This is a genomic window from Streptomyces sp. NPDC088197 (genome assembly GCF_044741185.1).
Classification (GTDB): domain Bacteria; phylum Actinomycetota; class Actinomycetes; order Streptomycetales; family Streptomycetaceae; genus Actinacidiphila.
Map to the genome: position 1 here is coordinate 171,865 of NZ_JBIUSD010000011.1, position 88,923 is coordinate 260,787.

Annotated in this window: 78 protein-coding genes and 6 pseudogenes (1 of these 84 only partly in view); 44 read left to right on the forward strand and 40 right to left on the reverse strand. The window is 69.8% G+C overall.

What is annotated here, in order from left to right:
• The 4 genes from ACIOC1_RS25230 to ACIOC1_RS25245 all read left to right on the forward strand — a co-directional run.
• On the forward strand, positions 1-117 hold the end of the coding sequence (locus ACIOC1_RS25230; RefSeq protein ID WP_401856429.1) for a hypothetical protein. 462 nt of this gene lie to the left of the window's left edge; 117 of the gene's 579 nt are visible here — the last part of the coding sequence; the start codon falls outside the window, past its left edge; the stop codon is at positions 115-117.
• A 117-nt stretch (positions 118-234) separates the two neighbouring features.
• Positions 235-597: a hypothetical protein gene (locus ACIOC1_RS25235; RefSeq protein WP_401856430.1), complete on the forward strand. Its 363-nt coding sequence runs from the start codon at positions 235-237 to the stop codon at positions 595-597.
• 93 nt (positions 598-690) lie between these two features.
• Positions 691-3,633 (forward strand): BTAD domain-containing putative transcriptional regulator, encoded by a 2,943-nt coding sequence (locus ACIOC1_RS25240; RefSeq protein WP_401856431.1) that lies wholly within the window; start codon positions 691-693, stop codon positions 3,631-3,633.
• 221 nt (positions 3,634-3,854) lie between these two features.
• Complete coding sequence (locus ACIOC1_RS25245) at positions 3,855-5,120, forward strand: chloride channel protein (RefSeq protein WP_401856432.1); 1,266 nt, start codon at positions 3,855-3,857, stop codon at positions 5,118-5,120.
• Between the two features lie 60 nt (positions 5,121-5,180).
• Here the strand turns inward: ACIOC1_RS25245 and ACIOC1_RS25250 are convergent, their stop codons facing one another.
• Both ACIOC1_RS25250 and ACIOC1_RS25255 read right to left on the reverse strand, forming a co-directional pair.
• Complete coding sequence (locus tag ACIOC1_RS25250; RefSeq protein WP_401308727.1) at positions 5,181-5,495, reverse strand: hypothetical protein; 315 nt, start codon at positions 5,493-5,495, stop codon at positions 5,181-5,183.
• Positions 5,496-5,743: 248 nt separating this feature from the next.
• On the reverse strand, positions 5,744-6,403 hold the full coding sequence (locus ACIOC1_RS25255; RefSeq protein ID WP_401856433.1) for a ScbR family autoregulator-binding transcription factor: 660 nt from the start codon (positions 6,401-6,403) through the stop codon (positions 5,744-5,746).
• Positions 6,404-6,514: 111 nt separating this feature from the next.
• On the opposite strand from ACIOC1_RS25255, the gene ACIOC1_RS25260 reads away from it, so the two are divergent.
• Both ACIOC1_RS25260 and ACIOC1_RS25265 read left to right on the forward strand, forming a co-directional pair.
• Positions 6,515-7,480, forward strand: coding sequence for a ScbA/BarX family gamma-butyrolactone biosynthesis protein (locus ACIOC1_RS25260; RefSeq protein ID WP_401308730.1), 966 nt, complete (start codon positions 6,515-6,517; stop codon positions 7,478-7,480).
• A gap of 161 nt (positions 7,481-7,641) precedes the next feature.
• The gene (locus tag ACIOC1_RS25265) at positions 7,642-8,334 is read left to right on the forward strand and encodes an HAD family hydrolase (protein WP_401856434.1); all 693 of its coding nucleotides are present in this window, start codon (positions 7,642-7,644) and stop codon (positions 8,332-8,334) included.
• A 130-nt stretch (positions 8,335-8,464) separates the two neighbouring features.
• Here the strand turns inward: ACIOC1_RS25265 and ACIOC1_RS25270 are convergent, their stop codons facing one another.
• Positions 8,465-9,211, reverse strand: a complete 747-nt coding sequence (locus ACIOC1_RS25270; RefSeq protein ID WP_355342596.1) for a DAK2 domain-containing protein — start codon at positions 9,209-9,211, stop codon at positions 8,465-8,467.
• Between the two features lie 35 nt (positions 9,212-9,246).
• Positions 9,247-10,260: a dihydroxyacetone kinase subunit DhaK gene (locus ACIOC1_RS25275; RefSeq protein WP_355342599.1), complete on the reverse strand. Its 1,014-nt coding sequence runs from the start codon at positions 10,258-10,260 to the stop codon at positions 9,247-9,249.
• Positions 10,261-10,977: 717 nt separating this feature from the next.
• Between ACIOC1_RS25275 and ACIOC1_RS25280 the strand changes: the two genes are divergently transcribed.
• Both ACIOC1_RS25280 and ACIOC1_RS25285 read left to right on the forward strand, forming a co-directional pair.
• Positions 10,978-11,310, forward strand: coding sequence for a MerR family transcriptional regulator (locus ACIOC1_RS25280; RefSeq protein WP_391046130.1), 333 nt, complete (start codon positions 10,978-10,980; stop codon positions 11,308-11,310).
• A gap of 367 nt (positions 11,311-11,677) precedes the next feature.
• Positions 11,678-12,922: a SpoIIE family protein phosphatase gene (locus ACIOC1_RS25285; protein WP_391046133.1), complete on the forward strand. Its 1,245-nt coding sequence runs from the start codon at positions 11,678-11,680 to the stop codon at positions 12,920-12,922.
• Here ACIOC1_RS25285 and ACIOC1_RS25290 read toward each other — a convergent pair.
• Both ACIOC1_RS25290 and ACIOC1_RS25295 read right to left on the reverse strand, forming a co-directional pair.
• Positions 12,877-13,311 (reverse strand): DUF2267 domain-containing protein, encoded by a 435-nt coding sequence (locus ACIOC1_RS25290; protein WP_401856435.1) that lies wholly within the window; start codon positions 13,309-13,311, stop codon positions 12,877-12,879. The two genes, ACIOC1_RS25285 and ACIOC1_RS25290, sit on opposite strands and share 46 nt — an antisense overlap.
• A 153-nt stretch (positions 13,312-13,464) precedes the next feature.
• Positions 13,465-13,896, reverse strand: a complete 432-nt coding sequence (locus tag ACIOC1_RS25295; RefSeq protein WP_355342611.1) for an Hsp20/alpha crystallin family protein — start codon at positions 13,894-13,896, stop codon at positions 13,465-13,467.
• Between the two features lie 141 nt (positions 13,897-14,037).
• On the opposite strand from ACIOC1_RS25295, the gene ACIOC1_RS25300 reads away from it, so the two are divergent.
• A complete protein-coding gene (locus tag ACIOC1_RS25300) occupies positions 14,038-14,712 on the forward strand; it encodes an HSP18 transcriptional regulator (RefSeq protein ID WP_401856436.1) in 675 nt (224 codons plus the stop codon).
• 371 nt (positions 14,713-15,083) lie between these two features.
• Positions 15,084-16,706: a transaldolase gene (tal, locus tag ACIOC1_RS25305; protein WP_401856437.1), complete on the forward strand. Its 1,623-nt coding sequence runs from the start codon at positions 15,084-15,086 to the stop codon at positions 16,704-16,706.
• A gap of 124 nt (positions 16,707-16,830) precedes the next feature.
• Here tal and ACIOC1_RS25310 read toward each other — a convergent pair whose 3' ends face one another.
• From ACIOC1_RS25310 to ACIOC1_RS25330, 5 genes are all read right to left on the reverse strand, one after another.
• Positions 16,831-17,109 (reverse strand): DUF6479 family protein, encoded by a 279-nt coding sequence (locus tag ACIOC1_RS25310; protein WP_401856438.1) that lies wholly within the window; start codon positions 17,107-17,109, stop codon positions 16,831-16,833.
• Between the two features lie 44 nt (positions 17,110-17,153).
• Positions 17,154-17,711, reverse strand: coding sequence for a DNA starvation/stationary phase protection protein Dps (gene dps / locus ACIOC1_RS25315; protein WP_355342623.1), 558 nt, complete (start codon positions 17,709-17,711; stop codon positions 17,154-17,156).
• A 128-nt stretch (positions 17,712-17,839) separates the two neighbouring features.
• Complete coding sequence (locus tag ACIOC1_RS25320) at positions 17,840-18,406, reverse strand: DJ-1/PfpI/YhbO family deglycase/protease (RefSeq protein ID WP_391046146.1); 567 nt, start codon at positions 18,404-18,406, stop codon at positions 17,840-17,842.
• 191 nt (positions 18,407-18,597) lie between these two features.
• The gene (locus ACIOC1_RS25325) at positions 18,598-19,248 is read right to left on the reverse strand and encodes a response regulator (protein ID WP_401856439.1); all 651 of its coding nucleotides are present in this window, start codon (positions 19,246-19,248) and stop codon (positions 18,598-18,600) included.
• Positions 19,245-20,375, reverse strand: a complete 1,131-nt coding sequence (locus tag ACIOC1_RS25330; RefSeq protein ID WP_355342632.1) for a histidine kinase — start codon at positions 20,373-20,375, stop codon at positions 19,245-19,247. The genes ACIOC1_RS25325 and ACIOC1_RS25330 overlap by 4 nt, the downstream gene beginning before the upstream one ends.
• 131 nt (positions 20,376-20,506) lie before the next feature.
• Here ACIOC1_RS25330 and ACIOC1_RS25335 point away from each other — a divergent pair, with 131 nt between their 5' ends.
• Both ACIOC1_RS25335 and ACIOC1_RS25340 read left to right on the forward strand, forming a co-directional pair.
• Positions 20,507-21,247: a class I SAM-dependent methyltransferase gene (locus ACIOC1_RS25335; protein ID WP_401856440.1), complete on the forward strand. Its 741-nt coding sequence runs from the start codon at positions 20,507-20,509 to the stop codon at positions 21,245-21,247.
• Between the two features lie 517 nt (positions 21,248-21,764).
• Positions 21,765-22,844 carry a GH25 family lysozyme gene (locus tag ACIOC1_RS25340; RefSeq protein ID WP_391162977.1) on the forward strand — a complete coding sequence of 360 codons (1,080 nt, stop codon included), beginning with the start codon at positions 21,765-21,767 and terminating at the stop codon, positions 22,842-22,844.
• A gap of 198 nt (positions 22,845-23,042) precedes the next feature.
• Here ACIOC1_RS25340 and ACIOC1_RS25345 read toward each other — a convergent pair whose 3' ends face one another.
• The 5 genes from ACIOC1_RS25345 to ACIOC1_RS25365 form a co-directional block, all read right to left on the reverse strand.
• On the reverse strand, positions 23,043-23,414 hold the full coding sequence (locus ACIOC1_RS25345) for a hypothetical protein (protein ID WP_401856441.1): 372 nt from the start codon (positions 23,412-23,414) through the stop codon (positions 23,043-23,045).
• A 267-nt stretch (positions 23,415-23,681) separates the two neighbouring features.
• On the reverse strand, positions 23,682-24,941 hold the full coding sequence (locus tag ACIOC1_RS25350; protein ID WP_401856480.1) for a dihydroorotase: 1,260 nt from the start codon (positions 24,939-24,941) through the stop codon (positions 23,682-23,684).
• Between the two features lie 29 nt (positions 24,942-24,970).
• Positions 24,971-26,266: a Zn-dependent hydrolase gene (locus tag ACIOC1_RS25355; protein WP_401856442.1), complete on the reverse strand. Its 1,296-nt coding sequence runs from the start codon at positions 26,264-26,266 to the stop codon at positions 24,971-24,973.
• Entirely contained in the window at positions 26,263-27,540 is a 1,278-nt protein-coding gene (locus ACIOC1_RS25360) for a hypothetical protein (RefSeq protein ID WP_401856443.1), read from the reverse strand. Before ACIOC1_RS25360 ends, ACIOC1_RS25355 begins: the two co-directional genes overlap by 4 nt.
• Positions 27,537-28,502 carry an IclR family transcriptional regulator C-terminal domain-containing protein gene (locus ACIOC1_RS25365; RefSeq protein ID WP_391162971.1) on the reverse strand — a complete coding sequence of 322 codons (966 nt, stop codon included), beginning with the start codon at positions 28,500-28,502 and terminating at the stop codon, positions 27,537-27,539. Before ACIOC1_RS25365 ends, ACIOC1_RS25360 begins: the two co-directional genes overlap by 4 nt.
• Before the next feature lie 364 nt (positions 28,503-28,866).
• Here ACIOC1_RS25365 and ACIOC1_RS25370 point away from each other — a divergent pair, with 364 nt between their 5' ends.
• Genes ACIOC1_RS25370 through ACIOC1_RS25405 form a run of 8 tightly spaced genes read left to right on the forward strand, consistent with a single transcriptional unit; the run spans position 28,867 to position 38,218 of the window.
• On the forward strand, positions 28,867-29,964 hold the full coding sequence (locus ACIOC1_RS25370) for an ABC transporter permease (RefSeq protein ID WP_355342656.1): 1,098 nt from the start codon (positions 28,867-28,869) through the stop codon (positions 29,962-29,964).
• Positions 29,961-30,896, forward strand: coding sequence for an ABC transporter permease subunit (locus ACIOC1_RS25375; protein WP_391162970.1), 936 nt, complete (start codon positions 29,961-29,963; stop codon positions 30,894-30,896). Before ACIOC1_RS25370 ends, ACIOC1_RS25375 begins: the two co-directional genes overlap by 4 nt.
• Positions 30,893-31,789: an ABC transporter ATP-binding protein gene (locus ACIOC1_RS25380; RefSeq protein WP_401856444.1), complete on the forward strand. Its 897-nt coding sequence runs from the start codon at positions 30,893-30,895 to the stop codon at positions 31,787-31,789. Before ACIOC1_RS25375 ends, ACIOC1_RS25380 begins: the two co-directional genes overlap by 4 nt.
• On the forward strand, positions 31,786-32,874 hold the full coding sequence (locus tag ACIOC1_RS25385; protein WP_401856445.1) for an oligopeptide/dipeptide ABC transporter ATP-binding protein: 1,089 nt from the start codon (positions 31,786-31,788) through the stop codon (positions 32,872-32,874). The genes ACIOC1_RS25380 and ACIOC1_RS25385 overlap by 4 nt, the downstream gene beginning before the upstream one ends.
• Positions 32,864-34,516, forward strand: coding sequence for an ABC transporter substrate-binding protein (locus tag ACIOC1_RS25390; protein WP_401856446.1), 1,653 nt, complete (start codon positions 32,864-32,866; stop codon positions 34,514-34,516). Before ACIOC1_RS25385 ends, ACIOC1_RS25390 begins: the two co-directional genes overlap by 11 nt.
• A complete protein-coding gene (locus ACIOC1_RS25395; protein WP_401856447.1) occupies positions 34,513-35,952 on the forward strand; it encodes an amidase in 1,440 nt (479 codons plus the stop codon). Before ACIOC1_RS25390 ends, ACIOC1_RS25395 begins: the two co-directional genes overlap by 4 nt.
• Entirely contained in the window at positions 35,949-37,157 is a 1,209-nt protein-coding gene (locus ACIOC1_RS25400; RefSeq protein ID WP_401856448.1) for a ring-opening amidohydrolase, read from the forward strand. Before ACIOC1_RS25395 ends, ACIOC1_RS25400 begins: the two co-directional genes overlap by 4 nt.
• Entirely contained in the window at positions 37,154-38,218 is a 1,065-nt protein-coding gene (locus ACIOC1_RS25405) for a hypothetical protein (RefSeq protein ID WP_401856449.1), read from the forward strand. Before ACIOC1_RS25400 ends, ACIOC1_RS25405 begins: the two co-directional genes overlap by 4 nt.
• A gap of 254 nt (positions 38,219-38,472) precedes the next feature.
• Here ACIOC1_RS25405 and ACIOC1_RS25410 read toward each other — a convergent pair whose 3' ends face one another.
• The 9 genes and pseudogenes from ACIOC1_RS25410 to ACIOC1_RS25450 form a co-directional block, all read right to left on the reverse strand.
• Entirely contained in the window at positions 38,473-40,434 is a 1,962-nt protein-coding gene (locus ACIOC1_RS25410; protein WP_401856450.1) for a hypothetical protein, read from the reverse strand.
• 324 nt (positions 40,435-40,758) lie between these two features.
• Entirely contained in the window at positions 40,759-42,102 is a 1,344-nt protein-coding gene (locus ACIOC1_RS25415) for a PP2C family protein-serine/threonine phosphatase (protein WP_401856451.1), read from the reverse strand.
• Between the two features lie 8 nt (positions 42,103-42,110).
• Positions 42,111-43,451, reverse strand: a complete 1,341-nt coding sequence (locus tag ACIOC1_RS25420) for a SpoIIE family protein phosphatase (RefSeq protein ID WP_401856452.1) — start codon at positions 43,449-43,451, stop codon at positions 42,111-42,113.
• Entirely contained in the window at positions 43,448-43,861 is a 414-nt protein-coding gene (locus tag ACIOC1_RS25425; RefSeq protein ID WP_355342689.1) for an anti-sigma regulatory factor, read from the reverse strand. The genes ACIOC1_RS25420 and ACIOC1_RS25425 overlap by 4 nt, the downstream gene beginning before the upstream one ends.
• A complete protein-coding gene (locus tag ACIOC1_RS25430; protein WP_355342692.1) occupies positions 43,858-44,262 on the reverse strand; it encodes an STAS domain-containing protein in 405 nt (134 codons plus the stop codon). The genes ACIOC1_RS25425 and ACIOC1_RS25430 overlap by 4 nt, the downstream gene beginning before the upstream one ends.
• Positions 44,259-45,113 (reverse strand): STAS domain-containing protein, encoded by an 855-nt coding sequence (locus ACIOC1_RS25435; RefSeq protein WP_355342695.1) that lies wholly within the window; start codon positions 45,111-45,113, stop codon positions 44,259-44,261. The genes ACIOC1_RS25430 and ACIOC1_RS25435 overlap by 4 nt, the downstream gene beginning before the upstream one ends.
• 927 nt (positions 45,114-46,040) lie before the next feature.
• Entirely contained in the window at positions 46,041-47,024 is a 984-nt protein-coding gene (locus ACIOC1_RS25440) for a phosphotransferase family protein (protein WP_401856453.1), read from the reverse strand.
• A gap of 228 nt (positions 47,025-47,252) precedes the next feature.
• Positions 47,253-47,420 (reverse strand): annotated as a pseudogene (locus tag ACIOC1_RS25445) (MarR family transcriptional regulator); the annotation flags it as partial.
• 186 nt (positions 47,421-47,606) lie between these two features.
• Positions 47,607-49,133, reverse strand: a complete 1,527-nt coding sequence (locus ACIOC1_RS25450) for a multicopper oxidase family protein (protein ID WP_401856454.1) — start codon at positions 49,131-49,133, stop codon at positions 47,607-47,609.
• Between the two features lie 289 nt (positions 49,134-49,422).
• Between ACIOC1_RS25450 and ACIOC1_RS25455 the strand changes: the two genes are divergently transcribed.
• Positions 49,423-50,250 (forward strand): class I SAM-dependent methyltransferase, encoded by an 828-nt coding sequence (locus ACIOC1_RS25455; RefSeq protein WP_401856455.1) that lies wholly within the window; start codon positions 49,423-49,425, stop codon positions 50,248-50,250.
• A gap of 183 nt (positions 50,251-50,433) precedes the next feature.
• Here ACIOC1_RS25455 and ACIOC1_RS25460 read toward each other — a convergent pair whose 3' ends face one another.
• Positions 50,434-51,045 (reverse strand): hypothetical protein, encoded by a 612-nt coding sequence (locus ACIOC1_RS25460; protein WP_401856456.1) that lies wholly within the window; start codon positions 51,043-51,045, stop codon positions 50,434-50,436.
• A gap of 903 nt (positions 51,046-51,948) precedes the next feature.
• On the opposite strand from ACIOC1_RS25460, the pseudogene ACIOC1_RS25465 reads away from it, so the two are divergent.
• Positions 51,949-52,613 (forward strand): annotated as a pseudogene (locus ACIOC1_RS25465) (IS5 family transposase).
• Positions 52,614-52,628: 15 nt separating this feature from the next.
• Here ACIOC1_RS25465 and ACIOC1_RS25470 read toward each other — a convergent pair.
• The 3 genes from ACIOC1_RS25470 to ACIOC1_RS25480 all read right to left on the reverse strand — a co-directional run bounded on the left by ACIOC1_RS25470 (position 52,629) and on the right by ACIOC1_RS25480 (position 54,500).
• Positions 52,629-52,928 carry a hypothetical protein gene (locus tag ACIOC1_RS25470; RefSeq protein ID WP_391046191.1) on the reverse strand — a complete coding sequence of 100 codons (300 nt, stop codon included), beginning with the start codon at positions 52,926-52,928 and terminating at the stop codon, positions 52,629-52,631.
• 47 nt (positions 52,929-52,975) lie between these two features.
• The gene (locus ACIOC1_RS25475; protein ID WP_401856457.1) at positions 52,976-53,818 is read right to left on the reverse strand and encodes a hypothetical protein; all 843 of its coding nucleotides are present in this window, start codon (positions 53,816-53,818) and stop codon (positions 52,976-52,978) included.
• Positions 53,819-54,059: 241 nt separating this feature from the next.
• Positions 54,060-54,500 (reverse strand): hypothetical protein, encoded by a 441-nt coding sequence (locus ACIOC1_RS25480; RefSeq protein ID WP_401856458.1) that lies wholly within the window; start codon positions 54,498-54,500, stop codon positions 54,060-54,062.
• Positions 54,501-55,352: 852 nt separating this feature from the next.
• Here ACIOC1_RS25480 and ACIOC1_RS25485 point away from each other — a divergent pair.
• From ACIOC1_RS25485 to ACIOC1_RS25505, 5 genes are all read left to right on the forward strand, one after another.
• Complete coding sequence (locus ACIOC1_RS25485; RefSeq protein ID WP_401856459.1) at positions 55,353-55,793, forward strand: hypothetical protein; 441 nt, start codon at positions 55,353-55,355, stop codon at positions 55,791-55,793.
• Between the two features lie 382 nt (positions 55,794-56,175).
• Entirely contained in the window at positions 56,176-56,379 is a 204-nt protein-coding gene (locus tag ACIOC1_RS25490; RefSeq protein WP_311297653.1) for a cold-shock protein, read from the forward strand.
• 328 nt (positions 56,380-56,707) lie between these two features.
• The gene (locus ACIOC1_RS25495) at positions 56,708-58,255 is read left to right on the forward strand and encodes a DEAD/DEAH box helicase (protein WP_401308824.1); all 1,548 of its coding nucleotides are present in this window, start codon (positions 56,708-56,710) and stop codon (positions 58,253-58,255) included.
• A 71-nt stretch (positions 58,256-58,326) separates the two neighbouring features.
• The gene (locus ACIOC1_RS25500) at positions 58,327-58,635 is read left to right on the forward strand and encodes an SCO5918 family protein (protein ID WP_355342723.1); all 309 of its coding nucleotides are present in this window, start codon (positions 58,327-58,329) and stop codon (positions 58,633-58,635) included.
• 424 nt (positions 58,636-59,059) lie between these two features.
• Positions 59,060-59,263 carry a cold-shock protein gene (locus ACIOC1_RS25505; RefSeq protein WP_355342726.1) on the forward strand — a complete coding sequence of 68 codons (204 nt, stop codon included), beginning with the start codon at positions 59,060-59,062 and terminating at the stop codon, positions 59,261-59,263.
• A 580-nt stretch (positions 59,264-59,843) separates the two neighbouring features.
• Here the strand turns inward: ACIOC1_RS25505 and ACIOC1_RS25510 are convergent.
• The gene (locus tag ACIOC1_RS25510; protein WP_401719176.1) at positions 59,844-60,176 is read right to left on the reverse strand and encodes a MerR family transcriptional regulator; all 333 of its coding nucleotides are present in this window, start codon (positions 60,174-60,176) and stop codon (positions 59,844-59,846) included.
• Positions 60,177-60,926: 750 nt separating this feature from the next.
• On the opposite strand from ACIOC1_RS25510, the pseudogene ACIOC1_RS25515 reads away from it, so the two are divergent.
• Positions 60,927-61,157: pseudogene (locus tag ACIOC1_RS25515) on the forward strand (tyrosine-type recombinase/integrase); the annotation flags it as partial.
• Between the two features lie 520 nt (positions 61,158-61,677).
• Positions 61,678-61,905 carry a hypothetical protein gene (locus tag ACIOC1_RS25520; protein ID WP_401856460.1) on the forward strand — a complete coding sequence of 76 codons (228 nt, stop codon included), beginning with the start codon at positions 61,678-61,680 and terminating at the stop codon, positions 61,903-61,905.
• A gap of 2,445 nt (positions 61,906-64,350) precedes the next feature.
• Here the strand turns inward: ACIOC1_RS25520 and ACIOC1_RS25525 are convergent.
• On the reverse strand, positions 64,351-64,878 hold the full coding sequence (locus ACIOC1_RS25525) for a hypothetical protein (RefSeq protein ID WP_401308838.1): 528 nt from the start codon (positions 64,876-64,878) through the stop codon (positions 64,351-64,353).
• 478 nt (positions 64,879-65,356) lie between these two features.
• Between ACIOC1_RS25525 and ACIOC1_RS25530 the strand changes: the two are divergent.
• Positions 65,357-66,489: pseudogene (locus tag ACIOC1_RS25530) on the forward strand (IS110 family transposase); the annotation flags it as partial.
• A gap of 62 nt (positions 66,490-66,551) precedes the next feature.
• On the opposite strand, the gene ACIOC1_RS25535 reads toward ACIOC1_RS25530, so the two are convergent.
• Positions 66,552-66,740, reverse strand: coding sequence for a hypothetical protein (locus ACIOC1_RS25535; RefSeq protein WP_401856461.1), 189 nt, complete (start codon positions 66,738-66,740; stop codon positions 66,552-66,554).
• A 606-nt stretch (positions 66,741-67,346) separates the two neighbouring features.
• On the opposite strand from ACIOC1_RS25535, the gene ACIOC1_RS25540 reads away from it, so the two are divergent.
• Positions 67,347-67,958 (forward strand): hypothetical protein, encoded by a 612-nt coding sequence (locus ACIOC1_RS25540; RefSeq protein WP_401856462.1) that lies wholly within the window; start codon positions 67,347-67,349, stop codon positions 67,956-67,958.
• A 210-nt stretch (positions 67,959-68,168) separates the two neighbouring features.
• On the opposite strand, the gene ACIOC1_RS25545 is transcribed toward ACIOC1_RS25540, so the two are convergent.
• The 3 genes from ACIOC1_RS25545 to ACIOC1_RS25555 form a co-directional block, all read right to left on the reverse strand.
• Complete coding sequence (locus ACIOC1_RS25545) at positions 68,169-68,798, reverse strand: helix-turn-helix domain-containing protein (protein WP_401856463.1); 630 nt, start codon at positions 68,796-68,798, stop codon at positions 68,169-68,171.
• A 305-nt stretch (positions 68,799-69,103) separates the two neighbouring features.
• On the reverse strand, positions 69,104-69,316 hold the full coding sequence (locus ACIOC1_RS25550; RefSeq protein WP_401856464.1) for a hypothetical protein: 213 nt from the start codon (positions 69,314-69,316) through the stop codon (positions 69,104-69,106).
• Between the two features lie 40 nt (positions 69,317-69,356).
• Entirely contained in the window at positions 69,357-69,926 is a 570-nt protein-coding gene (locus tag ACIOC1_RS25555; RefSeq protein ID WP_401856465.1) for an RHS repeat-associated core domain-containing protein, read from the reverse strand.
• Between the two features lie 794 nt (positions 69,927-70,720).
• Here ACIOC1_RS25555 and ACIOC1_RS25560 point away from each other — a divergent pair.
• Positions 70,721-71,482, forward strand: a complete 762-nt coding sequence (locus tag ACIOC1_RS25560) for a transposase (protein WP_401856466.1) — start codon at positions 70,721-70,723, stop codon at positions 71,480-71,482.
• Between the two features lie 230 nt (positions 71,483-71,712).
• On the opposite strand, the gene ACIOC1_RS25565 is transcribed toward ACIOC1_RS25560, so the two are convergent.
• Positions 71,713-72,543 (reverse strand): class I SAM-dependent methyltransferase, encoded by an 831-nt coding sequence (locus ACIOC1_RS25565; protein WP_401856467.1) that lies wholly within the window; start codon positions 72,541-72,543, stop codon positions 71,713-71,715.
• Between the two features lie 73 nt (positions 72,544-72,616).
• Here ACIOC1_RS25565 and ACIOC1_RS25570 point away from each other — a divergent pair, with 73 nt between their 5' ends.
• The gene (locus ACIOC1_RS25570; RefSeq protein WP_401856468.1) at positions 72,617-73,204 is read left to right on the forward strand and encodes a TetR/AcrR family transcriptional regulator; all 588 of its coding nucleotides are present in this window, start codon (positions 72,617-72,619) and stop codon (positions 73,202-73,204) included.
• Between the two features lie 707 nt (positions 73,205-73,911).
• Here the strand turns inward: ACIOC1_RS25570 and ACIOC1_RS25575 are convergent.
• The 3 genes and pseudogenes from ACIOC1_RS25575 to ACIOC1_RS25585 form a co-directional block, all read right to left on the reverse strand.
• Positions 73,912-74,713: pseudogene (locus ACIOC1_RS25575) on the reverse strand (IS5 family transposase).
• A gap of 54 nt (positions 74,714-74,767) precedes the next feature.
• A complete protein-coding gene (locus ACIOC1_RS25580) occupies positions 74,768-75,217 on the reverse strand; it encodes a HEAT repeat domain-containing protein (protein ID WP_391052713.1) in 450 nt (149 codons plus the stop codon).
• Positions 75,214-76,464 (reverse strand): IS256 family transposase, encoded by a 1,251-nt coding sequence (locus ACIOC1_RS25585; RefSeq protein WP_401856469.1) that lies wholly within the window; start codon positions 76,462-76,464, stop codon positions 75,214-75,216. The genes ACIOC1_RS25580 and ACIOC1_RS25585 overlap by 4 nt, the downstream gene beginning before the upstream one ends.
• A gap of 126 nt (positions 76,465-76,590) precedes the next feature.
• Between ACIOC1_RS25585 and ACIOC1_RS25590 the strand changes: the two genes are divergently transcribed.
• From ACIOC1_RS25590 to ACIOC1_RS25635, 10 genes are all read left to right on the forward strand, one after another.
• Positions 76,591-76,761 (forward strand): hypothetical protein, encoded by a 171-nt coding sequence (locus ACIOC1_RS25590; RefSeq protein WP_401308864.1) that lies wholly within the window; start codon positions 76,591-76,593, stop codon positions 76,759-76,761.
• 161 nt (positions 76,762-76,922) lie between these two features.
• Positions 76,923-77,783 (forward strand): aspartate/glutamate racemase family protein, encoded by an 861-nt coding sequence (locus tag ACIOC1_RS25595; protein WP_355342780.1) that lies wholly within the window; start codon positions 76,923-76,925, stop codon positions 77,781-77,783.
• A 66-nt stretch (positions 77,784-77,849) separates the two neighbouring features.
• Entirely contained in the window at positions 77,850-79,088 is a 1,239-nt protein-coding gene (locus ACIOC1_RS25600) for an MFS transporter (protein ID WP_401308867.1), read from the forward strand.
• 84 nt (positions 79,089-79,172) lie between these two features.
• The gene (locus ACIOC1_RS25605; protein ID WP_401856470.1) at positions 79,173-80,651 is read left to right on the forward strand and encodes a PLP-dependent aminotransferase family protein; all 1,479 of its coding nucleotides are present in this window, start codon (positions 79,173-79,175) and stop codon (positions 80,649-80,651) included.
• Between the two features lie 709 nt (positions 80,652-81,360).
• Positions 81,361-82,137, forward strand: a complete 777-nt coding sequence (locus ACIOC1_RS25610) for a VOC family protein (RefSeq protein ID WP_401856471.1) — start codon at positions 81,361-81,363, stop codon at positions 82,135-82,137.
• A 1,527-nt stretch (positions 82,138-83,664) separates the two neighbouring features.
• Entirely contained in the window at positions 83,665-84,210 is a 546-nt protein-coding gene (locus ACIOC1_RS25615; RefSeq protein WP_401856472.1) for an RHS repeat-associated core domain-containing protein, read from the forward strand.
• A 904-nt stretch (positions 84,211-85,114) separates the two neighbouring features.
• A complete protein-coding gene (locus ACIOC1_RS25620; protein ID WP_401308880.1) occupies positions 85,115-85,882 on the forward strand; it encodes an IS5 family transposase in 768 nt (255 codons plus the stop codon).
• Between the two features lie 110 nt (positions 85,883-85,992).
• Positions 85,993-86,544, forward strand: a complete 552-nt coding sequence (locus tag ACIOC1_RS25625; RefSeq protein WP_401856473.1) for a hypothetical protein — start codon at positions 85,993-85,995, stop codon at positions 86,542-86,544.
• 53 nt (positions 86,545-86,597) lie between these two features.
• Positions 86,598-87,389, forward strand: a complete 792-nt coding sequence (locus ACIOC1_RS25630; RefSeq protein ID WP_401856474.1) for a thioredoxin domain-containing protein — start codon at positions 86,598-86,600, stop codon at positions 87,387-87,389.
• A gap of 47 nt (positions 87,390-87,436) precedes the next feature.
• Positions 87,437-87,748 (forward strand): hypothetical protein, encoded by a 312-nt coding sequence (locus ACIOC1_RS25635; RefSeq protein WP_401856475.1) that lies wholly within the window; start codon positions 87,437-87,439, stop codon positions 87,746-87,748.
• 86 nt (positions 87,749-87,834) lie between these two features.
• Here ACIOC1_RS25635 and ACIOC1_RS25640 read toward each other — a convergent pair.
• Positions 87,835-88,694 (reverse strand): IS5 family transposase gene (locus tag ACIOC1_RS25640; protein WP_401856481.1). Its coding sequence is split into 2 segments (ribosomal slippage): positions 87,835-88,337 and positions 88,337-88,694, totalling 861 coding nucleotides; the frame shifts between segments, so codons are not numbered across the junction.
• Positions 88,695-88,822: 128 nt separating this feature from the next.
• On the opposite strand from ACIOC1_RS25640, the pseudogene ACIOC1_RS25645 reads away from it, so the two are divergent.
• Positions 88,823-88,923, forward strand: a pseudogene (locus tag ACIOC1_RS25645) (IS481 family transposase); the annotation flags it as partial.

Here is an 88,923-nt window from a genome sequence, read left to right on the forward strand (position 1 = left end):
CACGCCAACATGTGCGCCGATCTCTCCCTCCAGTACGGCCTGCGCGGCTATCCGTGCAATGGAACGTCCCAGGACTCGGGATACCAGGCGTGGCTCGTCTTCGACGTGGCCACCTGAGTCCGCCTGTCGACGGAAGCCGCCGTCGAAGGAAGTCCCCTGTCCAAGGTCGTCGTCCGTCTGGTGACGGACACCGTCCGTACCATCAGCACCTTTTCCCACGAAACGGGGTAACAGATGAGAAAACCGCTCTCCGGCCGCCGCCTCGCCGCCGCCGCGCTGTCCGCGGTCGCTCTCGCGGGCTGTGGTCTGGCGATGGCGCCTGCCGCCTCCGCCGCCACGGCCCCTGCCGGCGCGCCCGCGGCGCAGGTGAAGCCCGACGCCAACCCGAACTCCTGCATCAGCACGCCCACGCAGTGGGGTTACGCGGCCACCACGACGCGGATCATCATCTGCAACACGACCGCTGTCGCCGCCTTCGTCAACGCGGAGAACGCCTTTGTCGCCTGTGTGCCCGCATTGGCCGCCACGATAAAGGACGTCAATGACAGGAACTATGACGTTCTGACGTCCGCGTGCTTCCTCGCGGCGTATGGCTGAACCTGCACCCCTGCGGGCCACGGGGCGGCGCTAAGATCGGTTCTGATGCCGGGTCAGACGGGGGTCCGGCACTGATCGTGGAGTGCCGGGGGCATGAGATTCGGCGTGCTGGGGCCGTTGCACGTCCAGGTCGCGGGGTGCGAAGTCCGACTCGACGGAGCGCGGCAGGCGAAGATGCTTGCCGCGCTTCTGGTCGGCGCGAACAACCTCGTCACCATGGAACAGCTCGTTGCCGTGATGTGGGACGGGAAGGTCCCCGCCACCGCGGTCCGCCAGGTCCAGGACGCCATGTCCGGACTGCGCCGCAACCTCGCCGCGTGCGGGGCGTCGCGTTCCCTGATCAGCACCCGGCGCGGCGGCTACCAGATCCACCTGGAACGGGAGCAGTTGGACCTGCTGGAATTCGACCACCAGCGGCAGCTCGCCGAGCGGCACACCTCACCGTTGGAGACCGCCGTCGCGCTGCGGCGCGCGCTGGCCTGCTGGCGCGGTGACGCCCTGGTCGGCATGGCGAGCCGGGTCCTGGAGCTGGACGCGGCACGGCTGAACGAGAAGCGCGCGGCCACGCACAAGCTCTGCCTGAGCATCGAGGTCGGCCTGGGGCGCCATCGTGAGGTCATCGAGGAACTGACCGCCCTGCTAGGGGAGTTCCCCTTCGACGAGCAGGTCGCCGAGCATTTGATGGTCGCCCTGTACCGGTGCAGGCGGCAGGGCGAGGCGTTACAGGTGTACGAGCGGCTGCGCCGGACGCTCGCGGACGAACTCGGCGTCGATCCCACCCCGCCGCTCCAAGCCCTGCACCAGCGCATTCTGGCCGCCGATCCGTCCCTGGCGGCGCCCGCCCCGGCCCCCGCCCCGGCGAGCGGCCCCGCGGCCACCGGACCGGACGGGCCCGGCGCCGCCGCCGAACCGACCATGGCGCTGCCGGTACGCCAACTGCCCCTCGGCGTGCACGACTTCGTGGGCCGAGCCGACGCGCTGGCGCAGGTCGCACGGCAGTTGGACGTGTCGGCGCCCGACCGGGCCCCGGTGGCCGTCGTCGTGGGCGGTCCCGGTGTCGGCAAATCCTCCCTGGTGACGCACGCCGCGCGGCTGGCCAGCGCCTCCTTTCCCGACGGCCAGCTCTACCTCGACCTCGCCGGAACGTCGGACGCGCCACGGGACCCGGCGCTGATGCTGGCCGAGGCACTGCGCGCCTTCGGGGTCGGCGGCAGCGCGATCCCGACCGGCCTGCCCGAACGGGCCGCGCTCTACCGGTCGTTACTGGCGGACCGCCGGATGCTGGTGGTACTGGACGACGCCGGTCACGCCAGTCAGGTGCTGCCCCTGCTGCCGGGCTCCGACGGCTGCGCGGTGCTCATCACCAGTCGCATGCTGCTGACGCAGCTTCCCGGCGCCCGGCACATCGACCTGGACGTGCTGAGGCTGGCGGAGGCGCGGGAGTTGTTCACCGGCATCGTCGGGCGGCGGCGGGTCGAGCGGGAACCGGCGGAGGCCGACGCGATCCTCGCCTGCTGCGACAACCTGCCGCTGGCGATCCGGATCGCCGGCGCCAAGCTCACCGGCCGCCCGGCCTGGTCGCTGCGGGTGCTGCGGGAACGGATCGAGGACGAGTCCCGTCGGCTGGCCGAGCTGAGGATCGGGGACCTCAGCGTGCGAGCCAACGTCGAACTGAGCGTGCGGCTGCTCCCGCCCGACGCGGTACGCGCGCTGAGCCTGCTGGGGCTGCTCGGCGCGTCCACCCTGCCCGGCTGGGTGGTCGGCCCGCTGCTGGACCGCCGCGACGCCGACGACGTGCTGGACACCCTCGTCGACGCCAGCCTGGTCCGTCTCACCGCCACCGACGCCATCGGCCAGCCGCGCTACCGGCTGCACGACCTGATCAGGACCTGTGCCGTGGAGCTCGCCGCACAGCTGCCGGAGGCGGACAGGCGGGACGCGATGGTCCGCGTACTGGCCACCTGGCTCGATCTGGCCGGGCGCGCCACCGATCGGCTGCCCGCAGGGCTGCTGGTCGCCGAACCCGGTTCCGCGCCGCGCCGTTCGCTGCCGGACGCGGTCGTGGACCGGCTGATGGCCGACCCGGTCGCCTGGTTCGACGCCGAACGCGACACCCTGCTCGGCGCGGTCCGGCTGGCCGTGGACTGGGGACTGGACGAATTGGCCTGGGAGTTGGCGGCAGGTCCCGCGACCTACTACGACCACCGGTGCCTCTACCAGGACTGGGAGCACGGGCACCTGCTCGCGTGGAAAGCGGCCGAGGCCGCGGGCAATACGCGCGGTGCGTCGGTGCTGCTGCGCGGCCTTGGCCAACTGAACATCTACCGCGACGAGTTCGACGAGGCGACCCGCGCCCTGGAGTCCTCCGCCGCCCTGTGCCAGAACGGCGAGGACAAGCGCGGCCAGGCGTTGGCGATGGCCATGCTGAGCACGATCAGCCGGGTGCAGGGCCGTTACGACGAAGCCGCCGCCCGTATCGAGCGGGCCCTGTCCATCGCGGTCGGTGAGGGCGACCGCCACCTCGAAGCCCAACTGTCGTGTTCGATGGGCGTGATGCGGCTCATGCAGGACGAACTCGACGAGGCGGAGTCCTGGTTCGGCGAGGCGTTGCGCCAGGCCAGGGCGCTCGACGACGGGCATCGGGTGGCGGTCGTGCTGCGGCGGTTCAGCCGGCTGCACGACCGGCGCGGCGATCCGGACGAGGCGCTGCGCTGCCTGGGGCAGGCGCTGGCCGCCTTCGAGGAACTGGCCGACGAGCGGTGCGCCGCGTACACACTGCTGGAAGTCGGCCGCGTGCACGCCGGCCGGCACGACCGGGACCGGGCCGGCCCGGCGCTGGAACGCGCGGCCGGAATCTTCCAACGACACGGCGACCGCCACGACGAAGCCGCGTGCTGGCAACTGCTCGGCGACCTGGACGCCGCCGCCGGAGCCCACGACCTGGCACACCGCCACCACGAACGCGCACTGCGGCTGTGGCAGACCATCGGTGACGCGCACCGGACGAAAGCCCCGGCGCCCCCGTCGTCACCATGACGACGCCGCGCGGTCCGTCCGTACCGCCACCCAGGGGAATTCCAGGTCACGGGGCGTGGGCCACCGGGGGCGGCGGGGTCGGGGTGGGTAGTCTCGCGCTGCCCCGGGTGCAGTTCCGCCTGCGCGCCGACCGATGGAGATGACCTATCGCCGAGTCGAAGGCCGCCACCGCGGGGGCCTCCCCCGGAACCCAGCCGCCCGAGGCCGAGCGGCTGCGGACGATGTTGCGCGACCCCGGCTACCGGCGGGCGCTGCTCTTCTGCGCCCTGATCGGCATTCCGGTGTCCGCGCTGGCCTTCTGGTTCCTCGCGGCGCTGCACGAGTTGGAGCAGTTGGTCTGGACGGACTGGCCCAAGGATCTGGGGTGGCCGCACGCACCCTGGTGGTGGCCCTTTCCGGCGTTCGCGCTGGCGGGACTGGTCGTCCCGCTGGTGGCGGGCCGGTTGCCCGGCCGCGGCGGACACGTACCGGCGGCCGGGTTGCACTCAGGTGGGCCAACGAGGGCAGCGATTCCCGGTGTGATCATCGCGGCGCTGTTCAGCCTGCCGCTGGGCGCGGTGCTGGGACCCGAGGCCCCGCTGATCGCGCTCGGCGGTGGGCTGGCCCTGGTCTTCCGTGACCTGGCGCGCGCGCCGGCCTCACCGCGGAGCACCGCCCTGCTCGGTGCCGCCGGTTCCGCGGCGGCGATCTCCGCGATCTTCGGCAACCCGCTGGTGGCGGGCATCTTGCTGATGGAGGTGGCGGGCGTGGGCGGGCCGCAGCTCTTCGCCGTGATGCTGCCGGCCCTGCTGGCCAGCGGCATCGGATCGGTGATCTTCAGCGGGTTCGGCCAGTGGACCGGCTTCAAGACCGGGAGCCTGGCGGTCGGTCTGCCCGCCCCTCCCGTGCTGGACACCGGCGACGTCGTCTGGTCGCTGCTGATGGGACTGGTCATCGGAGCGGCCGTCCACGTACTCGTGGTGGGCGGACGGTACGTGGCGGTCTTCGTGTCCGGCCGACTGCTGCCGCACACGACGCTCTGCGCGCTGGCGGCCGGCGGGTGCATCGCGCTCTTCGCGGTCAGCACCGGCCGCTCGCCGTCCGAGGCGGCGCTGTCGGGCCAGGCGACGCTGTCGCAGTTGGCCAAGGACCCGCATGCCTGGTCGGTGGGGGCGCTGGTGGCGGTGCTCGTCTTCAAGGGGGCCGCCTACGTCCTGTGCCTGGGGAGCCTGCGCGGCGGCCCGGTCTTCCCGGCCCTCTTCCTGGGCGGAGCCGCGGGCGCGCTGCTCGCCCCGCTGCCGGGGCTCGGCCTGGTACCCGCGATGGCGGCCGGGATGGCGGCGGCGGCCACATCGGCGCTGCGGCTGCCGGTCAGCAGCGTCGTACTGGTCGCGATCATGCTCGGCCACTCCGGCTCCGTGCCGGTCATCGTCCTCGCCTCCGTGATCTCCTTCATGGCCGCCGAACTGCTGCCACAGGGGCCCGTTCTTTCCGGACGACCCGCGTGACCCCGGCGCCGGTCCTGCTCCCCCTCCGGCTCCTGCTCGGGCTCCGGCTCCGGCTCCGGCTCAGCGGACGCGGTGGTCAGGACGCCGCACAGGGGTCCGGTCGGGGACGGGGAATTCGTCTCCGGCGAGCACGAGCGTGCAGGTCGGAGGCTGGGATCGGTGGTGCGGTCGCCCCTCCACGCGGACGGCGAAGGGCCGGGGCGGGTCCTCCGGCAGTTCCCCGGAGAGCGTGAGCCGGTCGGCGTTCCCGTCCTCCCGGTGGCCCACCTCCCGCCCGTCGACGAGGAGTTCGACCTCTCGGTGGTGTCCGCCGCTGACGTCCACGCTGATCGAGTGTCCGGCGTGTTCGATGTGGAAGTGGTGGAGCTGGTTCATAGCGGCCTCGTTCAGGCGCTGGAAAGTGATCGGGGGGTGAGACGCCCGATCCGTCGGCGGACCTCTTCGCCCGCGGGTCGCGCTCGGCGGCGAGAGCGCCTTTCCATCAGATCACGGTCGGGACGTCGCCGCGCGGCGGCCCGCGGTCAACGTACGCATCACCGCACGCGCGGACCCGGCCCCGCGTGACGCGGGACCGTGCGGAGAGCCATGGCCCGGCTCAGCGGAATCCGCCGGCTCCACCGCCGCTACGCGGGCGCGGCGACCCGCTCCCCCACCGGCTCGGCCTTCCCGTTCCTGACTCGCCCCAGCAGCCCCGCCGCCTCCGGCACCCGCTGGAGCGCCCTCAGCAGCAGCACCCACAGGTCGTGCAGCCGCTCCTCGATCTGGTCGCGGCCGTCCAGCGCGTCGGAGACGGTGTGGAGGCCGAAGAAGGCGTAGACGACACCGGGGGCCGCGACCGCCGGGGCGACGCCGTCGGCCAGTTCCCCACGGCGGCCGGCCTCCTCCAGCAACGCGGTCACCGTCTCGATCCAGGGACTGAACGGGGTCGGCAGCCTCGCGTCGATCGCCTTGCGCTCCATCCACAGCCGGGACCCGGCGCGCACGACGACATCGTCGCGGAAGGCGCGCGCCACGGTGAAGCTGAGCGCGACGAGTTTCTCCAGCGCGGGCGCGTCGGCCGTCCGGGCGCGGTCGACCAGTTCCGGCCAGGTCGCGAAGTGCGCCTCGACGACGGCCAGCGCGAGTTTCTCCTTGTTGGCGAAATGAAAGTAGATCGCTCCGCTGGTGCGACCGGACAGCGCGCTGATGTCGCTGATACTCGTCCCCGCATAACCACGTTCGTCGAACAGACGCGCCGCGGCCTCCAGCAGAAACCGCCGTGTCGTCTCCGCCCGCTCCTGCACGTTCACTCCGCCTGCCGCGCCGTCACCAACAGCAGGCAATCTACTACCTCCGCGTAACATCCACGAAGCAATGCGCGTGCAAATCCCCAGGGCGTGAGTTCTCCTTATGGTATGAATTCTCCGACAGGGGTCGGCGGTCGTGCCCGTCCGCTGACCTGGTCCCGGACGGTCCCCCGCGAGACAGTGCACCGCGCGTCCGTCGCCGAGGTTCTCCTGACCGACGTACGGCCGACGGCGGACGACGCGTTCGAGGCCGCCGCCGCCTGGCCCCGATCGCATACGACCTTCCCCCTCGACGGGACCGACCGGCACAGCCCGCTGGTCCTGGTGGAGACCCTGCGGCAACTCGGCATCTACATACCCCTGCGCTGGTACGGGGTCCCGCCCACCAGCCACCTGCTCATCACCGACCTGTCATTCGACCTGCGGCCCGGACGCGCGCCGCGGGCGGGCCACGGCTGCACCGAGGTGACGTGCCGGATCGCGGTCGGCGGGCGCCGCCAGGGGGCGGACGGCGTCACCACCGGCCTGCGGCTCGACGTCACCTACCTCGCCGACGGCCGAGCGTTCGCGCAGGCCAACGGGGGTGCCCGCTTCCTGAGCGCTCACGGATACGCGGCGCTGCGCGCCGAACGCCTCACGGCACGCCAGCCGCCGCCGACGGCCGACGGGCGCCCCGCGCCCGCCGCGCTGGCCGTCGCCCACCTCAGAGATGTGCTGATCACCCACCGCGGCGGCACGGTCGAGATCGACCCGGCCGACCCCTGCCACCCGTTCTTCTTCGACCACCCGACCGACCACGTCCCCGGCATGGTGCTCCTGGAGGCGGCGCGGCAGGCAGCCGCCGAGGTCAGCGGCGGCGTACTACTCCATCCGACGTGCGGCCGTCTGGTGGCGGCGCGGTTCGCCGAGTTCACGCCGCGGGCCAGCGTGGAGTGCGTCCCGCACCACCGGACCTGCGTCTTCCGCATCCACAACGGCGCCGAGCGCGCCGCTTTCGGCGTACTCGGATACGGCGACTCGGGTGATTACGCAGAGGACTCACTTGACTACGTTGGGTTGACGTCCATAACGTAACGATCGATATGTTCTTGGCGGTCTCCCAGACGGCCCTTTTACGGGGCCGCGTCCGCCGAGGGCCCGCGCCCGTCTGCTTTCACCGGTATGCCGACCCCGCCGCGAGGAATGCGACGTCGCATCGCCGGCACATTCAGGCATTCCTGAAAAGGAAATCCCCGATGAACTCTCATCCCATTCTTTCGTGGACACCCGCGGCCATCGTCTTCGACTGCGACGGCACACTCATGGACACCGAACGCCATTGGCAGCAGGCCCGCGAACTGGCCATGAACGATGTCGGGGTCGCCCCCGCCGAGGGCTTCGCCGAACGGGCGAAGGGCCTGCACTTCACCGAGTGCGGTCAGCTCATGGCCGACGAAGCAGGCCGCCCCGAGCTCGGCGTCCAGCTCACCTCCGGCCTCCTGCACCACTTCCGCGCGCTGGTGGCCCGCGAACCGCAGACCATGCGCGGCGCGCGGGAGCTGGTGGAGACGGCCGCCAAGTTCGCCCCGCTCGCCGTCGCCAGCAACTGCCCCCTGGACGTCGTGGAGACCTGCCTCGACCACGCCGGACTCCGGGACCACTTCGACCACGTCGTGGTCGCCGACGAGGACAACCGGCCCAAGCCCCACCCGGACGTCTACCTGACCGCGGCCCGGCTCTGCGGCGCCGCGCCGGGCGACACACTGGCGGTCGAGGACTCCGCCTGCGGTGTGGAGGCGGCCGTACGGGGCGGCCTGCGCGTCGTCGGCGTCGGCCCCTGGCCGGGCGAGGACATCGCGGCGCGGGTCGACCTGTGGGTCGCGACGCTCGACGAGCCGGGCATCTTCGAGTGGGCGACGCGCCGGATGGCCCAGCGGCTGCCGGTCTGATCCGACCCGCCGCGGACCGGCGGGTCTCCCGCCCCGTGTCCTCCGGACGGACCGGCCCACTCCCCCGCTGCCCCGTCCGCCCGCGGGTCACCCGCCGGGTCCGCCGGTCGTCCGTCAGCCGCGTGGCCGGTCAGGCACTCTGTTCCTCCGGTACGTCCCCCGCCGCCGCGAGCAGCGGGCCCAGCCGGGAGACGGTTCCGCGCGCGGAGGAGAACAGCAGCGCGATCCCCACCGCGCCAGGATCCGGCACGCCGGCCGCCCGGTCGCCGAGGTAGCTCGCGCGGCCGCGCCGGGCCGTCAGCCGGGCGGTGTTGCCGACGCCTTCCCACGCGGCCCGCGCCGCGTGGGCCACGGCGGTGGCCGGGTCGGTCCCCGGCGGCTGCGCCGTCAGCGCGTCGGAGGCCGGGGCGAGCGCGTCGACCAGGGTCTTGTCGCCAACGGTCGCCTCTCCGACCCGCTGAATGGCCGCGAGGCCGTTGCCGACACCGGCGGCCAGCGCTCCGGCGTCGGGTCCCCCCTCGCTCACCGCGAGCGCCGCCGCCATCTCATGGAACAGCAGGCCGAACAGGGGCCCGCTGGTGCCGCCGACCTCATCGAGGAAAGCGGCCGCGGCGGCGTCCAGCGGGCCGGCGCAGCTCGCCTCGGGGGGCCTGACCCGCTCCGGTGCGCCGTTCGAGGCGGCCTTCCACGCCTCCGGGCCGATCGGGTCGTCGAGACGTCGCAGCGTCGCCCGGAGGCCCGCGACGAGGTTCGCGCCGAAGTCACCGTCGCCGACCTGCTGGTCCAGCGCGGTCAGTTCGGGCTCGGTGGCCTCCGCGGAGGCGGCGAACCGGCGTATCCAGGCATCGGTGAACGCGGTGCGGGACGGTGCGGCCATGACTGCCTCCGGGGAACTCGTGAGTCGCGGGGTTCCTATACGACCGGTGCGGTCGCGGGCCAGGCGGGGGTGTGGGCGGGCGCGTCGTAGTAGGCGAGGGTGTCCGCGTCGGCCACCAGCAACGTCAGCGAGAAGCCGCGCATGTCCAGGGCCGTGACGAAGTCGCCGACCAGCGTGCGCTCGACGGCCGCGCCGCGCCCGTCGAGCACCTTGGTGACCTCGTGCAGGACGGCGTACAGCTCCATCCTGGTGATGCCGCCGAGGCCGTTGACCAGCACGATCACCGACGTGCCGGGGACCAGGCCCAGGGGGTCGGCCAGTGTGCCGACCATGTCCGCGGCCAGGTCGCGCAACGGGCGTTCGCGCAGCGTGCGACGGGCCCGTTCACCATGGATGCCGACGCCGTACTCGAGACCGCCGGCCGGCAGGTCGAAGGCGGGCAGGCCGGTGGCGGGAGCGGTGTGGGCGGCGGAGGCCACGGCCATGCTGCGGCAGCGGCCCACCACGTCCACGCCCAGGGCGGCCAGGTCCTTCAGGCCCATCCCGGTGTCCGCCGCCGCGCCGAGGATCTTCTCGACCAGCACCGTCGCACCGGTTCCCCGGCGGCCGTTCACGACCTCCGCGGAGTCCGAGGCCGCGTCGTCGTCGATCAGGACCCGCGCGCAGTCGACGCCCTCGCGAGCGAGTCGTTCGGCGGCGATACCGAAGTTGATCTTGTCGCCGGTGTAGTTCTTCACCAGGTGCAGTACACCATTCTCCCGCGCCACGGCGAGCGAGGCGGCGAAGATCTGGCGGTTGTGCGGCGAGGCGAAGACGCGGCCGGGACAGGCGGCGTCCAGCATGCCCGCGCCCACATAGCCGATGTGCAGCGGCTCGTGCCCCGAGCCGCCGCCGGACACCAGGCCCACGCGCCGCGCGGGCGACGGGGTCAGCGCCCGTACGAAGCCGTTCGCCTCGTCCCAGGCGACGCTGTCGGCGTGCGCCCGTTCGAAACCGGCCAGGGAGTCCACGACGAGGTCGTCGATCTCGTTCGCGAAGTAAAGGCCCATGGTGCACCAGACCTTTCCGGAGAACGCGGTCGGTCTCCTGCGTAATCATGCTGTTCGGTATCACCCGAAACGGCAACTTTCCGCCCACGTACGAGTGGCTGTCCCAGAAGTACCGGACGTACGAGCGGGCGGTCGGGTATAAGGCGTGCCGCGTGGCCGTCGGAGGTTATCTCCCTCTCGGGACGCGCAGAATCTATGTCGGCCGGAGTAGACATTCGGCGGTGACGTGGTTATGGTTTCTCTCGTAGCCGAGATCAGCAAGGCCCGGCAGACACGAACTGCCGGGCAGCAGTACGCGAAGTGCAGGACGCAGGACGGTGCGGTGGTGGAGTTCCAGAGCCGGGGTTGTTGCCAGACGGGCGATGGGACTGACCGCCGGACCGGGTGGCCCGAGGTGATCAGGGGCCGCCACGAGCAGTACCGCAGTGCCAAGAGATGATTCAGAGAGTTGATCCCGAGGGAAGAACGGAGGAGCCGAGCGCCATCAGGATCGCCCGGGCGGATTTTCGGGCCCGGGTACCGCAGGACATCGATAGTGAGGTGGTCTCCGGTCAAGCAACCGCGATCCCCGCATCAGCCGCCAAACCCCTCCCGGTGGCGATGCGGACACAGAGAGCCGGCGCAGTACGTAAGCCGGTAGATGGTGTAGCAGTTCCTTCGGGGCCTTGGTGCCGTTCGGCACCAAGGCCCCTCAAGCGCGTTCCACAGAGAGGCGAGATGACAGCAGACGACTCGTTCGGCCGACTCGACGACGACGACTACCCCGCGTACACCATGGGCCGAGCAGCCGAGATACTCGGTACCACCCAAGGCTTCCTCCGCGCGATCGGCGAAGCCCGCCTGATCACCCCGCTGCGTTCCGCGGGCGGACACCGCCGCTACTCCCGCTACCAACTGCGCATCGCCGCACGCGCCCGCGAGCTCGTCGACCAGGGCACCCCCGTCGAGGCGGCGTGCCGCATCGTCATCCTCGAGGACCAGCTCGCGGAGGCCCAGCGCATCAACGAGGAGCTGAGTTCCTCCAAGCCCCGCGACCGGGCCACCGGCTGAACGACTCCCGACCTCAGCGACTCCCTACCTGAACGACTCGCTGCCTGAACGACTCCGACGTGCCGTGGCCCGGCATTCCGCGTGCTCCCGGCGGAGGCCCGAGCCGTGTCCTCGCCGCTCCCGGCGAGAGCCGCTTGTTGGGGACGGGCCTGGGTGGGAGGGTTGTGGGGACCGTCGTCCCGGCCGCCGCGGAGTGGCCGGGTGGGGTGGTCGCGCTGGTGTCGTTCCCTCGGGCGTGTGCCCTGTGGTCCCCGGTGGCATGTGCTGGTCGATGTGCGCGACCTCGTGGTCCCGCGCTGTGAGGGGATTGAGTCATGGCGGAAGAGACTGATGCCGGCAGGGTGCGTTCCGGTCCGAAGCGGTGGGCATGACCGCGCACGGTCTGGCGCGCGCACTGGCCGGGTTGCTGGAGGCCAGCCATACGGCGCCGTTCGAGCGGTTGCCGCGTCTGCTGGACACCGCGGCCAAGCAGGCAGGCGCGGGCGGGGCCCGGCTCTTCGTGGCGGATCTCCAGGAGGAGGTACTGCGCGAGGTGACCGGGACCGGCCTGAACGCCGGCGAGGGCGGCGAGGAGCACCGGATCGAGGGCACCTTGCCCGGTCGCGCCTACCAGATCACACAGGTCACCGCCCCGGCGTCCGGCGGGGCGTGCTGGATGCCGGTGCGGGACGGCACGGAACGTCTGGGCGTCCTGCACGTCGAGCCCGGCCCCGACGACACGGGCACGCCCGACGGTGAGGTGGCGCTGGCGCTGGCGTCGATGGCCGGACTGCTGCTGGTCTCCAAGCGGGCCAACAGCGACTCCCACGCCCGGCTGACCCGCACCCGGCCGATGGGCGTGCCCGCCGAACTCCAATGGGCGCTGATGCCGCCACGGACCTTCTCCGACCAGCGGGCCACGGTCAGCGCCTTCATGGAACCGGCCTACGAGGTGGCCGGGGACGCCTTCGAGTACGCGCTGGCGGACGACATCCTGCACCTGGCGATCTTCGACGCCATGGGCCACGACACGTCCGCCGGACTGACCGCCGCTCTGGCGATGTCCACCTGCCGCAGCCACCGCCGCGCCGGCGCCACCATTCCCGACGCCAGCAGAGCCATCGAAGACACGCTGGTCGGGCAGTTCGGACACACCCGGTACGCCACCGGCGTCCTGGCGGACCTGGAACTGGACACCGGCAAGTTCAGCTGGGTCAACCGGGGCCACCTGCTGCCGGTACTGATCCGCGGGGGCCGGTGGTCCAGCACCCTGTACTGCCCTCCGGCCGGGCCGATGGGCAGCGGATTCAACCTGCCGGTCGAGCAGCGCACCGAGCAGTTGGAGCCCGGAGACCGGCTGCTGCTGTTCACCGACGGCATCACCGAGGCCCGCGACAGCGACGGCCGGGAATTCGGTGTGGAGCGTTTCACCGACTTCATCACCCGCCACCACGCGGACAACCTTCCCGTGGACGAGACGCTGCGCCGCCTGATGCGCACCGTCATGGAGTACCACCACGGACGCCTCGAGGACGACGCCACCGTCCTGTTCTGCGAATGGCACGGCCCGGACGGCGCGACGGGGGGTCAGGCGGCTCGGGCGAGTTCTGCGCGGCCGAACAGCAGGGCGTAGCCGGCGGGGAGTTCGTTGATGGTGCGGGTGAGCAGGTCGCCGGGCAGGAGGGCGGCGACGGTGCTCAGGACGGCGCCGGTGTCCCAGCGGGCGACGGCGGGGGTGACGCCGGTGCGGGCCGCGATGTCCTGGACGAAGCTCCAGCCGGTGCGGGGCTGCGCGGTGGGCGCCTGGGCGGTGAGGACGTCAGCGGCCTGACGGGGCAGATGGGCGGCGAGTGCGGTGCGCGGGTCGTCGCCGAGCTGGCTTCCCAGGGCCGCGAGCACGGCGTGGACGGCCTGCTCTGCGCGTTCGCGGGTGGGGTAGGCGCCGTCGTAACGGACGGTTTCCAGCATCTGGTCGTAGGTGAGCGCCGACGCGGTCCGGCGCTGTTCGGACTGGGCGTGCATGGCTGCGGCGGTGGCCTTCCGTTTCGGGCGGCGGCCGGGCCCGGTGAGCGGGGCCGGCCGCCGGGTGGGGTGGAGGAGATGTCGGTCGGCGGCGAAGGAGGGTGCCGACGGGTTCGCGTCCTTCGCCGCGCGGTACCGCGGGCGGCGGGGGGGTCAGCCGGCGATCTGCCGGCGGTTGTCGCCCGCGCCGACGGAGATCTTGCGGGGCTTGGCCCGCTCGGCGATCGGGATGCGCAGCGTCAGCACCCCGGCCTCGTAGTCGGCCTGGATCTGCTCGGTGTCCAGGGAGTCGGCCAGCACGATCTGGCGGGAGAAGACCCCCAGCGGCCGCTCGGACAGATCCATCTGCACGCCCTCGTCGTGCGGGGCGGGCCTGCGCTCGGCCTTCACCGTCAGCATGTTGCGCTCGACGTCGATGTCGATCGCGTCCGGCGAGACCCCGGGGATGTCGAAGGACACCACGTACTGCTCGCCGTCGCGGTAGGCGTCCATCGGCATCGCGGCGGGCCTCGACCAGGTGCCGGGGCGCAGGAGCTGCTCGGTGAGTCGGTCCAGTTCACGGAAGGGGTCGGTACGCATCAGCATCGCGGAACACCTCCAGGAAGTCGGGCGCTTGGCGCCGGTGTCGTTCACCTGCCCTCTGTTGTAGCATGTCATCCATCCGATGACAAACATTGATGTCACCCTGAGGGTGACACCCCTGGGTGACAGCCCGGAGGAGGCGCCATGACAGCCGACCAGCCCGCCCCGACACCGTCGCCACCGCCCGCCGCGGCCACCTTCCCCGCCGCCGCGGCGGCACTGGAAACCATCGACGCGGCCGTCCGCGACGCCCGCGGCCCGGCACCCGACCAGCCGTCGGCCGCTGCGGCCGACCCCCGGCACGTACTCGCCTCGCTCCTGCTCCTGCGCGAGATCCGCGAACAACTCGCCGGCTGGGAAACCGGCCTGATCGAGACCGCGCGGGCGGCCGGTGCCAGCTGGGCCGACCTCGCCGCGCCCCTCGGCGTCTCCAGCCGCCAGGCCGCCGAGCGCCGCTACCTGCGCCTGCGCCCGGGCCCGGCCGGCTCCACCGGCGAGGAAAGGGTCAACGCCACCCGCAACCGCCGCGCCGCCGACAGAACCGTCGACGCCTGGGCCCGCACCAACGCCGCCGACCTGCGCAGACTCGCCGGCCAGATCACCCAGCTCACCGACCTGCCGACCGCCGCCGACACCGCCCTCGGCCACCTCGACACCGCCCTGGCCGCCGACGACGCCGCCGCGCTCATCACCCCGCTCACCGCCACTCACACCCACCTCCAAGCGGGCCACCCCGACCTCGCCGACCGCGTCCACACCGTCACCGAACACACCCACCAGCTCCGCAACCCCGCGGGGCGACCGCCGCACACCCCGTAGTCACACCTCCGGTCAGGTGGTCTCGCCCGCCGCGTTCCGGCCCGACCGACCGCCGGACGTGCTCCGACCGGGCAGCGCGCGGACCCGGCGGCGTTCGAGGTTTTGAATTCGCTGGCTGGGCAGCCGCATAACGGGGGCCGGTCTCTTCTGAGGTGCCCAGTCATGCCGTAGGCCGAGGAATCCGTCGGGCTCCAGCCGGCCGTTCCCCGGCACGGCACGCGCTGATCCGCTGGGCGCTCCGTACGCCCGGCGCACGGCGCTCTGCCTGGCCCTCGTACATGTACGAACCCCGCGTCCCCGGGCGTCGGGCCGGTACGCGCACCGCGTACACCGCGCGTCGTTCGGCGCAGCGCCCCTATGGAGGTCCCGCAATGTCTGTTCCCGTCGCATCCGATCCGCTCGCCGAACTCTCCGCGGCCGGAGTCTCGGTCTGGCTGGACGACCTGTCCCGCGAGCTGCTCGCCGGTGGTGAGCTGAAGCGGCTGATCGCGGACCGGCACGTGGTGGGGGTCACGACGAACCCCACGATCTTCGCCTCCGCGCTGTCCAAGGGGGACCGCTACAGCGAGCAACTGCGGCGCCTGGGCGCCGAGGGCGCGAGCGTGGACGAGGCCGTCTTCGCCCTGACCACCGATGACGTCCGGACCGGCTGCGACCTCTTCGCCCCGGTGCACGAGCGCACCGGTGGTACCGACGGGCGGGTCTCGATCGAGGTGGACCCCCGGCTGGCGCGGGACACCGACGCCACGATCGAGCAGGCACGCAAGCTGTGGGAGGCCGTGGACCGGCCGAATCTCCTGGTGAAGATCCCGGCCACCCGCGAGGGCCTCGCCGCGATCACCGCCGCCGTCGCCCGGGGCATCAGCGTCAACGTCACGCTGATCTTCTCCCTCGACCGCTACCGCGCGGTGATGGACGCCTACCAGAGCGGCCTCGAACAGGCCCGTGAGGCGGGTCTCGATCTGGCGGCCATCGACTCGGTCGCCTCGTTCTTCGTCTCGCGCGTGGACACCGAGGTGGACGCCCGGCTCGACGCGCTCGGCACTCCCGAGGCCCGCGACCTCAGGGGCGCCGCCGCCGTCGCCAACGCCCGGCTGGCGTACCGGGCCTACGAGGAGATGACCGCCGCGCCGCGCTGGCAGGCGCTCGCCGCCGCCGGAGCCCGCCCGCAGCGCCCCCTGTGGGCGTCCACCGGGGTCAAGAACCCGGATTACCCCGACACGATGTACGTCGGCGAACTCGTCATCGCGGGCACCGTCAACACCATGCCCGGCACGACCCTTGAAGCGTTCGCCGACCACGGCGCCCTTCCGGCCCACCCGCCGACAGGCGAGGAGTACACCGCGGCGACCGCCCACTTCGAGGCGCTGGCGCGGGTCGGCGTCGACTTCGCGGATGTCACCGACACCCTGGAGCGCGAAGGGCTGACCAAGTTCGAGGACAGCTGGACCGAACTGGGCGCCTCCGTGGACAACGAGATGCGCGGCGCCACCGCCGCCGCCGCGTCCGCCTCCGGCGGAGCCGGTCTGCTGGCGATCTATCTCAACGACCACCTGTCCGGCGCGACCGGCGGACTGGAGCTCTTCCGCCGGGCGGCGCAGGCCCAGAAGGACCGCGACGGCGGCCCGGAACTGGCGGAGCTGGCCCGCCAGATCGAACAGGACCGTGACTCGCTGATCCAGATCATGACCGATCTGGACGTGTCCCCCGACCGCTCGAAGGTCGCCATCGGATGGGTGGCGGAGAAGGTCGGCCGCCTCAAGCCCAACGGACACCTCTTCACGCGATCCCCGCTCAGCGACCTGCTGGAGCTGGAATCCATGTGCCTGGGTGTTGCGGGCAAGGCGGCCTGCTGGCGCACCCTGCGCACTCTGGCCGAGACCGAGACCCGGCTGTACCCCGAGCACCTGGACACCTTGCTGGAGCGCGCCGAGCACCAGAGCGCCGTGCTTGAGGAGTTGCGTCTGGCCGCGGCCGCCCGCGTCCTCCCGTAGTTCCCGGCCGTCATCGCCGACACCGCCGAACCCCGCACCTGCCGTGAGGCGGATGCGGGGTTCGGCGTTCTACGTCCCGACGTCCGCGGCGGCGGGCGCGGGTACGAGCCGGGAAGGCCGCCCGTCACCGCGTCTGACGGTGAGGGGCGCCTTGCTCGGGGTCGTCATCGATGGTCTGCCACGTCCGGCCGCGCTGGGCGTCGGCCGAGGCGGCGGGATCCGGCTGCCCGTTCGGCCCGGCGGGATCGGGACGTACGGCCGGGGCGGCGGTCCGGCGGGAGCGCATACGGCGGCTGCCGTACCAGAAGCCGCCCAGGAGGACCGCGGCCACCACGATCGCGGCCAGGAGGATGAGCAGGCTGCCGGAAACCCCGGAGCTTGCCAGGTAGTGGGTGGATGTCATGAGGGTTGTCTCCTGCTCTGGGGCTGTCCGGCGGTGACGAGCGGTCAGCCCTTGGCCTTGCCGGCCGCGCCCTTCTCGGTGGCGGCGCCGTCGGTGACGAGGGTGCCGCCGGTGGTCTCCAGGTGCGCCCGGACGAACCACTGGAACTGCTCCAGGTCGCGGAGCTGTCCGATCAGCAGGTCCTCGGTGGCCGGGTCGATCTCGCCGGCCACCTCGATCGCCTTGCGGACGTCCTCGACGACGCCGTTGTAGACCAGGTTGAGGGCGCCGAGGTGGGCGATGGCGTCCTGGCGGCCGATGCTGTAGTCGTTCCAGGTCCGCTCACTGACCAGGGCGCCCGGGGTGCCCAGGGCGACACCACCGAGCGCGGCGATGCGCTCGGCGACGTCATCGGCCATCGCGCGGACCTGCTCCACCTGCGGGTCGAGCATCTCGTGGACGGCGATGAAGTGCGGCCCGACGACGTTCCAGTGCACGTGCTTCAGCGTCAGATGGAGGTCGTTGAGGGCGTGCAGCCGCATCTGGAGAATCCCGATGAGCTCGCCGCCCTGCTTGGTGGTCAGGCCGGGGACGGTGTACTTCGGAAGCTTGCGCGTGGGCATGGCTGTCTCGCTTTCGTCGGTCGAGAGGGTCGTGAATTTCGGCTCGGGCACGTGTCAGGCACGAGCCGGGCTTGGTGAGTGGTCCCCGCGCGGTCGGCGGGGGCGGGTCGCCCCAGGGCTTGACGGGCTCAGGGCGCCGGGACGAGGGCTGCGTCGACCTCGCGGAGGAAGTCGTCCAAGTCGTCGGGCGTGCGTGAGGTGATCAGCGTCCAGCCGTCGGCGGTGTCGCTCACCACGGGCTTGTCCACCCACGCGCCGCCGGCGTTGCGGATGTCGGTGCGCAGGGACGCGTAGGAGGTGAGCGTCTTTCCGCGGACGAGATCGGCCTCGACCGCGAGCCACGGGCCGTGGCAGATCGCCGCGACGGGGCGCTTGGCCGACGCGAAGGCCCGTACGGCCCGCACGGCCGTTTCGTCCTGCCGGAGGCTGTCGGCGTTCAGCGTGCCGCCGGGTACGAGCAGCAGGTCGTACGCCGTGACGTCCGCCTTTTCCAGGGTCAGCGTCGGCTGCACGGTTTTGCCGGGGTCCTTGTCGCCGACGAGCGTCCGGATCGGCTCGTCGGACACGGCCGCGACGTCGACTCTTGCGCCCGCCGCCCGCAGGTGTTCCACGGGGACGACGAGTTCGTCCTGCTCGACGCCGTAGTTCGTCACGATCGCCAGAACGCTCCGGTCCTTCAGATTGCTGACCGCCATGGCGGTTCCTTCCTTACGCGCTTCTTGTGCTGGTGGCCCCCCGGGCTCGATGTGCGGCTACCCCTTCACCAGCTTTAATGCCTCGAAATGCTCACCGATTTGCCCGAATGGCGCGATATTGCGGCGATCCGGGTGGTCGGACGTCCTCCGGGACTCCCCTCGCGGGCACGCGGCCGAGGGCCGAGGGAGGCTCACGGCGCGAGGCCGGCGTCGCGGGCCAGGAGTGCGGCCTGCACCCGGTTGGTGACGCGCAAGGTGGTCAGGATGCGGCTGACGTGGGACTTGACGGTGCTCTCCCGCATGCCGAGCGCGTTCGCGATGTCGGCGTTGGTGTCCCCCTCGGCGAGCAGGGCCAGCACGTCCTTCTCCCGCGGGGTCAGAGGGTCGATCCGCGTCCGGGCTTGGGTGGCCCGAGGCCGGTTGGTGCGGTGGTAGCAGTCGATGAGACGGCGAGCGGCGGCGGGATGGAGCAAGGCGGAGCCGGCGGCGACGAGGTGGACGGCGCGCAGGATCTCGGCGGGGTCGGTGTCCTTGAGCAGGAAGCCGTCGGCACCCGCGGCCAGCGCGTTGTAGACGTACTCGTCGAGGTCGAAGGTGGTCAGCGAGATGACCTTGGGCGGGTGGGGCAAGGCGCGCAACCGCTTGGTGGCGATGATGCCGTCCATGCGGGGCATCCGGATGTCGACCAGGGCGATGTCGATGCGGTGGGCGGTGGCCTGCTCGATGGCGTGGAGCCCGTCAGCGGCCTGGGCGACGACCTCGATGGCCTCGTCGCCGTCGAGGAGGTCGGTCAGTCCGAGGCGGACGAGTGCGTCGTCGTCGACGACCATGACGCGGATCATGCGCGGGGACCGTTCGGCGCGGCGGCGCGGTGCGGTATCCGGGCGGCCAGCCGCCAGGACCCGCTGCCGCCGGGCCCGGCATTCAGGTGTCCGCCGAGTGCTTCGACCCTCTCGCGCAGCCCGACAAGGCCGAACCCCGAGGGCGCCGTCGCCTCGCCGCGCCCGCCGGGAGTGTTGGTGACCTCGACGACGGTGGCGGGCGGCCCGTAGTCGATACGGACGCGGACGGGGGCGTCGGCAGCGTGTTTGCGGGCGTTGGTCAGGGCTTCCTGGACCAGGCGGAAGACCGCCAGCCTGTGGGCCGACGGGGCCTGTTCCGGCCTGCCCTCGATGACGGTGTCGATGTGCTGCCCGGCCGTCCGCGCCTGCCCGATCATCTCCTCGACATCACGCAGGACCGGCGCCGGCCGTTCGGCACCGTGGGGGACGTCGGTGGTGCGCAAGGCGCCCAGCACGTCACGCAGGTCGGTCAGGGCATGGGTGGAGGCGGTGCGCAACAGGGTGAGGCGGTGGACGAGTGCGGCGGGCAGGACGTCCTTCCTGGCAGCGAGCACGCCGGTGTGCAGGGCGATCAGGCTGAGCTGGTGGGCGAGTACGTCGTGCATCTCGGCGGCGATGGCGGAACGCTCGGCCATGCGTACGGCCTGCTCGCGCAGTTCCCGCTCGGTCCGCAGATGCTCCACCTGTGTGTTCAGCGCCTTCACCAGGCGTCGCCGACTGCCCATCCACAGCCCTCCCACCACCGCCAGCACCGTGGAGCCGTACTGCTGCGGGCGCCACAGGGAGACCGCCGGGTGGAGCACGGCGCTCACCGAGAGCGCCACAGCCGAACAGGTCACAGCCGCCACGACGTGCCGGTGCGCGGCGAGGTCGAACAGGGCGAGCAGGAGCAGCGGCAGCAGCGGCCATCCCCACACCCCCGCCGCCGCTGTGGTCACCACCGGAGCGAGCCACCAGGGCGCCCGGCGCAGCAGCGCCAGCCCGCACACCACGGCCGCCGCACCGCCGGCAGGCGCGTACCGGCCTTCAGCGCTCAACGCCTCGTTCCGGAAAGCCGCCAGAGCCAGCACCGCCACCAAGCCGTAGCGGCCGTAGACCGCCCATCCCTGCCCCTGTTCCCCGTTCACCCGCAGAGCGTGGCACGCGCCCGGATGCCTGTCGTCCGACGTTCGGCTACGCCGACCTCCACCTTTGGTAGGGGAGGACGGCCGCACAAGGGAGGATATGCGCGGCTGAAGGCGTCTCTAGCGTCTCGGACATGGACGACTGGACCACCTCACATCACCGTGCCCCCGGGCGGCGCAAAGCGGAGAGCTGGATGTTCCTGCTCGAAGCGGCCCGCGATCTGCGCACCACCGGCGCCATCGCTCCCAGCAGCAAGGCTCTGGCCCGTCTGCTCACTGATCCCGCGGGCGAATACGGAGCGCGGCCCCTGAACGTCCTGGAGGCGGGCGCGGGCACCGGCTCCGTCACCCGCACGCTCCTCCCCCGCCTCTCCCCGGGCAGCAGCCTGGACATCGTCGAGGCCAACTCCCGCTTCACCTCCCAACTGCGACGCCTCGTCAGCTCCCATCCGCTTCCGGCGGACGGGAGCGAACGGATTCGCGTCCATCACGCCTTCGTCGAACAGCTCGACACCGACCGGCGCTACGACGTGATCGTCTCAGGGCTGCCGTTCACCAACTTCACCCCGGCGCACGTCACGACGATCATGGACCGGTACATCGAACTGCTGCGGCCCGGCGGCACGCTCACGTACTTCGCCTACCGCGGCACCCGCTACGCCCGCGCCCTGACCGCCACCCGCCGCGAAGCCCGCCGCCACCGCGCCGTCGAAGAGGTCCTCGCGGGATACCAGGACCAGTACGCCACCGGCTGCCGGACCGTGTGGGGCAACCTGCCCCCGGCGAGGGTCTGGCGGCTGCGCCGACCCGCCGACGTGTCCGCCCCGGCGGCGGCGTCGCCCGTCGCCGCCGTGACGTCTCGGCCAACTCCCTGACCGGAGAGCCCAGTTGGCGCGTCGCCGGATCGTCGCGTCATATCCCGCGACCGCCAACGCCCCTTTCTGCCCGCGGAAGCGACCGGAGCAGGCCCCGCAAGGGGCCCTCGAACGTACAGGGGTCCCCCGCCGGTTGATCGAGGCCCCCGAGGATGAGCGCGAGGCCCGCCTCGAACGCCTCCTCGTGAGTGACGACGGGGACAACGTCCGGCGCCCCCGCGTCCGCCTGCTCCTCCAGCACGACCTGCCGACCGCGCTGGCGAACTACGATCGCGTCCTGCGGCCCTTCGTGGACTCGAGGGCTCCACGGCCCGCTCCGCCCCGCCCTCCCCCGCGCCCCCGCCCTCCACCGTGACCGTAGGAATCGCCAACTCGCCCCGCTCCCGCGCTAGTTCGGAAATCCAGAACTCTGCCCGGGCCCCGTCTTCGCAGGGGCGCGAGGAACTGCGCGGACCCATTCGTGGGTAGGGAACGAAAGTTCGACAGCCCCTCTCGTCCCCACCGTCACGGAGGAAACATGCGCAGGAGAACGCTGATACGCGCCCTCGCCGTAGGCACGCTCGCCCCGGCAGGTCTGGGTCTGGGCGCACGAAGCGCGTCCGCCGCGGCCGATTCGTACGGAATCGACGTCGCGACCACCCAAGGCGGCATCGACCTCGCGCTGGCCCGCAACCAGGGCCAACAGTTCGCCATCGCCAAAACCGGCGGCAGCCAGCTCAGCGAGGGACCGTACGTCAGCCCGTACTACACGGCCCAAGTGGACAGCGCGCGAGCGGCCGGACTGCGGGTCGGCCACTACTGGCTGTCCGGCGACTTCCAGGCGCCGACGGACGCGGCGAACTACTTCGTCGACCACCTGCACGACTACCGGCAGGGCGACGTACTGGCCCTGGACGACGAAGTGCTCGACGACTCCACCGGGTTGTGGAACGACGGCCAGGTCGCCGCCTGGTTCCGGCAGGTACAGGCCAGGGTCGGTACGTGCGTGCCCTGGTTCTACATCGGCGCCGCGAATCTGCGCGGCGGCAGTTGGGGCCAGACGATCGCCACCGGGGCCAAGCTGTGGGTGGCCGCGTACGGCTCCAACAACGGTACGCGGCAAGGCGAACCGGAGCTGGGCGGCGCGTACCCGGACTGGGCGGTCCACCAGTACACCTCCGTGGGCTCCATCGGCGGCATCCGGAACGTGGACCACAATCTCGCTCGCGGCTCGGCGTTCGATCTGGTCGCCCCGGGCAGCGGGGGCGGAGGAGGGGGCGGCGGAGGCGGAGGTCTGCCGAAGACCACGACGGAGCAGGACGGCATCCCGGGACCGGTGTTCTGGAGCCGCGCGCAGAAGTGGCTGTCCCTCACCTCGGGTTACACCGGTCCGGTCGACGGCGTGCCCGGCGTCAACACCTACGCGGCCCTCCAGCGGTACCTGAAGGCGCACTTCGGCTACGCCGGTCCCGTCGACGGCGTGCCCGGCGTCAACACGTACGCCGCCTGGCAGCGGCTCGCCGCGCAGTGGGGCTACACCGGCCCGATCGACGGCGTGATGGGCCCCAACTCCTGGCGCGGCGTGGCCCGCTTCCTCAACCAGAACGCCTGGGACTGACCCCTCGCGCGGGGGGGGCTCCCCCGGACCCCTCAAGACCCGACGTACCGGCCAGCGGCACCAAGCCGGCCGGTACGTCGGGCGGGGAACGGTGATCTCCGACCACGCGTCAGCGAAGAACGCCAGAGCCGGTCGCGGACCCCGCCCTCCGAGTCCCGCCCGTGCACGGTCTGCGCATGACCCGGATCGGGTGACGCATCAGGCGGGGACGAAGAGAGCCGCGTGGGCCCCGTCGAGGATGAACCCGTTGTCGAAGCGGACCCGCACGCTCACGCGAGGCGGCTGTTCCTGGAAGGCGGTCCACGCGGGTTCCAGAGAGCCGACCTTCTCTTCGAGCTGCCTCCTGCTCTCCGTCGGCATCTCGCCTCCGAAGGCGTCGAGCAGCGACTTGAGCCGCTCGTACTCGCGCACCTCGTCGCTCTCGTCCCGGTGGGCGACCACCTGCTCGACGGCCCCGCCTGTGCCCGCGGCCAAAGACAGGAACCCGATCACGACCCCCGACACCTCCGCCGAATCGGTCAGTCTGGTGTCCGCTGCCAGCACCACCCGCTGGCCCGCCTTCAGAGTCATCCGCTCCCCATCTCCGCCGCTCCGGCTACGTCGCTTCCATCCGCCCGCCGCAAGGACCTCTCACCGCGGCGATCGCTCACGACACGGGCCCCTTCGTGGAACCTACGGGCACCGTAATACGGCATCCGCACAACGCCGTCCCCGGCGAGGCAACGCCAGCACCTGCGGGCGGAGTCCTCCAGGCGCTGATGTCGCTGGAGTGGTGAAATCCGGGTCACCGCGGAGACGAAGGAGGCTCCGCGAGCGGGCTGCTGCGTCGCGGCGGGCTCATGGGCGTGGGGGGTCGGGGGTGAGGCTGCCGTGGGTGGGGCGGCCTTCCAGGACGGTCAAGGTGACTTTGTGTGCGAAGTCCCGGCCGTGGAAAGGGGAGTTGGCCGACCGGCTCAGCCAGGTGGCGGGCTCGGCCCGCCATGCCTGCGGCCGGACGACACAGAAGGTCGCCGGTTCGCCGACCGCGACCGGGCGGCCCGCGAGGTGGGCGATCCGGCCGATCGCGGCCGGGGCCGTGGACATCACACGCGCCACCGCGGTCCAGTCCACCGCCCCGGTGACCGGGTCCGCGAACACCTCGGCCACCACCGGCAGCGCCGTCTCCAACGAGGTCAGGCCGAAGGCGGCGCTCAGCCAGGAACAGGTCTTCGTTCGAGCCGGGTGCGGAGCGTGGTCGGTGGCGACGACGTCGATCGTGCCGTCGCGCAGCGCCGCGCGCACCGCGGCCACGTCGGTGGCCGACCGCAGCGGCGGGTTGACCTTCAAGGCCGGTCCCCGCTCGGCGGCTTGGGTGTCGGTGAGCATCAGGTGATGGGGCGTCACCTCGGCGGTCACGGACAGGCCCTCGCGTTTGGCGGCCCGTACCAGCGCGACGGAACCCGCCGTGGAAACATGACAGATGTGCAGCCGTCCACCGGTGGCGGCGGCGAGCGCCAGGTCCCGGCCGATCACCGCCTCCTCCCCCGCGCCCGGCCAGCCGGGCACGCCGAGACCGGCGGCGACCGGCGCGTTGACGACTCCGTCGCGGACGATGGCGGCGCTCTGCGCGTGCTGGGCGAACGCGGTGCCGTACCGGGCCATCGCCGTCAGCAGTTCCAGGACCAGATTGTCGTCGTTCACGCACTTGCCGTCGTCGGAGAAGACCGTCACCCCGGCCGCCGCCAACGCCGCCACGTCCACGATCGCCTCTCCGGCCAGCCCGGCCGTCGCCGCCGCCACCGGGTGGACGCGTACGCCGAGCCCCCGGGCCCGCCGCCGTACCTCCCGTACTCGCGCGACGGTGTCCGTCACCGGTGAGGTGTTCGCCATCGCGAAGACGTCGGTGAACCCTCCGGCCGCCGCCGCGGCGGCCCCGGACGCCAGCGTCTCCGCCTCCTCTCCGCCCGGCTCCCGCAGATGCGTGTGCAGATCGACCAGCCCGGGCAGCAGCGTCCCGCCTGTCGGCTCCCCGGCCACCGCGTCCACGGACCGGATCACCCCGTCCTCGACAGTCAGGTCGAAGACCCCCGTCCGCCCGGCGACGCCGACCCGCTCCACCCGCCATGTCCCGTGCCCCGGCGGCGTGTTCACGAGGTGCCGTCGAGCCGGTGGAGGGCGGCGAGGAGAGTACGGACGCCCGAGGCGATCTGGGACGTAGGGGTGAACTCGGCGGGGACGTGGCTGAGTCCGTCGTCGCTGGGGACGAAGAGCAGGCCGGTCGGGATGACATGGGCGATCTGCTGCGCGTCGTGGCTGGCGCCGCTGGGCAGCACGCGGTACGGAAGGCCCAGGGAGGCGCAGGCATGGCGGATGTGGTCGGCGACCCAGCCCGGCAGGATGACCGGTGAGGTATCGGCGATGACCTCCGTGGTGAGCGCGACCCCGTGGTCTCGGGCCAGCGCGGCGAACTCGGCGGCCAGGGTACGGGCGGTGTCGCGCTGGCGGACGGAGTCCACGTCGCGTACGTCGACGAAGAACTCGACCGACCCCGGGACCGTGGTGATCGAGCCGGGCTCGACGCGGAGCCGGCCGACGGTGACCCGTACGCCGTGGTGCCGGGGGTCGCGGGCGAGCCGGTCGCCCAGCACCACGCACTCGGCGGCGGCCACCAGGGCATCGCGCCGCAGGTGCATGGGGGTGCCGCCGGAGTGGGTGGCGCGTCCCTCGGCCCGCACCCGCAGCCGGGTGCTGCCGGAGATCACGTCGACCACGCCGAGGTCGACCCCCTGCGACCGCAGCACCTCGCCCTGCTCGATGTGGAGTTCGACGAAGGCGAACCACTCCTCGGGCCGCCAGCGCGACGCGTCCACCAGGTCCGGCCGCAGCCCGACGGCGGCCATCGCGTCGGCCATCGTCACGCCGTCGCGGTCGGTGAGCCCCGCGAGATCCGCCGCGCCGGTCAGCCCGGCCGCCATCCGGCTGCCGTTGCACGCCTGCCCGAACCGCGCGCCCTCCTCGGCCGCGAACGCCACGAACCGCCACGGTCGACGGTGCGCGGCCTCCTGCCGGACCACGATCTCGGCGACCTCCATGGCCGCGACGACGCCCACGATGCCGTCGAAGCCGCCGCCCTGCGGCACGGTGTCCAGATGCGAGCCGGTGCCCAGCGCGCGCGTGTCGCCGGAGCCCGTATGAGGCCCGGCGGGCGGCAGTTCCGCCACGGTGTTGCCCGCGTGGTCGGTGGTGACCGTCAGCCCGAGGGCCGTCATGTGGGCGGCGAACACCGCGTGCGCCTGGCGTTCCAGCGGGCTGTACGCCAGGCGCGTGCAGCCGGGCCCCGGTTCGGTGAGCGCGGCGAAGCCCGCCAGATGAGCGTCGATCCGCCCGAGGTCGACCCCGTCGAGCAGGTCGGCGGTCGCCGGCTGGGCCGTCCCGGTGCTCATGCTTCGTCCCTGTCGTAGCCGGTGCGGCCGTTGTCACGGTCGGCTCCGCCGTTCCCGGGGCTGACCACGTCCACGCCGTCGGGGGCCGCCCCGAGGAGCGGGGCGAGCGAGCAGACGGCGACGACCCGGCCGCCGTGACCGGTCACCGCCCTTACCAGCGGCGCGAGTTCGGCTCCGGGGCCGCCGCTGTCGACGCCGCCCCGGGCGACCACGACCGTGCGTTCGCCGGGCAGCACGTCCTCCACGATCAGCCGTCCGAGGTCCTCGATCACGACCCGGCGCGGCAGCCCGAGGGTGTGGGCGACCACGTGGGCGAGCAGTACGTCGGCGGTCGCGTTCCAGCTCACGACGGCCTCGGGGCGGTAGCGGGCGGCCAGTTCGGCCAGCGCCGCGCCCGCCCGTTCCACGGTGGCGGGGTCGTCGGCGAGCAGAGCGGCACCGGTGCCCGTCGTCGAATCCGCGGGCTCCGCGGGGGACTTGGCGGCCGGAGTCGGCGGGGCGGGGGGATGCGGAAGGGGGCTGGTGGGCATGGCGCTCTCCTGTCGGGTCGTACGGTTCTCCTGCCGGGCGGTGGGTTTCGGGGCGGGGCCGGCGGGTCCGGCGAGGGCTGCGGGGCCCGCGGGGGTGACCCCTTCGAGCGGGCCGAGAGACCCGACGGGTGCGTAACCGGTCGCCGTCCGCCGTACGAGGGCGGTGTGGAGGCCGAGGCCGGCGGGCGGTTCCCCGGACGGCGCGACCACCACGGCCGCGCTGTGCGGCAGGGCTCCGGCCTCGCGCAGAAGCGGCAGCGCTCCGGCGGCCGAGGCGGCGTCGACGGCGATCACGACGACCGTCTCGCCCGGGTGGATCACGCCGAACGGCGGGGCGCCCGCGACGAGGGCCGCGAACGGCAGTCCCGTCTCCAGCGACACTGCCGCGCCCAGAGCCTGGGCGCCGGGCCCCGCCGCCACCAACCGGTCGGCGGTGGCGGGGACTTCGGCGGCCAGGGCGGCGGCGAGCCGGCGCAGCAGCGCGGGCCGGTCCAGCCAGCCCGAGCCACTCCCCCGGTCGCCGACAGCGTCACCTGCGGCGTACCCGGCCGCGGCCAGGTCCCCGGCCAGCTCCTCCGCCAGCACTCCCGGCGCCCGGTCGAGACCGGGAAGCACCCGGGCGCCGACCCGCGACCGGCTTTCCGCCACGCCGCGCGCTGCGACCGCCTCCGCCCCGACCCCCGCGACCGCCGTCGCCGTGGAGACCGCCCCGACCCCCGCCCCGGCTCCCGCTTCCGCCGTCATGGCCGGTCCCCTCCCGCGAAGGAGGGCCGCGGGACGAAGACGTCCGGCGACGTGCTGTCGGCCTGCATCAGTGCGACGAGCTGCTCCTGGGTCGGGTCCGGCGCGAAGGGCCGCTCGTACCCCTGCTCGCGCGACAGCGCCTGCGCCGCGTCCAGCACGATCCGTGCCTTGACCGCCCGGTCGGCCGGATCGGCGACCCGCGACCAGGCCGCGCAGACGGTGACGGCCGAGCTGACCCGTCCGGACGGACCGCTGCGGACCGGCGCGGAGACCGCCCAGACGCCCTCGTCGAGTTCGTTGTCGCACACGTCGAAGCCCCGCTGGCGGACCACGGCGAGGTGGTCGATGAGCCGGTTGATCTCCCGGACGGTGCCGGAGGTGAAGGACGCGCGGGGGTAGGACGACAGCAGCGTCTCGACGAAGGCCGGGTCCTGGTAGGCGAGGATCGCGCGGGCCGAGGCGGCGGCGTGCAGCGGCACCTCCTGGCCGAGCCTGACGAACAGCCGCAGCGGGCGCTTGGTGCCCGCGATGGACACCGCCACCACCCGGCCGTCGATCAACTGGGTGAGCACCACGCTCTCCCCGCACCGGCGTTCGGCCTCCACCAGCGCAGAGGGCGGCTGGATCACGAACGGCTCGTAGTCCTCGACATGGCCGAGTTCGAGCGCGTTGGGGCCGAGCACGTACCGCTTGGTGGTGGGCGACCGGCTGACGAAGCCGGTGTGCTCCAGGGTGCTCATCACCCGGTGCATGCTGCCGACGGGGATCTCCAGTTGCTGGTGGAGCTGCTGGAGGGTGAGGCCCTGGCGGTACGCGGACAGGTGGGTGAGCACCGACAGGGCCCGCACCACCACGTGCATCGGCTTGTCTGCGCCCGACCGCTCCGGACCCGGCTTGTCCGAACCCGCCGTCTCCGCACCGGACTTGTCAGACCGTGGTCGCTGGGCGCCGGTCTTCTTCATGAGGTGTCCCCATCCCGTTGATCCCGTTGATCCCGCAGATCGCCTGGATCGCATCGTCGCGCAGGTCGCGTCCGTCCCGCTGGTCGCCGCTGGATCCCTTGGATTTCCCCGCCGTTACCGCTGAGGTGTCGGCGAGAGTCATTCCGTAACACGGAATCAACATATCGGCTCCGCACCACTGGAGTATCGGAGCCGCACCGGCCCCCTGTCAATGACACTTCCTCAGACTGCGCAGCGGGAATGCCGATTCGCAAGGTCATCGGGCACCAAACCCTTGACAGCCGGACCGGGGCCTTCCAATACTGTCGAATCCGCAGTGCGGAATATTCGTTTCCGTCTCACGGAAATAAGGGAAGGGGGGTTGATGACCGTCTCCGACATCGAGGTGGCCGTACCTCCGGCCGCCGCCAGGCCGCCGAACCGGTCCCCGTCCCGTGGCCTGCTGCCACGAGGCGCCCTGCTGCTGGTCGCCCGCAAACTGGGCGGCGCGGTGCTGGTCGTCTGGGGCGTGGTCACCTTCACGTTCGTCGTGGCCCGCGTCGTGGCGCCGGACCCGACGGGCCTGCTGGTACCGCCCGGGGCGAGCGAGGAGGTCCGGGCCCAGGTGCGGTCCTCCCTCGGCCTGGACCACAGCATCCCTCGCCAGTACCTCATCTACCTGCGCGATCTGCTGCACGGCGACCTCGGTACGTCCTTCGGCACCGGCCGCGCCGTCAGCGCCGACCTGACCAGCAGGCTCCCCGCCACGCTGGAGTTGGCCGTACCCGCCCTGATCATCGGCGTCCTGCTCGGCACCGCGCTCGGCGTGATCAGCGCGGTCCGCCGGGGCAAGGCCGCCGACCACGCGATCCGGGTGGTCACCGTGGCGGCGCTCGCGATGCCGCAGTTCTGGCTCGGCCTGGTGCTGTTGTCGCTGTTCTTCGTCCGGTTCGGCATCCTGCCGGGACCCATCGGCCGACTGCCCGCGGGCCTGGCGCCGCCGCCCGGCGTCACCGGCAGCTACGTCATCGACGGGCTGCTGGCCGGGCAGTGGGACACCGTCCGGCAGGCCCTGCTCCAACTGGTGCTGCCCTGCGTCGTCCTGGTCTGCGGCATCTTCGCCCCCATCACCAGGGTGGCCAGGTCCGGCATGGTCGAGGCGCTGCGCAGCGAGTACGTCAGGACCGCGCACGCCTACGGTTTCAGCCGGTCCCGTATCTACCGCAGCTACGCGCTCCGCAACGCGCTGCTCCCGGTGATCACCATGATCGCCGGCGGCGTCGCCTTCGCCTTCACCGGCGCGGTGCTGGTCGAGGGGGTCTTCGGCTGGCCGGGCATCGGCCAGTACGCGCTGACCGCCGTCCAGCAGTCCGACTTCCCCGCGCTCCAGGGCTTCGTGCTCTACGCGGCCGTCGTATACGTCGCCCTGTACGCACTGGTCGATCTCGCCTACTCGCTGGCCGACCCGAGGATCCGCTCATGACCGCCCCGGCCCCCGTGCCCTCCGCCGACCTGACCGCCGCCCCCTCAGCGGGCCCGCCCGCGGGGCCCGGCGGCCCGGTCCAGGACCGGCGCCCGTCCGGCCGTCGGCTGACCCGCCTGCTGCCCGGCGCCGGCGGCGCCGACTCGCTGACCGTACGCCTGGGCCTCGGCCTGATGGCCGTGCTGCTGGTGGCCGCCGCGGTCGGCAGGATCTGGACGCCGTACGACCCCGAGCAGCCCGGCGTGGGGCTGCCGTACCAGTCCCCGGGCGGGAAGCACTGGTTCGGCACCGACCAGGCGGGGTCCGACGTCTTCTCCAAGACGCTCGCCGCCACCTGGACCGACCTGTGGCTGACCCTGGTGGCGGTCGCCATCGCCTTCGTGATCGGCAGCTTGCTCGGCGCGGTCGCCGGGTACTGGGGCGGCTGGGCGGACGCGGTGATCATGCGGGTCACCGAGATCCTCCAGTCCTTCCCCGCGCTGCTGCTGGCGTTGCTGCTGGTCACCACGCTCGGCTCGGGCCTGGCCAATGTGATCGTCGTGGTCGCCTTCGTCGGACTGCCCGGCTATCTGCGGCTGCTGCGCGCGGAGGTCAAGGGCCGCAAGTCGTGGGAGTTCGCCGAGGCCGCCGTGCTGGCGGGCAACAGCGGACGGCGTGTCCTGGCCCGGCACCTGGTGCCCAACGGCCTCACCCCGCTGGTGTCCTACGCGGCGGTCAACGCCGCCTGGGTGGCGATCGTGGTCTCCAGTCTCGGCTTCGTCGGCGTCGGGATCGAACCCGGCAGCCCGGAGTGGGGCTCGATGATCGCGGGCGGCAAGGACTCCCCGGACGCGTACTGGATCTCGCTGTTCCCCGGCGTCTGCATTCTGCTGCTCGCCGCCGCCTTCTACCTGCTCGGCGACGGCCTGCTGGAACGGGAGGACGACCGATGAGCGCCACCTCCGGCGCGGCCGTACAGCCGTCCGCGCCCCTGGCCGACGGAGCCGGGAACGCGTCCGGCGCCGAACCCGGCGTCCCGCTGCTCACCGTGGCCGGCCTGTCCGGCGCCTTCAGCTCCGGGCACGGCGACCGGGCGCGCGCCGTCCAGGTGCTGCGCGATGTGAGCTTCGAGCTGCCGCGCGGGCAGATCACCGCGATCGTCGGCGAGACCGGCAGCGGGAAGTCGCTGACCGCGCTCACCGTGATGGGACTGTGCCCGCCCCGGCTGGCCGTCGAGGGCTCCATCCGCTTCGACGGGAAGGAACTGCTGGGCCTGGACGAGGCCGGTTACCGCGAACTGCGCGGCGGCCAGATCGCGATGGTCTTCCAGGACGCCCGCTCCTCGCTCAACCCGGTGCTCACCGTCGGCCGCCAGCTCACCGACGTGGCCCGGCTCCACCACGGCCTCGGCAAACGCGCGGGCCGCGCACTGGTGGCCGAGACGCTGGCACGCGTCCGGATCCCCGACCCCGTGCGGCGGATGGCGCAGTACCCGCACCAGTTCTCCGGCGGCATGGCGCAGCGGGCGATGATCGCGATGGCACTGCTGTGCCGCCCCCGGATGATGCTGCTGGATGAGCCGACCACCGGGCTGGACGTCACCACCCAGGCCGACGTGATGGAACTTGTCGTGGAGCTGGCCCGGCAGGACGGGCTCACCGTGTGCCTGGTCACCCACGACCTGGGCGTCGTCGGCGAGACCTGCGACCGGGTGGTGGTGATGCGGGGCGGCACGGTGATCGAACAGGCCGCCGCCGAGGACTTCTTCCGGGCTCCGCAGGCCGACTACTCCCAACTCCTGCTGGCCGCCAACCGCGTTGACGACGACTCCGGGAGGCCGTCATGACCTCGTCCGCCGTACCCGCTTCTTCCGCCTCCGCCGCCCACTCGGCCGCCGTCGGCGCGTCCGCCCCGGCCGGGTCCGAACCGGTCCTCCAAGTGGACGGCCTCCGGACGGAGTTCACCGTCCGCAGCCGGGGCCTGCGGCACACCCTGCGCGCCGTGGACGGCGTGGACCTGGTGCTGCGGCCGGGCGAGACACTGGCCGTCGTCGGGGAGAGCGGCTCGGGCAAGTCCACGCTCGCCCGGTCGATCCTGCGGTTGGTCGAACCGGCCGCGGGCCGGGTGACCGTCGCCGGGCGCCCGCTGTCGTCCTTCCGCGACCGGCGCGAGGTGTACCGGGACGTGCAGATGGTCTTCCAGGACCCCCGCTCCTCCCTCGACCCCCGGCAGAAGATCCGCTCGATCCTGGACGAGCCGCTGCGGCTGCACCTGCGGATGCCCGCGCCTCGGCGTGAGGCCCGAATCCGTGAGCTGCTGGCCTCAGTTGAGCTGTCCGAGGACCTCCTGGACCGGCGGCCGGCCGCGCTCTCCGGCGGTCAGCGGCAGCGGATCGGCATCGCCCGCGCGCTGGCCGTCCAGCCCAGGGCCGTCATCCTCGACGAGCCCACCGCCTCGCTCGACGCCTCCACCCGGGGCGTCGTGCTGGACCTGCTGGCCCGCCTCCAGCGCGAGACCGGCATCGCCTACCTGCTGATCTCGCACGACCTCCAGGCCGTACGCCGGATCGCGCACCGCGTGCAGGTGATGTACGTGGGCCGGGTCGTGGAATCCGGCACCACCGAGGAGGTGCTGCGCCGTCCCGCTCACCCCTACACCCGCGCGCTGCTGGACGCCGCCCCGGTCGCCGCGTACGGCGGCCACACCCGCGCCATCCGGCTCAGCGGCGAGAACCCCGGCCCCTTCGACCTGTCCGCCGGCTGCGCGCTGGCCCCCCGCTGCCCGCTGGCGGAGGAGTCCTGCACGGCCGGAAGGCCCCCGCAACTGTCCTTCGGCGGCACGCACGACGCCGCCTGCCCCATCACCCACCGACAGGTCAGCGCCGACCTCTCGGCCGCGCGAAGAGAGAGGCAAGACTCAGATGACCAGTAGATCTCCGCAGCGCGCCCGGCTGTTGGCCGGTACGGCCGCGGTCGCGGTCGCCGCCGTCCTGACGGCCTGTTCGTCCTCGGCAGGCACCACCGGACAGAGCGCCGCCAAACCGCCCGCGGCGCTGGTCGCCGCCTGGCCGAGCGACATCTCCACCATGGACCCGGGCAACGTCAACACCGACCAGGACAAAGAGCTGGCGATGAACGTCTACCAGAACCTGGTGGGCTACAAGACCACGGCCCAGGGCGGCCACTCCGCCTCCAGCGGCCTCGCCGCCGCACCCGCCCTCGCCTCCTCCTGGACCATCGCCGGGGACACCGTCACCTTCACCCTCCGCGACGGCCTGAAGTTCTACCCCAGCGGCAACCCGGTCACCGCCAAGGACGCCGTCTGGTCGCTCCAGCGGGCGCTGAAGCTCAACGGCGCCGTCGAGCTGAACAACAGCGGTGTCTTCGACGCCGCCCAGATCACCGCCCCCGACGCCACCCACGTCGCCATTCGCTACCAGGACAGCGCGGGCAAACCGATCAAGGCCAGCGAGGTCAACATCGCCACGCTGCGCACCTGTTGGTACGGCGTCATCGACTCCGCCGCCGCCCTCAAGAACGCCGGCCCGTCCGACCCGATCGCCGCCGAGTGGCTGAAGAGCCACGTGGCGGGCAGCGGCCCGTACTACGTCAAGAGCCGGCAGACCGGCCAGTCGCTGAACCTCGCGGCGGTGCCCGGCGCGGCCCTGAACGCACCGAAGTTCTCCGCCGTGACACTGCGCGTCGTCAACGACGGCAATGTGGCGGGCCTGTTGCGCGGCGGCAGCGTCAACATCGCCCAGTACGGCCTGAGCCCCCGGGACGCGACCTCGCTGAAGTCGGCCGGCTTCAACGTCCAGCACGCCAACACCTCCAGCTACCTCTACCTCCAACTCGCCTCCGACGCGGGCCCGTTCAAGAACCCGCTGGTGCGGCGCGCCGTCGCCGAGGCACTCCCGTACGACGCGCTGGTGAAGAACGTCTACTACGGCCAGGCCGAGCGTGCCGACTCCTACGTCTCCGCCGGCGCCCCCGGCTACAGCGCCGCGTGGAAGGACTACGGCGACGCCGCGAAGGCCAAGAGCCTGATGGCGCAGGCCGGGAACCCGTCGGTCTCCACCAAGCTCCGCTACCCCAGCGAGAACACCGACTTCGCGACCGCCGCCCAGCTCATCAAGAGCGCGCTCAAGCCGATCGGCGTCGACGTCACCCTGCAACCGCAGACCTCGGCCGCGCTGATCACCTCGATCATCGGCCGCGCCACCGCCAAGACCGGCGGCAGCGCCGACGACGGCATGGTGCTCACCACGCTGTCGACGTACGTGGAGGACGCCAAGACCCCGGTGAAGCTGTGGACCGTGACCGGCGGGGTCGTGAACTTCTCCCGCACCAGCATCCCGGAGATCGACCGGCTCCAGGGCGAGTTCGCCATGGCGGCGCCGAGCCCTGCGCGTGACCAGGCGTACGAGAAGATCCAGCAACTCGCCGCGCAGGACGCCGCGTTCCTGCCGCTGGTGGTCACCGGCCGCACCCTGGTCAGCGCCTCAGGGGTGTCCGGCCTGACCTTCACCCCGGAGCCCGTCACCCTCTACTGGACGCTGGAGCCCAAGAAGTGACGGCCGGGCAGGCCGGGCCGTCGACCGGGGAGTCCGGCTCCGAGCCGTTGTGGCGCCGCTCGGCGCGGCAACTCGCCGCCTCCTACGCCGAAGGCTCGGCCACGCCCGCCGAAGTGCTGGAAGCGGTGGTCGAGCACGCCGAGCAGATCGACCGGCGTCTGAACGTCTTCGCCCACCGCGCCTTCGACGCCGCCCGGCGGTCCGCCGCCGCCAGCGGTGAACGGTGGCGCGCGGGAACCCCGTTGAGCGCGTACGACGGCGTGCCGCTCACGGTCAAGGACAACATCCCGGTGGCCGCGATGCCCTGCGCCTGGGGCAGCCGGCTCTACGCCGACCGCACCCCGGAGCGCGACGAACTGTGCGTCGGACGGCTGCGGGCCGGCGGCTGGGTGATCCTCGGCAAGAGCAATGTCTCGGAGTTCACCCTCGGTCTCGGCAATGTCAGCACCCTGCTGCACGGCACCACCCGCAACCCGTGGAATCCCGCGCTCACCACCGGCGCGTCCACCGGCGGCGGCGCGGCGGCGGTGGCCGCGGGCGTCGGGCCGGTGGCGCTGGGCACCGACGGCGGCGGCTCGATCCGCTGGCCGGCCGGGTACTGCGGGCTGGTCGCGCTCAAGCCGACGCTGGGCCGGGTCGCCCGGCTCGACGGCCTGCCGACCGTGCTGCACGACCTGGAGGTGATCGCACCAGCCGCCCGTACGGTGGCGGACCTGTCCGCGCTGCTCGGGGCGGTGGCCGGGCCCGACGCGCGGGACCGCCGTTCGCTCGGTGTGCCGGACGGCCCCGCCTTCCGCGGCCGGTCGCTGCGGATCAGGATGGTGGGGCGGTTCGGCGACTATCCGGTCGAACCGGAGATCACCGCGTCGCTGACGGCCGCGGCCGACCGGCTCAGCGCGCTCGGCCACCGGGTGGAGACCGGCGAAGTGCCCTTCGACTTCGGCCGGTTCGACACCCACTGGCGGACCATCGGCACCACCGGCCTGGCCTGGCTGATGCGCCGTCACCCGGACTGGCGCGCGGCGGTCGGCGACATCTACCCGCCGATGGTCGAGCACGGCCGCTCGTTGAGCGCCGCGGACTACGTGGACGCGCTCGACGCCTTCCGTGACCTGTTCGCGCAGCTCGCCGACTTCTTCACCGGCACCGACCTGCTGCTCACCCCGGTCGCCGGGGCGATGCCCTGGGCCGCCGACCAGCTCGCCCCGCCCTACCAGCGGGTGTTCACCGGCATCGCCAACGCCACCGGTGTGCCCGCTCTCAGCCTGCCGGGACCGCCGTCCCCGGCCGGCCTGCCGATCGGTTTCCAGCTCGTCGGCCCGTACGGCGCGGACCGGGCGCTGCTGGACCTCGCATCCGACTACGAGGCCGCGTACGGCTGGGCCGACCGCTGGCCGGCTGTCGCCGCCCCCCTTCCGAAAGGCGCCCGAGCATGACAGTCAGGATCGACTCCTTCGACACCGCGGGGCCCGGTGACACCGACGGGCTGGTGGCTGTGCTCAGCGCCCACGACCCGGCACGGATACGGCGGCTCGCTCTGCTGGTGAAGACCGAGGGCAGCGCCGAGACCAACGACTTCTCACGCGAACTCGCGTCCTGGCGGGCCCGGGAGGCCGTGCTCGCGCACGGCGGCGGGGACCTGCTGGAACGCTCGGTGTTCCTGCACTCCACGGGCTCCGAGGGGGCGATGACGCCGTTCGGCTATCTCGTCGTCGAGCTGGACGGCGCGGACGGCGCGGACGGCGCAGAGGCCGCTGCCGTCACGGACGACGCGGAGTCCACCGGCGGGGAGGCGGCCCCGGCTCCTCGCGGGGCGCCCGGCCCAGCGGGCACGCTCTGCGTGGGCATCGGGCGCAGCCGCCGGATCCGCGGTTCCGAGATCGGCTCGGCCGAACACGTCGCGCTGGCCGAGCAGGCCGTCGCGGAGGCCGTCGCGGACGCGGGTCTCGACCCCGCCGACGTCGCACTGGCCGTCGTCAAGACGCCGCTGACCGCACACGACGAGCCCATGCGGGTCACCTCCGCCGAGGCCAAGGCGGTCGGCGCGCTCGGCGCAGCGCTCGCGCTCGGCGAGGTGGAGCGGGCCGACGTCGTCCCGGCCGCCTTCGGCCGTGACCTGACCCTGCACTCGCGCCGCACCATGGTCTTCTCCAGTTCGGAGGCCGCGTGTGTCGAGGTCCTGGTGTTCGGCAACCGCCCCGGCGCGGGCGGCGACCTCCGGATCGTCTCCGGCCTGCTCGCCGACGTCCTGGACGCGCCCGGCATCCGCCGCGTCCTGGCCGCGGCGGGCGCGGAGTTGACCGCCGACGGGACGGTACGGGAGCCGGGACAGGTCGCGGCCCTGCTGATCAAGGCGGGCAACCGGCGGGACGGCACTCTGCGTGGCGCCCGGACCACCGTGCTGACCAGCCAGTTGGACCCGGACAAGCACGTCCGGGCGATCATGAGCGGGGTGGCGGGAGCGGTGCTCGGCACCGGGCGGATGTTCATCTCCGCCAACTCCGTCCACCAGGCGCCGGACGGGGGCGGCCTGTGCGTCGCGATCGTCGGGCCGCCCGTCTCCGGCGCGCCGGCCACCGACGTGCCGCCGCGCGGCGTACCGGCTTCCGTCGCGGCCTCCCCGGCGGGTGGCGCCGTATGAGCCTGCCGACCCTGCCCATGGTCGGTGACGCCGACGTACGGTCGGTGATCACCGTCGCCGACGCGCTGGAGGTGGTCGAGGCCACCTACGCCGACTTCGGCGCCGACCGGCTCTCCCTGTCCGCCCCCACCATCACCCGGCTCGGCGTGAGCGGCGGCACGCGGGGCTTCGGCCTCAAGGGCGCGCTGCTCGACCGGTACGGGGTCGCCGGGGTGCGGGTCACCCCGACCCACACCGGCGGGCGCAACAGTTGGTGCCTGGTGCTGGAGACCGAGTCCGGCCGCCCGTTGGTCGCCGTTGAGGAGACCTGGCTGCACCGGCTGCGGACGGCGGCCTCCGCCGCCGTCGCCGCGCGGCTGCTGGCCCGGCCCGACAGCAAGGTGCTGACGCTGGTCGGTGCCGGACAGATCGCCGCCTTCGTCCCGGCCGCGTTCGCCGAGGCGTTCGCGCTGGAGGAGATCCGGGTGGTGGCGCGCACGGCCGGCTCCGCCGCCGACTTCGTCGCCCGGCAGCCCGTCGCACCGGGCGCCACCCTCACCCCGTACGACGGCCTGGACGCCGCCGCACCGGGCTCGGACATCGTCGTCGCCCTCACCTCGGCCCGCCAACCCGTCGTCCACCCGCGGCACTTCGGGCCCGGCGTCACGCTGCTCGGCCTCGGCGGCGGCGCGGAGATCGCGGCCGAGATCGTGACTGGGCCGACGCCGTACGGCACCCGGGCCCCCGCCCCCGACGCCGCCGAGGCAGCCGGGTGCGGAGGCGTCGCGGGAGCCGTGCTCGCCCCGGAGGCCACCGGGCACGGGACCGGGACGGCCGACCGCTTCTTCGTCGACGATCTCGGCTACGCCCGGGAGATCGGCTCGATCGCCTCCTGGCTCGCGGCGGGCCTGCCCCCGCGGACCCTTGACGCCCGGCTCACCGGCTCCCTCCCCGCCGTCGCCGCCGGCTCCCTCCCCGGCCGCACGCACCCCGACGAACGGGTGCTCGGCATCGTCCAGGGCGTCGCCGCCTGCGACGTGGCCCTGGCCTGCCTGACAATGCGCCGCCTCGGCATCGGCTGAACCGCCCCCGCTGATCCCGTCAGCGGGCGGCGCACCTCACGGAACACCGTCCCCGCGGGTCAGCGAGGCAGGCGACCGGGCACGGAGACCGACCCTTCGGCCCCGGTCGCCGCCGTGGCGTCGCCCGGCCTCCGGCGCTGACGCGCGCGGCGTTCGCCCACCTGGACATGCCGACTCGGGGCTGGCCCACCACCTCTGAGCCGACCGGGCTCCGGACCGGCGGACGCGGGCCGGTGGTACCGGCCCGCGTCGGGTCAGCGCACGGTGACGGGCTTTGTGGTGGCCGCGCCATTGGTCCAGCCGCTGCGGTGGGCCGTGATCGTGACCGTGATCTTCCTGCCGCGGTCGGCCTTCACCAGGGCGTAGGCGGACTTGGTCGCACCCTTGATGGTCTTGCCGTTGCGCTTCCACTGGTACGTGTAGGAAGTGGCGGACGGCGACCAGGTGCCGCGGGCAGCCGTCAGCTTGTGACCGACCTTGACGGAGCCGGAGATCGACGGCGCGGTGGTGGTCTTCAGCGCGGGGCCGACCTCGACCTTCCGCGCGGGCGAGGTGGAAGCGACGGAGCCCGCGCCGTTGCTGACCGTGACCCGGCAGGACACCTGGTGGGCGTAGTCGGCAGAGGTGAGGACGCGGGTCTTGGCGGTGGCACCGGAGATGACCGCGCCGTCGCGCAACCAGGCCAAGGCGGCCTTGGCGTTGGTGCCGTTCCAGGCGGCGGAACAGGTGAGGGTGGAGCCGGTTCGGGCCGTTCCGCTCACCGCGGCGTTGGTGGTGATCTGTGGCTTGACCATCAACAGGGTCTGCGCCTCGGACCACACCTGGGAGGTGTAGCCGCCGCTGCCGACGTACTCGGCCTTGCGCCACAGCACCGTGGCCCGGCCGTCCGGTCCGGCAGCCACCTCGCCTGCGAGGGCGTCGGTGTTGGGGACGTCGACGACAGGTGTGCTGTTCAAAGCGGTGGCCTGGCTCCAGGTGCCGTCGGCGCGCACCGCCCACTCGAGGTAGTGGTCGTTGCCGTTGTCGATGCTCGGCACCTGCGGCCACACGACCTGCACGGTTCCGTCAGCGCCGATGGAGGCGTCCACCCGCCAGTTCACGTAGCCGGTGGACAGCGTCTTCGGCGCCGACCAGGTCCCGGTGCTCGCGGTACGGGTCACGGTCTGCACCACGGGGACACCGGCGGTGGGGCTCCAGCCCGTCCACACGTAGGTGACGTCACCGTTGGGCGCGGCCAACGGTTCGCTTCCGTCGCTGTAGTTGATGGCGGAAACGGCGGTCTGAGCTGCGCTCCAGCTACCCGAAGGAGCGGTGCGGGTGGCGGATTTGAGGTCGTTGGCGCCGTTGCGCCACAGCACGGTGGAGGCGTTCTTGGCGTCCATCGCCACCTGTACGTCACTTGACGTGGCGTCGGTGCCGGGCAGCACGGAGGCACCGCTCCAACTGGACCGGGCCGAGGTGCGGGTGGCGGTGGAGACCGTGTGCTCGCCGGTGAAACGGTTGAGTTCATCCCAGACCGCGGTGGCGGCGCCGCCGGGGGCCACCGCGAGGTCGATGCTCCAGAGGGATCCGGTCGTGGTGGAAGCCAGCGTCCGGGGTGCGGACCACGCCTGGTCGCCGGGGGCGAGGGCGGCGGTTCTCACATCGTAGTTACGGTACCCGTCGCCCTGGTCCCAGATGGCGGTGAAGGTGCCGTCGGCCGCCGCGGCCAGGCGGGGCGTGGACATGTCCAGGCCGTCCCAGGCGGCGAGGGTGGCCGGGGCGGACCAGGCCGCCGTGGCCGGGTTCCAGCCCGCGGCCAGGGCGACCAGCGAACCGTCCGCGCCACTGCCGTCCAGCCAGGACACCACGGCCCGTCCGTCGGCGCTCACGGCAAGGACGGCCGCGGAATTCTCGGCACGCCCGGTCGCCAGGGTGTGCGGCGCACTCCATGTCGTGGTTCCGGCAGGCCGTACGGCGGTCCGGAAGTCCCAACCGGTGGCCCCGGCGGCCTTGTCCCGCCACAGCGCGAACGCGGCGCCGTCACCGGCCACCTGGACATCGATGAGAGTCTGCTGGCCGTCCGCTCCGGTCAGGGCGACGGCCGCGCTCCACGGTCCCGCCGACGCGGTGTACCCGGCGGCGGCGGAGGGAAGGGCGGTGCCCAACGAGACCGCGGCCACGGTGGCGGCGAGCGCCACGGCGGCAGTCTTCGGTGTGCGTATCTTCAGTGCCATTACGGCTCCTGTCTCAGGCGAGCGCTCTTGCGCCCGGCATGCTCGCGCACATCGGAGCGAGGCGGCACAGCACCGGTGGAAGGCACATGGCGCGGATGCCCTCATGCGGACCACGACGCCCCCACTCCCGCGCCGTGGTCATGATGACAGGACGGAGCAACGGACCACGATGCCGGGTGCTGGCAACCCTGTACGGCCCGCCACGTCATCGCCGAAGTCGGCGGCACGGGCCGTCGACACCGTCGATCGCCGGGGGTGCGGCGGGTCTCACCCGGCGGCACGGCCCGGCCCGGCCCCGGGCAGGACCACGGCCGACGGCGACACTCATCCCTCCGCTGGGGGCGGGGTGAGGCGGGTGGTGAAGACGATGATGTCGTCGTCGGGCTCGGCGCCGAAGGTGTCGAGCAGTTCTGAGCACAGGGCGTCGGGTTCTCGGGGGCCGGCCGCGGCGGTGGCGGCGAGGAGTTCGAGGCGTTTGTCCAGGATGCTGTCGCGGGTCTCGATGAGCCCGTCGGTGATCATGAGCAGTCGGCTGCCGGGTTCGACGGGGTGCGCGGTGGCGGGGGGATGGGGCAGGCCCAGGCCCAGCAGCGGGCCGTGTTCGGTCAGGTAGCGATAGGTGCCGTCGGGGTGGAGGAGCAGCGGCGGGAGATGGCCCGCGTTGGCGATACGCAGGCAGGCGTTGCCGGGCTCGACCAGCGCGATGCAGACGGTGGCGGTCCATCCGGGCCGATGAAGGCCCAGGAGCCGATCGAGCTGCTCCAGCAGTACGTGCGGGGGGTGGTCCTGGGCGGCGTAGGCGCGCAGTGCGTGGCGGAGTTCGCCCATGACCATGGCGGCTTGCAGGGAATGGCCGACCACGTCACCGACCGCCAGGAGGAGCCCTCGGGAGGTGTCGACGGCTTCGTAGAAGTCACCGCCGATCTCGGCCGTGGTGGCGGAGGGCAGGTAGCGCACGGCGAGTTCGGCGCCGGGGACCTGTGGGAGGGTGGCGGGCAGGAACGTACTCTGCAGAGCCAGGGCGAGCTCGTGTTCCTGGCTGTAGCGCTCGACGACGTCTTTGTGCTCGACGGAGAGTTCCGCGTACATGGCCATGACGCCGGCGTTGGTCTCGGTCAGTTCGTCGTTGAGCCGTTCGAGTTCGTCGCGCTGGGCGTGCGCTTCCTGGAGTGAGGCGATCAGGTCGCGGGTCTGGGCCTGGAGGTCGTCGATCGCGCTGGCCGGGCTCGCGGACGCGAGGAGCGAGCGGACCTGCTCAATCCGCAGGTCGCGGGCGGCGAGTTCGGGGATCGGGCAGGCGATCTCGACGCGGCCGGGGCCCGACGGGGGCCGCGCGGGAGCGGCGGGGGCGGTCTCGTAACGCGTTTGGGGCAGCAGCCGGGTGACGGCCGTCAGCGACTCGCGGCTGGGGGCGCGGTCGTCGCCCCACTGCAACACGGTGAGGAGAACGGGCGGTTCCTGCCGCATGCTGAAGACCGCGGTCATCGGCGCCGGGCGGAGCAGGTCCCGGCCCAGTTCGCTCACCGCGGTGGCCAGACGTACCTGGTCGCGGCTGTCCAGGCCGACCGCCTCGGTGATGGTCTTGGCGTGGCGGCGCAGCGCGAACACGTCCCGCTCGGTCCTGATGGGGGTGACCAGCAGCGGGGTCGGGCTGAGGCGGTCGGACACGGGCGGGCTCACTGGGCCGCTTTGGCGATCACTGCGCTGGCGTCGTCACGGCGGGTCGCGGCCAGGCGCAGCAGCCCCGTGGCGATCACCGCGGGCGGATGGTGCAGCATCCCGGCCAGATCGGCGCCTTTCCAGCGTTCGCTGAGCCCGTCGGAGTGCATCACCAGCGCCCCCTGTGCGGGCATCCGGTATTCATGGGTGCGCAGTTGGTGCGTCTGGTGGCCGACGATGCCGGGGTGGGACAGCAACGTGGTGCGGGTGGTCCGGGTGAGCAGGACCGCGGTGATGTTTCCGACGCCGCAGAACAGCACCCGCCCGTCGGGCTCGAGACGGGCAACGGCTACGGCGGCGCCGCGGGTGCCGCGTAGCGCGCGGTGCACTTCTTCCATCACCTGCTCGGGCGTATGACCGGATCCGGTGCGGAACGCCTGGACGGCCGCCTGTGCGGCCAGCGCGGCCAGCGGGCCGTGGCCCAGTCCGTCGCAGGACATGACGAGCAGGCCCTCGCCGGGCCCTGGCACGGCGCCCCGCACGGGCGCGGGACGTCCGCCTCCGCGCACCGACGCGGGACGGCCGCCCCCGTGCACGGGCGCCGGACGTCCGCCCCCGTGTGCCGACGCCGGACGGTCGCCTCCGTGTGCCGACGCCGGACGGCCGCCCGAACCCGGCCACGGACCGGCCCGGAGGCCGGCGTCCGCGGCGCTGACCGCGGTGGGACGGGGGCTGGTCAGGTCCGACCAACTGGGCGGTGCGCCGGCGGCCTGGTCAGGGGCTGCCGGCGCTTGGCCGCGCGGCGCCGTTGTCCGCGCGTCCATACGCGCGGCCCACGCGTCGCCGCAGGACTGTTCGCCGCTGATCGGGCGGGTGATGCCTCCGACGGCGGGTTCCCCGGCCGTGGCGGGCGCCGCGGAGCGCGGCCAGAAGCGGGCCAACTGGACGGTGCCGACGCCCGGTTGGGAGTGGATGTCGAAGGTGTCGGCGAGACGCTGTACGGCGCCCAGGCCGATGCCCAGCGTGCCCGCGGTCGACATCCCGTCCCGCAGGGCGGCGGAGACGTCGGCCATGCCGGGACCGCTGTCGACAGCGATCACCTCCACACCTGCCACCACGTTCCCCGCGGACTCGGCGTGGCTGCGCAGCACCCGCAGCAGCAGGGAGCCGTCGACGGCGTGCTTGGTGATGTTGGCCGCCAGTTCCGAGACGGCCAGGACCAACTCGGCGGTGCGCTGATCGCCCAGGCCGATCCGGCGGCCGAGCGCCGCCGCCGCGCCACGCGCGGCGTCGAGCCGGTCGCGGAACCAGGCCACGTCCTCGCAGTCGGCCAGCCCGGGGGAACCGGGGGTCGTCATCGGACCCACTTGGTGATGGTGACGGTGGTGCCTTCGCCGGGCGTCGTCTCCAGTACGAAGTCGTCGACCAGCCGCTTGGAACCGGGCAGTCCCAGGCCCATTCCGCTGTCCGAGGTCCAGCCGTCGGTCATCGCCAGGTCGATGTCCGCGATGCCCGGTCCGTCGTCGGTGAAGACGAGCCGCACGCCGCGCCGTCCGTGCTGCTCCACCAGCAGTGCGGTCATGGTGCCCCCGCCGCCGTGGATGAGGGTGTTGCGGGCCAGTTCACTGGCCGCGGTGATCAGCTTGGTCTGCTCCACCAGGGAGAACCGGCATTCCTGTGCCAGCGCGCGCACCAACTGGCGGGCCTGTACGACCTGGGTGGTGGCGGTGATCTCCAGTACCTCCGGGGTACGGGAGGCGCCGTTCATGCGTCAGCCGCTGCGTCCGGCACGGTGCTTTCGAAGCCGTGCCCGACGCGGTCGTGTTCGAGCATGCGCAGGCCCTTGTCCAAGGTGAGCGCGGTCCGTACGTTGCCGAGCGAGAGGCCGAGTTCGACCAGGGTGATCGCGACGGCGGGGCGCATGCCCACCACGACGGTCTGGGCGTCCAGCAGCCGGGCGAGGTTGGCGATGGTGGCCAGCATGCGGCCGACGAACGAGTCGACGATCTCCACGGCGGTGATGTCGATGATCGCCCCGTGCGCGCCGGTGTCCACCACCGCGGCGGCGAGGTCGTCCTGGAGTCGCATCACGGCCTGGTCGTCGAGGTCGGTCTGGATCGAGACCAGAAGTACCTGCCCGATCCGCAGGACGGGTACCTGCTCGCTCATCGGCCACCGGCCTGCGGCGCCGTACGGGAGACCGTGACTCCGGAACGGCGCAGCGCGTGCCGCAGGGCGTCAGCCAGCGTGGCCTTGGTGACGATGTCACCGAAGTCGATGCCCAGCGCCACGATGGTCTGGGCGATCTGCGGGCGGATGCCGGAGATCGTGCACTCGGCGCCCATGAGCCGGGCCGCCACGACGGTCTTCAGCAGATGCTGGGCGACCTCGGTGTCCACGGCGGGCACACCGGTGATGTCGATGATCGCCTGCTCCGACCCGGTGTCGATCAGTGCCTGGAGCATCTTCTCCATGACCACCATGGTGCGCGCCGAGTCCAGGGTTCCGACCAGGGGGACGCCGACCACGCCGTCCCACAGCTTCACGACCGGGGTGGACAGCTCCAGCAACTGCTCCGCCTGCGCCGCGATCAGCCCTTCGCGGGTACGGGTGTAGACCTCGATGGTGAACAGCCCGAGCGTGTCCAGCAGCGCGGCGAACTGCAGGTACGCCTGCGGGTCGCTGTCCTCGCCCTCCAGCGCCGGCGCCAGGACCTCCCTGAGCGCGAACACGCTCACGGCGGTCTCGGTGGGAGCGAAGCCCTGCATGGCCCGGTTCCGCGACAGTTCGGTCAGCAGCGCACGTACCTCGCCGAACGCCTCGTCGTGCCCGTCCACGCTCCCGCTGCCGAGCGCGGCCAGCAGCGCGGCGTAGATCTCCCGGAGCTCCCGCTCGACCTCGGAACGGCTCACCCGTCCGCCGAGCGAACCGGTCACCTTGTCGGCCCACTCGGCGGCCAGATCCTCACCCCGGACGGACAGCAGACCGATCAAGCGCTTAGCGATGTCTTTGCCAGCCACAGGGAATCCTCTCTCAACGGGATCAAGCGATCCTCGCGGAACTCTAAGCCATACGGGTGAGAGGCAGCCGGGTGATCCCCCGAGGCGCCGCCGCTCCGCTCCCCCAGGAAGCGACGCCCCTTCCGCCCCCCGTACCACCGACGATCACGAGAGACGCCAAGCCCACCAACCGGGTCAAACCCTTCTGGTCGACGACGCCGAAGTCGAAACGCCCCGCCCCCCGAGCACGAGGCGGCATCGCCGACCCTCCCGCGCCTCGGCCTCTCCTTCGCATTGCGCCTTCCCCTGGCCGGGCGGCCTCGCTTCTCCGGCCGCGCACGGCCATTCCCCGGATAACGCGGGTCATGTCATGAGGAAGGTCACGGCGAAGTTCTTCGCGGAGACGTATGCCGCCGGCGGGGCGCGGGATCTGCTCAATGGCGCTACGGCGCCCCTGAAGCAGACGGCATCCGACGGTACGGTCCGCACCGTGACCTACGCCGTCAACGGCTCCGGGGACCTGGCCTCGGTGAACGACACCCTCAACCGCACGACGTCCTTCGGCTACACCGCGCACAAGCCGACGTCGATCACCAGCCCAGCCGCCGGTGCGGCCCGGCGACTCGGTGGCCCGGCTGTCCTACCCCTCCACGACGCAGACCCTGCCGGTCGCGCCCAACACCGACCAGGCCCAGCCGGTCGCCTCGGTGCCGCACACCACCTACGACCTCGCCGAGCGGTGCCTCTCAGTCCGCGCTCTACGGCAACACCGCCGCCGCCTGCACCGCAGGTCGGGGACCGGTATCTCCTGGGGCCAACCTCGGTCAGGCAGTTGACGAGACGGTCAACGCCCACCGCTCCCGCGTGGCTGAGCCGCTTGCCGCAGCGGGAGACCGCCGCTGATCGCGTCCGCCCAGGACCGCTGGCGGCCGGGCCACCGGTCCGGATTCATGCGTACCGGTCGAAAAGGGCCTGGAGGTATCCCTCCAGCCGCCTGGTCAGCAGGGTGGGGGTCAGATCAGCACGGCCCACCTCGCGCCAGGGGATGGCGACCTTCTCGGCGTCCGGAGCGAAGGCCAACGCGTCCAGCAGACGCCAGTAGAGATGCGCGGCGCGGTCCTCGGCCAGCGTTCCTCCCGCCTCGAGGTAGCGGTCGGCGAAGAGCATGCCTGCGGGAACCCCGTGCAGCAGGGCCAGGGCCGTCGAGCAGTGCGCCACGTCCAGGTCGGCCGGCCCCCACGAGGTCTCCACCCAGTCGACGACGCCGCTGATCCGCAGACCGTCGCCGTCACCAGTGAAGAGGACATTGCCGGGATGGAAGTCCCGGTGCAGGAAACAGGCCCGGTAGTCCGGGGGCTCGCGGCGGATCACGTCCACGGCCCGTTGCCACAGCTCAGGCCGCTCGGTGTCTTCGGGCGGGCTCACCCGCTCGGGAGAGGTCCACGCCTGATAGGTGCGCGGCCGGGCCTCCGCGGTCACCGGCAGCCGGTGGATGCGGAGCAATTGACGGGCAAGCAGTTCGGCACGCCGATCGGCCCCTTCATCGCCCAGGCCCACGGTCCCGGGCAGCAGGGACATCAGCAAGGAGGGATGGTCGCAGTAGCGCGCCGTTGCGTCCACCGCCACAAGCGTGGCTGCGGGCACGTCCGTGTCGCCGAGCAGGCGCAGGACGGCTGCCTCGCGGGTCAGCAGGCCCTCCGCGTGCCGGACGAAGAAGGGCTTCGCAAAGGACCGCAGGACTAGTGAGCGTCGACCGCCCGGCCCGCGGATGCCCAGGCGGCGCATCTCCGACGTCCAGCCGCCACGCAACCGTACGACGTCCTCGATGCGCTCGGCCGCTGACAGCCCCTTCTCCACCCAGGCACGCGTCGCACCCCAGCCCTGACCCTCAAGATCGGCACCGATGTGCCCGGCCCCCTCGCCCGAAACCATGAAGGCAGGCTACCGACCTCACCTACGGACGCATCCCATGGCCACCGCCCACGACGGTCCCGTTCGCCCGCTCGGCGTGCCGCCTCGAACCTGTACCCCTCAGACGTCGATTCGACCATGCCCAAGACGCTGGCCAGCGCCGCCGTCAACCGGCTTCCGCACCCTACGCACATGGTCTCCCCCGACCGGTTCGGCGGCAGGCCGAGAGGAAGAAGCCGACCCGGAGGCTTTGCTGCGCTCGACGTTGGCGACCATCTTGCGCAGCACCTTGAGCGCGACTACGTACCCTTCGTCGCTGATGCCCTCGTGGACCACACCGCGCAGCTCGGTCACCAGCTCGCGCAACCGCGCCCTGGCAGCGTCCCCGGCATCCGTGAGCCGCAGAGCGCTGCCCGCTGCCCCGACCACCTGGTGGCGGGCACCGACGGGCGGTGTAGGCGGCGTCCAGCACGGTCAGGGTCTCCGGATCGCCCTCGGTCCGCTGGCCTGCGGTGAAGAGCGGCTCGACGGCCGGTCTCCGGGGCAGGGACGACCGAGAAGGGCTGGCCGGGCGTCGAGAAGCAGACTTGGTCCCCGCCCTGGTCAGGAGACGTATTCGATGAGTTGCATCATGCCGCGGTCTTCGTGCTGGAGGTGATGGCAGTGCACCAGGGCCCGGCCGGGAAAGTCCTTGAAGCGGACGCGGAGGGTCACCGAGCCGGACTTGTTGATGGCGACGGTGTCCTGCCAGACGGGTGTGTCGAGTGCGCGGCCGTCGACGGCGGTGACCAGGAAGTGGTTGGTGTGCAGGTGGAAGGGGTGATTGGCGTGGCTGGCGGAGTCGTTGGTGAGCGTCCATTCCTCGGTGTCGCCGAGCCGCAGCGTGTGGTTGACGTAGGAGGGGTCGAATCGCCCGTAGGTCGGATCCGACGGGTCAGCCGCGTCGCGGGTGGCGGGGGTCGCGCCGTCACCGGTGATGCGGAAGGCGTGGGTGAACGCCTGCCCGGGGAAGGCGTCCATGTCGCTGTGGAAGGTCAGGGCCCGGCGCCGGGTCACCTCGGCCGGGTCGATGAACGGCGCGGGGCCGGGCAGCTCGGTGGGCAGGTCCATCCGTACGCCGGGTCCCGACTGCACGGTCATGGTGGCCAGCAGGGTGTCCCCGGCCATGATCCGGTAGTTGCCCGGGCGCTGTGCGCGGATCATGACGTCCGCGCGGTTGCCCATGGCCAGGGTGACGCGCTCGCGCTCCACGGGCCGGGTGAAGGCGATGCCGTCCATGGCGATCTGGTGCAGGGTGTGCCCCTCCACCTCGATCGGCAGGACGGTGAACGCGGAGGCGTTGACCAGGCGCCAGCGCTGTACCTCGCCCACGCGCAGCCGCACCTGCGGCCGGTAGTTCCCGTTCACCACGAAGGTCGAGGGAACCGAGCTGAGATCGTCCTCGGCGTGCAGGTCGGGTACCTGGCCCCGGGCGAGCTTCAGTTCGCCGACGCACATCACCAGGTCGCTCGCGGCGGCCACCTGCGGGACCTGGTCGATGGCCCCCTCGACGATCAGGGCGCCCATCAGCCCGCTGGACAACTGGACGGCGGCTGCTCCGTGTACGTGGGGGTGGTACCAGAACGTGCCGCCCTCGTGATCCGCGGGAATCTCGATCCGGCTGCGGTAGCTGCGCGTGTTCAGGCCGTTGCGCGGGTCGTAGGGGGTGAACTCGCGGAAGACGTTGTCCGCGTCCCCCGTCGGCGAGACGTGCAGGCCATGAGTGTGAACATTGATCGAGTTGAACTTGTGCGGGACGTTGTGGTCGGCGTGGGAGGTCTGGTCGGGGTTGGGCGGCAGGTCGTTGACGTGCTCCAGGTCGAGCACGTCGCCCGGGCGCAGCCGAAGTGTCGGCCCGTTCACATGCCCGTTGTAGAGCCGGAGGTTGACGTTGCCGACGCCGGGCAGCACGCCGCGGGTGAACGCGACCCGCAGAGAGGTCGACAGGACGCCGCCCTTGGAGCGGATGACCGGCGGCTGCGGGAACGGCGCGGGCGCGGCTGCGGCCCGGGGCGCGAGCAGCGCCCCCGTCGCCAGCGCCGGGGCCGACGCCAGCAGCGCACGCCGGCTGACACCACGTGATGAACCCATGAAACGCCTCCACACGATGCCGACCAATGTCGCGTCAAGCATCGCGAAATGCGCAAATGCCTACAAGCACGACACGCCTGACCCTTGATGCGCCGCGTCACTCCGGGAAGCTCTGGCCGTCGGCGCCGGCCCGCCGCACCTCGCCCCGGCCTTCCACCTGTCCCACACCGCCGCGACCGCTGCGGGGCCGTCGCGCAGGGCAGACAGAGAGGACCGACACGGCTGCTGTCGAGGAGCCGCCGTTAAACCAGTGGCGTCCCCGTGGACGAACCTCATAGCTTGTACGCCCATGACCGATACTCCGGAGATGCGCCCGAATCCGCGCGACCTCGGCCGGGTGTTCAACGAGGTGCCGGAGCTCTACGACCGGGTCCGGCCGGGCTACCCCGACGAACTGTTCGCGGACCTTGTCGCCGTCACCGGCACGGACGACAGGTCGTCGGTGCTGGAAGTGGGCTGCGGCACCGGTCAGGCGACGCGCTCGCTGGCAGCACTCGGCTGCTCAGTGACCGCCGTCGAGCCGGGCGCGGAGATGGCCGCGCTCGCTCGCCAACGGATCGCGTCCTTCGGCAACGTCGACGTCGAGACGTCGACGTTCGAGGAGTGGGACGATCGCGGCCGACGCTTCGACGCTCTCGTGGCCGCGTCGTCGTGGCACTGGGTCGACCCGTCGATCGGCTGGCAACGGGCGCACGACGTGCTCCGTCCCGGAGGCTGGATGGCGGTGCTCGGCCACGTCGTCGTCCGCCGGCCGGGAGAGCAGGAGCTCTACGCCGAGACCGCCGATCTCCACGAGCAGCTCTGCCCCGGGAACCCCGACTGGCGTCGTCCTCCCCTGGAGGACGAGGTGCGCGCCACCGACGAGGGCTGGGGCCTGGTCGACGATCCCGGAGGACTGTTCGGCCCCCCGATCGTGCGCTGGTACCCGACCGTGCAATGGTTCGACGGAGACGGCTTTGCCGATCACCTCCGCTCGTTGTCGCTGTACCGGAGGCTCGACCGCGACATCCGTGAGCCCCTGCTCGACGCGGTAGCCGAGCGCGTCCGCACGCGGATGGGCAACCGAGCAGCACGCCGCTATCTGAGCGTCCTCCGTGTCGGACAACGCGCCGAGTAAGCCACCCGCGCCGTGCGCGCGGATCGGCCGTGGACTCGGCCGTGGGCGTGGAGATTCCGCATCGCCACGACTGGGCACGCTCCACCGAATGGCGGCGGGCCCAGGCATTTCCCGCGAACAGCGGCTCGACAGCGCCCCGCCGCGCCTCCCCTCGCGCGGCAGGGCATGTGGCACCCGTTAGCGCTACTTGTCGAGGTAGTCCCGGGCTGCATCCAGCGTCCCGGCGACGTAACCGCCGACCGGCAGGTTCAGCCCCTCGTACTGGCCCTCCTCGTCCAGGCTGCCGTCCGGCTGGTAGAGACGCACGATCGGCGTGGGAAGCTCATTGCGATCCAGCGGCGGATCCCACCCGACGACCCGGCCGAGGTAGGACCGGTCGTCGTCACGGGCCGCGTAGTACAGCAGGTAGTGCGCCGGATCGACGTAGAAGGGTGCCGCGGGGTGCTGTCCCGGCCCGCCGGTCTGCGGCTGCGGCCACTCCCCGGTCGTGGATGCCGCCCGCCACGCCTGTTCGACGTCCTCGGCGGTCCGGCCGATCCACCACCGCTCGGTCACCTCACCCAGCGAGACGTACTCGGGCTCGCCCTCCACCCCGCCGGTGCCGACGAAGCGCACGACCGGCTCTACGGCAGAGGTGTTGATGGGATGCAGGTACCGGTAGAAGGCCACGACGCGCCCCACCCGCAGGTGGCCGTCCCGGTCCTCGCCGTAGAAGAAGCGGCCGTGCCGGTAGTAGGTGTCGGTGATGTCCTCGTAGACCGGCCAGTGCTCGAAACGGGGATTCCGGTAGTGCATCGTGATCTCCCTGTGGTCGCCGCAAAGCACCACAGGGTACTGCCCGGAGGCTCAACTCACCTTATTGCGCTGGTAGTTCACCGGCAGCCCCGGGCCGCGCGGGCTCACCGCCGGTTGAGACGATCTTGGTCCAGGGTGAAGTGGCGCTGACCTGGCCGGCGGGCCCTTCGTGCACCGTCGGGACGACAGGATGTGAACCTGCGACTCCTTGATCACCAAATCGCGAAGTCCTCCATCGCTCACCACCGCGCACCGCGTGTGGTCCCCGGTTGCTCTCTGGCAACCTGGGCCCGCGCCTCACAAGACGTCCCTTCTCCGGTCTGCGCCACCTGGCGGCATCTGACAGTCGAACGTCGCCGCCGTGTTCCAACACCCCGAACGCAATGCGTTGTTCAGGGCGGTCGCGAGACTCGGTCCAGCACCAAGGGGCTGGACGTAGTAGGCACTCTCCGTGCCAGCCGGGCCCGCCGTGCCCGCGTGGAACCCCATGCAGCGGCGGGCTGTACTCGGTTGGAGTAGGCGATGCCGATGTGGGGGCGCAGCGTCGGGGTGGGGTGTAGGCCGGACAGCTCCGCGGCGCGGGTCGCTGTGTCGAGGTGGGAGTGGAGCCGACGGACGGGGGTCCAAGGTGCGAGGCTGTATCGGACGGCGCCGCGGGAGCCTGTCATGGGGATGGCGTGCGCGGTAGCCGCCGACGGCAGGTGGTGTCCGGCCAGGTCAACGAGACGGGCGAATTGGTGTTCGGTGACGTCGTGGGCCCGTCCGATGCGGCCGAGAGCCGGTGCGATCGATGGCGTCGAAGCCCCAGACCGGTGAGGACGGTCCGGCTGCGCTCTGCCTGGTCTGCTAGGAGCTGTCCGGCCGATCATGTGACCGTCTCCTGATCTGCTCGTTGTTCCCGCTATGGGGCGGGGAGAACGCGGCGATCTGTCGGATGCCGAGGGGGAACGGCTGCGGCCGTTCTTGCCGGTGAGCAACGGTCGGTGGGAAGACGGTCTACGACCGCCATCGGCTGTGGTCGGCCGACGGTACCTGGGAACGCCCGATGCGGCAGGTCCAGCCGCAGATGACGCGGTGGGCGAGATCGACTGGGGCGCTCGTGCGGCGGCTTCACCAGCAAAATCCACTTGAGCGCGGACGGCTTCTGCCGTCCGTTGTCCCTGATCGTCACACCGGGGCAGCGGGCCGACTGCACCCCGTTCATTCCAGTGCTGGAGAAGATCCGGGTTCCGCGGCTCGGGTCGGGCCCACACCGCAAAAAGCCCGACAGCGCCGCAGCCGACAAGGCCTACAGCAGCGGTCCTTGCCGTCAGTACCTGCGGCGGCGCGGCATCCGGCACACGATCCCGGAGAAGACCGACAGCCAGGCTGCCAGCCTGTGCAGGGGATCGCGAGGCGGACAGCCACCCGGCTTCGACAAGGAGCGGTACAAGAGCCGCAACACTGTCGAGAGGGCCATCAACAAGCTGAAGAACTTCCGCGCTGTCGCGACCCGCTACCACAAGCGCGGCTACGTCTTCCTCGGCACCGTCACGCCAGCCGCCCTTGTCATCAGGCTCCGCACCTGACCGCGTGTCATGACATCAACCCACCAAAGCTGCCGGCGCAAGTACTAGGCCGGCTGCCGTCATGAAGTCCTCAAGGCTGATGACGCCGCTGCCGGTGCCGTCGTCCCATTCGGTCAGGAGCCCCGAGCGACCCTCGTTCCAAGACTCCGGACTGTCATCAAAGTCAGGGCCGGGGTGCCACTCGACGCTGCCCTCGCCATGCCGGTATCGGAGATACAGGTAGTGGCCGTCCGCCGTCCAGGCATCCCACTGCGATGGGCAGCCAGAACACGTCTGCACGACCCGCGTCAGCTTTCGACCTTCATCCATACTCATCCGACGATGGTCGCGCAGCACCAGGCGCCCAGCAATCGACTTCGATCTCATGCAGCAGCAGCCGCACGCACGCCATCAATGATCGGCCGGACAGCTCCTAGGTCCGGGGCATCGGTGAAGTGCACGAGCCAGTAGTAGGCGCGTGTCGCTTCGGTCCAGCCCGGCCCGTCCCAGTGGTTGGTCATGACCTCCACATCGGTGAACGCGGCCCAGTCGTGTGCGGCCACCGATGCCGTACTGTCGAGGTCGGGCGGCGGGTCGGCTGGTCGGCGGGAAACGGCCGCTTGTCCGGGCCGGTCCACACGTGCTGATGTCCCTCCCTCGACCGGCTTTGCGATCATGGTGGCAGGTGTTGCGAAGCCGGCGACAGCAGGGGTCGCGGACCAGGCTCTGAGGATCTCGGTGTCGTCCTGGACCGAGGGCAGTTCTGCCCAGCGGGCGGTGGCGCGGGCTGCGAGTTCGTGGGCGCGTGTGACGACGGACGGGATCGGCGGTCCGGCGGGCTGCCGGATGGCGGCGGCCCACAGTTCCATCGCGCGTTCTACGTCCCGTACGGCCAGGTAGGCAGTGGCGGCGTCGAGGCTGACGAGTGCGCGGCTCCACGGGTCTGCCGGAACCTCGGCGAATTGCCCGGCGCGGAAAAGGGCTTGCGAGCTGTCGCCGAGGGCCAGGTGGGCGGTCGCGGCGCTGGCGCGGGTACGGGTCAGGCCGTAGGGGGACAGCGAGACGCACGGCGTCATGGTGTCGGGAACATCGTGCCGTTCGGCGAGCTCCTCGGCGCGGCTGAGGACGTGGTGGACGCCGGTCCGGTCGCCCCACTGGCATGCGCCCGATACGAGAACTGGCGACCGCCGGTCCACTGGACCGCCGTCCTGATCTTCGTGGGACACGACCAACGGAAACGGCCCATTCACCCTGCCCGGAGGCCCCGTCGCCGAGAACCCGCAGCCTCAGGAATACCGCCCCCAGGGCTGCGCGCCGCCACGGCCGAAGGCCGCGAGACGCCGGAGCGGGCGCCGCCCGAAGGCCCCAGCATCGCTGACGTGGACGAACCGGCCGTCGACTGCCGACAGCTAGAGTCAGGCGCCGCGCCGACCAGCCCTGCCCGCCCGACTGCCGCCGGGTCGCGGACTACCAGAGGGAGTTTCTGACCTGCCCGTCGTGCAGGGTCACCACCTGCGTGCCCGGCGTGTGCATCCAGTCGAGGACGGCCTGGAACTCGGGCCACCGCGTGGAGGTGATCTTCCAGTGCCTGCTGATGTCGGCGCTGGTCCGGTAGCACTCGTTGAGGACGTACACCGTCCGACCCGTCAGCGCCGAGGCCGGGTCCAGCGGGTCGGCCCGCTCCGGACCCTTAGCAAGGCCGTAGGTGACCAGGAAGGACTGGTGAGTGCTCCTGACGAAGCGGGCATGGCTGTCCCACAGGCGGTCGCCGGCAGCGACGTTCTTGGCGTCCGTGGTAACGGCGATGGTGAGCAGATGGTCCTGGGCTGTGCAGGGGTTCGGCGATACGGTGTGCCGCGCCGCTGCCTGCGGAACCGCTGCGGCCGTACCGTAGCCCAGAGCAGCCACACCCCCCGCCGCCACAACCGCTCCTACGGCAGCGCACAGTGCAAGCCGCTTGCCACGCGTGAGTTGACTTGGCACAGGAACATCCCTTCGTGCGAACAGATCTCCGCGGGTCCCGGAAGCCGGCTCGTAAAGCGGGCCCGGCACCACGCACCCATCCCCAGTAGGCGGCTCCCCGCGTGCCCCCGCCTGCCGGACCGGTCAAACAGGTGACTACGAATCCAGCCCCCGCCACAGAACTCGCAGACTGAAGGCGGCTGGGAAAGCTTCCAGTTCCCGACGGATGGCCTCTTCGTCGCGCAGAGCGAGCGTGAACGGAAGATCAGCAACGGAAGATCCCACGCCCCCGGATGCCGCGAGGTGGTACCGGCTCGGATGTGGTAACGGTTCGAGCGCCCGAACCTGCGGCGAGTCAGGCGATGCACCTGCCCTGCCCCCCAGCGGAGCACGGGCACGGGGTGTGGCCTGCGGATGTTCCGGCTGACGGGTGGTCAGGGGCGGTCTCGGGATGGCGGCTCGGGGACGTGGTGGAGGAGGGATGGCAGGCGGAGGAAACGGAGGGGGCGCGCCGACCGTCACGACGCCTCCGGCAGCGCCCGGGAATTCCAGACCAACCAAGATGAACTGGCGATACGCGCGTACGGCTCAATGCCTGTCGCGTTCGCATTCTCCGTGTGACCGGGTATGAACGCGGTCGTTTATTGGCAGCCTGCCATCGCGGCTGATTGGAGATTACAGGTGGGTTTTCGTCGGTCTCCTGGCTACGGAGAGTCGCCGTGCCCGGCTGGCGGCCGGGCCCTCGCCCGCCGCGGCCCAGGTGCGCGGGGTACCGGCCGGGCGCGGTAGCTTACCCGGGTGAGCCTCCTTGATGATGTGGCCGAGCGCGACGGCTGGCGGTGCTGGGTGTGCGACGAACCGGTCGACCCCGAGATGTCGGTGAACGACCCGCGGGGGCCCAGCGTGGACAGCCGGACCGCCGACCGGAAGGCCAAGGTCGCCGAGCGACTGGCGCACCGCGGCTGCAACACCCGCAAGGGCGCGGTCGAGGTGGTCATCGCTTGGCCGGACCGCCTGTACGTGGTCGAACCCGCGCCGCTGATTACCGTTGCCGGAAGACTGGAGCGCAAGGGGGGCCGCGAGATGGTGGGCCGTTGTCCGACCCGGCGGGACGCCCAGGAGGCCGCGGATTGGCTGGTGGACCGGTTCTCCCGACTGGTTCCCGGACTGCTGGTGACCGCCGAAATCGAGCCGGGCGGCGGCCAGTTCCTCGTCATCCTGGCCACCGGCCGCCGCTGACCGGGCAGTTCGCCAGCCCCCGCACGCGTCGCCCGCCTGCGCGCGAGGGGCCGGTCGGTGACCGCCTCCCCCGGCATCCTGTCCGCCGACCCTGTCAAAGCCCAGGTGGAATATCTGACACCGCCGGCACAGAAATACCAGCAGACCGACCGCAGCATTTCGTGCCTTTAGCGGCCAGTAATCGGAGATCCAGCATTACCGCTGGTGGCATGCTATGGTTTCCCCAGTTGCAGTTGTGGTTCCCAAAGACTTCAAGTGCCTTCACCGCTGTAAGCGGTGGAAGCACTTTTGTATTTCCGGTGCATTCCGGATGGGGCAACCTCGCGGCGACGCGGAGGCCGCACAGTGCGGGCTCCGGGCACTGCCCCGAAGGAGATATGACATGGCTACTGGCACCGTGAAGTGGTTCAACGCGGAAAAGGGTTTCGGCTTCATCGAGCAGGACGGTGGCGGCGCTGACGTGTTCGCCCACTACTCGAACATCTCCGCTTCCGGCTTCCGCGAGCTGCAGGAGGGCCAGAAGGTTTCGTTCGACGTCACGCAGGGCCAGAAGGGCCCGCAGGCCGAGAACATCGTTCCCGCCTGACGCTCACGCGTAGCAGTAGGCCGGGGCCCGCACCTTGGGGTGCGGGCCCCGGCCTACTTGGTTTTCCCCCCGCCCCCGGCCGCCATGGCGGCCCGCGCGCCTTCCCGGCCGCCCGGAGGAGCACCTCTGCCGCAGCGGGGAAGTCCAGCCCCGGTCCGCCATCAACGTGTGAGTACCGCTGGTGCCCGCGGGAACGGCCGGACAGCTCGTCGAGAGCTCCAGATGGCCCGCTTCGTACATTCACTTTCATCGGTTCGTTCCTGTGCTCCCTGTGCGGCTCGTCTGCCGCCGGGGATCCCTCGACGCACCGCATCGAGGAAGGTTCTCCGTGAACCGCACTGTTCGCTCCACCGACCGCTACTCCCGCACCCGCTCCCCGGGCTCCGGCTCCGGCTCCGCCTCCGGCCGTGGTGGATACCGCGGCGGCCAGGCCCCGAGCCGTTCCGGCGGCCCTTCCCGTTCCGGCGGCTACGGCGGTCGGCGGCCCTCGGCCCCGCTGGGCGAGTTCGCCCTGCCGGTCTCCGTCACTCCGGCCCTGCCGCCGGTGGAAACCTTCGCCGAACTCGACCTGCCCGCCGCTCTGCTGACGTCGCTGGCCACGCAGGGAATGGCCGTGCCTTTCCCGATCCAGGCCGCGACACTGCCCAACTCCCTCGCGGGACGTGACGTGTTGGGCCGCGGGCGCACCGGCTCTGGCAAGACCCTCGCCTTCGGCCTGGCCCTGCTGGCCCGTATCGCGGGTCAGCGCGCCGAGTCCCGGCAACCGCTGGCCCTGGTCCTGGTCCCGACCCGCGAACTGGCCCAGCAGGTCACCGACGCCCTCACCCCGTACGCCCGCGCCCTGCGGCTGCGGATGACCACGGTCGTCGGCGGCATGTCCATCGGCCGGCAGATCAGCGCGCTGCGCGGCGGAGCGGAAGTCGTCGTGGCGACGCCCGGACGGCTCAAGGACCTCATCGACCGCGGCGCGTGCCAACTGGGCCAGGTCGGCGTCACCGTCCTGGACGAAGCGGACCAGATGGCCGACATGGGCTTCATGCCGCAGGTCACCGCGCTGCTCGACCAGGTGCGCCCCGACGGCCAGCGGATGCTGTTCTCCGCCACCCTGGACCGCAACATCGACCTGCTGGTGCGCCGCTACCTCAACGACCCGGTGGTCCACTCCGTCGACCCGTCCGCCGGCGCGGTCACCACCATGGAGCATCACGTTCTGCACGTGCAGAACACGGACAAGCACGCCACGACGACCGAGATCGCCGCGCGTGACGGCCGGGTGCTGATGTTCCTCGACACCAAGCACGCCGTCGACAAGCTCACCGAGCACCTGCTCAAGAGCGGTGTACGGGCGGCGGCGCTGCACGGTGGGAAGTCGCAGCCGCAGCGCACCCGTACCCTCGCGCAGTTCAAGACCGGGCACGTCACGGTGCTGGTCGCCACCAACGTGGCCGCCCGCGGCATCCACGTCGACGACCTCGACCTGGTGGTCAACGTCGACCCGCCCGCCGACCACAAGGACTATCTGCACCGCGGTGGACGCACCGCCCGCGCCGGTGAGTCCGGCCGGGTCGTCACCCTGGTCCTGCCCCACCAGCGCCGCGAGATGACCCGTCTGATGACCACCGCAGGCATCACCCCGCAGACCACCCAGATCCGGTCCGGGGAAGCCGAGTTGAACCGCATCACCGGAGCCCGCACGCCTTCCGGTGTGCCCGTCACCATCACCGAGCCAGTCGCCGACCGCACCAGGCGCAGCACGTCCGCCGCCTCCGCGCGCGGCCGGCGCAGCCGCCCCGCCGCGGCCCGGCGCTCCGCCCGTCCGACCACGGCCTCGACGGAGACCCAGGGCCGCCGTACCGCACTCAGCCCGGCGGCCTGAACGCCGCCGGACCGCACTCACCAGGGCGAACCGGCTCCTGTCCCCATCCCCCCTCATCTCCGCGAGGTCCCATGCGCTGCATCATCGCCCACTTCCCCTTCGACCTCACCAAGAGCGGCGTGCAAGCGTCCATGAAGGGCATCAAACCCGAGGTCGTCACGGGCGAGTACGTGATCATCGGCCGACGCCACTACCCCGTGAAGCAAGTGGGAGAGGTGATCACCCGCCAGGACCGCCGCGACTTCAGCGCCGCCGAGATGACCCGCGCCCTCCTCAGCCTCGGCTACACCTGCCGCAACACCGCCACCCACGTCCCCGTCACCGCCTCCAGTCCACTCCGGACAGCCCAGTCACTGCTCGGCATCCCCGTGACAGCCTGACCCACGAGGAGAACCCACACTCGCGGCACACCGGCGGGCTCCTGGCTCCAAGCAGCAGGCGCCCGATCCCGCCTCGTCCCAAGCGCGGAGGTCACTCCTCGGCCCGCGCCAACCCGGCCAACGGCCGTGCCAGGCTTCCGATTCGAGCGGTCGCCGACCCTCGCATGTCGCGGGCGGACGCTCAGCCCTCTGCCCCACCAGCCGCCGGCGGGGCAGACGCCAGGGGCCTCTCGGGCGACGCCCGAGGAAGAGGGCTGCGGGCGGCCTCGCCGCAGATGCCCGCGTCCACCAGCCCGTGGGGCCGCGCCAGCCGCGTGATTGACGACTGGTTCTTCCTTTTCACCGGTGCACGGACAAGAAAATTCCACAAAGATGCGGAGTTCGCGAATCTGTTGCCGCACGCCGAGCGAGCAGGAGTTACAGAATGGCCACAGGTACTGTGAAATGGTTCAATTCAGCTAAAGGATACGGATTCATCGAGCAGTCGGGCGACGGTGAAGACGTCTTCGCGCACTACTCCAATCTCGTCAACGACGCTCTTCCTGGGCTGACCGAAGGCCAGAGGGTCCACTTCGACATCGGGCAGAACCCAAGGGGTCTGTACGCGGAGAACATCACCTGCGACTGACGCCGGGCCACTCCCGGCCCGTCCCAGTCGGCTCGCTGTCCGGTGGCTCCGTAGCGTGGACACGGCGGTCTTCCCGGTCCGGACCCCTCCGCGATCCGACGGTCGCGGCCCGCCCCGGCGCACGGCTCGTCGAGCCGGACGCCCGTACCGGAAAAGACCCGCGGCTCGTAAGAAGTGCCGATCTTTTTCCGTACGCTTGGTCAAGCACCCGAGCACAGCGGGTCCCCGTGGTCGATCACCATCTCTCCTGGCAGGCCCGAGGATTGGCCGTCACCGGCGCACCACAAAAGCGGATTCGACCACCCGCGTGCAGCGAGCCACGCATCCCCGGCTTCGGCGCGGCGGCCACCCGCTCCACCACGCCCACCACGCCCCCCGCGGCGGGGGCCGGAAAGGACCGGTGGCCGGGCCCGCCGGCGGAAGGTGCACCAGCGGTGTCCGGGACGACGTCGGGTGGCGTGTCGGCGCCAGACCGGGAATCACGCTCAGGAGCCGACGGCTGAACGTCTTCGGCGATCATGTGCACATATGAGGAGCACCTCCGCGACCCGCAGAAGCTCCCTCGCGTCAGGGACACCGGTCAGACGTCGGCCCGGTCGCCGGGTTGGGACCGGCGTAGTTGTTCGTTGATGCGCTGCGCTTCCTCGAGCTGGTCTTCGAGGATCACGATGCGGCAGGCCGCCTCCACCGGGGTGCCCTGGTCGACGAGCTCGCGGGCGCGTGCGGCGATGCGCAGTTGGTAGCGGGAGTAGCGGCGGTGTCCGCCCGCGGAACGCAGCGGGGTGATCAGGCGGGCTTCGCCGATCGCGCGGAGGAAGCCCTGGGTGGTACCGAGTATCTCGGCGGCCCGGCCCATGGTGTACGCGGGGTAGTCGTCGTCATCGAGACGCCCGTTCGTGTCGCCTGCTGTCATCGCACCTCTCTGCGGAACGCGTGGAGGGGCCCCGGTGCCATACCGGCACCGGGGCCCCGAAGGAACTGCTACACCATCTGCCGACCTGCTATTGCGTCGGCCTACTGTGTCCGCACCGCCACCAAAGGGTGAGCGGCAGGTGCGGGGATCGCGGTTGCTTGACCGGAGACCACCTCACTATCGATGTCCTGCGGTACTCGGACTCGACACTCCGCCCGGGCGATCCCGATGGCGCTCAACTCCTCCGTTCTTCCCTCTGGATCAACTGCCTGCCAAACGTGAACTGCACACTTCTTGTACTACTGATGGCCTCTACCAGCACCACTCTTCGACAGCCAGCCCCGTCGCCCGTCCTGCGTCTTCTCTGGCTTGGAACCCCACTGCCGAACCTCCCGGTGCGCGCGCCCGCAGCCGACGCCTTCACCGAGGTACTGCTCACTGACTTCGCTGCTGGTTACCGCACACCGCACTTACCGCTACTACCGCTGCGGTCCTTCTCACGGCGGCCCCTGATCACTGCGGGCCACCCGGTCCGGTCGTCAGTCCCATCGCCCGTCTGGCAACATCCCTGGCTTTGGAACTCCACCACCGTACCGACCTGCGTCATGTGCGTACTGCCTCCCGGCAGTTCGTCTCTGCCGGGCCCTCTGTCTCTCTGGGTACAAGAGAAACCGTACCCACGCCACCACCAAATGTCTACTCCGGCCATCACAGATTTTCAGTCACCGGGGGCCGAGGTAACCTGCCACCAACTCCGACGCCGGCCTCTTCGCCAGCCCCCACCGGGGACGGATCACCACCGCCGTCCTGCGCGACGCCACCCACTGGGACGACATCGTCCAGACCCTCGGCTACGAACACCCGCGCCGACACGACCTGAGACGCACCCGCCCGACCTGGACGGCGGACGCCGGAGTCCCCCTGCACGTCCTCCGGCTGATCGCCGGCCACGGCTCCCCGCAGACCACCCAGCGCCGCCTCCAACGCCTCATCACACGGAAACCTCTGCCGACAAGCCGAAGGGCCCGCTGGCCTGGCTAAATGCCAGTCCAGCGGGCCCTTCGTGCACCGTCGGGACGACAGGATTTGAACCTGCGACCCCCTGACCCCCAGTCGCGAAGGCCAAGGGAATTTCCCCGCCATTCGGGACCAATCCCCCGCGCATTACGCCTAGTTATGCGTCCATCGCTCACTACCGCGCACCGCGTGTGGTCCCCGGTTGGTCCCCTGCCGTAACGGACGAGACGGTCGCCCGAGCCCGCACTGCGGCCGAGTGCCTGTTCGAAGCCGGTGATCAGGCTCAGGGTCTGACGGCACTTGCGGGCAACCGCAAAAAGGTCCTGGGCGCATACGGATGGTGGCGCCACGACTGGTCGGGCTGCTGCAACAGCTGGCCGACGAACCATGGTCCGTCCCCCGACCCCTGTTCGCTCAGACCACTCCAGGTCCACCACTGCTGTTCGCGGGTCTGGTCCCGCGGAAGCCGATTTCGACGCACTCCATGACACAGAAGCTGAACCGGCACAGAATCTCGTGCCGCGCGGCCCCCAACTCCGCCCTCGCCACCAATCTCCCCAGCCCCATCCTCGCCGACCTGACCGGCATGCAACGCCACACCGCGATCCGCTGGGTCGCCTACGTCAGACGCGACTGGACCGAGTACGTGGCGGCACGAGCCGAGGACGAGGGCCACAAGCGGGAGAAGAAGCCATCCACCAATTGCAGGTAACCCATATCGTCGTGTCATGAGCGAGGCGATCCGGGCACACGGCCTCTACTACCCCTTCTTCCGGATACGTGATGACGGTTGGCTGAAGGTGACGCCCTTGTACTGGCCCAAGATTGTACGTTTAGTCCCTGCGAGCGATGACCTCGCAGCCTATACGGCCCGCCCGTCTTCCAACCCTGCGGTGCCGACGCACGCACTCACACGAAATGTCGCCCACACCATGCGGGTGCTCACGGAGGAACTCGGTGTCGTCGAACGGGTTCCTCCCCGCATGGTCCGGCTGGGTGTGCGGCGTCGACCGAACAGGTGCCTCAACACGACCCCTCACCTGTCAAGACAGGTGAGGCGGGGTGCCAGCCGGGGCGGCGACCGCGGCACGGCGTCGCGCGCGCAGCGGCAGTGGAACGGCTCAAAACCCTGAGCGTCGTCCGCAGCGGGAGGGGAGCCAGCGCGTGGCCGTTCGGCTGGGAAGCAGTCCCGTACGCCCCCAGGCGGTTTTCCCGGCTCTCTCGGCTTCGGTGCCCGCGCGGGTCGGCGGCCTGACGCCCGCCGAGGGATTCGAAGTCCGCGGCCAGGAACCGGAAATCGGACCTGCTCCCGACCACGTGTGCCGCCGCCTGGGCATGCAGGAAGGAGAGCAGGCCGCTGTCCGGCGATGGACCTATTTCGTCAACGACACCGTGATCCGCACGGTGGACACGACGGCACCGCTGCGGCTTGTCCGGGGCAGCGCCTGGATGCAGGACGACCGTACGCCAGAGAATCTGACCGAGACGCTCGCCGGCCCCGGCCACACCGTGTCGAGTGTCGTCGACGAACTCCGTCCACGGCTGACGCAGCCGGTGGAGGCCACCCGTCGGGGGCCTGAGCGGCGACGACTCGCTCCTCGCGATCGAGATCATCTCCACCGCCTACACGAATACGGGCCAGGCAGTCCAGGTCACCGTGACTACCCTGCCAGCACATCTCAACGTCACCGTCTACGAGCGGGGGCGGATGCGCCGGGCACCTGCGGGTGACCGTCCGCCGTACCCGGCCTGCATACGCCGGATCCCGGCGGGACGCACTCCTCGACGGGTACCGGCGGCCACAGCTCGCACGCACTCTGCCCGCGCGCAGGCCCTTGCCCCGAACCGCCCCAACTGCGGAAACCTGGGCAACCGGAAACGGCCCTCATCTGACAGAATTTCCGCCCCGGCCCAAAGGAATGACCGAGTCGACGGGGAGGTGCGGTCCTCCCTGGAGGAGCACGCGAATCAGGAAGGAAAACTCCCGTTGCCCCAGCTTGCGTCAGCCAGGGCGCCCAGGGCGTCATCACCCGTTGCTGATATGCCCGCATTCATGATCGACCATTCAAACTCCCTCAACCGCGACGATGCCGTCACGGTCGCCGCCCCGGGGGACTCAGGAAGGCGACTGGCCCTCCGTCACCGACGTAGCGTCCGGCGTCGCTGGTGTCAGCAACGCCGACCATGGGGCGTTCCAGCGCGGGGAGTCGGCGTACGGCGGCGTGCGAGGCGCCCAGAAGACGCTTCCCCGGTCGCATACTAAAAGACGCATCGGTAGGCCATATGTTTAACGCGAGCACATTTCAGACAGTAGCTGATTCTCCGCGATTAACCCGTTTCGGGGTGATCTTGAGTGCCGCTCTATTTGCACTGGTCGGATGCACGAGCGCCCACCCCCACGGCTCCATGGAGAATCGGAACCCGCAGCGGGCGGCAGGCGCAGGAGACGAAGCGGGAAGAGAGCGTCCCGGCCATCCGAAGCTGAGTGTTCCCTCGGCTGCACCCAGAAGGAATGGCTCATTCCGCTATCAGTCATATGATTCCCCACCCTCTGATGCTGCGGTGCCGCACAGGTATGATATCGACGTCGACACAGGAAAGGCCTGGGAGGTCAGCGGCCCATGGCGTGTCCCCGTGCCAGCGGACAGGGTCCCGGCCGACACGATGTCACCGCCCCGCCCGAGCTGCCCTCCCCCGTCGCCCCCCGCAGCCCCACCGCCGTGCGCCCGACGGTGAAGGGCGGTTCGGGGGATTCTTGCGACACCGGGCGCGCAGCTCCGCTGTGCCGTCTTGTGAAGCCAGCCGTGTCAGCGCCGGGTGATGGCAAGCCCCTGCGCTGGGACAACCCGCACGAGGTGCCGGATCACCGTCGGAGCTGGCCGTGCACGCCCAGCGGGCAGAAAACGAGGTCTGCGGCGGCTGCCGACGCTGTGCTGCGCTCCTGGCACCGCGAACTGGCCGATCAGTTCGTGCGCGTGGGCGATGGTCGGGGTGGTGTACCAGGCCGGGCCTGCCGGGCGGCGGCCGTGCGGGGTGAACGGCGGCGGCAGACGCGGGTCAATGTCGATGCCGGACCAGTCAGGAGTCGGGCACCGGGCTGACACACACGTGCCGGTCGCGGTGGCGCTCAGCGGCGACAGCTGCATCGCTGGAAGCGTTAGAGCCGGAAAGAGGAGAAGCCCGGCGGGAACCGGTGATCGTGGTCCAGATTCTCGCGTATACGGGTCACTTCGGCGGCGGTCAGCCGCCGCTGCCCTCCGTTCGTGAACAAGTGCCACTGCCAGTCGGCTTCGTGCCAGCTGTACGCGACCACCGGGTCCAGCGGCTCCGCTTCCAGCTCTGCGGCCTCCTCCTCAGTGAGCGGCGGAAGCCCCCAGGCCAGGCCGGCCCAGCCGAAGCGGTAGGGCGGCTCGCCCGCGGGCTGGCGTGCCAGCTTCGCGTACGGCCGCCCGGCCTCGGCGGCACTGTGCCGCGGTGCCAGCACCGGTTCGAGGCCGATGACGATCAGCCCGCTGTCCGGGTCGCCGTCGTCGAAGGTGACCTCTTCCAGCGGCCAGGGCCACCACCGGGGCATGGGCCCGACCATGGCGCCGTCGCCGTAACGCGCCTGCCACCGGCGGAGCCGGTCGAAGAACGCGGCGTCCTCGTCCTCACCGAAGGCACTCTCACCCGTGTTCTCGCTCATGACCCTAGTAGAACCCACCCCACTGACATCGGCCGACGGCCTATCCACATGTGCAGCCTGTCCGGCGCGGCCATCGTCTACGAGTAGTCACCCCGAGGTGATCATCACGGTCGGCACCAGGTTCCACTCGTTCGACGGCCGGACACTGGAGATCTTCGGCGGTGACCCAGTCCGCTTCTACATACGGAACATGTACGTACACGTCACCCGCCTCCGAGACCTGTTGCCCGGACGTCGCCGATCGAACTTCCCTACGTTGTGGCAAGGGTCCGGGCCAGCCCTTCGTATGGTTGGCCCGCCCAGGGGTGTCGGGTGTGGCTTCAAACTTCTGCCGCTTGTGGCTGCCATCGATGGGCCACACGACACCCCACGACGGCTCGGCTGCCAATTAGGAGATGCGCACGGTCGCTTCGTAGGGAATCGACAGCGAGGTCTTCCGTGGTACGTCCGCACAGCCCGACACACGGAGGAACCGCGTGGCCGCCGGCTGCTGTCTCGACGGTCGCCAAGGATGAGCCGGAGCTACTCCAGCTCCTCGCCTACATCCTGGAATTGGGCGACGAGGTGACGCGGGGCATCGACCTCGCCGACGGCGAGGCTGCCCTGGTGATCGCGGTGCTCCTCAACCACAGCCAGCGCGCCTTCTGCATCTCCGGACGGGCCATCAACCGTGCCTCCGAGGGCTACCGCGGCGAGGACAAGACTGATGCCAAGGACGCGGCGGTGATCGCAGACCGGACCCGCATCCGCCGGGACCTGCAGGTCCTGCGGACCGGCGACGAGACCGCTACCGACCTCAAGCTCCTCACAGCCCACCACTCGGACCTGGTCGGCGACCGCACCCGCACCGTCAACCGCCTCCACATCCACCTGACCGGCATCTTTCCCGCGCTGGACCGGGTCCTGGACCTCATTAACGCCGGGCCGTTGATGCTTCTGACCGGCTATCAGACCCCGGCCGCCCTGCGTCGCCTGGGCACGAAACCGCTGGCGAGCTGGTTGCGGAATCGCGGCGTTCGTGGTGCCGGCCAGATCGTGGAGGCGGCGCTGGAGGCCGCCTCAGGCAAGCGCACCAGCGTCCCGGGCGAGAAGACCGCAGCCCGGATGGTCCATACCCTGACCGCCCAGGTCATAGCCCTCAACCTGCAGGTCGCCGAGATGGACAAGCTCATCACGGCCCGGTTTCGTGATCCCCGCGGTGCCGAGATCCTCGCCATCCTGACGGGCCTGGGCCCCATCCTCGGAGCCGAGTTCCTGGCCGCCACGGGCGGCGACATGGCCGCCTTTGCCAGCCCGGACCGCCTCGCTGACTTCGGCGGAGTCGCGCCCGCGCCCCGCGACTCCGGCAAGATCAGCGGCAACCTCCATCGCCCGCAACGCGACAACCGCAAGCTCCAACGGGTCTTCTACACCTCCGCGTTGATCAGCATCCGCTGCTGCGAGGAATCCCGGCGCTTCTACGACCGCAAGCGCGCCGAGGCCAACCGCCACACCCAGGCCGTCCTCGCCCTCGCCCGGCGACGGGTCAACGTCATCTGGGCTCTCCTGCGCGACCAACGCTGCTATCAGCCAATCCGGGCTGGGACGCCGGAGTTGGCTGCGACGCACTGAGCCCGGGTCGCGGTAAGTCACCAGCCCCACATACTTCTTGGACGCGCCCGCACGGCTTCGATCTACGGCATGCTCTCTGCTATCTCGAATCCGGACATCTCATCCCAAGGGATGGCGTTCCAGAGGCGGATCAATGCCACCCAGATGCGGTTGACGAGCGGCCAGTCAGGAGTGTCCCCGGTGAAAGTGATCGTTGCGAGCATGTCGCAGCCCCAGATGCCCTGTTCGTTTTCCGGTGATGCAGCGATCACCGACTCCGCGATCCAATCCGCTCATACGTGGACCTCAAGTGCTAGCGAGTCAGCCGCGCGATGTCCGGCGAGTCCCCTGGTCGCCAGCGAGCACACGGCAACCTCGTCCCATAGGGACCAGACCGTTGCGTCAAGAGGAGATCACCAACAGGCAGGATTCGTCCAGGAGGCGGCTGATCGCCGCCTGCCCGCTCTCCTCGCCTGATCGACAGAAGAACGTGAGTTGGTATGCCACGTTCGGATCCCTCCTCCCCAACGGCTCGTCCCGATCACGATAGAGGCCGTCACTCCATGCCTCTGGGGGTTAGGCGACGGCGCTCGCGAGGGCCAGCGGGGCTTGACATACGGCATGAGGAATCGGTGACACACGCTAAGTTCCATCGCGCAGGGCACTCGCAGCGAAGGTTGAGCAATTTCACCGAACTGTCCCGTCTCAAGCGATCTGGCCCTAGTCTCAGCTGATCTGGTCCGTGGACGGGGAAGCTGTGTCAGCTGTATCCCGCAACTCGTGCCAGGGATCCGCGCCTGATGCGTTGTCCGTGGTGAATGCGATGATCGAGGTTGGCAGCGTGAGCACGCTGGTTTCACGACTCGGGGACGGCTCGTATGGACAGGTGGCAGGAGCTTTCGGTACTGGTGGAGGAGCGACTGAAGGCGGCGTCGACCGGCGAACGTGGCGTGTTCACTGCTGGCGTTGCGGAACGGCTCATGAGCTGGCACGAGGCCCTGCCCGATGACGAGCAGGCGCCGTTCACCGTGGGCCTTCGCCCCCTGTTGAACTCGGTATGGGACGGCGTCCTCGGTGACACGACGGCCTTCTCGGCGGTGAAGCGCGGTGTCGCCGAGTACATGCTCAGTGAGTACTGCCACAACGACGGGCAGGACGGCCCCGATGACGCGGACGAGGCGGCCGCAACTGCGACGTTGGATGCCGCGCACGCCTATCTGTTCGGCTGCTACGACTTCGCCAACTGGACCAGCCGCCGGGCGGTGGACGCCATTGACCAACACCTGGAGTACCTCGCCGAACAGGAAGAAGGCGAACTCGTCCCTGATACGGACGAAGCGCTGGCTTCCGAGTTGCAGCGGCAGCTGCGGGATCTCGACCTCATTGCGAACTACTCGAAGGAGCTTCGCCACTCCACCACGGGACTGCCCATCGACACCTCGATCCGACTCCGCGTGGAGCTTCGAACTCCTCTCTCTAGCCGGGCATGAGCGCCCCAGCAGACCTCGCAGCGCCGCAGCCCCTGCATCAGGCCGGCCGCCAGCAAGGGGGTCGCGAGCCGCCCGCCGCAAGGAAGTGCAGCAGACTCGGAAGTACCAACTGTCTGGTTTCCTGCGGTGCGGCAGGGTGAACCTGTCAGGTGAGATCTGCGCGTCTACCCTGGTCGGGAACCCAGTGACCCAAAGGACGCCGCATGGCGCCTACTCGTGCAACTCGTCCAACTGTCGCGGTCTCGCCCGGCGGATGGACAAGGTGGATGAAGCCATCATCGAACTCGTCCTGAAGGTGCTCTCGGAGCAGTACGCGGCCAAGAGGCCGGAGATTCGGATCTGGCACGAACAGGGCACTCTCGACTCTTTGTTGGAGCGGAAGCGCCTTCTCAAAGAGGCGTACAATGCTGGGACGATCCAGCCGGCTGACTTCTTCCAGATGCTTCCCGACCTGGAGGGGCAGATCCAGGAGTCGGAGAGCGACCGGGCCGCGTTCCTGGGCGAACAGGAAGCGCGGAACTTCCTAGCGGGTTTCACACGCGAGCGTCGGGAGCAGTTCGACCTGCGACAGGTAATTTTTCGCGGCGCCCCTAAACGAGGCCGGTCCACCAGGCCCTCCAGCCGGCCGGCGACGAACCGGGACCGCCATTTACGCACCGTCTCCCGAGAGACACCCAGGTCATCCGCAACCTGCGCGTTCAAACGGCCCTCCGCACACGCCAACACGATCCTCAACCGCAACACCAGCGCCTGAGAGGCGGTCTGCTTGCGCAACCAGCCCCGCAACACACGGCGTTCGTGAGCAGACAAGTCCAACGGCAACGGCTTAGGACCAGGCACCGACCTAGCTACAACCGCAAGTGAACTACCGACTCAGGACACTAGATCGCGTGACCGCAACTGTCGCCCACCCTGCACGAGGCACGAGACCCGAGCCGGTCGTACGATACCGACACATTCCGAAGAATGCAGACCGTAGCCCCGGCTCCGCTTGATGGCGCTTCCGATACGACTCGACAGGCATGCAACCAGAGCCTCAGCTTGATGTCATGCGATCGGTCGGCGTAAGCGTCACGGTGCCCCTGACTAGGGTGACGTTCCCTTGCAAGGGAACATCACCCTAGCTGGATTTCACTGCTCTTCTACTAACGCTTTCCCGCGACCAAGGCATAGATAGCGGCGGCGAGACTGAGAACACCGACCCACATGAAAAGGGTGCGGTTGACAAACTTGAGAGTTTTTCCTGCCACCTCGCCACTATGCCGAGTGGCCGCCTTGGCAGGTCCATTTGTGGCGAAAAGAGCCAAGGCGATGAAGATTAGCCCAAGTGCGGTCGCAAATATGACGAATCCGATCATCGCCAAATCTCCTCTCTATATGAATTCGACCTCTTGTCGTTTAGCCGAATTCCCTATTGACAAAATCCTCGCCAGCGTAGGAGGCAAATCCTTCGGCAACGAGACAGCCAGTTCCCACTACAAGTCCGCCCACGCCGGTTGTTACTCCGAATCCCACTGCGATCGATGCGCAGGTCGCACCTGTCATGGCACCCGCAGCTTCTCCGGCCAGTGAGGCGACGGCACCCACGTAGTTGCCACTGCGGATGTTTGTACCGATGTCGTACACGGTCTTGATCTTGTCCAGACCATCGACGAGATCGCCCAGAACATTCTTTCCGGTGGGATCGGTGTTGTTGATGGGGTCGTCGCCTGCGTAGGCGTAGCGGTTGCCCTGGGCGGGGTCGGCGAGGAACGAAAGTGCGTCCTGGGTGGTGAAGCGGCCGGTGATGGGGTTGTACCAGCGTTGGCCGTATTTGATCCATCCGGTGGTGCGGTCGTAGGTGCCGCCGACGTAGCGGTAGGGGTTCTGGGCTGCGGCTGATCCGGTGGCGGTGGTGGTCTGGTAGGCGCCGTAGGGGTCGTACTGGTAGACGGTGGAGGTGACCGTGGACTGGTTGATGAATTCCACCCGTGACGGCGGCCAATGCTTTTCGGCACAAGTGAAGAAAACTGGGGCGGGTATGACAGGTGTGACTTCCCGGTGGTGCATGGGTCCGTCGAAGGACCCCCGCGGGTATGCCACGCAGCCTTGCCCTCAGACGGTCCAGCGGCGCACCGACCGCAAAGAGCCATTAAGCCGCCGCAAGGAGTTATTTGTGCGTCCGGCCCATCGTGTGGTGGCGCGGACACTGACCGGGCGGCCGACTGGCCAGATCGGGCTCTAGGAATCCGGTTGGGCCCGCCCGCGGACGATGCGTATCCTCTCGGACCATGTGCTACCACGCGTTCAACGGTGCCTTCCGGCACTACGTATGCATCGCGTGCCGGCTCTCCTTCAAAGGCACCACATGGCCGATCCGGAAGCGCATCTGTCCTGGCTGTCGTGAACAGCTCGTCTTCGCCGGCTACGACTTTGCTGCGCCCCGGCGACGCGACACGAAGGCATGGTCAGTTGTTGCGACTGTGCTCGCGGAGGGGCTGACCTACGATCACCGCCCCGGCTGCGGCTGCTCACGGCTCCCCTCTTTCCGGCCCCGGACCCGAGCTCAGGTGCGTGTCCGGCGCCGCGCAGCCGAGCGGCTGGGCCTGCCTCTGTCGGTGACTCTCGCTCGACACGACGCCTTCACCTCGGAGAGCCGCGACGTGCAACCGCCCTCTCCGTCGGCCGCGAAGCGCGATACGACCTGAGCGCCGCGGCGACGCGGCAAGCCGCGCTGGCCATGTGAGCGGTCAGGGCGTGGTTCGCCTTGAGACGATCCCGCTGTGGCTGGAATGATCACGGCAGCGGAGCCGTCCTGGATACCCCCGTTCACCGGGCTGCGCTCGCGCGACTTTCGAAAGCTGGTCACGCTGTTGCGCCGAGAAGGCGCCAATCGAACTCGCCGCGGGCGTCCCTGGTCACTGCCGCTGGAAGAGCGGGTACTTCTGGTCACCGCGTACTGGCGGACCAACCTGACGTTGCGGCAGCTCGCCCCACTGTTCGGTATCTCCAAGTCATCCGCCGACCGGATAATCGGCCACATCGGGCCGCTGCTGGCACTCAAGCAGCGGCAGCGGTTCCACGCCGGCACCGTGCTCATCGTGGACGGCACATTGGTGCCTACCCGCGATCACAGCATCGCCGAGCAGTCCAAGAACTACAGGTACGCGACCAATCACCAAGTGGTCGTCGACGCTGACACACGGCTGGTCGTTGCGGTCGGACGACCAGTGCCGGGCAACCGCAACGACTGCAAGGCATGGGCGGGTGCGAAGGCAGCCGTCGACAGGACCACGACCGTCGCCGACGGCGGCTACCAGGGCACTGGCCTGGTGGTCCCGCATCGTCGGCCCGCGGGCGGCGAACCGTGCGGATGGAAGCATGAGCACAACCGCTCCCACAAACAGGTCAGGGCTCGTGTAGAGCACGTCTTCGCGCGCATGAAGACCTGGAAGATCCTTCGCGACTGCCGACTCAAGGGTGACGGTATCCACTACGCGATCTTGGGTATCGCCCACCTGCACAATCTTCGTCAGGCCCGCTGATCGGACGGCCGACCGGCAACCAGGAGCGCACAAGATCAATTGCGGGACAGCCCTTACTCCCTGAGTGTCGGCGTTCCGCCTCGATGCGCGCGATAGGGGCGCTGCTGCTGATGATGGCCGCGGCCCGGGGCAAAGGGCCGGAGAAACTTCCCCTCTTGCGAGTCTTCTTCCCGCTTCCCCCGGGAACGTTGCTGTGCTCATCGGTGTACTCGCGCCCGGTGTTGCGGCGGTCACGCCGTTTGGGAGCGGGTTGAGGTGATCACGATGGATGTGTAGGGCATGGTGGCGTGGCCGCCGAGCTTGTCGATCGCGGTCCCGGCGCTGTCCAGGACCTCCGCCATTTTGTCTGCGGGGAGTTGGGTGAGGCCGCCGAAGGTGGGGAGCTGGTCGAGCCACTCCTCTCGGGAGTAGGTGCGCTCCCAGGCGAAGTGCCACTGTTCGGGCTCGCTGAAGCTGCCAGTCTGCCGGATCCCGTCGGCGATTTTCGCGAACAGCGGCTGGTAGGCGTCCACGGCCGAGCCCCTGAGCAGGCCGGGGTTGAACGGGGAATCGGGGGCGACCCGTTGGAGTGCTTCTGCGAGGGCGTCGATCACCTCGGCCGGGAGCTGGGGGACGTGGTGGAAGGGGGCGAGTCGGCCGCCGGGCTTAAGCACCTGGGCCGCCTTGGCCGCGCCGGCGACGGGGCCCACCCAGTGCCAGGCGGTGCCGGCAATGACCGCGTCGAACTGCCGCCCGGCCGGCTGCCAGTCCTCGAACGTGGCGACCTCGACCTCGATACGGCTGCGTCGCGCGAAGGCGGCCATCCGCTCGTCGGGCTCGACACCGAGCACCGTGCAGCCGGCCGCCTGGAACTGCCGGGCCTCGATGCCGGTCCCGGCTCCGACGTCGAGTACGTGCCGGCCGGGGCTCGCCGCGACGATCCTGTCCACCAGGGCCTGGGGATACGGCGGTCGGGCGCGGTCGTAGCGTTCGGCGTCCACTCCGAACGACTCGGCTGTCTGCCGGTGGCGGTGGGGCTCGGGGCCGGACTCGGACGGCTGTCCCTGCGATAAAGTGGGCATGCGCCCACACTAGTGGGCGCATGCCCACTTGTTAAGGCAGAGCGGCGCGGAGAGGGAGACAATGCCGTCAGGGGTGCACATTCACAACGTGCGCGGTCAGTTGTTCGAAGCCGCCGAGCGTGTCCTGCTTCGGGACGGGCCTTACGCGTTGACCAGTCGGGCGGTCACGGAGGAGGCGAACTGCGCCAAGGGTGTGCTGCACCGGCACTTCACCGATTTCGACGCTTTCCTGGCAGGACTGGTCCTCGACCGCGTCCGCGGCATCGAGGACCGGACCACGACTCTGCGCGCGGCCGCCGGCACCGGGAGCGTGGTGGACAACCTCGCCGACGCGCTGCAGGATCTGTTCGGGCCGGTCACGGTGGCGATCGTCGCGCTCATCACTTTCCGTGACGGCCTCCGCGCCCGGCTGCGCGAGGCCGGTCTGACCGGCATCCCACTCGCCATGCAGGGCACCGCCATGATCGCCGCATACCTCACCGCCGAGCGGGAGGCGGGGCGTCTGGCCGGTGACGCCGACATCGACACACTCGCCCCCACCCTCGTCGGGGCCGGGCACCTGCTATTCGCCGACCGGACAAGCGCCCCACCGCAGACCGCCGCCGTCCACAAGATGGTGACCACCGTCATCGCCAGCGCCTTGCGACCACTCCCATCGTGACCTGAGCGCACAGGCCGCACGCCGCCGCCAGCGGCAGACAGCTCCCAGATGAATCGTACCGGGAGCAGCATGAGGCGCAGTCAGAAGCAAAGAGCGGAATAAGGGGGCGCTCTCTTCCCCCCGCACGCCCCGGTGTGAGCGCCCGCACCTTTTCGCCCGAGTCCCTCTTCACGCCAGAGATGCAGAGAATCCCGCCCCATCGGAGAGCCTGCCGTGCCGGAGAAAAGCGGCACTTCAGTGAGCGTTTTCAGAGTGGCCGCCGATGGGGTGATGGCGGCGAGGGCGCGACGCACGAGGCACCCGTGCCGTTGAGGGAGGTGTTCGACGTCTCAACTCATCAGCGCAGGTGCCTCGTTGGTTCCCTGTCCTGCCGCACTCGATCTGCCTCATCGAGGGCGGCCAGAACCCCGACGACGCGCTGATGGTCCGGCGTCAGCGCCGCCACCCCCATGCCTTCACTCCCTGGCCGGCATCACCGTCCCCGGCAGCGCCCCACCCCTCAACGACGGTGAGGGCGCCTTAACCCGCTGCCGGACCCACGTCCCCCTCACGATCCTCCGGCGAACCCACTGCCGACGACATCACCGAACCTCCACGACCGAGACGACATGTCTTGTCCTGTCGGCCACGGAACTCACGACGCCACGCCTGACCAGCGGAAAGTCAGCGATCCGATGGGGAAAGACAACGGCCTTTTAGAGATCGTCTCAGTTGGTCAACCTCCGGTAGCAGATGAGGGTCGCGGCGATGCCGGCGAAGGCGAGGAAGTGCTCGGCCTTGCGTTCGTAGCGGCGGTGAAGACGACGGCACCCGGACAGCCAGGCCACCGTCCGCTCCACGGTCCAGCGGTAACGGCCGAGACGCTGGGAAGATTCGATGCCCCTGCGCGCGATGCGCGGCGTGATGTTCCGAGAACGGAGCCATTTCCGCAGGTGTCGTAGTCGTAGCCCTTGTCTCCGTGCAATTTGGCCGGACCGCGGCGACGCGGTCCACGGCGGGAGCGGATGGGCGCTATGCCTCGGACGAGGGGTTCGAGACCCTGGCTGTCGTGGGTGTTGGCAGCGGAGATGCCGATGGAGAGGGGCAGACCTGTCCGTTCTGTGATCAAGTGGATCTTCGAGCCTTTCTTGCCGCGATCAACAGGATTCGGGCCTGTCAGCTCCCCCCTTTGAGGGCTCGCATGTTCACGGAGTCGATCGCGCACCTCGACCAGTCCAGCTCCCCGCGGGCGCCGAGCTCGTCCAGCACCAGGCGGTGGAGCTTCGCCCACACCCGCGCCGCGGTCCACTCGGAGAACCGCCGGTGGACCGTCTGCCATGAGGCACCGAAGACAGGCGGCAGCTGCCGCCAGGTGCACCCTGACGTGGCGACAAAGATGATCGCGGCGAGCACCGCGCGATCGTCGACCCGTCGACGACCGCCGCCTTGCGGCCGCGTGGGGACCTGCGGTCTCACAGCCCGGAACAAATCCCATAGTCCCTCTGGCACCAGCCTCTCAACGAAGGCCATCGAGTACAGCCCCCTCCATCGGTGCCGGAGCCACCGAGGTGTCCGGAGCAATAGTCAAGACTTGTGGGTGGGGCTCTCCGACTCGGATGCGGTGATCTCGTCGGTCGCGAGCCGGGCTTCTTCGCGCAGCTCCGGGTCGGGGTGGTCGAGGAACGGCTCGATCAGCGGCCGGGCCCGCGGGTTGTGGGTGGCTCCCAGGATGTAGATCGTGTGGGCGAGGGGTTCAGGTTCCATCGTCGACAGAGCGGCCGCCAGCGGTTCGACGAGGTCCAGGGGCAGGTGGTGATGGTTGAACGCCTCGCTGATCGAGTTCAGAGCGGACTCGCGGACCCTGGCCACCGGTTCGTTGACGGCCAGGCTGACCAGGCGGGCGACGACCAGGCGGGCGGTGTCCGTGTCGAGTGCGGTGCCGCGCAGGAGGTCCCCGAGACCGCCAGCGGCGACATCCCGGCGGCTCGGATCGTGGTCGGTCAGCCCTTCGAGTGCCGCGAACATGTCGTTCATGCCGCCACCTCGGACCGCTCGACCAGGACGCCGTTCTCGAAGCGTGCGCCGGCGCGGACCAGGGGCACGAGGTGGGCGCCGGTGATCGCGCGCCATCGCGCCTGGGCGGACTCGACGAGCTTGAACACCATCGCGAGCGCGGCCGCCGGGCTGCCGGCACCGCGTGTGACCTTGGTTCGGAGCTTGACGGTGGAGAATGTCGACTCGATGGGGTTCGTGGTCCGCAAGTGGATCCAGTGTTCGGCCGGGAATTCGTAGAACGCGAGGAGTTCGTCCCGGTCTTCGGTGATCTTCGCGACGGCCTTGGGGAACTTCGCGCCGTAGGTCTTCGTGAACGCCTCGATCGCCTTCTCGGCGTGGCCGCGGTCCTCCGCGTTGTAGATCTCCTGCATCGCCTTCACCGCGCCGGGTTGCGCGGACTTGGGCAGGCAGTTGGTGACGTTGCGGGATTTGTGAACCCAGCACCTCTTCGACCTGGCGGCTGGGAACATCTCGGCGAGCGCCCGCCAAAGGCCCATCGCGCCGTCGCCGATCACCAGCTCGGGGTCGCGCATGCCGCGTCGGCGGCAGTCCCGCAGCAGGTCGGCCCACGACTCGGTGGACTCCCGCAGGCCCTCGGCCAGGGCGATGAGCTCCTTGGTACCGTCCAACCGGACGCCGAGCAGGACCAGGACACACGAGTGCGCCTGCCCGAGCCGGACCTTCGGGTGCACGCCGTCGGCCCACACGTAGACGAAGTCCCGGTCGGACAGGTCCCGGGTCTGGAAGACAGCGTGGTCGTCGCTCCACTGCCTGGTCAGCCGGGTGATGGTGGCCGGCGACAGGCCTGCGGCGTCGCCGAGAAACTGCTCCAGGGCGGGGACGAAGTCCCCGGAGGACAGTCCGTGCAGGTAGAGCAGCGGCAGCACCTCGGAGATCTTCGAGGACTTGCGGCACCACGGCGCGAGGATCTTCGAGGAGAACCGCTTGCGCTCGCCCGTGGCATCGTCGACGCGTCGGTCATCGACCCGCGGGGCCCTGACCTCAACCGGGCCGGCAGCGGTCACCACGGTGCGGGGCCGGTGGTGGCCGTTGCGGACCACCAGACGGTGCCCGCGCTCGTCGGTCTCGGCAGTCAACTCGGCTATGTACTGGTTGACTTCCGCCTCCAGCGCGGCGGCCAACATCCGCCGGGCACCCTCGCGGACGATCTCGTCGATCAGGGAGCCGGTCTCGGTGGAACCATCGGCATTCACTACGCTGAGCAAGGGCGTACCTTCCCGACCTGCGCTGCAACGCGGGTCTACTCGGTGACTTCTCGATCATCACCCTGGAAGGTACGCCCTTCACGTGCCCCCAGGAGCTGATCCACAAGTCCTGAGCATTGCTCCGGCATGTTCAACAATCCGCACTACGCCGCCCGCTGGGACGCCAAGCGCCAGGGGTACGCCCAGCACGGGATCCTTCCCGGCCCCGGCGGCGGCCCCTCCGGAATCCTGCTGGTCACCGACGACCGCGACGGAGTCTACGAGCCCGCCTGGGAGGCGGAGTTCAAGGCGCTCTAACGGAGCCAGTGCGGCTCCACAACACCCGTCGCCGACCCCGGTCCTGACCCGGCTGATCGAGCTCAAAGCCACTTCGGGCCAATTGGATCTGTCCTTCGTACCAGCCCGCGCCGCAGACTGCCGCTGGTGATGTCGAAGAAGCTACGCGGGAGAGTGCAGGCATGACAGGGAGTTCCCTGAGCCACCAGTTCGGCGGGCATCCGCACGGGTCCGGTAACAGGCAGCCTCGTGTCGCCATCATGGATGTGGGGTTGGGCATGTTGGCCACAGCCGCAGCGGTTCGACGATTGCGTCCTGATGCCGATTTGGTGCTGGCTACCGATCCGGATGGCATGCCCTGGGGGGTGCGCTCCCCGGAGGATCTGCGAGGGCGGGCGCTGATGGTGGCTGAGTCGGCCTTTGCCTATGAACCGGACTTGTTGATCGTTGCCTGCAACACGGCGACTCTGCATGCTCTGCCTGCTATCAAGGAATACCTCGAGCCGAGAACGCGCGTGGTGGGGACGTTGCCCCCAGTAGAGGCCGCAGCCGCAGCGGGTGGTCCGCTGGCGGTGTGGGGCACCGCAACGGGGATCGGCAGCCCGCAACTGCGAGACCTCATAGAACAGTTCGCGGCAGGCTTATCGGTGACGCAGGTCGCATGCCATGGTCTGTCAGATGCGATCGAACGCGCAGACAGCGCAGCCTTGGCAGATGCCATCGCCACCGCTGTGGAACGTACTCCGGTCGATGTTCAGGCGGTTGCGCTCGCATGCACGCACTACGAACTGGTCGCTCCCCAGATCCACGCAGCTTTGCAGGCCGCAGGCAGAAGCGCGCCCGTTCTCCATGGTTCGGCGGCCCAGTTGGCTAACCAGGCCCTTGTTCTGTTGGGACTTCAGCCGGACCCAGGTGTGCCAACGACCGGGAGTCTGACGGTCTTGCGCAGTGGCCGGACGGAGTCTCTTCCCCAGGCTGCAGGCGCATACCTGGAGGGCCGCGTTTTGCAGTCATTCCCCGCTGTGGACACAGGCGTGGCCTGACGAGCCGTAGCTGCTGCGCCGGAGCCCCTTTTCCACAACTGGTCAGTTGATCCTGCTGGAGTTGGTGTGAAGCTTGCAGAGCAGGTGAGCGAACACGAGGGCGTACGTTCTGACAGCTATCGCTGGGTGGTTCTCGCGATTGCTACGTTCACCCAGGCTTGTGCTTGCTTCTTCGTCCAGGGCATCGGATCGATCACCGTCGTCCTGCAGCGTGATCTGCATCTGAACACGACGCAGATCGGGCTGCTGGTGACTTCCGCGCAGCTGATTCCACTGGCGGGACTGCTGGTGGCGGGCGAGCTGCTGGACCGCTATCCCGAACGGTGGGTAGTGGGCGGAGGCAGTGTCATCGTGGCCCTTGGACTTTTGGCTGCGGGCTTGGCGCCCGGGTATGGGTGGCTGCTGGTGTTCTTGCTGATAGTGGGAGCGGGTTACAGCACTGCTCAACCCGGGGGGAGCAAGTCGGTGGCGTCGTGGTTCGCTCCCTCGCAGCGCGGGTTCGCGATGGGCATCCGTCAGGCCGGCTTGCCTTTGGGCGGTGCGCTGGCGGCGGCGACTCTCCCATGGCTGGCGAACTCTTACGGCTGGCGGGCCCCGCTGGTGGGCTCAGGAGCGCTGGCACTGGTCGGCGGTGCAGTCTTCATGGGGTTCTACCGCTCACCCGCTGTTTCCTCGACGCCCTCAAGGGACGGTCGCTCGGTTCGTGAGCAGGTCGCGGCGCGTCTGGACGTGGCCCGCACACCGGAGATGGTCACCATCATGCTGTCCGGAGTGGCCATGACGTCGGTGCAGTACGGGCTGCTGCTGCTGACGGAGCTTTACCTGCATGCAACGGCATCGGTGACCGCAGGCGGTGCTGCTTCCTATCTGTTAGTGGCCCTCAGCTTCGGTGTCGTCGGGCGGATCACGCTGGCAGCCTGGAGCGATCGCTCCTCCAGCCGGTCCGTACCCGTCCTGACGTGTATGAGTTGCACGATCGCTGGTCTGGTGGCCCTGGCATGGGTGCCGTTGCATTCCGGGCTCGTGATCGGTTGTCTGATGGCCTGGCTCGGGTTCTTCGGGTTCGGCTGGTACGGGCCTTGGGTGGCCTACGTGGCGGACTGCGCACCCCCGGGCAAGTCCGGCTTCGCGCTGGGGTGGGCGATGGCGGTCAACCAGATTGCCGTGATCCTGGTGGCGCCGGCCCTTGGGTTGGTGAGAGACACAACCGGGAGTTTCACTCCCGACTGGACCGCCCTGTCCCTGCTCGCTCTTACTGCCCTGGGCGCGATCGGCTGGAAGAGCCGAACCCGCAGACCCGCCTGATCGGCTTCAGCGGTCTCACACATCGCCGAGGAACCCGTACGCCTGTGCGCCTGCCGTTGCCATCCAGGGCCCTCTGGAGGGAAGTTGACTGACCGAAACCGCCCGCCGTCCACCGCAGGTACCAAACGGAGCCTGGGGAGCAAGCAACTTTCTGCCCTGCTCCCGCAGTCCTCTGAGCGCGAACTCTCCTATCGGATGCTGGCCGATGCCATCGGCCGGCTCATCCTGGACGGACAGATCGCCCTGCGGGTCCGACTGCCGTCAGAACGCGGTCTCGCGGTTGTCCTCGGTATAAGCCGCACCACTGTCACAGCTGCCTACAACCGCCTGCGGGAGGCCGGGTTCGCGCACAGTCAGCGCGGCTCGGGTACGTGGACAGCCCTGCCCAGCGGCCGGACGCTGGCAAATATCGCCCGCACCGTCGCAATCGACGGTGCCACGATCGATCTCGCTCGCGCCGCGCCAGGTCTATCGGACGATGTCATCGCCCAGGCTCTGATCGCGGTGACACCGGATCTGGCCGCCCACGCCCGCACCCCGGGCTATCACCCGCACGGCCTGCTCGAACTCCGCGAAGCCATCGCCGCGCACTACACCGTGCGAGGTCTTGCCACCACCCCCGAGCAGATCCTTGTCACCAGCGGCGCTCAGCATGCACTCACCCTTGTCCTCTCGCTCCTCTGCGGTCCAGGCGACCGCGTTCTCATCGAAACTCCTTCCTACCCCAACGCGCTTGAGGCCCTGCGCCGGCACCGGTTGCGCCCGGTGTCGGTGCCGGTCGGCGACCATGGTTGGAATACCGGTGTCCTGGACGCCACGCTGCGACAAAGCGTCCCCCATCTGGCTTACCTGATCCCCGATTTCCACAACCCCACGGGCCTGTTGATGCCCGACGCGACACGCGCCCATCTCCTGCACGTTGCGCAGCACACCGGCACCTGGCTCGTCATCGACGAAACCCTGGCCGAAGTCGCCCTCGATGTTCCGCCGCCCGTACCGTTCGCGTCGCACGCTCCCCCTCGCGATGCTTCACGCGTCATCACTCTCGGGTCGATGAGCAAGACCTATTGGGGCGGGCTGCGCATCGGCTGGCTGCGTGCCCCCTCCGACCTGGTCGACGAACTCGCCTCGGAAAGGATCGCCAATGATCTCGGCGGTTCTGTCCTCGACCAGCTCATGGCCCTGCATCTGCTCAAACAGGCAAGAACACTGCTGCCGCCCCGCTTGGAGCAACTCCGCCTCCAACGAGACGCCCTGAACGCCGCACTCGCCACGCACCTGCCCGAGTGGTCCTGGCATCTTCCCCCAGGCGGCCTGTCCCTATGGGTAGACCTCGGCCATCCGATTGCCAGCACCATCGCCGGACAAGCCCGCGACCGCGGCATCCGCATCGAGAGCGGCTCCTGTTTCTCCATCGACCCTGGTGTTTGCGAAACCCGTCTGCGTATTCCCTACACCCTGTCCCCTGCTGTATTGAACGATGCGGCCGAACGCCTTGGTGCAGCAGTCGCAGAGGGCGGCACCAGCCCGCCGCCGCGCCGCCGACCGCAATGGATTGCCTGAAGGCATGAATGGTCCCCAGCAGTCCGCTGACCCGGCTGCTGGGGTGAGGTGCGCAGGTAGGCGTGGCCGCGCTCGGCGTAATGAAGCGGATAGGTTCCCAGCGACTATCGCGGCACGTGATCAGACGGTTGTTGCGGTGAGCCCGCTGGTGACCGCCGGTCCGGGTCCTGCGGAGCGGTAACTGGGTTCGGTGACGAAGTGAGGCAAGGGTTTCCGTGCTGCAGACCGACAGGAGCCGCGCCTTGGGGGCAGGTGGGGCGGCCGTACGCGTTGCGGACATGTCCGGCCGGCAGCCGTCGCAGAAGCACAAGGCTCGGCGTAGCCGGTGGTGAGGTCGCCTTCGAAGTGCCTGGGATCCTGGATCGGCTGCTTCCACTGACCGCTGTCTGGTCAGCGTGCCGCGGCCGACGAGTACGAGTGGGGCAGTTCCTGATTCTTGCGGGCCGGCGGCTACGCCGGGAGCGAGTTGCTGGGCCGCTAACCAGATCTAGCGCGGTGGCGGTCGGCCGCACGGGCGCGGGGACCGACATGATCTGCCGATGTTTGTTCAACTGCCGCGATACGCAGTTGAACAAACCGCTGTCAGGCACCAGCCATGGTTGATCGTGGATCGGGCACCGGTCATGCTGTTCTTCCAGTCTCTTCTGGAACCGCACATCGAAGAGAACCGAATCGAACACTAGACGAATTTTTATGAGGCATTCCCGAAATGACAATTCTTGGCATATCGCACATAGAGCTGTACACACAAAGGGCTTCTACCAATATCGCCTTTTTGATGTCCCGCCTCGGGTTCACACGGGTCGCTGACGTGGTTGAGGTCGACGGGAGCTCCGTTCTTCTCAGACGCGGCCAGGCCCATGTGATCGTGACTTCAGGCTGGGCGGCAGCTCAACCGGCGCGTCAGCCCGGTCCGGTGGTGGCGGGCATCGCCCTGCAGTGTGAAGACGTACACGAAACTGCCAGCGCAGCTGCCGCTTGCGGTGCCATGGTCGAATCGGGTTCACGTGGTCAGGTCATCGTGCGGACGGGCTGGATACATCACACACTCACGCTGGAAGGCCCTGAGGCAGCCCTCTCCCTGGGTCAGCGCAACTGGATACCGCATCCCCACGCCGTGGAGCAGGCGGCCCAGGCCCACATAGGCCGTATAGAACTGGATCTCGGCGGGGATGAGTTCGATATTTACTCCGCCCTGTGCGAGAAAGCCTTCACCATGACAAAAATTGACTCGCCTATCAATGGTTACCGAAGGCTCCGCTTTTACACCAGCGGAGCGGACCAGATCGAGTTCACTGTCACAGACCGCCGTTCATCGGCAGCGGGATCCAGTTCCGGCGTGACGGGGATATATTTCCTCTCCGGAGGAACATCTCCGGGAATCCAGGAAGACAGCAGGCAGGGGCTGTTGTTCGTTTCCGGTTCCATGGTGCTGGCACCAACAGTCAGCAACTGCGCGGCTGTGCTGAATTCAATGCAGAAGTGAGCGCTTCAACGTCCCGTATGCGGGTGGAGGCGGCTGTCGCAATTAACGTTAAGCGGTTGGTCTGGACTGTACCGGCGGAGGATCCGCCAGAATTTCGGCCATGCCGGGCAACGTGGCGAGGCTGAGCAGTGGACAGGGACTTCACGCTGAGATGCGCCAGGCGCACACGCTTCCGGTGCAAGGCCAGCCACGTTGGGCTCAGTTTTTCCGTCATCACCCTTGTAACGGGGAATGAGTTCTGGCCTGCCGCGGCCCCCTTCCCTCCCGTGCGGGTCCCCGCATCCAAGCCTGTGCAACGGTCCTTCTCAGCCAGTCCGGACCGGCCTGTGCGGGATTCCGGGCCGGTTTTAGCCCGGCTGGCAACCATCGCCGCATGACTGGCTGTTAGCAGCTCTAGACAGATGGCAACGATGGCACGACCATGAATGCTGCGCACATCGACTGACGTATGCCCTAGACGTATTCACAGTAAGCCGGATGCAACCGCCGAGAACGCACGTGGGCTGCCGGGACAGCCGGACCGCTCGGTGCAATGCCGTCGGAGCCGACTGACACTTGTTGTGTTCCTGTCGCGAGCAGCAAAACATGTCCTATTTGTGAAAAATGACCCCAAGGGGGAAGGATGTCTCAACCTGATGTTGAGACAGACGTTCCAGCACCACAGTTCGGACCAGCAGCGCGAAGAAGACCGGCCAGCAAATCCACATTGCCGACTGGCAGAGCACCGACAGCTTTCGTACCGGTCACGTCAGTTCTGCCCGGGGAGTCACCACGCTTGCGGGGGATCGACCAGGAGCACCTCAACAGGCTGGTGGAAGTGGAGGAACCTTTCCCTCCTATCGTGGTGCATCGGGTGGGCATGCAAGTGATTGACGGCATGCACCGTCTCCTGGCGGCCGTTGCGAAGGGCCTTGACGTCATCGAGGTGGAGTTCTTCGACGGGTCACCAGAAGACGCCTTCCTGCGTGCGGTCGAGAACAACGTCGCGCACGGCCTCCCCCTCTCACTCGCGGACCGGCGGGCGGCCGCAGCTCGGATCATCGCCTCCCACCCCCAGATGTCGGACCGTGCTGTCGCGGCGGCCTCCGGGCTCGGCGCGAAGTCGGTTGCCGCGATCCGCCGGCGCTTACCTGCCCCTGGACAGCCGCTGAACGCACGCGTCGGGCGCGACGGCCGGATGCGCCCCGTGAACAGCACTCAAGGACGGCTGCGCGCCGCTCAGGTACTCAAGGAAAAGCCCGACGCCCCGGTACGTGAGCTGGCACGGATTGCCGGCATTTCTCCTACGACAGCAAGCGACGTGCGCCGCCGCGTCCGAGCTGGCGAAGTGCCTGTCCCGGAGAGACAACCGCCCACCCCTGCGCAGCCGGATCCGATGCCGCCATCTGAAGGCGGGGCTCCTTCCGCGGATGAGCCCAGCGGTCTTGTGCTCGAAAAACTCACGACCCCACCACCGGCCAGCCCCTGGTCCTGCGCACCACCACCGGCACCGAGGCGTACTACATCATCGACGGCTTCGGATCCCCCGTGGAATTCATCAACCAGTCCACGGTCACTTCCACCGTCTATCAGTACGACCCCTACGGCGCCTATCAGACCACCACCGCCACCGGCTCCGCAGCGGCCCAGAACCCCTACCGCTTCGTCGGCGGCACCTACGACCGCACCACCGGCTGGATCAAATACGGCCAGCGCTGGTACAACCCCACCACCGGCCGCTTCACCAGCCAGGATGCACACTCCTTCCTCGCCGACCCCGCCCAGGGAAACCGCTACGCCTACGCAGGCGACGACCCCATCAACAACGTCGATCCGACCGGCGAGGTGCCCTGGTCGAAATATGCGACGTCCTGCTTCAGGGGTGGAGCTCAAGGAGCGCTCGTCGCAGGACTCACAGGAACCGCCACCACGGGAATCGGCCTCGCCACTGAGGCCGCGACCGGCTGCGCCATCGATACAGGGCTGGACATCGTGGGCGACTACGGGCCCAGCGGTTCCGGCGACGCCTCCGAAGCCGTGAGCTTCCTCAACGACGCAAAGGACGCCTTCAAACTAGGGGCAAGCCTGTTCTGACCTGGTACGCCTGGGGGCCGGGTACCCTTGCCCGGCCCCTGAACCGAAAGGAACCCGGTGAATATCTTCGTCTGGCTCGTCATCGTGGTGGTTGTCGCCGCCCTCATAGCATTCCAACTTTTCATGCGAACCGGAGGTATGCAAAAATACAGGAAACGGAGGGGCAAAAAGTGGTGACCGATAGCACGGCAATCAGCTCCGGGCAGGGGACCGAACCCCAGGCGTATTATTTGGCTTTCAGCGGGGCCGTTCTGGGAATAACCGTGCTCGTAGTTGCCCTAGTGGCTTTCTTCTATTTTCTTATCGTTCTACTCACTCGAAAGCGCTAGGAGAACCAAGCCGTATCGGGAGGGGCCGGAACCACCGTCAAATGCGCGAAAAACGCGCTGCGCAGCTCGTAGCCAGTCAGCCACCAGGAGGAGCAGTGAGCACCTACAGGACCAGAGTCGTTGCGTGGTTCGCATCTGTGGCTGTGGCCATAGTGGCTATGTTCCTGTTCGTCCCCTGGGCCCAGGACGAGCTCAGCAAGCCGCTCCGCGTCACTATCGCAATCGTCCTCCTTGTTGCAATCCTGGCATCGCTGATCTGGGTCAGCCGAGGACAACGCAACAAGAAATGACCGGGAGCATTGATCTATGAGGGAAGCGGGAAATTTCATTTCCCGCTTCCCTCATATTAAAGAAAATAGCAGATCGAACCCTTCTGTTTTCATCAGAGGTGGCGAGAAGGCCAATATGCCGACCTCGCCCGGCGGCCGACTCTTCAGCCGCCGCCCTGGGACTCGCCGCTGTCAGTGAGCCTTTTCCAACCTGCCGGTGGGCGCGTGCAGTTGGGGTGACAACGTGGCGAAGCCCCTGGTAGATGGGTTTTCGACCAAGAAATCCGTCTCCACCAGAGGCTTCGTGTGCTTGTCTACCCGTCGGGCGTCGACGTGTCCAGTTCTGCCCTGCGCTTCCTGTCCGCCAAGCTCCGTCAGCGCCGCCGGGAGCGCGGCACCCGCTGGCGGCGCCTGAGTGCCGGCCGCCAGGCCCTGCTCACTCTCGTCCATCTCCGCAACGGCCATCCGTATGCCCAGCTCGCGGCCGGGTTCGAAATCGGGACCACGACGGCATACCGCTACGTCACCGAGGCCGTGGACCTCCTGGCCGCCCTCGCACCCACCCTGGCCGATGCCGTGCGCGCCGCGTCGACGAAGGCGTTCGTCCTCCTGGACGGCACGCTCCTGCCCATCGACCGCATCGCCGCGGACCGGCCCTTCTACTCCGGGAAGCACAACAAACACGGCATGAACGTGCAGGTCCTCACCGATCCGTCCGGCCGACTGCTGTGGGCCTCACCGGCCCTGCCCGGCGCCGTCCACGACATCCGAGCAGCCCGCGAACACGGCATCATCGACGCCCTCGCCCAGGCCGACATCCCCTGCTGGGCCGACAAGGGCTACCGCGGCGCCGGCGGAACCGTCCGCATCCCGTACCGGGGACGATGGGAGACCCTCTCTGCCGGTCAGCAGGCGGTGAACCGGTCCCACGCGAAAATCCGCGCCCTCGTCGAGCAGGCCATGGCGACCCTCAAGAACTGGCGACTCCTGCGCAAACTCCGGTGCTCCACCACCCGGATCACCAGCCTCATCCAAGCCGTCCTCACCCTGCATCTGACCAGCTCAAACCCATGATGGAAAAGGCTCACTGACACGCTCTCCGTAGAGGCGCCTCCGCGCAGGCCACGACAACCTATACTGACCGGTGCCTTCATCCGGTAATTTCCTCTTTTCTAGGAGATTTCGTGGCACTGCGAGAAGACATACTGGCGAGCTTTCCCGTGTACGACTGCGACAGCTCGCTCGCTCCCGTCACCTCCCCGATGACCCTCTGCGGAGACGGCGACCGTAAGGTCACGGGAATCGGGCTCACGCGAGGAACTCGGACCCGCACCGAGCCCTGGATTTCCGTTTTCTCGTTCTCTCCCCAATTCAAGCGGGGCGTCGAGTTCGCAGACTACGCAAACTGGGCATTGCTGCACCTGGTAGAAGACCTCTCCCTCGATCTTCCTGAGGGACCGGTACGCAAGTGGGTAATCCGCGACGTCTCGTACCTCACGTCCATCGACCCCGACGGCCAACCTCACTCCATCACCATCGACGGAATCGCAACCCCCGCGCGGCGCTGGAACGTCCCGGGAGAAGGCTGGGTGGTGGCAGCTCCCCACCCAGGCGGCGGAGTAGCTGTCAGCGCACACTGCGTCGACGAAGTACCCGAATTGATCCGTGCCGAAGAAGCCGTATGGAAGTCAGCCATCCAAACTGAAGTGCGGGAATTCACGAGCGGCGCGATCTAGGTTTACCGGCGACGGCGTCACTCGACGCCGTCGAGGAAGGCTCAGAATCCACCATGCGTCCACGCGACACCAATCCCAACCCGACCGCACGCGAACGGCTGCGGCTTGAGCGGGAACAGCAGGCAAAGCATGACCGGATACGCCGACAACTAATTGCCGGTGGAGGTGTCGTCACGGCACTGATCATTGCGGCAGGCGTCACCGTGTTCGCCACGACTCGGGACGACGCAGAGGCAACCGCAGAGAAACCGCTGGTCCAACCCGCCAACACCAGCGGGCAGGAAGGCGCCACCTTGGTACTGGGCCACGCCAAGGACAGGTTGGACCTATACGAGGACCCACGCTGTCCCGTCTGCGCCGAGTTCGAGCAAAACGTAGGGCCGGAAGTTCTCAAGGGGTACCGGGACGGCCGCTACCGCCTTTCGTTCAACTTCCGCAACTTCCTTGACGCCAGGTTCGGGGGACACGGGTCACACAGGGCACTCGAAGCACTCGGAGCCGACCTCAATGTAAGCCGGGAAGCATTCTTAGACTACCATGCCGAGCTTTACTCCAAAGAGAATCACCCTTCGGAGGAAAATGACAGGTTCAACAGCACCAGCTATCTCCTCAAGATCGCGGATAAAGTGCCGGCACTGAAGGGCAGCGCGAAGTTCGAGACGGCAGTGAAGGAAGGCACCTTCGCCACCTGGGCCAACCGAATGGTCGAAAATTTCAACACGAGCAAAATCGCCGGCACGCCCACCCTGAGGTACAACGGACGAACCGTCGCCGGATCGAGCGGCACGGCACCTATGACGCCCCCGGACTTCACCCAGGCGCTGAACGCCGCCAGCGAACCGTAAGCCACGCCACCGAAGACAGGCACACAGTTGGCTCCTACCGGGAAAGGATGTTCGGCGACGGCCAGACGGCCCTCCGCCGAGCCCTCACCTCCCTGGTCCACGCCGCCACATACAGCAATGGCGTCGCCCCTGACTTCCGCGAACTGGTCGAGAACGCCGCAACCCTGCGGGCCGCCAGCACCCCCACCGCGAACGAGCGCGGCAGCGGAACCACCACCGCCGAGTTCGTCATGGCGATCCAGGACATCCTGGACTTCGGCAAGAACGCCCGCCCCAACAACCCGCGAGTGGACCTGGCACTGCAGCGCTTGGAGATGATCGTCGCCGACTACAAGGCGTGGGCCAACGCAACCCGCTGACCCGATCTCCTCCTGCTGGCCGGCGACCTGCGGTTGTCGGCCAGCCGCATGCCGTCGGCGCTGACACCTAGGGCGTTTCGTTTGGATCATCGGGCGGACCAGATGAAGATGCCGGCGAGGTGGAGTCCGGCGAGGTAGATGGTCGCGGTCTTGTCGTATCTCGTGGCGAGGCCGCGCCACTGCTTCAAGCGGTTGATGCACCGCTCGACGGTGTTGCGCTGCTTGTAGGCGTCACGGTCGAAGCCCGGCGGTCTGCCGCCGCGGCTGCCCCGGCGGAGTCGGTGGCCGCGCTGGTCGGCCGGGACGGGGATGACTGCCCGGATGCCGCGTCTGCGGAGCTGGTCGCGGATGGCGCGGGAGGAGTACGCCTTGTCGGCCAGGACCACATCGGGTCGGGTGCGGGGCCGCCCGCGCAGGCGGGGGACGCGCAGGCGGGCCATGACGTCGGGGAAGGCGGGTGCGTCACCGGCTTGCCCGGCGGTCAGCACGAAGGCCATCGGCCTGCAGCGGTCGTCGGACGCCAGGTGGATCTTCGTGGTCAGTCCTCCGCGGGATCGGCCGATGGCATGGTCGTGCGGCTCGCCGGCCGGGACCCCTTTTTACGGGCCCCGGCCGCGTGCTGATGCGCGCGCACGATCGTGGAGTCCACCGAGACGGCCCAGGTCAGGTCCTCATCCGCGTCGGCCCGGGCCATCAGCGCGGTGAAGACCCGCTCCCAGGTGCCGTCCACCGCCCACATCCGCAGCCGGTTGTACACCCCGCGCCAGTTGCCGTACTTATCCGGCAGATGGACCCACTGAGACCCCGTCTGAAACTTGAAGGCGATCGCATCGATCACCTCACGGTGATCCCGCCACCGCCCACCCCGCCGAGGCGTCCGGTCCGGCAACAACGGCTCGATCCGCGCCCACTGCGCGTCGCTTAACGGCACACCCGGACCAACGATCAGATGATCCGAACGAAACGGCCTAGGTGTATTGATCACGAGCGTTGTTGACATGTGCCGGTGCTTGATCATGGCGAAGACCTCCGGTGTGGTGGAGCTGTCTAGGAACGCACCGCCCGGAGGTCTTCGTGTCCCACCGTAATGCCCGGCTGACCATTCATGGCAGACGGATCCTGGTCGAGCGGGTGCTGTCGGGTCGGCCGGTCGCCCATGTCGCTGCTGAGATGGG

What these genes read in the sequence shown, in the direction of transcription:
- ACIOC1_RS25320 (WP_391046146.1), bottom strand. Translation starts at nt 18,406, where the DNA reads ATGGCGGTCAGCAATCTGAAGGACCGGAGCGTTCTGGCGATCGTGACG.
- ACIOC1_RS25300 (WP_401856436.1), top strand. Translation starts at nt 14,038, where the DNA reads ATGACAGCCGACCAGCCCGCCCCGACACCGTCGCCACCGCCCGCCGCG.
- ACIOC1_RS25595 (WP_355342780.1), top strand. Translation starts at nt 76,923, where the DNA reads ATGACAGGGAGTTCCCTGAGCCACCAGTTCGGCGGGCATCCGCACGGG.
- ACIOC1_RS25240 (WP_401856431.1), top strand. Translation starts at nt 691, where the DNA reads ATGAGATTCGGCGTGCTGGGGCCGTTGCACGTCCAGGTCGCGGGGTGC.
- ACIOC1_RS25430 (WP_355342692.1), bottom strand. Translation starts at nt 44,262, where the DNA reads ATGAGCGAGCAGGTACCCGTCCTGCGGATCGGGCAGGTACTTCTGGTC.
- ACIOC1_RS25520 (WP_401856460.1), top strand. Translation starts at nt 61,678, where the DNA reads ATGACACAGAAGCTGAACCGGCACAGAATCTCGTGCCGCGCGGCCCCC.
- ACIOC1_RS25390 (WP_401856446.1), top strand. Translation starts at nt 32,864, where the DNA reads ATGACCAGTAGATCTCCGCAGCGCGCCCGGCTGTTGGCCGGTACGGCC.
- ACIOC1_RS25345 (WP_401856441.1), bottom strand. Translation starts at nt 23,414, where the DNA reads ATGACTCTGAAGGCGGGCCAGCGGGTGGTGCTGGCAGCGGACACCAGA.
- ACIOC1_RS25380 (WP_401856444.1), top strand. Translation starts at nt 30,893, where the DNA reads ATGAGCGCCACCTCCGGCGCGGCCGTACAGCCGTCCGCGCCCCTGGCC.
- ACIOC1_RS25505 (WP_355342726.1), top strand. Translation starts at nt 59,060, where the DNA reads ATGGCCACAGGTACTGTGAAATGGTTCAATTCAGCTAAAGGATACGGA.
- ACIOC1_RS25635 (WP_401856475.1), top strand. Translation starts at nt 87,437, where the DNA reads ATGTTCGGCGACGGCCAGACGGCCCTCCGCCGAGCCCTCACCTCCCTG.
- ACIOC1_RS25405 (WP_401856449.1), top strand. Translation starts at nt 37,154, where the DNA reads ATGAGCCTGCCGACCCTGCCCATGGTCGGTGACGCCGACGTACGGTCG.
- ACIOC1_RS25500 (WP_355342723.1), top strand. Translation starts at nt 58,327, where the DNA reads ATGCGCTGCATCATCGCCCACTTCCCCTTCGACCTCACCAAGAGCGGC.
- ACIOC1_RS25245 (WP_401856432.1), top strand. Translation starts at nt 3,855, where the DNA reads ATGTTGCGCGACCCCGGCTACCGGCGGGCGCTGCTCTTCTGCGCCCTG.
- ACIOC1_RS25275 (WP_355342599.1), bottom strand. Translation starts at nt 10,260, where the DNA reads ATGGGCCTTTACTTCGCGAACGAGATCGACGACCTCGTCGTGGACTCC.
- ACIOC1_RS25250 (WP_401308727.1), bottom strand. Translation starts at nt 5,495, where the DNA reads ATGAACCAGCTCCACCACTTCCACATCGAACACGCCGGACACTCGATC.
- ACIOC1_RS25325 (WP_401856439.1), bottom strand. Translation starts at nt 19,248, where the DNA reads ATGATCCGCGTCATGGTCGTCGACGACGACGCACTCGTCCGCCTCGGA.
- dps (WP_355342623.1), bottom strand. Translation starts at nt 17,711, where the DNA reads ATGCCCACGCGCAAGCTTCCGAAGTACACCGTCCCCGGCCTGACCACC.
- ACIOC1_RS25310 (WP_401856438.1), bottom strand. Translation starts at nt 17,109, where the DNA reads ATGACATCCACCCACTACCTGGCAAGCTCCGGGGTTTCCGGCAGCCTG.
- ACIOC1_RS25470 (WP_391046191.1), bottom strand. Translation starts at nt 52,928, where the DNA reads ATGAGTATGGATGAAGGTCGAAAGCTGACGCGGGTCGTGCAGACGTGT.
- ACIOC1_RS25400 (WP_401856448.1), top strand. Translation starts at nt 35,949, where the DNA reads ATGACAGTCAGGATCGACTCCTTCGACACCGCGGGGCCCGGTGACACC.
- ACIOC1_RS25455 (WP_401856455.1), top strand. Translation starts at nt 49,423, where the DNA reads ATGACCGATACTCCGGAGATGCGCCCGAATCCGCGCGACCTCGGCCGG.
- ACIOC1_RS25440 (WP_401856453.1), bottom strand. Translation starts at nt 47,024, where the DNA reads ATGGTTTCGGGCGAGGGGGCCGGGCACATCGGTGCCGATCTTGAGGGT.
- ACIOC1_RS25290 (WP_401856435.1), bottom strand. Translation starts at nt 13,311, where the DNA reads ATGCACGCCCAGTCCGAACAGCGCCGGACCGCGTCGGCGCTCACCTAC.
- ACIOC1_RS25355 (WP_401856442.1), bottom strand. Translation starts at nt 26,266, where the DNA reads ATGAGCACCGGGACGGCCCAGCCGGCGACCGCCGACCTGCTCGACGGG.
- ACIOC1_RS25365 (WP_391162971.1), bottom strand. Translation starts at nt 28,502, where the DNA reads ATGAAGAAGACCGGCGCCCAGCGACCACGGTCTGACAAGTCCGGTGCG.
- ACIOC1_RS25270 (WP_355342596.1), bottom strand. Translation starts at nt 9,211, where the DNA reads ATGGCCGCACCGTCCCGCACCGCGTTCACCGATGCCTGGATACGCCGG.
- ACIOC1_RS25565 (WP_401856467.1), bottom strand. Translation starts at nt 72,543, where the DNA reads ATGCCCACTTTATCGCAGGGACAGCCGTCCGAGTCCGGCCCCGAGCCC.
- ACIOC1_RS25235 (WP_401856430.1), top strand. Translation starts at nt 235, where the DNA reads ATGAGAAAACCGCTCTCCGGCCGCCGCCTCGCCGCCGCCGCGCTGTCC.
- ACIOC1_RS25510 (WP_401719176.1), bottom strand. Translation starts at nt 60,176, where the DNA reads ATGACAGCAGGCGACACGAACGGGCGTCTCGATGACGACGACTACCCC.
- ACIOC1_RS25410 (WP_401856450.1), bottom strand. Translation starts at nt 40,434, where the DNA reads ATGGCACTGAAGATACGCACACCGAAGACTGCCGCCGTGGCGCTCGCC.
- ACIOC1_RS25340 (WP_391162977.1), top strand. Translation starts at nt 21,765, where the DNA reads ATGCGCAGGAGAACGCTGATACGCGCCCTCGCCGTAGGCACGCTCGCC.
- ACIOC1_RS25550 (WP_401856464.1), bottom strand. Translation starts at nt 69,316, where the DNA reads ATGATCGGATTCGTCATATTTGCGACCGCACTTGGGCTAATCTTCATC.
- ACIOC1_RS25295 (WP_355342611.1), bottom strand. Translation starts at nt 13,896, where the DNA reads ATGCTGATGCGTACCGACCCCTTCCGTGAACTGGACCGACTCACCGAG.
- ACIOC1_RS25370 (WP_355342656.1), top strand. Translation starts at nt 28,867, where the DNA reads ATGACCGTCTCCGACATCGAGGTGGCCGTACCTCCGGCCGCCGCCAGG.
- ACIOC1_RS25360 (WP_401856443.1), bottom strand. Translation starts at nt 27,540, where the DNA reads ATGACGGCGGAAGCGGGAGCCGGGGCGGGGGTCGGGGCGGTCTCCACG.
- ACIOC1_RS25490 (WP_311297653.1), top strand. Translation starts at nt 56,176, where the DNA reads ATGGCTACTGGCACCGTGAAGTGGTTCAACGCGGAAAAGGGTTTCGGC.
- ACIOC1_RS25540 (WP_401856462.1), top strand. Translation starts at nt 67,347, where the DNA reads ATGGACAGGTGGCAGGAGCTTTCGGTACTGGTGGAGGAGCGACTGAAG.
- ACIOC1_RS25450 (WP_401856454.1), bottom strand. Translation starts at nt 49,133, where the DNA reads ATGGGTTCATCACGTGGTGTCAGCCGGCGTGCGCTGCTGGCGTCGGCC.
- ACIOC1_RS25420 (WP_401856452.1), bottom strand. Translation starts at nt 43,451, where the DNA reads ATGACGACCCCCGGTTCCCCCGGGCTGGCCGACTGCGAGGACGTGGCC.
- ACIOC1_RS25335 (WP_401856440.1), top strand. Translation starts at nt 20,507, where the DNA reads ATGGACGACTGGACCACCTCACATCACCGTGCCCCCGGGCGGCGCAAA.
- ACIOC1_RS25630 (WP_401856474.1), top strand. Translation starts at nt 86,598, where the DNA reads ATGCGTCCACGCGACACCAATCCCAACCCGACCGCACGCGAACGGCTG.
- ACIOC1_RS25385 (WP_401856445.1), top strand. Translation starts at nt 31,786, where the DNA reads ATGACCTCGTCCGCCGTACCCGCTTCTTCCGCCTCCGCCGCCCACTCG.
- tal (WP_401856437.1), top strand. Translation starts at nt 15,084, where the DNA reads ATGTCTGTTCCCGTCGCATCCGATCCGCTCGCCGAACTCTCCGCGGCC.
- ACIOC1_RS25375 (WP_391162970.1), top strand. Translation starts at nt 29,961, where the DNA reads ATGACCGCCCCGGCCCCCGTGCCCTCCGCCGACCTGACCGCCGCCCCC.
- ACIOC1_RS25525 (WP_401308838.1), bottom strand. Translation starts at nt 64,878, where the DNA reads ATGAGCGAGAACACGGGTGAGAGTGCCTTCGGTGAGGACGAGGACGCC.
- ACIOC1_RS25260 (WP_401308730.1), top strand. Translation starts at nt 6,515, where the DNA reads ATGAATTCTCCGACAGGGGTCGGCGGTCGTGCCCGTCCGCTGACCTGG.
- ACIOC1_RS25590 (WP_401308864.1), top strand. Translation starts at nt 76,591, where the DNA reads ATGTTCAACAATCCGCACTACGCCGCCCGCTGGGACGCCAAGCGCCAG.
- ACIOC1_RS25580 (WP_391052713.1), bottom strand. Translation starts at nt 75,217, where the DNA reads ATGAACGACATGTTCGCGGCACTCGAAGGGCTGACCGACCACGATCCG.
- ACIOC1_RS25425 (WP_355342689.1), bottom strand. Translation starts at nt 43,861, where the DNA reads ATGAACGGCGCCTCCCGTACCCCGGAGGTACTGGAGATCACCGCCACC.
- ACIOC1_RS25460 (WP_401856456.1), bottom strand. Translation starts at nt 51,045, where the DNA reads ATGCACTACCGGAATCCCCGTTTCGAGCACTGGCCGGTCTACGAGGAC.
- ACIOC1_RS25280 (WP_391046130.1), top strand. Translation starts at nt 10,978, where the DNA reads ATGACAGCAGACGACTCGTTCGGCCGACTCGACGACGACGACTACCCC.
- ACIOC1_RS25610 (WP_401856471.1), top strand. Translation starts at nt 81,361, where the DNA reads ATGACAATTCTTGGCATATCGCACATAGAGCTGTACACACAAAGGGCT.
- ACIOC1_RS25285 (WP_391046133.1), top strand. Translation starts at nt 11,678, where the DNA reads ATGACCGCGCACGGTCTGGCGCGCGCACTGGCCGGGTTGCTGGAGGCC.
- ACIOC1_RS25265 (WP_401856434.1), top strand. Translation starts at nt 7,642, where the DNA reads ATGAACTCTCATCCCATTCTTTCGTGGACACCCGCGGCCATCGTCTTC.